Below are 115343 nucleotides of genomic sequence, written 5' to 3'. Positions count from 1 at the left end.
GTGCAACATCATAAATCGTTGACATTTACCCCTCCCGAGAGTCGTCAGGCGCCAGTGCCAGTGAATGACACCGATGTCATGTCATCGGTGTCATATGTGCGATCGCGCCGATTCTGTCAATCAGAAAATCGCTGCGCGCCCGCGGGGGGCTGAACATGCCTGCGCCATCATGCGGCCTTCTGGTGGTTTGAAATTCCGCCAGCCCCGCCCTACATTCGCGGCATGTCGCCCGATTTCCCGCCTGCCCTGCTGCTGCGTGCCGCCCGTGTCCACGAGGTTTACGGCCCCGGTGCCACGAGCTTTGCCGCGATCATGGCGGCCCGCAGTGGCGGCGATATCCTGTGGATCAGCGCGGCGTGGCAGTCCGGGGCGCTGCATCCGCCGGGGCTGCGCGGCTTTCTGGACCCGGCGCGGCTGCTGCTTGCACGGACGCAAAGCCAGACCGACAGTCTTGCCGTGGCGGAAGAGGCGCTGCGGGATGGCGGCCCGGCCTTTGTGGTGCTGGAAATCACCCGCCCGCTGGATCTGCGCGAGGGGCGGCGACTGCAGCTGGCGGCCAAGGCAGGGGGCGCGACCGGGCTGTGCCTGATCCCCGAGGGCATGGGCTCGAATGCCGCCGAGTCCCGCTGGCATGCCGCGCCGGTGCTGGATCAGGGTGGAGGCGACTCGACTCTGATGCGGTGGGAAGTTACAAAGAACAAATCAGGAACAATTGGGGCCTGGCATGTTCGATGGGATGAACAGGCGCGTCATCTGCATGTGGTTTCCCCGGCTGGCGAGCGACCGGGCCCTGCGGGCCTGCCCGGTTGACGGAGCCTTCGCGCTGGTGGCGCGGCAGGGCAATGCCGAACGGCTGTATTGCGTCAATGAAGCCGCCGAACGCGCCGGGCTTGACCGGGGCATGGGGCTGGCCGATGCCCGCGCCTTCTGCCCGGAGCTGATCAGCCGCCCCGCCAGACCGGAACAGGATGCGCGGTTTCTGGTGGCGCTGCGCCGTTGGGCGCTGCGCTGGTGCCCCTGGGTTGGCCTAGAGGGCCCCGACGGGCTGGTGCTGGATATTACCGGCGCGGCGCATCTGTGGGGCGGCGAGGCGGCGATGCTGGCCGATATGCGCGCCCGCATGGCGGCGATGGGGCTGAGCCTGCGGCTGGGGGCGGGAGAGACGCGGGGCGCGGCCTGGGCCTACGCGCATTACGGCGAGGGGAAACAGCCGCTGCTGGCGCTGCCCGTGGCGGCGCTGCGGCTGGATGCACAGACCTGCACCGCGCTGGAACGTATGGGGTTGCGCCGCATCGGTGATCTGGCCGGGGCCGCGCGCGCGCCACTGGCCCGCCGCTTCGGGCCGGGGCTGCTGATACGGCTGGATCAGGCGCTGGGCCGGATGCCCGAGCCGCTCGCCCCCGCACCCGAGCCGGTGCATTACGGGGTGCGGCTCAGCCTGCCCGAGCCCATCGGCCTGCTGGGCGATGTCATGGCGGGCACCGAACGCCTGCTCGGCGCGCTCTGCACGAAGCTGCGGGCGCAGGACAGCGGTGCGCGGCGGTTGATGCTGACCCTGCGCCGGGTCGATCAGGGCAGCCAGCAGGTGGAATTGCGTCTGGCCGCGCCGATGCGCGATGCGGCGCGTATCCTGCCGCTGTTCGAGCGCGGTCTGGCCGAGGTCGATGCCGGTTTCGGCATTGACCAGATCCGGCTTGAGGCCACGCTGGTCGAGCCGCTTGCCACGCAGCAGCTGGGGCTGGGTGCGGCACCGCAACAGGGGGATCGGCTGAGCGATCTGATCACCCGGATCGGCACCCGGATCGGGCTGGAGAATGTGCTGCGTTTCCTGCCCGCCGACAGCCATATTCCCGAACGCAGCTTCCTGATCGCCCCGGCGGCCCATAGCACGCCCGAAACCGGCTGGCACAGCACCCCGCCCCGGCCCTTGCGCCTGTTCGCGCCCGAGCCCATCGCCGCCAATGGCAGCGCGCCGCCCGCGCGGTTTCGCTGGCGACGCATGATCCTGCACACGGCGCGCGCCACCGGACCAGAGCGCATCGCCCCGGAATGGTGGCTGGAGGATGAGGGCTGGCGCCATGGCATGCGCGATTACTGGCGCGTCGAGACCCGGCAGGGCCGACGGCTCTGGCTGTTTCACACGCCGCAAAACCCCGGCTGGTTCGTGCAGGGGGAATTCGCATGAGCTATGCCGAGCTTTGCGTGACCTCGAATTTCACCTTTCTGCGGGGGGCGTCGCACCCTGAGGAACTGGTGCTGCGCGCCGCCGAACTGGGGCTGAGCGCGCTGGCCATCACCGACCGCAATTCTCTGGCCGGGGTGGTGCGGGCCTGGTCGGCGCTGAAAACCCTGCGCCAGGAGGCCGCGCAGGGTCTGCGGGTGCGGTCCGGCACGCGGGTGGATGCCTCGTCGCGGCAGGAAGTGGCGGCGCGCGAATTGCCCCTGCCCCCGCCGGGGGCCCTGCCCCGGCTGATCGTGGGCGCGCGGCTGGTGCTGCGCGATTGCCCGCTGCACTGGCTGGCCCTGCCCTGCGACCGCGCGGCCTATCAGCGGCTGTCGCGGCTCTTGACACAGGGCAAGCGGCGCGCGGACAAGGGCGAATGCCATCTGGATCTGCGCGATCTGGAAAGCGGCTGCCGGGGCATGATCCTGATTGCCCTGCCCCCGTCAAGCTGGAGCACGGCCGATCTGATGCAGGCGGAAGCGCCGCTCCGCGCCTTGCAGCGGTGCTATCCGGGGCAGGTGTTTCTGGGGGCCGCGCCGCGCTATGATGGCACCGATCAGGCCTGGTTCAACGCCTGTGCGCAACTGGCGTTGCGGGCCTCGGCGCCGATGGTGGCGCTGGGGGATGTGCTGATGCATCATGCCGCGCGGCGGCAGTTGGCCGATGTGCTGACCTGCCTGCGCGAGGGGCTGACCATCGACCGGATCGGCACCCGCGCCCTGCCCAATACTGAGCGCCGCCTGAAAGGTCCGACCGAGATGGCCCGGCTTTACCGCCACCACCCCGCCGCGATCCGCCGCACGCTGGAGATCGCCGCGCGCTGCGGCTTTGATCTGGGCGAGTTGAGCTATGAATACCCTGATGAGATTGCGCAGAACGAAGCCCCGCAGGAGCGGCTGGCGCGGCTGGCGCGCGAGGGGATGGTGCGGCGCTATCCGCAGGGCGCGCCCACGCGGGCGCAGGCGTTGATGGCGAAGGAGCTGGCGCTGGTCAGCGATCTGAACTACGCCGCCTATTTCCTGACCGTGCATGATATCGTGACCGAAGCACGCGCCCGCGGCATCCTGTGTCAGGGGCGCGGTTCGGCGGCGAATTCGATCCTGTGCTATCTGCTGGGCATCACCGATGTCAGCCCCGAGATGATCGGCATGGTGGTGGAACGTTTCATCTCGCGCCATCGCGGCGAACCGCCCGATATCGATGTCGATTTCGAACATGAGCGGCGCGAAGAGGTGATCCAGTGGATCTATGAGAAATATGGCCGCCACCGCGCCGGGCTTTGCGCCACGGTGATCCATTTCCGCGCGCGCGCCGCGATCCGCGAGGTGGGCAAGGCCATGGGGCTGAGCGCCGATGTCACCGCCGCCCTGTCGGGGCAGATCTGGGGGCATTCGAACCGTGGCGCCGACCCTGAGCGGATGCGCGAGCTGGGCCTGAACCCCGAGGATCGCCGCCTGTCCCAGACCATCCGCCTGATCCGCGAGATCATCGGCTTTCCGCGCCATCTGAGCCAGCATGTCGGCGGGTTCGTGATCACCAAGGGCCGGCTGGATGAGCTTTGCCCGATCGAGAATGCCGCGATGGAAAACCGTACCGTGATCGAATGGGACAAGGACGATATCGACGCTTTGGGCATTCTCAAGGTCGATGTGCTGAGTCTGGGGATGCTGAGTTGCATCCGCAAGGCCTTTGACCTGCTGCGCGAATATGACCGGACCGATCTGACATTGGCCAGCGTGCCGCAGGAAGATGCCGTCACCTATGCAATGCTGCAAAAGGCCGATGCGGTGGGGGTGTTTCAGGTCGAAAGCCGGGCGCAGATGAATTTCCTGCCGCGCATGAAGCCGCGCTGCTTCTATGATCTGGTGATCGAAGTGGCCATCGTGCGCCCCGGCCCCATTCAGGGCGGCATGGTCAAACCCTATATCCGGCGCAGGCAGGGGCTGGAGGCGCCCGAACCCTTTGGCCCGGCGCTGGAGGCCGTGACCGCGAAAACCCTCGGCGTGCCGCTGTTTCAGGAACAGGCGATGCAGATCGCCGTGGTGGGGGCGGGCTATACGCCGGAAGAGGCTGATCAGCTGCGCCGCTCGCTGGCCTCGTTCCGGCGCATGGGCACGATTGGCCAGCATCGCGAGCGCTTTGTGACCGGCATGCTGGCCAATGGCTATGCCCGCGACGTGGCCGAAGCCTGTTTTGCCCAGATCGAGGGGTTTGCCGATTACGGCTTCCCCGAAAGCCATGCCGCCGCCTTTGCCATGCTGACCTATGTCTCGTCCTGGCTGAAATGCCATCATCCGGCGATCTTTGCCTGCGCATTGCTGAACAGCCAACCGATGGGCTTCTATGCCCCGGCGCAGATCGTGCGCGATGCACGCGAGCATGGGGTCGAGATCCGGCCGGTCTGCGTGAATCATTCGCAATGGGACAACCGGCTGGAGCGGCGCGGCGACGGGGCGCTGGCGCTGCGGCTCGGGTTTCGCCAGATCAAGGGGTTCCGGCGGGACGATGCCGAATGGATCACGCAGGCGCGCGGCAATGGCTATCCCGATCCTGAAAGCCTGTGGCTGCGCGCGGGCGTGCAACCGGCGGTGCTGGAACGGCTGGCCGAGGCCGATGCCTTTTCCGGGCAGGGCCTGACGCGGCGCGATGCGCTCTGGGTGGTGCGGGCGATCCGTGCGCCTGCGCCCTTGCCGCTCTTTGCTGATCCGATTGATGGCGAGGGGCTGCGCGAGCCGGTCGTTCCCCTGCCCGCGATGCATCTGGGCGAAGAGATGGTCGAGGATTACCTTGCCCTGCGCCTGAGCCTGCGCGCCCATCCGATGGAATTGCTGCGCCCGGCCATTTCCGGTCTGACGCCGCATGACCAGTTGCCGGAAGTGCCATTGGGGCGGGTTTCTGTCTGCGGGCTGGTGATCACCCGGCAGCGGCCTGGCACGGCTTCAGGCGTGATCTTCCTGACGCTGGAGGATGAGACCGGGGTCTGCAATGTGGTGGTCTGGCCACGGGTCAATGACCGTTTCCGCCGCATCGTCATGGGTGGACGACTGTTGCGCGTCACCGGGCGGATCGAGCGCGAGGGGATCGTCGTGCATCTGATTGCCGATCTGATCGAGGATCTCTCGCCCCGGCTGGCCGGGTTGGGCCATCCTTTGGGGGAAACGGTCGGGGCCACGGCCCCGCAGGCCGATGATGCCCCCCGCCCGCCACGCCACCCGCCCCGCCACCCAGCTCGGGCCCGCCACCCGCGCGAACAGGCCAAACGGCTGTTTCCCAGCCGCGATTTTCATTGAGCAGTCGGCGGATTGCAGTCATCAAAGGCCCGGCCGGGTGCGTTCCGATCTGGCTGTGATCCGAACTATTGGCCCTAAAGTGCATTTCGACCAGCTTGAGCCGACTGCGCCACATGCGCAGTTGAAAGGGGGACGGGCCTTGCGGCCCGTTGCCTTCGGCGAGAGTATTTTTCGGCAAGATGAAGTCCGGGGGCATGAAAGCAGGCTGTGGCGCAAGCGGATCGAGAACGGCCCTAGTTGCGCCCCGATCCATTCACCCTATCGGTGTTTGGCCGGGCGTCATTCTGCCCGGGAAGACCTGAGCGGGATGCCGTGGCTTGCCGAAATCCGGCGTCCGGGCATCCTTTCCGGCCCTTCCGGGCATTCGAAGGCGAGATACCCCGCCTGCCGCGCGGCGCATAGCAGCCCTCTTCGCGACCTGCAGTCCCGAGCGGGAGACGTTACCAACTGAACTGCCGTCCGATCAACAGGCGGATATAGCGGCCCCGGCGGGCTTCGTTGCTGGCGAGATCATTGACGCCGTAGCCGGGGAAAGCCTCGCCATCGGCGCGGCTGGCCTTGCGCAGGAATGTCCCGCGCCAGCCATATTCCAGCGTCTGATCGAAGGCCCGCGCCCCGAGTTCCAGCACCAGTTCATCCGCAGGGGTGGAATTCAGCCGCGCACCGGTCGTCTGGTCCGTGCCGAGGATCCGCGAATAGGCGAATTTGCCGAAGATAGTTTCAGCATCATAGCCGCCTTCAAGCTCGACCCCGCGGATCCGGGCGCGGGCGATATTGGCATAGGTCGGGCCGGGAACGGCATTTCCGGGCCGTTCGATCTTGTCCTTGATGCGGGTGTTGAACACGGTCAGCTTGAAATCCAGGCTGTCGCCATTGGCGAAAAGATCGCGCCCGCCATAGGAAAAGCCCGCACCAGCGCGCGCGCTCGGGCTGCGACACAGACCCGAAGACCGCCCAGTCCTGGGTGAGTTTGTAATGCACCGCCAGCGACGCAACCCGCGCGGTATCGCTGCGCTTTTCCCCGCCTGCACCTTCGTCCGAAGGCATCTAGTTAGGCAGCCAAATCGAGATTGCGAATGCGAGTGTCACCACCGTCAGAAGAAACCCCGCATGCGGCCAGGGCTGAAAAAAGCTGTCGGCACGTCTGGACCTCAGAAGGATGCGCAGTATTCTGCGCCTGTGGCCTATCGTGAAGTTCCGGCGCGACTGCGGTGCTGCTTTCTGCACCAGTATCAGCCGCGCCCGAAGCATTTCGAGAAGCGCAAGCAGATCGCCGGGCGGGTAGCTTGGCATGGCACGGGCACGCAGCACCGCGACGGCAACCAGCCCCAGCATGACCGGCCACAGCCCTGCGAGAATATTCGCTTGCCCGAGGGGATAGGTGCCCTGCAACCCGGTCACGCGCTCCCAGAGAAACCATGGCACCAGAAGCGCCAGCGCCGCCAGGAATGCTGCGCCTGCAAAGAGGCCGGGCCAGACCGGCCTGTGGCCGCGTGTCGCGTGATGCCGTGCAAGGCGCAGCATGAACCAGCCCAGCACCAGCGTTGTGGTCATGCTGCTGAGTGTCAGGGCGAGCACCAGCGGATCGGACAGGCCTTCTTTGCTCGCCAGCTTGGCCAATGCGCCCCCCGAGAGCGGAAAACCGGATACCGAGAGCGCCATGATCCCGGCAATTGTTAGCGTCAGCAGGCGTGCGCGCGGGGTGGCTGCGGCCGCCACAACGCCGACACAGAGAAACATTGCGGCCTTGGCAAGGCCATGATGCAGCGCATAAAAGGCCACGTGGCTGGATCCCGCGCCGACCAGCGTCAGCAGCAGCCCCATCTGGCTGACAGTGGAATAGGCCAGCACGGCCTTGGGGTCTTGTTGTGTCAGGCCCCAGAGCGCGGCCGCGAATGCTCCGATCAGCCCCGCCACGACCAGAAGACTGCCCCAACCCGACGCGACAGGTATGAAGAGGATCATGCCGATCAGCCCGGCCTTGACAATCGCCCCTGACAGCACCGCCGAGCCGGGCACGGGAGCCGCCGGATGCGCGACCGGCAGCCACAGATGCAACGGGATCATCCCGGCCTTGATGCCGAAGCCCACGAGAAGCGCAGCGATCCCGAATGGCCCCAGCGGCGCATCGGGCAGCGCGGCGCGCACGGAAGAGACCCGCAAATCCTCTGCTGCGGCTGCGCCGATCATCAGCCCGATCAGCAATGCTGCCTCGCCCAGGATTGCAAGCGTGATATAGAGTTTTCCCGCCGCCAGCGCCTTTTTCGTCCGCTCATGAACCACCAGAAACCATGCGGCCAGCGATACTGCGGCGAATGCCAGATAGAAGGTGACGACATCGCCTGCGAGAAATACCCCAAGGTTGCCCGCGAGCGTCAGGCACCAGAACCCCGTCAGAGCGCCCGCCTTCGGACCGGGTGGCAGCGTGAGCGCGGCATGCACCCCTGCCGCAGCCCAGACCAGCGCCGTCATGCCGAGATACAGCGCGCCCCCGGGCACAGCGGCCAGATGCACGCCAAGCAACAGATCGGGCAGGAAGATCGCGCCCGGCGCGCCCGCGAGGGCCAGTCCCAGCGCAGGCAGGGGCGCCAGTGGCAGGATCCACAGCGCATGGGGGCGCCAGCGCGGCACAGCCGGAACAAGGCCCAGCAGAAGCGGCCAGATGAGGACGGCAAAAGGCAGCAGCGCATTCATGGCCCGTATTCCCGTGTGACGATCAGCGTCGCCCAGCCCAGCGGGCTGATCGGGCTGGCCGCCAGCAAACCCACGCCAAGCGTGGCCAGCGCCGTCACGACGGCAGGTCCGACCAGAGCCGGTGCGCGCTCATCGCCGGTTGCATCCTCGGCTGCGGGCAGAAACCACAATCGGTACAGCAGCGGCAGAAAATACGCCGCGTTCAGCAAGGTCGAGGCCACAAGTACGCCCAAGACCCATGGCGCGCCTGCATCCAGCCCACCGAGCCCGAGATAGAATTTGCTGACAAACCCCGCCAGCGGCGGCAGGCCGATCATACCCAGGGCCCCCAGACTGAAACAGGCGGAGGTCCAGGGCATGCGCGGACCCAGCCCGTTCAGCCCGGCGATGGTCCTGACGCCCGCGCGCTCGTCATAGATGCCAGCACAGAAAAACAGGGTGATCTTCATCAGCCCCTGATGGATCAGATGCACCAGCCCGCCGATCATCGCCAAAGGACTGGCCAGCGCTGCGCCGAGCACGATGTAGCTGACCTGACTGACGGTCGAAAATGCCAGCCGCTTCTTGATCTCGTCCTGCTGCAAGGCGCGCAGCGATCCCCAGATGATGGTTGCAGAGGCAAGCACCGCCAGCGGCACGCCCACCCCCAGCGCCACGACATTGGCCGCGCCGAACACATCATAGATGATGCGCACAACCCCGAAGGCCCCGGCCTTGACCACGGCCACCGCGTGCAGCAGGGCCGAGACTGGCGCGGGGGCTGCCATCGCTGCGGGCAGCCAGCCATGCAGCGGCACGATCGCGGCCTTGACCCCGACGCCGATGATGAACAGCGCGAAGATGGCGCGCAGCGCGCCTGGCTCCAGCACGCTCAGGTCAGGCGGGTCGGTGAACAGCACCGGCCCGGTGGCGCTTTCCAGCCAGATAATCGCCCAGAGCAGCGCCGCAGAACCGGGCAGGGCGTAAACCAGATACAGGCGCGCCGCTGACAAGGACGGCTTGTCCTGCTTGTGGGCAACCAGCGGCCATGTTGACAGGGTCAGCAACTCGAAGAAGATAAAGAACGAGATCAGCGAGCCTGAAAGCGCCAGCCCCGTAGTTGCCGCCACGCAGAGGCTGAAAAACCCGAAGAAACGTGACAACTCGGCCTTGGTGCCGAAATAGGCGATGGCGTAGATCGTGGTCAGGAACCACAATGTCGCCGAGAGCGAGATGAACAGCAGCGCCAGCGCATCCACGCGCAGCAGCATCACGAGGCCGGGCGCGAGGGGCAAAATCGCCTCATAGCTGGCGCCGCCCGCCACGGAAAACAGCATCCAGCCGATCAGCCCCAGTTTCAGGATCGCCCCGCCAAGGTTCAGCCCGTTGCGCAGGCTGTGGCTGTCTTGCGCGAGAAAGAAAGTCACGCCCGCCGGCACCAGCGAGGTCAGCAGGATCAGAACAGGCAGTGCCGCGCTCATAGGCCCTCCTCCGCGGGCTCCGGGCGTCCGATCTGCAACAGGTCGAACGGGGTGGCGGAGAAAAGGCCCAGCAGGATCGCCGAGGCTGCCAGCGTCAAGGGCACAGCCTGCCAGATGCGGGGAACCGGGCGCGGGGCGATCCGGGCCTCGCGCGCGAAAAGGGCGGCCATGGGACGATAGAGATATGCAGCGGCCAGCAAGCCGCCCCCGACCAGCACCAGCGCCAAGGGCCACTGACCCGCTGCCAGAGCCGATGTCATCAGCAGATATTTCGCTGTGAACCCGCCCGAAGGTGGCAGGCCCGCCAAGGTGATTGCAGCAAGTGCAAGGGCAGCCACTGTCATCGGCAGGTGCCGCACCAGCCCGCGCAGATCGCCAAGCCGGTCGCTGCCGACAGCGGCGATGCAGATGCCCGCAGCCAGAAACATCGCAGCCTTCGCCAACCCGTGGCTGAGCGCCAGAAACATAGCCCCGGTCCACGCCCCTGCCGACCACGGCTGCACCGACCCGCCGCCCCCTGCCAGGGGAAAAATCAGAAACAGATACCCAAGTTGCGCAACAGTCGAATAGGCAACGATCAGCTTCAGGCGGCTCTGCACCAAGGCCAGGACGCCGCCCCAGATTACCGCGATAGATCCGAGCACTGCCAGCATCATCACGGCGGCGGAGGATGCGAGGTCGGGCATGGCTTCGAACCACAGCCGGATCAGGATCAGGAAAGACGCTTTGGGCACCAGCGCCGACAAAAGCGCCGAGGCCGGGGCGGGGGCAGCGGCATGGGCCGTCGGCAACCAGACATGAAAGGGAAACAGCGCGGTCTTGGCCAGCAATCCCGCCGTCATCAGACCCAGTGCCAAGGCATCGCTTTCTGCGGGCATACGCGCGGCCAGCAAACCTATATCGAGCACACCATGCGCGGCGTAGGTCAGCACAACCCCCGCCAGATAGAGAACAGAGCCCACCAGCGCGAAGATCATGTAGCGCAGTGCTGCTGCAAGCGCCTTTGCTGTACCCGACAGTGCAACAAGGGCTACGGCTGCAAGGCTGAGAAGCTCGATGCCGACATAGAGGTTGAACAGATCACGCGAGACATAGACCGCGTTGAGCGCGCCCCATAAAAGAGCCATCAGCACCCAGAAACCGAAGGCCGCGCGCGGGCCGACCCGTGTGGCCCGCATCTCGAACCGGGCGGCGAGCGCAACGGCGGACATGACCAGCGCACTCATCAAGATCAGGGCCACGGCCAGACCATCGGCGCGCAGGGCTATGCCAAGCGGGGGCGTCCAGCCGCCCAGCGTCAGCAAGACCGGCCCGCTGCGCCATACGGAAGCTGCAAGCGTCAGCGCCGCGACCAACCCAATGGCGACGGTGAGCAGCCCGAGCGGCTCTCGGCGACGCTCGGGCAGCGCCAGCACGGCCAGCGCTGCGACCAGCGGCAAGGTCAGCAGAACCACCAGCGATGTCATGGCGCCGGGTCTTCGTCGGGCAGCACGACCTTGCCGGAACTGCGCGCCAGCGCCACGACCAGCCCCACCGCCAGCGCGCTGGCAGAGAGCGCCACGACAATGCCGGTGATGATCAGCGCCTGCGGGACCGGATCGACTGCGCCCCCCCGCGCGCCCGCTGCACCGAAAAACAAGAACAACCCGGAACCGGTCAGGTTGAAGGCGATGACACGGCGCAGCAGATGCGGCAGCGCCAGCAGGCCATAGACCCCAAGACCCACCAGCGCCGCACCAGTCAGAGCGAAGACAGTCAGGCTCATGGCGCAGGCTCCGGGGCTTCGGCGGGGCCTATGACCAGCAGCGCCAATGTCACAGCGATGGAGACGGTCAGCGCCGCCTCGATGATCAGGATAGCCGGTTTTGCAAGAGCGGCTGACAGGCTCAGGAAACTGCCGCCCAGTGCGGCGGCCGCCAGCCCCGACAACAGGAATACGCCCGGTCCCAGCACCAGTGCTGCACGCAGCAGACGCTTCGAGGCGCGCGGCGGGGGCAGAACCTGCGCCATCATGGCCACCAGCACCACCCCGGCCAGCACAGTGCCGCCCTGAAAGGCACCGCCCACGGTCTCTGTACCGGCCCAGACCAGATAGACACCGAAAATCAACCCGATCGGCGGCAGAACCCGTCCGAAATATGCAAGCACCCCGGAGGGGCGCGCGTGATAGCGCGGTCCGAGAGGCGCGTCCCAATCCGCATCCCGCGCCAGCATCCACACGCCCAGCAGCGCGGCCAGCAGCACGATGCTTTCAAGAAGCGTGTCCCATGCCCGGAAGTTCAGGAGCACCGCCGTCACGGGATTCCCGGCACCCGATTGCGGGAGCGCCTGCGCGACATCGGGCGCCTCTGGCACAGGCAGAACGAACCACGCCCAGGCCAGCGCCAGCGTAACTGCGCCACCGGCCAGTGCGGCGGGCAGTGGGGCGCCGGGACGCTCGGTTCGGTCGGCCTGCACCCGGCGCAAGCGCCCCTGCGCGGTCAGCAGCAGCACGCCAGTCAGCCCCGCGCCGATCGCCGCCTCGGCCAGCGCCACATCATAGGCCCCCAGCCGCGCCCAGCCGATGGCAACAAAAAGCCCATAAGTGATGAAAAAGATCACCGCACGAAAGACTCCCGCGCCCGCAACAGCGGCCAGCGACACGCCAAGGATCAGTGCGCAGAGTGCAAGGTCCAGCGCGAGGCTCATTCTTCCTCCTGCGATGTGGTCAGCGCGGCCCGCGCGACCAGTTGCGCGACAGCCCCGGCGGCCAGCAATGCGAGCGCCCAGATCAGTGCAAGCGTGACCAGTTGCGCCAGAGTTCCGGCCTGAAACGCTATCCCCAGAGCGATAAATCCCAGACCAAGATTGTCTGCTTTGGTCAATGCATGCAGACGGCTGAACGTGTCGGGAAACCGGATCAGCCCGACTGTGCCTGCAGCAAAGAACACCAACCCAAGGGCGGTAAAAGCATAGGTTGCAAGATCAGCGATCACGTCGCAGCATCCTTTTGTGATGCCGCCGGGGCGTATCTGCCGCCGTCTCGGGCCGATTGCTCTTCAGGATCACCCGCGCCGTCCGGTGTCTGCGTCTTGACAAAGCCCACGGCTGCCAGCGCCGAGAGCAGCGCCAGCGCCAGTGCCACGACCAGAAGCGCCCAGTCCTGCAGCGCGGCCAGCACGATCAGCACGCCAACCCCACCTGTACCGACGAGCTGTGCGGCCATCATGCGGTCGGCCTGCGACGGACCGCGCCACACCCGCCATAGCGCGCCGGCCAGAGTGGCAAGCAGGCCCAGTGCCAGCAGATGCAACCAGAGCGTCATGCGCGACCCGTTCTGTTCTGATCGATGATTGCAGCGATTTGCGCCTCCTCGCGGGCAATGGCGTCATCGAACCCCGCCTCGATGTCCAGCAGGTGAATGATCAGCTTGCCATCCTCGCTGCCAGCCGCCAGCGTTCCGGGCATCAGCGACAATTCACCGCCCAGGGCCGCCCGCGCACCTTCGGGCAGATCACTGCGCAGTTCGATCCAGCCGGGGTTGAGCGGCATGCTTGGCGAAAATGCGCGCCAGGCCACATCCACCCCGCCACGGATCGACTCTGCGACAAACCGCGGCAGATGCCGCGCCAGCCTCCAGAGCACAAGCGGATCCCGCGCCGGAAGGAACTGCAGACTCAGCCACACAGCAACGATGGTTACGACCAGACCTGTTGCAAGGGCTTCTGGCGCAGGCCCGGCCAAAGCCAACCACCCGCCCCCGAACAGCACGGTGCGATGCACTATGGCCCTGACCAAGAAGGTGTTCATGGAGAAAAGGTAGATTGTGGCTGTCTGCAATACAATGCCGGAAACTGCTTTTGGACAGGGGAGAAGGTTGTGCCCTGCTTCGGCCCGCTGCCAACCGGGCGTCCTGTTGCCTGTGCCATGCCCGCCGTGAACGACAATGCCGGTGCACAAGGCGCGCATGGGGCCGAGTTCTGGCTATGGGCTGCGACAAGCACCCGTTCTTTGGATGCTACAGAGCTTTGCAATGCACATGTCCCGGCGCATCGGCACCGCCCGAGCGTTTTGCAGCCTCAATGATTTCAGCCGCTACAGCCCGACATGCAGGTGGCCTTGTTAGATGTGCAGTCCCGGCATTTGATGGATCGGATTCAAGATGAATCGTTCTGGCTCTTATGTCCAGCATTTGCAGATAAACTCGTATTGCGTGAGGCCGTTGGTCTGGCGATCCGCGTCACGATCACGCCCGGCCAATGGGGAGACCTGCTCGAAGGGCTGAAGGGCGTCGGGCAGGTGATGGCGGATGCTGCCTATGATGCTGATCATTTGCGTCGGTTTATCACCCACGACCTCGGAGCCAGTCCTCAGATCAAAGCAAACCCGTCGCGATCAACCGTGCCGTCCATCGGCTGGGCGCTCTACAAGGAGCGGCATCTCGTCGGATGTTTCTTCAATCGTATCAAACGCTTCCGGAGGATCGCCCTACGCTGCGAGAAAACTCTGTCATCCTTCAAAGCATTCGTAACACTCGCCTGCGCAATGGCTTGGCTGGCCTAGATGAAGAGGCCGCATCGTCGGTGCTGAAGCGTTTATACATCTCTGCGACACTATCGTCGTTTAGCGCGGGGCGAAGTGCAGTAGAAGCGCAAGAACCAGACGGGAGCGCTCTGCAGGGTCTTTCTCCGGTGAAGCCACTCCCCATAACCATGGCGTCCCGATCCCGAAAAGCTGCCCGTCTATCGGTGCTGCTCGATCGCGTGCGCATCGCCTGCTTCATGAAGCTGCGCGCTCACAAAACCGGAGAGCCGCTCGCAACACGTTCACGGCTGCGCGACCTTGAGGGCATCGGGGCGAGACCGGGGTGCTCATGCAGATACGCAGCATCTGGAGCCCTCACAGACCGAAAACACGCTGCATGATGGCGCCAGCCTCGATGAGCAGGGGATCGGCAGCCAAATGCGGAGGAATGGCATCTAGAAGGGCTGCAGCCTCGGCCGTGAGGGATGGGTCAGGATCCTGAAGCCCCGCCGCAGACAGCGCCAGCATCACTGCGGCCAGTTCTTCTGCGCTGGCGGCCTGAATATCCGGAACGCGCGTGCGCAGGCCGTCAATTGTGCTGCTATCTTCCGGGCCATCCAGCGATATGCCCAGATCCAGCCGCTCAAGCTGTACCACAATGGCGATGGACACGATTAGGCCCAAAAGCCAGGCGATCTGGTAACGCGCAGAGATCCAGCCGCTATCGGGTTTCATGCTGATATGCCTCCATCACAGGCAGGTCAAATTCGGGATCGGGCGACCATATTGCTGCGCGGATTATCACCCACAGCGCCATCATGTTACTCAGGCTCCAAAAGGTATTCACGATCATCGCGCCCAGTGTGTATCCAGAGACGCCGAGTCCGAACATGCTCCAGCCATAGACCAGCGCGGCCGCGTTCAGCGAAAGAATCAGAATTTGCCAGCGCACCAGCTTCAGATACCGCCCGGAGGCGCGATCCTTCGGTGTGACTGTAAAGGAAATCTTCTGCCCCCGGATCACGGCCCACAGGGCCGCCAGCGTCAGTGGGAACATGGCGATATACCATTTTCGCCCCTTCATCGCAGGTGTGCCCCAAAGCCCCACCATCTGCGCCAGTTCGTTCATCACCAGAAAGGGCACGATGTGCAAAAAGAATTCCAGTGAGTATGTGGCGACTGGTGCGATGCCGGAGAACAGAAAAATGATGGGCGAAATCAGAAAGATGATGTTCCATAGCGGGGAAAGATAGGAATAGAATGTTGTGCCATACATCAGCTTTTGTGGAAGGTTCAGACCCCGGCGCAGCAACGGATTGTCATTGCGCAGGATATCAAGTGTGCCACCGGCATATTTGAATCGCTGAATCGTCCAGCTCAACAGATCATTGGGCGAGATCATGCGTGACAGGACTTCGGGGTGCATCACGGATTTCCAGCCCCTTGCGCGGTCACTGTGCAAGGCAATCGATGTATAAAGGTCTTCTGACACATGCAGTTTGAACGGTGTGAATTCCACTTCCCGCGCACGCCCCATCTGCGCGGAATGGTGCACAGGCGTGCTCAGATTTGCCTCGCCTGTAAGGCGTGTCAGGCGGCGCGCCTCTTTGCCGGACAGATCTTCGATCTGCGCGGCCCAGGACCGGATGGCTGCTTCCATCAGGGCTTCGCGCCGATGGACTGACCCAGCGCCGCAGCAGAAAGAAGCGTTGGCCCAGTTCCGCCGATGCTGGATGAAATCATAAAACATCTGAGGATCGTTGCCGAAGGGATCCTCGCCAATTCGCACAGGGCCGATCACTGTTTCGATGCGTCGACCCAGCCAATTGCCAAAGCGCCCCAGTTTTCGTTCCAGAGCCGCGGGCAAGGGCACGCCGGGCGGGATGTCCCAGAACCATTGGGGTGTCTGGACCCATGCTGTTTTCGGATCGCGGAAATAGCCCAGCGTATTGGCCAGAAAATTCGGAAACGGGCGTGTGTCTGCGTCAAAGATAACCACGAAATCGCCGACCGTGTGATCCATCGCATTGCGCAGGTTTCCCGCCTTGTAGCCGACATTATCCGAACGCGTGATGTAGTTGACGCCCAAGTCCTGCGCCACCGCTGCCATCGCCGGGCGCCGCCCGTCGTCAAGCACATGGATACGCAGGTCGATCGGGTGGGGGTAATGCATGTTTTGCGCATCGCGCAGACCCAAGCGCACCAGTTCAGGATCTTCGCTATATGTTGCGAAGAATACATCCACGATCAACGGCCGATCGGTTTCGGGTGGGGTCTCGGTCGTGTCGGAAATGCGCGCCGGGGCGATGGGACGCTTCGGTGATCGTGGCGTCCACAGATTGATCGTGAACAGGATCAGCCCCAGAAATGCGCCGGTTTCTGCGATCAGCAACGACAATGAGAACCAGGCAGCATCCCAGTTTATCGAATAGGTCCAGCGCCACCACAGATACCAGACCCCGAAAACCAGACTTGCCGTCGCCAGAAATTGCCAGACAAAAACATGCAACGGTCCATGCGCAGCATGCCTCCAGGGAACCTGACGTTCATATCGCGTCGCATGGGGACGGTTTGCCTGCTTCTGCGCCATTTTCAGTTTTTCTTGAGCCCTGCTCTGTGGGATGATTTACCTTATAAGGCGAAATCTAAAATAGGAAGATCGCGCTTGGGTAGAGTAATCATTCGCACGGCAGGGTGGCAGGCTTTGCCTGCTTCTGGTCTTATCAGCCTGATCGCCCTGTCAGACGCGCAGGCGAATGGCGAATTTTTCCAGCTCGACTATGCGCCTCGGGCAAGTACAGTCATCGGCAGCATTGTGCGCGGGCCGTGGGGCGCGGCTTTGGGCTGGTCGGATTTCGCCGGGGGCGGTGCGTTCAGCGCCAATATCACTTACAGCCTGCCGGTCCCGGCTTTGGGCGAAAGTGCTGTTTTCCGCTTTGGTCCGAGCGCCCGCTCAGATCGTGCTGGCAGTCTGGATCTTGGCGCGAAAGTGGTCTTGGAACGTTGGGCCCCGACGACATTCGGAAGTGTTTTCGTGCTGGCCGATTACAACACCATAAAGAACGAATATCAGCTATTGGGTGAAGTGGCACATTGGGACAGCGGTCTAAGTGCTGCTGTCTCGATCCAGGGCGGGGATTCTTTCCGCGAAAACAGCCTGTTTCTGGGGTATGATATCCGCGAAACGCCGGTCCGGCTGCGGCTGGGGTATCGGTTCCGCGAAAAGCGTGCCGTGATCGGGTTTGCGATCAATACGTTCTGACCGCGCCGCTCATGTGTTGATGTACTTCACCATGCTCAGAATGTAGCGATCATTGCTCGTTCGCAGATTGACCTCATCCATCGACAGAATAATGATGAGCAGTCCACGCCCCCCTTCGGGCAGTGATGCGACATCAGTGATGTCATGCGACGAATATTGCCCGCGCGTCTTTTCCAGCAGCCCGTCGGGCACTACCGGCACGATGTCATTCACCTCGACCACCAGCGCAGCATCGGCAACATGGGCGGATACCAATATCTGACCGGTATCGCGGCCATGCACGCTGCCATGTTTGATCGCATTGGTCAGGGCCTCGACCAGAGCCAGTTCGATCAGTCCCGCGCTGTCTTCATCCAAGACTTTGCTGGCATAGTCATTTACGGCCATGGCGACATCCGATACAGCGGTCAGATCGCGCTCGACTGTCTGGAAAAACGCCTCTGGCGCAGGGGTCATCGGATTACCCCGTCAAATCGGAGATCGCCGCAGGCACAGAAGCATAAATCGGGAATACCTTGTCCATGCGTGTCAGTTTCAAAAGCTGTTGCACTGCGCCTTTGGGGCCTGTCAGTGCGAGCGTGCCCAACGGGCCCATCTTCTTGATCCCGCCGATGAGCGCGCCCAATGCCGAGCTGTCCATGAACTTTACATCCTTCAGATCCAGCAGGATCTGATCCGCCCCGGCGTCAATCTTGCCGATCAGCAGCGCGCGCAGATCAGGGGCGTTGCTGGCCTCCAGTCGTGCCGTACTGATTTCGATTACCAGAAACTCCGCTTCCATGCGTTCTGCATGTCCGATCATTCCTCACATCCTTTCTGCAACGACGAGGCTGACATCATCAGACAGATATCCTGCCTCTTTCCACTGATCCAGCATCTGTACGAGTTTGTGCAGCAAAGCTTCGGTGCTGCAAGCGGCATTCCGGTTCAGAAACTCGATGAAACGATCTTCACCATAGATTTCACCCGACGCGGTGACGTTTTCATACATACCGTCAGAAAACACCACCAGCCGGTCGCCGCGGGCAAAGGGAAAATTGATTTCATCGAAAACTGCATCCGGCAGCACTCCGATCGGCAAGCCCCCTTCGCCCAGACGCCTGATCGTCCCGTCGTGGCGGATCAGGACAGGGCTCGGATGGCCCGCCTGAACCATCCTTCCGGTGTCCGTAGCCGTGTCGAAGGCCGCGATCAAAAGCGTAAAATAGGTAAAGTCCGCGCTCCATTGCCTGTTCAAATTCGCGACCAAATCTGCCAGCGCCACACCCGCACGCAGTTTGGACAGCGCGCGCCGCGCGCGGATATGCGCGGCGACGGACACCAGCCCTGCCGCAGCGCCATGCCCGGCGACGTCGATCTGAAACAGACCGACCTGACCCTCGCCAAGTGCGATATAATCAAATGTGTCACCCGCGATCACATTGGCGGATGCGAAACAGGATGAGAACCGGATATCGCCAATTATGCCGGGGGCAGGCAATTGCGACAACTGCACTTTGGCTGCGGCTTCCAAATCCGCTTTCAGGCTGCGATGGGCTTCGGCGATCTGGGCGTGCAATTCCAGACGCTCGCGTGTCAATCGTTCGCGGCGAAGCCCTGTCACCCGGAATACTCGTAGCGCATCACGCATCGCGCGCAAATCCTGCAGCCAATACTGCTTCAGCCCGACCGGGGCCAGATTGCCGTCTGCCAGTTCCAGCATCTTGCGGCGCAGTTCGTCCAGGGGGGACACAATCTGGCGCACGATGACGAACAGAGAAAAGATAAACAGTGCGAGCACAGCCACAGAGAGCACCAGCAACTGGATCAGGGTCACCCGGTTGCGGGCTTGTTCCGCGGCCAGATTGGACTGCGACTGTTCAAATACTGAATTCAATAGGGTCGCGATCTGGCGCGTGGCCTCATCGGTCGCAGCAAACCAATCCTGCTCGCGCGCAGGGATGTCCTGTCCTGTCGCGATCCCCTGCACGAGCTGGATTTCTGCCGGGATATAAACCTGCACCAGAAAATCCGAGAAGCTGCGGGCGGGCTGCATCAGATCTTCATGGACCATCATCAGCGCATCCAGATAGATCGTGGCCGCAGCTTCCAGTCGGCGGGTCTGATCCTCGATCTGATCCAGACTCAGCAAAGGCGAAAACTGGCTCTCGTTCAACTCGCGCAGGATCCGCACCCGATTGCCCTGCAAGTTTGTGCTGATCCCGACAAGATAATTGCGCAACATCTGCAACCCTGCGAATTGACCATCGACAACGCCGGTCATGTTCAAAAGAGCGCGCCGAAGATCCTGCAAATGCTCCTGCATCAGATCCAATTGTTCCAGAGCGACAAAACTTTGCGCCCACAAGGCGTCGGCATCGCCAGCGGCCTGAACTGTCGCGAATATCTCTGCCTGCAGCTCCAAAAGGGCGGTCTGTCGCGCAATGGAGGCACCAAGTTCCTGCAACTCTGCTGTGCCAGTTCCCGACAGAGTATCCGCAGCACGCCGCAGTGCCTCGGCAGAACTGCGCAATGGATAGCCCATCGGACCATTCGCAGGCGCGCCTTCGGAGATCTGGATGATGCGCGCCCGGTCATTCTGTAACCCAAGAATCGCGTTCAGCAGATCATGGCGTGCCCGGTCGACAATGATCTGTTCGGAGCTGCGAAGAAAGTAATGCCAAGTCTGCGTGCCCTGAAACCACAGGAGCGTAAGCAAGGTCAGCCCGAAAATCGCAAACAAGGTTGCGAGCATACCGCGTATGGTCAGCACTGCATCACCTTATTCGATATTTCGTCCGATCCGGCCCAGAGTCGCGGCCAGACCCTGCACGGCCCATTCTGCAAAATCGACCAGCTCGGCCATTTCCCAGCGGCTGAAGTCAGGTCTGGGTCTGCTGTCGATCAGGCAGAATGCCCGCAGAGGGATGCTCGCCATATAGCTGAGCGGCTCCCCAGCATAGACCTGGACCGAGGATGGGCCAAGTAGGATAGGGCTTTGGCGAAACAGCGGGTCTTGGTATGCGTCCGAAACAACAAGGATTGCATCTTCCACTATAGTGTAGCTGCAAAATGCGACTTCGCATTGCGCCTGGTCGATATCAGTTCCAGCGCACGCCTTGAGGATCTGCACATCCTCGGTCAGCGAGGTGACCACTGCGATATCGGTGCCGAAATGAAGTGTGGCGTCTATGCAAAGTTGATCCAGTTCGGGCAGATTGGTCGTGTTGGCGAAATCCGTACCTCTCAGTCTTCGCAGCCGAAAGACCTCGTGCTCTCCTGCTGGATAGTCGGGGTCGTTCCTCATGACGCTGGTGTCCTGTCGAATTGCGTGTTCAACCTAACACAAGCCTGAACACGTGCAATCTGTGGTTGTGAACACCCTGTCTTGTCTGGCCAGCGGTGCTTATGGAACCAAATCGGATCTATGTGTTTCGTCTGCGAATTCTGTCTACGGCGGTTGCTTCGTTTCTAATGGCAGATGTCCCGGTCATGGCGGAACAGCCAGTCAATCGCTTCTTCAACCCCAGAAACGTGCTGGGTGCCCCGTTCGCGGGCGCCTGGGATCCCCCGTTGCGCGAGCAGGATCTGGACTGGATCGCGAGAGCGGGCTTTGACATGATCGCCTGCCTGTGCGCTTTGGCAGTCACCGGAACGGCCTGATCTGGCCGGGATTCATGGCACGCGTCGAACTGGGCGCGCGTCGAGCACAGGGTGCTGCTTGTACTCCGTCATCCGGGCAGACCCGGTTAGCGGCATTGCAGTTCGTCCCCGATGGGCATTGCAAACAGTCCCCGAAAGAAAGTGAGATGCCGGGCTGCAACGGGTTGTGGCTTGGCTATCGCCATTTCTTGACTAATAATGACAGGATTGTCGACCACTCTTCGGCTTCCCCACAGGAAGGACTGAAGCCGAAAGCTGCACCGACGGGCTTCGCCCTGCCCACTAGCCTGCCCGGCGCAGTATTTCCTCCTGTTTGACGATGAGTCTCGTCCCGTGGGCAGCCGGGAACCTGTCTGTGCAATCGGTGAGAGTGATCGCCGCATGAATTCCGACTGTTTTGCTCGAATTTCTGTTTACGCCGCAGCTTCACTTGATTATAGTCAAGCGCGCAGACGCCAAGGAGATTGCGGCAGATGACAACAACAGCCAAACAAAGCCGCGCCTGGCGGGGCCCCGCCTTGCTCAGCTATGGGTTCCGGCCATTCTTTCTGTTCGCGGGTCTCTGGGCCGCATTTTCGATGGGATTCTGGCTGGTGCTGCTGGCGGGGCGCGCGCCGCTGCCGCTGGCCTTTGCGCCGACCGACTGGCATGTGCATGCCTTCGTCTTTGGCTATCTTTCTGCCGTCATCGCGGGTTTCCTGCTGACCGCCGTGCCGAACTGGACCGGCCGCCTGCCGGTGGTGGGCTGGCCTTTGGCGGGGTTGGTGGGCCTGTGGGCGCTGGGGCGGATCGCGGTGCTGATCGGCGGCGGCTGGCCTGCATGGGTGGTGGGAGCGCTGGATCTGGCCTTGCCGGTCGCCCTGATTGCCTTTCTCGCGCGCGAGATCATCACCGGGCGCAACTGGCGCAACCTGCCGGTCCTGGGGCTGATGGCGCTGTTCGCGCTGGCAAATGGCTGGTTCCACATCGAGGCCGCGCGGGGCTTTGCGCAGGATGGCTTTGGCCTGCGGCTGGGGCTGGCGGCGGTGCTGATGCTGATTGCGCTGATCGGCGGGCGCATCGTGCCGAGTTTCACCCGCAACTGGCTGGCCAAACGACAGGCCACACGCCTGCCCGTGGCCTTCAACCGCGCCGATGGGGCGGTGATGGTGCTGACCGGCGCGGCGCTGCTGGCCTTTGTGATCGCACCCTATGGCGGCTTGACGGCGGGGCTGTGCCTTGCTGCCGGGCTGGCCAATCTGTGGCGCATGGCGCGCTGGCAGGGCTGGCAGACGGGGCCGGAACCGCTGGTCTGGGTGCTGCACGCCGCCTATGCCCTGCTGGCATTGGGGTTTCTGACCGTAGGGGCCGCCGCAGTTGATCTGATGCCGCCCTCGGGCGCGCGCCATGTCTGGCTGGCGGGCGCGATCGGGCTGATGACGCTCGCGGTGATGACCCGCGCCAGCCTTGGCCATGCGGGCCTGCCCCTGAGCGCCAGCCGCTCTGTCGCAGCGCTGTATCTGGCGCTGATCGGGGCGACCGTTGCGCGGCTTCTGGCGGGCATCTGGCCCGGAGAAATGTGGCTTCTGCATCTGTCCGCACTGCTCTGGACCGGCGCCTTTGGCGGCTTTGCCCTGATCTACTGGCCGATCCTGACACGCCCGAAACGCGCCCCCAAACCCGCCAGCCGCCCGCAACCGGCATGAGCGGCTGGGGCGCTTATGCGGCGGCCTGGGCGCTATTTCTGTTCACCCATGCGGTGCCGGTGCGACCGCCGGTCAAGCCGTGGCTGATCGCGCGGCTGGGGCAAGCGGGTTACGGGATGGCCTATTCGCTATTGTCGCTCGGGGTGCTGGCATGGCTCTTCATCGCGGCGGCGCGCGCGCCGCATCTGGCGCTCTGGCCCATGCCCGCCGCCGCGCATTGGATCGCATTTGCCGCGATGCTGCCTGCGATCCTGCTCCTGGCGCTGACGCTGGGGCGGCCCAATCCCTTCTCTTTCGGCGGGGCGCGCAATGAGCGGTTCGATCCGGCGCGGCCGGAACTGATCGGACGCATCCGCCATCCGGTTCTAGCAGCGCTTGGCCTATGGGCCGGGGCGCATCTGGTGATCAATGGCACATTGGCCCATGCGCTGATGTTTGGCGGCTTCATCGCTTTCGCGGCGCTGGGTGCTGTGCTGATCGACCGGCGCAAGCGGGGCGAGTTTGGCGCTGCCGAATGGCAGAGGCTGCGCAGCCCCAGCCGGGCCGCGCGGGTCAGTCTGCCGCCGCATGCGGGGGTGAGGCTTGCCGCAGGTGGCGTCGTTTTCTGTACCCTGATTGCAGGGCATCAATGGCTGGCCGGTGTGGCGATCTGGCCGCGGTTTCTGCCGTAGCGGGGTGTGGCAGGAGAGGGGCAACCTTCGGGCAGAGTGATTCATCCCGATATCGTCGCGGGTGGCTCCCGGAACTTGTCTCAGGCAAGACCTTTGACTTGATAATTGTCAATAGTTGCGCAATTACCCCTGAAGGCGCAACACCCGCTCAACCATCATCGGGATTCTCGGGGTCATCGGGATCATCGTAATGCGCGATATAGGACTCGATGAGCCGGTCAATCGCTTCGCGCGAGACACGGTTATACGCGCGCGAGAAGCCCAGTGTCGCGACCATCTTCCAGTGGCCATACATAATGACAACAAAGAGATAGCCGATCTCGCGACAGGCCGATTGCGGAAGCTCGGGATTGCTGATCTGGACTTCATGCGCGATGGTGTGATGCAGCAGGTTATACTGATCATGCAGGTTCTTGCGCACAGTTTCAGAGCCCGCCGCAAGGGCGAACATCGCATCATAAACCGCATCATCAGCGGGTTTGGCCAGATCCTCGCCGGCCAGAAAGTCGAAATAGAAATCAAGGAAGAGCTTCAGCCGTTTGGCCGTGTTCGCCTTGATGATGCCTTTCATCAGGCATTCGCGATACGAGGCGGCGAGTGCGTCGCAGATCGCGACCATAAGCACCTCTGTATCCGGGAAATAATGCCGGATGAGTTGCCGCGACATGTCGGTTTCGCGGGCAATCTGGTCATAGGACACCATCAGCAGGCCATTTTTACCGATCGTGCGAATCGCGGCCTGCACGATTTCGGGGCGTCGCAGTTCCGAAATAGGTTTGACCATCTGCTTCGATCCTGAAGATTGCCGGAGCATAGCCCCGAGGACGAGGTTAGCCACGCGTCAGGATATTCTACAAGCCCGTCTGTCGGGTAAAGGCCAGCAGAGACGCAAGTTTTTCGCTGCGGCGCAGGGTTGCGGCCCGGTTGCGCCGGGCAAGACGCTCGGCGCGCGCCTGCACGATCCGTCGCAGCATCTCGGCAAGAATACCGGGATAGCGCCCGAGGACAGGCGGGATGCCATAGGCAATAAGCGCCACCGCGCCGCCTGCAAAGCGCTCGAAAAGGGGATCGCGCAAGGCGACAATCGTCTCGATGCTGCCGGGATCACCCTGTCGGGCCGCGCGTCCGAATAACTGCCGGTCCACGCGCCGCGATTCATGAAACTCGGTCAGGATCACATGCAGACCACCTGCAGCGCGGGCCGCAGGCGACAGTTTGATATCGGTACCGCGCCCGGCCATATTGGTTGCAATGGTGATCTGCCCGACCGCCCCTGCCCCGGCGATGATCGCGGCTTCCTCGCTGTCCTGCCGGGCATTCAGCACCTTATGGGCGGCCCCCCGCGCGGTCAGCACCTCGGACAGGCGTTCGGAGATATCGACCGAGCGCGTTCCGATCAGAACCGGGCGGCCACGGGCCTGCGCCATATGCTGCGCGCGACGCGCAACAGCGACGAGCTTGGCCTCTGTGCTGGTCATCAGGCGAGTGCCCAGATTTCGACGACGGCTGCGTCGATGGGTCGGCACGCGACATACCGGGCGGTCATAGACGTGGCGACATTCGCGCGACACCTCGGCGATTGTGCCCGACATGCCGCCAAACCACAGATAGCGCCGGAAAAACGACTGAAATGTGATCTGGGCGAGTGTGTTGCGCTCGGCGCTCAGTTCCAGCCCCTCGCGGGCCTCGATCATCTGGTGCAGCCCCGCCTGCCATTGCCGGTCGGCCAGAACGCGCCCGGTGAATTCGTCGACGATCTGAACCTTGTCCTCGGTGACGATATAATGCTGGTCGCGCTGGTAGAGATGCATTGCGGAAAGGGCCTGAATGGCCAGTTCCTCGCGGGCGCGCGGCACGGCCCACAGCCCGCCATTGGCCGCCGCTGCGCGGGCGATGGCGCGCTTTCCGCCTTCGGTCAGATCGATCCGCCGTGCATCTGCGCGCAAGGTGAAATCGCGCCCTTTGACCAGATATGCCGCCAGTTCCAGCGCGAAGCGGCAATCCTCGATGCGGCTGCGCGCCTCGGGGGCGGCAATGATGAGCGGCGTCTGCGCCTCGTCGATCAGCACGCTGTCGGCTTCGTCGAGAATTGCGAATCCCAGAGCGCCCGGACCGGAGAGCAGGGCACGAGTTCTCGCGCCGCCAAGACGCGCGACGGCCAGACGTTGCGCGGAACTCAGCGCTGGCTGCCCCAGCCGGGCGCGCATATAGTCAAAGACCAGCGTCTTATGCGTGACATGACAAATCTCGGCCTGATAGGCAGCGGCCTTGGCGGCCTCGTCCTGATCGGGATCAACCTCGGCGGCGCGAAGGCCGAGGCGCGCGTAGATCGGCGCGAGCGTCTCGAAATCCCGTGCGCGCAGATATTCGTTCACGGTCAGGACATGCACCGGAATCCCCGCCAGCGCCACAGTTGCGGCGGCGAGAGCTGTCGTGGCGGTCTTGCCCTCGCCCGTCGCCATCTCGACCAGCGCGCCACGCATGATGCGCGCGGCGCCGATGATCTGCACCGGATGGTGACGAAAGCCAAGCACCCGGAAACTGGCCTCGCGCGCCAGCGCGAAACCCATCACCGCCGCGCGCCCGCGCAGCCCTTCGCGCAGAAGCGCGGGGCGCAGCGCCTGCGCGGCGCTGGACAATTCGGCATCGGTCAGCCCTTCGACCCTGCGCCCTTGCCGGATCACGCGACGGGCAAAGACATGATCCGCAGGGCGCAATTCGCTGATGGCAGGGCGCAGCGCGTTTTCAACCTGACAGCCCAACCGGTCCCACCAGCGCAGTTTCGGCCAGGCCCGCTCTGGCAAGGCCGAGGCGGATCTGTCACCGGTCATCCAGGGGCGTAGGGCAGGACGCAGGGTGATCATCGCGCGCCCTCCGCTCAGGTTGTGCCGAAATGGCTCAGGAAGACGCGGCGCAGCGCACGCCCCATCCGGTAGCCCAGAGGCTCGGTCCCGAATTCGAGCTTGACCAGTACCCGCGTGCCGAAAGGCACGGCTGCCGCGCCCGAGGGCAGGCTCAGGTCAAGTTCCAGAATGCCATCAAGCGTGCGCAGCCCCTCGGGATCGGCGGGATCGATCGCGATGCGCCCACCCGCATCGCGCGCCAGAGCACGGGAGGGCAGGCGGCGTGTTGCGGCGGGTGCAAGGCGCATGATCTCGCCGCGCCCTTGCTGCCCGGTGACGAAACGCAATTGCGCGCCCGACAGCCGGTCCTGCATCAAATCCGCCAGATATTGCGGCGCCGCTGCGCGCACCCGCTCGGGGCGCTCGGGCAGGATATGGCCCAGCAAGGCGCCCTGCTCGACATATTGCGCCAGCCTGTCCTGCGCTGCGGGCAGGCTGACGCGCCCGGCCTGTCCTGCGCGCAGGCTCAACCCCGCAATACGCCGGTCCATATCAGCCAGCCTGCGCTCGGCATCCGCCAGCACCTCTTCGGCGGCGCGCAGGGCGGTGCGCTCTGAGATGACAGCGCGCCGCACCGCCTGTTCCGCGGCCTGAACCCGCGCGGCCTGCGCGGCGCGGGCGGCAAGAAGCGCGTCATTGTCCAGTTGCGCGATCAACGCGCCGCTTGCGACGGTTTCACCCGCTGCCGCATCCAGCGTCAGGATAAAGCCCGGCGTGCCCGCGCGCAGGGTGGCTTCGTCCGGCAACCAGACGACCCCTTCAATGACAGAGCGCAGCGGCAGGGGCACCGCAAAAAGCGCCAGTGCCAGAACGCCCGCCAGCGCAAGCCCCATGCCCGCCGCGCGCGGGCGTTTTTCGATCAGGCGCGGATCGGTGAAGAATACTTTGAGCAGTTTGCCCATCGGCAGGATCAGCCCCTGCGTGACCGACCATATCGCAAGGATCACCCCGACCATGAAATAGCTCTCGATCACGAAAGCCGCGATGGTGAGCATGATCACGATACGATACACAAAGGCCGTAGGCGCATAGAGCGCGAATGTGCGCGCTTCGGTCCGGGTCACGGGCCGCGCTTCGGGGTTGGGCGCGGCGAGCAAGCGGCGGCGGGCCAGATCGCCCCACCATTTATTCGCGCGCTGGGCGAGATTGGGCATCTCGATCAGATCGGCCAGAACGAAATAGCCGTCGAATTTCAGCAGCGGGTTGCCGTTGACAAGCACGGTCGAGATACCGGCGATCAGCATCACGTTGAATGCCAGATCGCGCACAAGGCCCGGCTCTGCGGCTTGCCAGATCAGCAGGGCCGCCGCCGCAAGCGCGATTTCCGCGAGGATCCCCGCCGCGCCCACAAGCGCGCGCGCCCATTTATCGACAAATGCGGCCGAAGCCGAGGCATCGACATAGGGCACCGGGAAGAAGACCAGAAACATCACCCCGATCTCGTGGCATTCGCCGCCATGGCGTTTGACGGCCAGCCCATGCGCCAGTTCATGCAGCAATTTGACTGGCGGATAGACCGCCGCCATCAGAATCAGGTTCTGGAGCGCAAGAACCTCTCGCACACCACCGCGCGCGAGATCCGGCCATGCGGTCGGCAGGGTGATCAGGGCAGCCAGGACCAGCACCAGCCACCCTGCCAGCCAGACCAGCCCGGCGCGACCGCGCACCAGCGGCGCCAGTGTATCAAGCAGCCGGTCAGGGTCTCCCAGCGGCAGCGGCACGGACATCGGATTGCGGAAGAAACGCGCGCGTTTGCGGGCGCGTTTGCGGCCCATCCGTTCGACCAGTTCGTCGGCCAGTGGCACGATATCGACAAGGATCAGATCGGACTGATACATTTGCACCAGCAGGTTCAGCACATCATCCTGCGAGGGCGCCTGTGGCCCCAGCCGCTGAATCGCCGCCTGCCAGATCGCGGCAAGGGGGGTCTGGCCATCCATGGCACCGATAATCGCATAGGCTTCTGGGGTGAAACGGTGCACGCTGTTGCCTGCCGGGTCGCGCAGCACGAACCATTTGCGCCCCAGATAAGTATGCAATGCGATTTCCAGTCCCGGTTTCAGCGCCGGTTTCAGATCGCGGATACGATACCAAAGCTGCGAATGAAAACTGCCGCTCATGGGATCCAGGACCACCAGAGAATGCGCAACCGCTCGGTCACAGGGCGGAGCCATGCCCGCAGCACCGGTGCGGAACCCGCAGAAATGCGCGCCACACCTTCAAGCCCGGGCAACAGCCCTGTTTGCGGGTCGATCAGCCGCGCCTCGATGCGAAAACCGTTCTGTCCGGACTGCACCTGCGCGACTTCGGCGATCCGCGCGACCTCGAACCGCAGGGTTGCGCCGCTCATACCGCTGAGGGCAAGCACGCCCTGAGCACCGGGGGCGACCAGCGCGATATCGTATTCGCCGACCCAGATATCCAGCCGCAGGCCATTGCCAGAGGCGAGACGGAAAAGCTCTTCCCCCTGTTTGACCGGTGCGCCGAGAAGTTGCGACAGGTCGCCCGCGATGATCACACCGTCAAAGGGTGCTTCGAGCGCGACGCGGGCAAGGCGCGCTTCGGCCAGCGACAGATCAGCCGAGACCCGCGCGATTTCGGCATCGGCTGCCGCTATTCCTGTGCGGTCCCCTGCTGCAAGTGCTGTGCTTTTATCCTGCTCGAACCGCGCCCGTTCCGCTTGCCAGCGGAGCAGATCCAGTCGCAGATCGAACTCGTCCAGCGTGGCCAGCACATCTCCGCTCTGGACCACATCGCCCGCGCGCAGAGGTGCCGTCGCGACAAAACCGTCAAAGGGGGCGACGACGACGCGTTGCGCCTCGCCGCGCAGTTCCGCCTGCGCGCGTATCCGTAGGTCCGTGCGCGCGAATCCCAGCCCGGCGAGAAGCGCAAGCGCCAGAAGCGCGGCCAGTCGGATGCCGGGATGGCGCTTGCCGAAGAGCGCCGCGATGGCCTTGCCCAGCCAGATCCGCCCGCGCCCGGAGATCAGCCGATGCTCGCGGGCGCGCAACTCGATCACGGGCGCGCATAGGCCAAGGATGACCTCAAGCCGCGCCAGATCGGCGGGCCCGAACGCTGAGACCTGCCCGCGTGGCGACATCCGCTCCAGACTGAGGACGCCGATAACGCGCCCGGCCACGACCAGCGGTGCAGAAATCATGCCGAGCGCCCCGGCCCGCGACGCATGGGCCGCATGGGCTGCGGTGATCGTGGCGACACCGGGCTTCGGCTCTTGCGCCGCCGACCAGAGCACCGGGTCAAGCTGCACCCGCGCTTCCTCCATCGCCTGAACCAGCGCGCGCAGCAGCGCCGAGCGGGTTTCGGGTTCTGCTGTTTGCGACTGCGCCACAAGCCGCAGCCTGCCACGCCGCATCAGCGCCAATGACACGCGGTCAGCCCCGGTCAGGGGCAGGATCTCATTCACCAGCGCCCGCGCCGCCGCTTCAAGCCCGTCACTCTCGCCAAGCGCGGCAAGCACCTGCAAGGCCGCATGTGTATCGGCCTGTTGCCCGCGCTGATCTTCGGCCTGCCGGTTGGCAATCATGCCGTAAAGCCAGCCAGCCCCCCAGTGCAGTCGCCGCAGCGTCGCGCGCAAGTGTGCGTCGGGCACGATCATGCCCAGAAGCGCCTCGACCTTGTCGTCCAGCACCACGGGAAAGGCGATCGCGCGCATGCCGTCACCGGCCGGGCGCAGGGCCGTGGCCCCGGATTTCTGCGCCGCCTCGCAGGCTGTCGCGATGGGGTCGGGCGCGTCAGGCGCGGGTCTCGCCGCATCGCGGTTTTCCGGCCAGCGGGCCAAGGGCGCAAAGCTGCCCGAAACTGTGCGCAGCAAGAGAACGGCGCGGCGGGGATTGCCGGTTTCGGTACACAGCAGCCGGAACCAGGCGGCGAGGAAGGCCATGGGCGTTGGCGGGTTGGCAAACACCTCCCAATCGTCGCGCTTCGGCGCATCGGCCTTGTCGCCGGGCCTTGCGTTGCGCGCGCCTGTCGTCTCTGATGTGTTCATCCCGCGTCTCGCTCTGCGCAGTCCCTAAGGGGTGTGGCGCTGGCCTTGCTGTTCACACAACCTCCGTCATATCGTCAGATGCCCAGACCTTGCGCTTCGCCTGCGCGCCCTCGCGCGGTCCCGGCACAGGCCGCGCCGCCACTGCGGCACCAAAGGCGGCAAAGAGCGCGAAATGCGCCTCGCGCTGCGGTTCCCCGTCCAGTTGGAAAAGCTCTGCCAAGGCGCCGTCAGCGCGATCAATACCCGGAGCGAAGGCGAGCCTGTCCGCGTCGCCCCGCGCGATCACGCACCAGCCGCCCGGCGGGAGTGCCAGTCCAAGGCTGGTGTAGAGTTGCGACAGGATCGCGCGGATTGCCGGGGGAATATCCTCGCCACACCAATAGCGCAGATCCGGCGCGTCGGTGGTGGTCGCATCCATCGGCGGCAGCAAGCCGTCTTCGCTCTGCGCGGCGAAATCCTCGTTGCTCATCACGCACCAGCCCGTCGCCTCGGGCGGGCGCCCTGCCAGTGCGTTCAGCGCCATGCGCAGCTCCGGCGGCAGGTCCGCATCGGCAAGGGCGCAGGAAAGATCAATCCGCAGGCCGCCGGTTCTGGCCGAAGAGACCTCGCCCCCGGAACCGCCCCATCCTGTCGCGCCGCCGATAGCCCCGCCCTGACCCGCTGCGGGCAGGCCAGGCGAACCGCCCCCAAACCCGCCGCCTGCGGTGCCGGGCCGCGTCGGGGCTGGCGGTCGCGCGGATCCGTCCTCGGTCTCTGGCTCCTCGGTTTCGGGGTCAAGATCTGCGAGAAGCCGCGCCGGATCGATCCGTGGGAAGGCCGCAAAGCCGGTATCGCTTGCGTCTTCCACGGCCGCACGCAAAACCGCGTCGGCATCATTCACAGCGCCATCTCCATCGAGATCGCCCGGCAAGACCGAGAGATGCAGCGCATTGAAGGCTTCGTCATTCACCGACAAGCCGTTGATCTCGCGCACGGTCAGCGACAAAAGCCCGGTCATGCCGTAATCCAGCCCGGCGACGCTTGCCCCCATGAGGCGGCCCAGTGCCACCTCTTGCGCGGGCAAGGGCGTGGACAGGCGCAGGCTGATGCGCAACTGATGACGCGGCCCGGTTTCGTCACGCGTCATGTCAAAGCTTTCCAGCACCAGCCCTGCGGCAGGTGTGAAGCCGGTGATTTCGGCCATGGCGGGATCGAATTCCAGATCGAAGATGATCTCGCGCATGCCGCCATCGCTGGCAATGCTCAGGGGCAGGCCCGGCGCGCCAAGCACATCACGGAAAACGGCCCCGCCGGGCGCCAGCGCATCGCCAAGCCGGGCGAGTGGCAGCGTGGCCGGGAGTGTCACACGCTGGACGAAATCATCGCCGCCAATCCCATCGCCATTGCCGTCAAGCAGCCCTGCTGCCCCGCGCAACGCATCTTCGGCGCTGCGCAGGCGAATGTCATAGCTGCCTGCCAGCATCACCTCGGTCGGCAGAAAGATCAGGCGCCGCTCCATGAGGATCAGCGATCCGCGGATATCCGCCCCGTCCGACGCGCGCGTGATGATCACATCGGGCAGATGCGCGCCGGGACCGTAAAGGTCGACCTGTTCGGGCAGGAAGGGCAGATTGAAGCCGATTTCGATGCCGCCCGGCCGCGCGTCAACCGACACGATCTTGAGGGTTTCGGGCGCGACCTCTACCATCAGCGTGTCGATCAGATGCAGCCCGTCCTCGTCGCGCGCCTGCACGGTAATCTCGTGCGGGCCGCCGGTTGCGTAGACATGCCGCGCCGTTGTGGCATCGCCTGCGACCTGTGATTGCGTGCCATCACCCCAGTCAATGATCCATTCGGTAATGGTGTCGCGTCCGGGATCTGTGGCGCTGAAAGTGATTTCCGTCTCTAGCGCGGCGAAGGCCGGGCCGGTCAGCCTGGCCGTGCCCTGCGGTGGCACATTCTCGACCGTCACCGGAACCGTGAGTGTCGCGAACCCGTCAGCCCCCGAGCGGGCCTCGATCATCAGATCGAACTGTGCGGGGCCGTCCAGCCCCTCGATGCGCAGCTGCCCGTCAGGCGTTAGCGTGACGCCCTCGACCGGCGCGGCAAGGCTGAACGCCACGAGATCGGCCCCTGCGCCGGTGGCCAGAAGCTGGCGGTTGATAACCTCGCCCTCGCGCAAGGTCTGTGGGCCGGGATCGACCAACGCAAGCGGGGCTTCGGGGTCGAAGACGGTCAGCACAAGCTGCGCCTGAGCCAGACCGCCGCGCCCGTCGCTGATCTGGTAGATCAGGCTGTCGGGACCGGTATGATCGGCGAAAGGCTGGTAGCGGATACGTCCGTCGGCCAGCACTTCGGCACTGCCATGTTCCGGCCCGCTCAGGATCGACACGCTCAGCGCATCGCCATCGGGATCGCTGTCATTGGCCAGAACATCTACTGTGACTTCGCCACCGCGCTGGACCGTTGCGGCATCATCCACAGCCACGGGGGCCTGATTGGGGGCCTCTGCGCCCTCGACCAGACTGACCGAGAGGATGTCAACCGCGCTGCCCAGCGCGCCGCTGCCGATCAGATCGAGATAGAGGCGCATGCGCGTGTCCGGGGCCATTTCCGTCAGATCAATGCGCACGGTCAGCGCGGCGCCGGGCTGAACCCGCCCGTCCGGCCCCAGCCCTGCAACCGTGACCCCGGCGCCGTGATAGACAGTCCCGTCAGCTTGCAGATTGAAGGCCGCATCCCCGCGCGCGAGGCCAATCGGCGCGACCGCTGCGACGCCGGTATCGGTCTGGGCGCGCAGGGCGATCTCGAAGGCGTCCTGCGGCCCTGTCCCGTCGCCTGCGCTCATATTGGGCCGGAGCGCGACCACCAGCGCCGATACGCCTGCAGGAAGTGCGAAATCCTGCTGCGCTGTTGCATCGACCGGAACGCCCTCGGTCAGGTGCAGCACCCCGGCGCTGATGGTGGCGGGACCGCTCAGGGTCCAGCCGAAACCCGGATCGAGCGGATCGCCAAGTCCGAAATCCCCATTGGTGAACACACCCGCCCCGATTGGCGCGCTGCCCGGTGCATTGGCAAAATCGCCATCCCCGATCAGGGCGCGCTGGCGGGCGAGGTCAAGATACCATTCCGCCAAAGCCCGCGCCTGTTCCGGTTGCGGCTGCTCAAGGGGGGCGCCCAGTGCGAGCGCGATGATGCTGCGTTGATTGTCCGAAACTTCGCCGGAGAAGGGCACCGACATGACGGTTTCGCCTGCTGATGCAAAGGGCGTTCCGTCGAGATCATATTCATCCAGCAGGCCCAGCGTGTGCAGATATTCATGCGCGATGGTCCAGCCGATGCGCTCGCCCAGATGGGCAAGGGTGTTTTCCCACGGCGCCCCGTCAGGGCGCAGCGCGCCGCGTTCGACATCATAGGCCAGCGCGCGGATCATGGCATCCACCGGGATCGCCACCGCGCCGCGCCCTTCGGCGATCTTCTGGTTCAGGGCCTGCCCGAGGCGGTGCAGAATCTGGGTATCATTGAGATCGGGGCGCAGGGTGAAGCGGTCGGCGGGCGTGGTCAGGCCGCCGAATGTGCTGCGGTCCACATCCAGCCTGCCACTTGCGGCGGGAACAGCCGTGAAGGGAGTCGCGGCGCCTGCGTCGCGCCAGTCGAGATAATCTGTCAGTTCAGCAAGCGTGAGCGGCTCTGTGGTGTAGCCGATGATGGTTTCATCCTGATTCGTCAGGCTGAGCCTGACCCCGCGCCCCAGATCCAGCAGGTCCAGAACCGACCCAAAACCGGTGTAGACACTGCGCTCCAGCGTGTCGCGCGCAAGCCGGTCAAGCGTGGCTGTTCCCTCGGCGGGCGGGCGCGGGAAACTGGTCAGAAGCGGGGTATAGATTTCCAGAATTTCATCGCGGAACGCATCGCTGGCCAGCGCGGAGCCGGTGAATGCATCGCCGCCAAGGGTGCGGCGCAGATCGGCGATCACCTGATCCAGTTGAGCAAGGTCGTAATTGATCTTCTGGCCACGCTGTCCGGTCGCCGCGACATTGATTGTGTAGACCTGCGCCCCGCCCACGCCCAGCGTGATCTCGGCCGAGGCCGCGCGGGCAGGGATTACGCCCGAAATGCCCTCGGGTGCAAAGCCGATGGCCAGATCCCCGGCCCCTGCCGTTGCCGCGTCGAGGCTGAACCAGCCTGAGGCCGTGAACTGTCCCAGTTCCACCCCCGTCGTGACCAGCCCGGTCTGCTGGCGCGCATTCTTCAAGGCGGCATCGAATGCGTTGCTGCCATCGAGCGTGAAGGTGAAGGGGGCGCCTTCATTGACGCGCGGCAGGGTCAGCACGCCGTCGGTGGTTGACTCGTCATCGATATCCAGCAGGTAATTCAGGCTGATCCGCTGGCTGTCGATGGTCACACCATGGCTGTCCAACTCGCTGAGCGAAATCGTGGTATGGACGATCTGCGATCCGGTCAGCGCCCGCAGATCTTCGAGTGAGTACCCCGCGCGCAGGACGAATTGCATCGACGCGCCGGGGGCGAGGGTGAAGCTTTCTCCGGCCTCCAGATCGAGAGCTTCGCCCACCATCCCCGCATGCGCGGCCTCATGCACGCTCAACCAATCCGAGGACGGGCCGCTTAGCCGGAAGGTGGTGCTTTGGCGCGATGTATTGGTGACAGTTATCTGCTGCTGCGAATGCCCCTGACGGAACACGCCGGGGGTGTCGCGGGCAATCGCTTCCAGCCCGGTTCCGGACTGGTCTGCCGCCAGAAGGCCGGTGATCGCATTGTCGAAGAACAGGATACGGTCATCCGCGACCCCGCTGGTATCTGTAACCGAAAGCCCGCCGCCAATGCCGATATTGTCAATCAGCACGGTGGCGTTGACGAGCGGGGCCGATGCCGACTCGGCGTGATGGCGCAACGAGAAGGTCAGCCTGCCCGGCTGACCGGCAACCGCGGATGTATCCACCCAGACCCGTGTCGTGCCGACAAAGGACATGATGTCGAGCGCGTTCTGGCCATTGTCGAATCTGAGTTCAGTGACTTCGCCATTGGTCAGATTGGTAAAGCTGACACGGAGAAGCTGCTCGGACTCGACGGGCGAGATGGCCGGAACCGGGGTGACGGTGAAAGGCAGGCGCTCAAGTTCGGCGGGCAGGTACAGAAAGTCACTGCTGACGGCTTTGGTGCTGCCTGTCACCGCCGTCAGCCGCAGGCTGTAATCGAGGAAATTCGCCTGCACCCAGCTCAGCGCAGCGGGAATGAGCGAGGTCAGGAAACTGGCCGCCGCCCCCTTGGCTGCTTTTGTCAGTTCAGGAACGCTGAGCTGCTTGCGCCAGTCCACCGAGCGCGGGTTGAGATTCGGCGCGTCGGTTTGTGCCTTCAGGATGACATCGAACACCGCCTTCTGGTCTTCGAAGGAGAGGCCGGATGCGCGCAACTCCCCGATGATGTCGAAGGCAATCTCTTCTGCCTGCCCGAGGAAGGTGCTTTGCAGCCCCTGCTCTGCAGCCGAAAGCGCTTTGGACAGCACGGCATCGACCATCTTCTGAAGCGTGTCGAGCACGACCGCCGTCGCGTCGCCGCTGGTGACATTGCCCAGATCAAACGCCGAGATGTTCAGGGAAAAGCCGATATCCGTCAGGAATTGCATGGCCCCGCCAGTGCCGCCCTGCAGGCTCCATCCTGGCACCTGATAGGCATGGGCATCCTCGCCGAGGGGCCAGAGCACGCGGCCATAAAAAGGGCGGAAGGAACTCTGGAAATCGCCGTTAAAAACGATGGGAACCGGATCGACCGCATTGCCGAAGCGGGTATTCGAGACCGTGGAGGCATCCGGGCGCTCTATTCCGGTGGCCGTCGGACGCGCTTCCAGCCCACCACCCAGATCCGAGAAATACCAGCCCAGCCCCAGCCCTTCCCATGGGGCAGCGTCGATATAGGGGCCAGTGGCAGCAGCATAGGCAGCGCCGGTCACAGTGCCGAAGGGTGTCTGGCCAGAACTGTCGGCAAAGCCCCGATACCAGCCGCGCGGATTAAGTTCGAGCGGGAAGGCGTCGTTATAGTAGCGCGAGAGGGTGCCCCCGATCATCTGCGGCCCCTGCGCGCCCAGATCCGCCAGACTGCGCAGGATCGGCTCGCCGCTTGCGCCCGGCGCGGCGAATGTGGCGCGGTTCAGGGCTGCAGTGCCCGCGTAATAGGCCACGACCCGGTTATGCACTGTGCCCCAGCCCACACCAAAATTGCCGAAAAGACCCAGATCGACGCTTGGGGCAAAGTCATCCTCGATGAAGCCGGGCAGGCCCGTCAGATTGATATTCACATCGGCCTCGGCCAGCGCGCGGCCCTGCATGGTCAGCGAAACCTCGTCGCTCTTGGGCGAGAACAGAAGGCCCGTGCCGATCCCGGTGGTGGATTTCACCAGATTTGCGGTCGCGGTGGCCACGACATCGCGCGATGAAATTGGCTGCTGGGCCTGCTGATAGTAATTGTCGGCAAAATCGATACCCTCCCAGATACGGATCTCGGGATCCTTGAAGCCGGTCCAGTCGAGCGTGCCGAAACCGCTGAGATCGGCCACCAGCGTCACCTTGTCGATGATGCCCGCGATGCGCGCCAGCTTGGCCGAGGTCGTGCCAAGGAAAGCCGTGACAGGAATGCCCGCGCCGGTGCCGCCTGCGGCCACCGCGCCGACGGCGGTCACGAAACTGCCAGCATTTGCGGCCCAGGCCAGATTGCCCAGAAAGCCCGAAACCGGCAGTTTGACCTGCGGGTTTTCGTGATCCACCGGGTCGAGCGTGGTGAAATGAATATCCGGTGTGCCCTTTGTCTCGGGGAAATGATGGAACATCCGCTGGACGATCTCGGAATTGACCACTGCGCCGCGCCCGTGACCGATGAAATGCATATTGGAGCCGAAAACCGCGCCCGTCTTCTGATGCAGGGCGACCAGAGCCGCGAACATGCCATCCGCCGCGGCTTCGGAAAAGCCGCTGTCATTGATCGAGGATTCGATGGACCAGTCCATCAGCAAGACCAGCGGGCGGCCATCGGCCACGATCTCGCGCCCCGGCGTGATCGCGCGGAATTCTCCGCTGCGCTGGTCATGCACCGCAAGCACTGCATCATTGCGCGCGGCAATCTCGCGGGCCAGTTCAAAGGTCACACTGTCGGTCGGTCCGCCATCGAACCAGATGCTCATGTCATGGGTGACAATGGTGATATTGCCGAAACCGGATTCAGCCTGCTTTGGCGCGACGCGGAAACTCTCGGAAAGCTGATAGAGGCGCTGATCGCCATCATTGACCGACACGCCCCAGAAATAGGTCTGGCCACGGGTCAGCGCGAGTTCTTTGGGCAAGGTGAAACTGATCTGCCCGCCGTCTTCGAGGGCCTCGAAATTGCGCATATAGATGCGGTTGCGGTTGCCGTCGAGCGGCACCAGACGGCTGTCGATCGCGGCCAACTGGTCCTGCGACATGCCCTGGAACCCGGCGTCCAGCAGGCTCTGGATCAGATCGGGCGAGCTGTCATTGGGGAAGAGCCCGTTGCCCGGCCCTGCAACCGAGATGAACAGCGTCGTTTCGCGCACCTGCCCGCCCAGATCCCAGACGAAGGTCGGGTTCACACTGTCCACCAGCCCGCCGCTCTGGCTGGGCGACACCAGCGTCAGGAAGGGCGCCTGACTTTCGACCGACCGCGCGATGCCACCTGTGCCCACGGGCGCGTTGGTCGCGGGACCATCCGGATCGGCGGGGCGTTCGATGAATGCCCCGCCGTCATTCCAGACCGCCAGATCGGCGGCGATATCAATATCGTGGTTGATGCCGCTGCGCTGGCTCGACCCGACCAGACTGACCCGCGAGACGAGGGCGGGAATCTGAATGCCGCCGGTGGTGATCAGTCCCAGATCATTCAAGGCAAATTCGACCATCGCGAACTGCCCGACAGTGCTGTTCGCCTGATAGCTCTCGATCACCTGCCCGAGCGCCGAGAGATCATAGCCGAAAAACGCCCCGCGCGCGCCGAAAGCCCCGATCAGCGTGCGGCCGTCACCCGAGACAGCAAGATCCAGCCCGAAGGAATTGGACACGGGCCGCAACATGCCGATCACGCGCGCCTCATCCGCGAACGGATCGGCAATCACCGCAATGCCGGAACCAGCAGGATAGACACCTTGCGGACCAATTTCGAGTACGCCCGGAATGTAGTTCGGATCGCGCGTCACGTCGCCCGGAAGGAAGCGGTTCTGTCCCATGACAAAGGCGAATTTCAGATCCGGTGACAGCACGATCCCCGCCGCGTCATTGACTTCCAGCCCGTCATTGAGAGTGCCTGCGACACGGGCATTACTCAGGAAAGGATTGAGGAAGGCAGAGGGATCGGACAGGTTGAAGGGAATGGTATTAAGTGCCGACCAGACCATCCCTTCGCGCTTGAGCACGATCACGCCCGCCCCGTCGGAAGACTTGTCGGTGATGAAGGCATAGGTCAGACCATCCGGCGCGATCACCGTCTCGATACCATAGGGCTGGCGCAGCTCATTGCCCAGAATCGCCTGTGCCGAAAACACGGTCGGGCCCAGTGTTCCGGGCAGGCGCAGCGATTGCGGTTCGGTGAAATCGGGCATGTTGAAGATGCTGATCTGCCCGCGACCATGATCCGGCCCGCCCGCGCTGGTCGTGGCGGTCACCACCAGTTGCCGCCCATCCGGCGTAAGCGCGATTTCGCGCAGGTTGAAACTGCCGGGGGCGACCAGAAGCGTTTCCACCACCGAATAGCGCGTGGCGCTGTTCTGCCGGATATCGATCACAAAGATGCGGTTGGAGGCGGCATCGCTGACCAGAAGGAAATTGTTGCTGCGATCAAGCGTCAGATCGAAGGGCCGGGCAGAGGCGGCCCCGTCTTCCCGCCCGCCATCGGACAAACCATCGAGGCGGATGAACCCGATTGGTTCCCGATCCGCCTCGGGCGCGCCAGTCCCCGCTGGCGACCGGTAGGGATCAATCTGCACACCGCTGACCAGATCGACCACGGCCACCCCGCCTGCATTCTGCAGGGTTACGAAGGCCAGATTGGCGCTGGCAAGCGTGGCGACGGCAGTTGGCCCCGCCCCGCGCCCTGTCGGGCGCCCCTCGGCATCCAGATAGCCCACGGGAATGCGCTGCGCGAGGGTCAGGCTGTCGCCATCGGGGCCGGAGATGCGCTCGATCACCGCCAATTGGTCAATGCCATCGGGAACAAAGGCGCCGTCGGCATCAATCCCTGCGCCGTTCTGGACCACAGCCAGCGTGATCTCGCCGTTATTCCCGGCCTCGAAGGGCCGACTGTAGCTTGCGTCGCGCCCGATAACAGTATCGCTGGAAATACCCGCCTTCGCCCCCGGCTGCGCGCCCTCGCTGGCAAGGCTCATGAGTTTCGCGTCCAGCCGAAGAATGCGCAGTTCTTCCCCGCCTACAGGGAATTTCTTGGGGATGTCGACGGCGATGATGGTCTCGTGGTCCGACTTGTCGCGGAAAGCGACAAGCCCTGCGGCTTGGACCAGATCGACCGGCGTGCCCCCTTCCTCGGCGAGCCTCGCGAGGATCTCTGCCTCCAGTATCTGCAATGCGCCGGTGTCCGGCGTGCCAAGGACAATCCAGCGCAGCGCAGCGTGATCTGCCAGTGGGGAACCGGGTGCGGGCGCGGGGCCGGGAGTGACGAAATTGCGCCCCTCGATCTCCAGCGACACCCCGCCATCGGGCAGGCGCTGAAGCACAAGGCGGCTTACATCGGGTGCGTCGATAACATCCGCAAGGCGGTTGAAGATATCTATGGTGGTATCCACGCCCGCCTGCGCGAAATCGATCACCCGTTGCGCACCCGTCGCGACCCCGTTGGAAGCAATATTGAAAAACTGCGTGACCGCCGCGCCGATATTGAAGCTCACGGCAATCCGGTCACCATTCTGCACCGCCCCCATGGGTGTTCCGCCCAGGATCCGCGTCGCCGCCGCAACCCGCACGGGATCGCCCGGAAGCGAAAGGGTCAGGCGAACACTGCTCTCGGTCTTGACCACCAGCGCCGGATCGGTTTTCGACACGATCATGGTTCCGCCGGAGCCGATCCCGTCTGCGGGGGGCGAGGCGGTCCGGGCGCGGCCCTCGGCATCGACGAAACCGGTATCGACCTCTCCCCAGCCCCATTCCCAGCCATTTTCCGTCGGCAAAAGCATGTATTTGTAGAAAATAACCTCGTCACCGGGGGCGAACCCGGTGGGAATGGCCAGTTGGGCAGGGTGCAGCAGGGGCGTATCGCCCAGATCGAAATTGAACGCCGCGCCGAAGGTCCAGCCGAAGGACGGATCAATGAACGGGATCGGCAGATCGGCGATATCAAGCGTCTCGATCCGCGCCTCTTGCGAAAGGCTCAGGGCGCCGGGGGCGATCGTGGCCTCATAGCCTTCGGCATTGCGGATCACGCCGCCCTCGCGCCCGAGCAGCGCCACATCGCCCAAGGGTTCGGCGACCAGCACGTCAATCTGCGCCTCGGCGCCGCCCCGGATCACCGTGACCGTGGCGCGGCCTACACCCATAGCCTGAATAAGCCCGGTCGTATCAACCGTTGCCACGGCCTGATTGGAACTGAAGAATTGCGCGGGATCAGCGGCAAGATCGCTTGGCCTGCCGTCGAAATCCAGAAGCAGTACCTGCCGCGTGCCACCATCGGCAGAAAGTGTCACCGCCTCGGGATAGGGATCCAGCCCGACAAGCGCGCCCAGCATCACGGCATCGCTTTGTGCCCCCACCCGCAGGACCGTCACAGCCAGCGCATCGCCGCTGCGCGCAATCAGCGTGGTCAGCCCGTCGGCGCGCCCGACAATCCGCCCGTCCGGGGTCAGATCGGCCACTTCCGGCGTTCCGAGTTCCAGCGTGACATAATCCTCGGGCAATGCGACCGGATCCGCAATCCCTTCAAACCGGCCCGCGAATTGCGGCACGAATGTCTCGCCGCGCATGATCCAAGGCATCCGCGTGTCGATTTCCAGCGACAGAAGCGGCGCATCGACAATATCGATTTCCAGCGTGATGAGTTGCGCGGAATGGCCGTCATCGACGACAAGTTCCACCAAGGCCGTGCCAGCAAAGCCGGGATCGGGGGTGAAGACCACAACCTGCCCGCCTGTGGCAAGACGGGCAGTGCCGCCCGCGGCAGCCCGGATTGCCGCGAAGATGCGGTCGCCTTCGGGATCGCGCGCGATCTCGGCCAGCGGAATACGGAGCGGCACGCCCGCAATGCCGGAAAGCTGCGCATCGCGCGCCTCGGGGGCACGATTGGCGACAAAACCCAGATTGGCGGCAAAAAGCGCACTGTCCTGCGGCCCCGCCACGCCATCGCCATCCAGATCAACGCTTGCCAGAAGCGCGGCATCCGCTGCGTCAACCCGGCCATCCCCGGTCAGATCGCCCAGCACGCTGAGGGTGAACTGCGCCGTGCTGCCCGCGCTTCCGACAAGCTCCAGCGCCTGCACCCCGGCGCGTTCGCCGCGCAGGATTAGCGTTGTCACCCCGGCATGGGTGGCGGTTGAAATGATCTGCGCGCCATCATCCAGCGCAGTGGCGCTGACCGTCCCCTCGACCATCAGCGCGATCAGGACGGGGCCGTTGCGGGTCTCGCTTTCGCGCAGGCTGAGCGTGATCAGTGCACGACCGTCCGCGCCGAAATCGAGCGCGGCACCCGGCCCGGCAAGGCTGGCCAGCGCGGGCACATGCAGGCCCAGCGCGCGCGGGGAGAAACCCTGCGCCGCATCGAACCAGAGCCCCTGCCCTGTTGCCGCGATCAGGCGTCCCTGCTGGTCATAGGCGAGGAAATCACCTGCCCCTTCCAGAACATCGCGCAGGAAGGATAGGCGCCCCGCAGCGTCATAATCATAGACAATGCGGCCTTCGTCCAGCGCATCAATGGCCGTGATCCGGCCTTGCCTGTCGCGCGTGAAGCTTGCGACAGTTTCGCCGCCATGCAGGATGCCCGTATCGGCGATCAGCGCCTCGGCCCCGTCAGCGAAGGTGATTGCGCGCACGGCGCCGGTGCCCGACAGCGCGTAGCGCGTCCCGTCCGGCGCAAGCAGGGTGAGGATCGGATCTGCAAATCCCGCCGGATCCCAGCGCAGACCCGTCACCGGATCGAAGAACAGCCCGCCCGAGAGCAATAGCCGTTCTGCCCGTGCCTCAAGCTGCCAGCCATGGGGGTCGTCGGCCACGAAAACGGGTTTGGCGAGCACCCCGCCACTGACCGGATCGCGCTCTGCGATGACCGAAAAGCCCGCGCGGGTGCCATCGGGCAGGGTCAGATGCAGCCGCGACTGGACCGAGAGCCCCTGTGGCACGCCACTCGCGTCGCGCCCGGTAGAGCGGGGATCGAAGGCCAGATCGAAATCTGCCCATGGCGCGCGCCAGGCTGTGCCGAATGTGTTCCCAGCACTGGCAAGCCCGGTATCGTGCTGGCGCGTGAGCGCAAGTGTATTGCCCCCGATAACAAGTTCCAGGTCGGTCGCGACAAGCCGCGGACGCGCGCTTTCATTGGCACCGAGGATCTCGACTTGCAGGCTTGTTTGCGCGCGCCTTGCCCCCAGATCGACAGCGTCAAGGCGCAGGGTGTAAAACCCCGACGGCAAGGAGGCAGGATCAAGCGTTGCAAGCGGCCCGTCGTGCGGCTGGAGCCCCGAGGCGATCAGCGTTTCTGCGCCGGTCAGGGAATTGATGGCGATCAGTTGCCATGAATCGAGCGCCTGATCGGCGATCTGTCCGGTGATCGCGACCGGCCCCCGGATCGGAAAATGCGCCAGCGTCGGGTCGAGCGCGACAATCGGGGCGGCGGTATCGGCCGGATCGCGGACACGGATCACGGTTTGCGCAACGCCTACCGCGCCATTCACGCCGACGGCCTCTGCGCGTATCTCTGTGCGGCCGGGCGCGCCTGCGGTGAATGTAAGCGTGCCGTCCGGGCCGGGATCGATCACCACGCCATCCACGACAAAGCGCGTCTCGGCTACCGCGCCAAGGCCCGCAACACGCAGCGTCAGCGTGACTTTCTGGCCCGGAAGTACAGGGAAATCGGGCGTGGCGACGAGGGTGACCTGCGGCGCTTCGGGCAGGGTGGTTACGCGGATCAGAAGGGTTCCGCTATCACTCGCCGCGCCGTCACTGACCACGACGCGGACCAGATGCTCGCCGATCTGCCCCGCGCCGGGGGTCCAGCGGATCACGCCCGCTTCCGCGTCAAAGACCGCGCCTTGCGGCAGGCCCGTGAAACTGAAGGTCAGCGTGTCATCGGAATCGGGGTCGCTGGCCATTACCGGCACGTCGAGCGGAAGGCCCACAGACCCAAGCGCGTTCGTGAGGGTCAGAACCGGCGCGCGATTCACATTGTCGATGATCACGGGAACGGTGGTTTCAGCCCGTCCGCCCCGGCCATCCTCGACCGCGAAACGCAATGCATATTCGCCTGCGGCCAGAAAATCCGGGGTCCATGTCACCTGCCCCGTCGCCGCATTGAGCCGCGCGCCCGTCGGCAAGGGATCAAGGGCGCGGAAGACAAGTGCGTCTCCGTCGGGATCGCCGGCCAGCAATCTGAAATTCAGCGGCTGGCCCTCGCGCCCGCGCTGCACCCCGAGCGGGGTCAGGATCGGGTCGGAATTGGTGTTGTTCACGACAATGGTGATGGTTTCGCGGCTTTCCGCCGCGCCATCGGTCGCGATCAGGACGATCCCCGCATAGGTCCCGGCGTCGAACATCCCCGGCGTCCAACGCAAGACGCCGCTATGCGGGTCCAGAACAGCGCCCGAGGGCAGGTTCTCGGCCAGATAGCTGACGCGGTCGCCATCAGGATCTATCGCGACAAGGGGCAATTCCAGCGTCTCGCCCTCGGCCAGGCGCTGACCGCCGACCGGCAGCAGAAGCGGCGCGGCATTCTCGGCGCGCACGCGGATCTCAATCATGCGGCTGTCACTGCCGACGGGCCCGGCGCCACCATTGCCATCATCGCGCACGGTCAGGGTAAGGGTGTGATGTCCCTCGTCCGCTGGCCCCGGCGTCCAGACCAGCTCGGCGCGGCCATAGATTTGCGAGGGCACGATCTGAGCCCCGCTGGGCAGTCCTTCGGCCTCGAAAGTCAGGGCATCGCCGTCCGGATCGGTCGCGCGCAGCGCCAGCCGCATTTCCTGCCCGATGACGGCCACGACGGCTTCAAGCACATCAAGGCGCGGCGGCACCGAGGGGGCCTCTATGGTCAGGATGAAGCTCTGCTCGTCGCGGCGGATATCGGCGGGCACACCACCCCCGTCATCTTCGGCGTGCAGGGTAATGACATAGACGCCACGATCCAGAGCTTCGGGCGAGATGTGCAACACGCCGCCGTCCGGCCCCGGAACAAGACGCACGAAACCGCTGTCAGGCCCCAAAAGACGCGCCTGCACATCAATCCCCACCCGATCAGCGCTTGCCAGCGGCACCAGCGTTGCGCTGAGTTGCACGATACCGCCATCGCCGTCGCTCACCGTGACCGGCAGGTCCAGTTCCTCGCCCGCAGCGACGATCTGGTTGCTTATGGGCGCGATCTCCGGGGGCAGATTGAAATTGGCGACATCGAGTATGACAACCGCCTCGGTTGCGGCGGGTTGGCCGGTTGCGTCGCCATCATCGGTGGCAATCACGCGAATCTCGTAGCGCCCGGATTGATCGAAACCCGGAGTCCAGAAGAACATCGCGCTTTCGGCGTCGAATTCCGCCCCTTCCGGCAAGCCGGTCACAGCATAGCTGACACTGGCGCGGCCGGTCTCGTCAGGGGCGAAAAGCACTGTTCCATCGCCCAAACGCACCGGCGGGCGATAGGCGGGATTGTCGGGGTCGATGGCCAGAAGCTGCAGCGCGAAGGGCTGGCCCTCGACCAGATCAAACCGGCCCAGCGGCACGAAGACCGGGGCCGCATTGGCATTCTCAACGATGATGCGCGCTGTCGTCTGTGCAGATAACTGGCCGTCGCTGACCCGGAAGACAATGTCATAGGTGCCTTCTTGCGTGAAGCCGGGCACCCATTCGAAGACGCCGGTCACCGGGTCCAGCCTGGCCCCCGCGGGCAGGATCGGGGCGCTGAATCGCAGGTCGGGACCGCCGCGCGCCAGATCGGGGTCGCTGCCCATCAGCGTGAAGCGCACCGGATCGCCCTCGCGCACGCGCTGGTCCGGCACCGGCAGGATCTCGGGCGGGGCATTGCGCTGCGCGATGCGCAACTCCACAGGCAGGCGCACGGTTTGCGCGCCGTCACTGGCAATCACCACGAAATCATGAAGCCCGGCATCGCCATAAGTCGGGGTCCAGCGCAAGGTACCGGTGCGCCCGTCGAAACTTGCGCCCGGCGGCAGCCCTTCGGCCAGCATGGTGACGAGATTGTAATCGGGGTCGCGGGCGAGGAAACGGGTTTCGAACATCTCCCCTTCAGCGCCGGAAAAGACCTGTCGGGTCGTCAGGAATTCGGGGGGCCTGTTGCCGCCCTCGACCTCAAGGATCCAGGCCACATCAGCAAAGGCGCCCTGCCGGTCAAAGACCCGGATCACAACCGGCACGAGGGCCGGGGTGGTGGCATCCGGCGTGAACCGCACTTCGCCGGTCGCGGGGTCAACGCTCAGCCCCTCCGGCCCTTCGAGCAGGACGAAGCCGAACGGCCCGCCCTCGGCATCGAAAATCTGCAGCGTCTCGGAATAGAGCTCTCCTGCTACCGCCACCCCGGAGGGCGGCTCGATCAGCTGCGGCGCGGTGTTAAGCTGGGGCAGCGCATAGAGGCCGAAGCCCACATCAAAATGCAAGGCATGCGGCGCGAGGAAGGTGGTCGTTGCCACTGGCGCGCTTTGCCCCGGTGCGAGCACCCCGGAGGCGGGGGCCAGTTCGATCACCCAAAGCCCGCCATCGCCCAGCGCCCCAAGCGGTGCTGCCGTGAAGTACCGCGCCGGGTCAAGCAGCAGGCGCAACGGGCCTGTCAGCGTGTCGGGGCCGGTATTCGTGACTTCCAGATCAAAGGACAGCGTGCCATCGCCCCGGTCGCGCCTTGTCGCCGAGAAATCCAGATCCAGAACCGCGCTGAAATCTGTCAGGACGCTGAAACGGCTTTCCGCACCGATCCCCAGCGCGAGCCCGGCGAAACTCTGCAATCCGCCTGCCACCGAGACGACATAATCACCCGTCTCAAGCCCGGCCAAGGACAGGGTGACACGGCGGCTCTGCGCCTCATAGCTGACCGACAGCACCGGCAGGCGCGTCCCTGCGGCAGTCTCGACAATATAATTGGCCGGGTTGAGGACCGATCCCGGTGCCAATGCGTCCCCGGCCAGCATATCCGTATCAAAGGTGATCTGAACCGATGTGACCGGGTTGGTCAGCACCGCCCCGGTGCCGGGTGTAATACCCGTGATACGCGGCGCGGTTGCCGGGTTCAGGACATCGACCCCTGCGCCATGCGCCAGGAGGATGCGCCCGTCCCCGGTCGCGATCATATTGTCACCGCGCGCCGTGCCCATGCCCAGCATGACAACCCCGCGCGTTGCGACATCCATGAGGGCGAGCACCGAACGCCCTGTTGCCGGATCGATATTGCCGGACAGGAACAAAAGCCCCTCAAGCGCGCTGCCTGCTGCCCCGAAGACCAGTGAATCCACGGGTGTGCGCAACTCGGCCATGATCTCGGCGCGGCCTTCGGCGTCAAAGCGCAGCACATCGCCGCGCTGGGGCCAGGAGGTCGCCCAGAGCTGCCCGTCAGGCGCAAAGGCCAGATTTCCCACGCGGGTTGTGGCAAAGGCGCTGAAGCTTTCCGTGCGCGGGTCGAAAATCTCGATCCCGCGCCCCGAGGAGACATAGATGCGCCCATCCTCGGCGATGGCAAGGCTCTGGGTAAGCCCTTCGCCGAAACGCGCGAGCACCGCGCCGCTCTCGGGGTCGATCTGGCGCAGATCCTGACCTGTCATGGCCCAAAGCCGCCCTTCAGCATCAAAGGCGATGTCATAGACCGGCGCATCCAGTCGGATGAAATCGCGTGCGGCATCCGAGGCATCGCCCTGCGCGGGAATGCGGTAAAGCCCGCTGCGTTCCGGCCCGGCCACCACGAAGAGCGTGCCATCGCCGGCCTGCGCCAAGGCGGTTACGCCAATGCCCGCCACGTCGACCGCGCCGAAACCCCGCGCAAAAGCCGCCGCCGCGAAGGGGCTGGCGACCGCATCGAAAAACGAGGGGGCGACAGGCGGGCGCGGCGCGGGAATACCTTGCGCGGCCTCAATGAACAGCGCGGCGGCGACCGCATCGACCTCCGGGGGGGCTGCGCGCGGCACCGCGGCCGTCGCTGCGCCAAAACCCGCGCCACCGCCCAGATCCGGCGTGAAACCATCCGCCGGAACGGTGACACCGGCGGGCGGGCGTTCGGTATTTCCGGCGAGATCCGTGGCCAGCGCCAGAAATTCGTAGCTTTGCCCCGGGCTGCCCTGAAACAGCGCCGTCGTCGCTGTGGACTGGCCCTCGAACAGGGTAAAGGCCCCGCCATTGGTGGCCACATAGAGGCTGACATGACGCAGACCGGACAGATCATCACGCGCCGACCAGTCAAGGACATATTGATCACTGCCCGCAATCCGCGTCACCTGAAGCAGGGTTTCGGGCGGGGTGCGGTCCAGCGTGACGCGCGCGTCATTGGTATCTTCGGGGGGGCGGCTGTCATAGATGACCCGCGCGCCAAAGGCGATTTCGGTTCCATCCGCCACGCGTGGGCGCGGGGTTGCACCGAAAACCAGCGCACCGGTGGGATTGTCGCCGGAGAGCAGCCCCGACCCCCCGGCCATCACCTCGCCGGTTGCGGGGTCGATCGCCTGAATAAGCCATGTGGCGATCCCGCTTGCCCCGTCGATCCCGGCAGAGACACGGATCACATAGCCCCGCGCGCCGGTCAGATCGAGTTCGCTCTGATGGAAGGCGCGGTCCCCAGGCAGGTCGATCACGATATCGCCAAGGCGCAGATCCCCCAGCCGGAACCCCGCAGGATCCAGCGCCGGGTCAAGCTCGGCCACGACACGGATTTCATTGACCGGCGTGCGGTTTTCGCCGCCGCCGAAACGGATCTCATAGGGCAGGATCGTGCCGCCGGGGACGAATTGCTCGGCCCCCGCCCCGCGTGGCCCCAGCAGCGCCGCCGCGCGCTCGGCCGCTTCCTGTTCCTGCAGGAAGCGCGCCAGATCGAGCGGTTCCAGCGCACCGGTGGTCAGTACCGATCCGACATCACCCAATTGCCCGTCCGCGCCCGCAAAGAGCGTGAAGACATTGAAGGCCTGAAACAGCGTCGGATTGCTGAGGCCCAGATCGAACTGCGTCGCACCGGGCAAGGCGGGCACGGGAATATCGAGCGGCGGGATATTCTCGCCAAAGCGCAGATCGAACCCCGCGAGTTCGGCGGTCAGGGCCGGGTCATGGCCATACCAGCCGCGCAATGCCTCGAAAAACGCGACAAGATTGCCATCACTCTGGATCTGTTCGCCCTCTGGCCCGAACAGAATACCCATGGCCAGCGTGCTGACCATACTGCCCGCAAGCCCCCGTTCGCGCGGTTCGGGCGGATGATCCTCTGCGCGCAGGATGCCCGCATCGCGCAGCGCCGTGAGCCAGGCCGCGCGCCAGATTTCGGCATCACCCGCCAATGTGATCAGCGCAGAACCCGCTGCCGGATCGGCCAGAACAGCGCGGCGCAGCGCCTCGGCCTCGGCGCTTTGATAGGCGATGAATTCATCGCGCGTCATCGGGGTTGCGGCGGCAAGCACATGGAACTGAAACGGCGCGTAAAGCCGCACGGCATCATCAATGACCTGCACACGCGGATCGCGGAAGATCAGGTCGAAGAACGGATTGACCGTCGCCAGAGTGTCAGGCCCACCATCGAGCGCCCCCGCCTCTCGCAACTCGGGCGCGGTATCGTAAAGATATTGGCGCACCTGCTCGAAATCGCGATCCACAAGCGCCTGTAGCACCGGATAGGTCTGCACATTGAAGCTGAAGGCGGTAAAACCGCCATTGGGCAGATCATAGGCGAAGCCGGGTGCCAGCGTCCGGCCCGTGCTGTTGATCCGCGCATCCGCAAGGGTCCAGGGAAGATCACCCGCGCCTGCGGGCGGTGTGCCGGTGAGATTGGTCGAGAAACTCAGGAAGGGCAGATCATAGACGCCTTCGGCACGCCCCAGATCGGGCGCCCCGAAGGTGAAATGCACGTAGGGCGTATCGATATTCGAGAAGTTCTGCAGCGTCAGCGCATAGGTGCCGGTGCCGCCCACGGGCACGATCCGCGGCCCTCCGAGAGCGAGGCCCACCGCGTTCTCGATGGCGCGTTCCACGAGGAACCGATAGGGCAGAACGGCGCGGGCACCGTCGGGGTTGATCGCCTCGACATCATAGAGCCCCAGATCGGCACCGGCGAGGTCGAAGACCGCGACGATACGCGCGCCGTCGATCACCTGCGTGGCGACAGGCAGGACCGAGGCAACGCCCGGCCGGGTCAGGCGCAGCACGGTGTCCGGCGCGAAAGAGGCCCCTTCGACAACGGCGGTGACATAGCGCCCGTCCCCGACACGGTCCTGACGGATATCGAGAAGCTGGAAGGGCAGGATTTCGGCTGACAGGCTTGCCGACACCTCTTGCGTGCCCGCATTGCGCGCCAGCACATAATAGAACCCGGCCTCGGTGCTGCCGACAGTCGCGGTCTGGAGCGGGCCAAGGGCGTTGTCGTAGATCGCATCAAAATGCGTGGCGGTCGGCACATCACCCCTGCGCAGGAAGAGTTCCAGCTGCGCATCGGGCAGGCTGGCCGCGATCTGTGACCGCAGGGTCTGGCCCGGCGGCACCTCGATGCGGAACAGCACCTCCTGCCCCGCAGCCAGAGTAAGCGGGCGGGTCACGCCCAGTTGCAGATCAGGCGTGACGACAAAGACCGTGTTCAGGGTGGGGGCGGTATTGTTTGCGGTCTGCCCGTCCTCGAAAACCTGATCGCGCGTATCGGCGCGCACGATGAAGCGATAACTGCCTTCGGCAGCGACCGGGACACGGGTGGTCAGCGTCGCGATGTAGCTTTCACCCGGGGCGAGCGGGCCGTTTCGCATGACCTGCCCCACCAGCCGGTCGCTCAGATCCCATTGCGCATCTCTGGACAGGAAAACCGCATCAGCCCATTGCCCGGTCGCCGCTGCCGCGCCCTGATTGGTGACGCGCCAAGTGATCGTGACTTCCTCGCCGACGGTCAGATTGCCTGTGACCGTCACATCGGATGTGACCAGATCGGCGGGCGGTGCCTGCGTGAAGCGCACCGGCGCGGCCGAGGCGCGGATATTGTTGCTCTCGCCCGCGCCTTCGAACACGGCCCCCAACGGCGCGGTCTGGGTGGCCCGGTCGGTCACGACAAAGACGAAATATTCGCCCTCTAGCGGCTGGCGCAGGGTGAAGCTGCGGGTGATCTGGTAGCTTTCACCAGCGCCGAGCCCGCCGGAATGCTCTACCGCACCCAGAAAGATATCAGCGGCCAGATCCAGCGACTGATCGCGCGACAGGTAGATCAGATCGGCCCACCGACCCTGCATCGGGGGCGTCGCCGCTCCAGCATTGACAACCTCGTAGCCGATGGTCAGCGCCGCGCCGCGTTGCACAGTTTCGGGGATGTCGATTGTGGCGACCTGCAAATCCGGCAGGGCACCGGCTGTCACCTCGCGGGCCAGAGCGACCAGATTATTGCCCTCGCCCTGAAATTCGCGCACCTTGTCTGGCCCGGTGACGCGCAGCCCTGCCAATCCGGGCCCGACGGTGCTGGAATTTGCGCTGCCGGTGCCGGTGGCGCTGTCGGTCTGCAACAGGATATGAAATGGCCCCGACAGGCCCGGCGGCAGAATGATCTCGCTCTCGATCGTGTAGCTCTCGCCCGCCGCCAGCCCGCCGCGATGTTCGAACTCGGCCAGCATGTGATCGCCCAGATCAAGTGCGGCGTCGCGCGACAGATACACGCGGTCCATCCAGAGGGGCGCGGTCGCGTCGCGCGTGCCGGTATTGGTGATCGTGAAGCGGATGGGGACAGGCACGCCCGAGACGATCTCTTCGGGCAGATCAATCGCGGTGATTTCCAGATCCGGTTCGGAAAATACCGCATCGAAGGCCGCACTGCCGCGATTATTGGTGTTGAGCGCCCCCTCATAGACACTGGCCGCATAATGCCGCGCGGCGGTCGTGCTGTTGCCGCTGGTGAGTTCACGCTCGGGATTGCGACCGCTGGCCTCTGAATCGGTGAGGACATGGATGAATTGGCGCCCGTCGATCCCGGCAGGAAGTGTCACCATGGCCTGCGCGGTATAGCTTTCGCCCGCGCCAAGCGGCGCGGCAAGCTGGATCGTCTGCACGGCAAGGCGCGTGGCGCGGCTCAGATCAAGCACGGGGTCAGGCGAAATCCAAACGGAATCGAACCAGAGTTCGGTCCCCTCCCAGATGGCTGCGCCCTGATTGGTGACACTCCATTCCACCTGCACCTGCGCGCCGGAAACCGTGCCATCCGCCGGGGGCGTGACAGATGTGACAACCAGATCTGAGGGCTCGGTCATCACGCTGGCGGAGGTGGAGATGATATTGTCGGCCTCGTCGGATTCGACCACGCCCGGCACACCCTGCCGCGGGGCATCGACCACGACATGCACATACTGGCCCCGCACCGAGGGCGGCAGGTCGATCTCGACGCTTTGCTGATAGCGTGCGCCTGTGGCCAGCGGCCCTGTGCGCGCAACCTCGCCCACCAGCCAGACCTGCGCGCCCGGCGCCCCGAAAACCGGGTTGTCGCTGACATAGACCCTGTCAACCCAGCGCGCATCGGCATCAATCGGGCCGTTGCCCTGATTTTCGACTGTCCAGCTAGCCCGGAGCGGGCTTTGCCCGGCCACCACCGGCCCGTCAACCGAGATCGTTTCGGGAACCAGATTGGGCAGTTGCGGCACAAAGGCCAGAATATCGATGGCCCGGCCACGATAATTATTGCTGTCGATCTCGTCAGGGTCGTCGGGGTTTTCGTTACCTGCAAGCGTGTCCTCGATCACCAGATCAGTGGAATCGGTCCAGACCGTCAGGTAATAGCGCCCGCTTTCCACAGTGTCGGGGATGGTGACCAGCGCGCTGTCCTCGTATCGTTCACCCGGCGCCAGCACGCCGGAATGCGGCAGGCTGCGCAACAGGATCGCGCTGTTGCCGCTGACGAAATCGACCCCACCACTTGTCGGATCGGCGGGCGGCAGGGGGCTGGGGCGCCGGGGGTCGCGGGCAAGCCAGATACTGTCGGTCCAGTTGCTCACGAAAGTGGGGTTCAGACCGGCATTCGTCACCGAGAAACGCAGCTCGATCTGCGCACCAGCCACCGCCTGAACCGGCGCGATCACCTGCTCGACCAGCAAATCAGGCTTGAGCGCCGGTGTGATCTGGATTTGCGTCGCGGCGATATTGTCGCCCTCGTTCGGAAATTCATCGATCTGCGAAAGCGCGTCGGTTGACACGATGATATAGGCAGGCCCGCCAAAGCGCAGCGGCACCACCAGCGGCCCGGTCACCGCGGAATAGCTTTCGCCGGGCGCAAGCGCCGAAATGTTCTGAAAGCTGCCCAGAAGCAGATCATCCGGGGACAGGAAGGGATCGAGCGACAGATACACCCGGTCAATCCAGTTGCCCGAGGCCGTGACGCTGCCTTGATTGATGATCTCATATTCCGCCGAAACCGTGCCACCGGCGGCAACGCCATCCGTGGCCACAATCGCGGCCACCTGAAGGTTGGGGCGTGGCAGTGGCGCAATGGTCATCACATCCGCACTTGTGGCCAGATTGTTCTGCGCGGCGGCGCCATCCTCGAAAAGCGTGCCGCTTTCATTGGTGACGACAACAAGCCGGTAGCTGCCCACCAGTCGCTGCGGCAGGCTCACGCGTTCAGTACGCTGATAACCGAGCCCGGCCTGAAGGGTTGTTTCGGTCGCATAGCGCCCGATGAGCTGTCGCGCGCCGCCATCCACCGCTTCCAGATAGACCGAATCCACCCAGCGCCCCGAAGCGGGTGCCGCGCCCAGATTCTCGACGCGCCACGCAATGTCGATGGCCGCGCCTTCGATGGCCGTGTCGGGCAAGGCCAGATCGACCACAGTGAGGTCGGGCGACGGGCTGCGGGTGACATCCAGCGGGACCAACACAGACATGTTGTTGTCCGTGAAGATAAACTCGAACGGCCCGCCCGTGCGCACGCGCAGATAGACCGTGCCGTCTATCCCGTCGGGCAGGCGGATCTGCGCATCGCGCGTATACCCCTCGCCCGCGGCGAGTGCGCCGACATGGGTGAAATTCTGTGACAGCAACTGCCCGGTGCCATCGGGATTGGCGAAAAGCTGCACGCGGTCGGTCCAGACCGCCTGATCGGTGACACCGATCCCCAGATTCTCGACGGTCCATGACAGGTCGATCATCTGCCCGCTGGCCCCTTCGCTATCGGCGTGAACCGCGCTGACAACCAGATCGGCATAGGGCTGGGGCATGATATCGACGAAGCCGGGAACAACGGCGATATTGTTGTCGCGCTTGCCAGCCTCGAAAACCGCGCCTTCGGCATCGGTTTCGACATAGATCACCAGCCGCTCGGAGAACCGTGGCGGCAGCACGATATCAAGCACCGCCTCATAGCTTTCCCCCAGAGCCAGCGCGCCATCGCGCACAAACTCACCAAGCACGAAATCATCGCTGTTGCCGATCGTCCCGTCGCGCGAGGCCATCACGCGGTCGATCCAGCCCGTTTCCGCACCGGTCCCGGTGCCGATATTCTCGACCCGCCAGGACACGGTGATCGTGGCCGGATCGCGGATGGTGAGGGCAGGCGCGGTCACATCGCTGACCACAAGATCGGCATGGGGTGCCAGATTGACGGTCAGCGCAGCGGTGGCGGTGTTGTTGAGCGCGTCGGTTTCAATGATCTGCGCCTCGGCATCTGTGATCGCGAGAATGTGGAACTCACCCGACAGCGCAAGCGGTATCTGGGCAGTGATCCGCTCGGACAGCACGTCCCCCGCAGCGAGCGCCTGATCTCGGTCAAAACGCGCCAGCACAATATCATCGGCATCGAATAGGGTGTCGCGCGACAGCACGACAAGATCAACGCGCCCGGCACCTGCCTGCCCGCTGCCGGAATTGGCGAAATCGACATCAATCTCGATCACCTCGCCCGATGTCACCAGACCAGGCGCCTGCAGTGCAGAGATGACAAGATCGGGCCGCGCCACGGAGATCGGGCCGCTGACAATCAGATTGTCCGCCTCTTGTCCGCCCTCGAAGACCCGCGATGTCACATCCGACTGGACGATGATGCTGTAGCTGCCGCCTTCGATATCGGGGAAAGGCACGGTCAGACTGGCAGTGTAGCTTTCTCCGGGCTGCAGATCAAAGGGCCGCGCCACCGTGCCAAGGATCACCGCACCTGCCAATGTGCCATCCGTGGACAGGAATACCCGGTCGGACCATGGCGCGCGCGCAGGCCCCGCGCCGGTATTCTCGACGCTCCATTCAATTACAAGCGGCTGCCCCGGCGCGGCCTCGGTCGGCACAGTGATGCCGGTTGCGGTCAGATTGGGTGCGGGGCCAATGGTGATCGCCGTCGGGGCAAGGGTCGCGCCGATATTATTCTCCAGCGCGTCGCCTTCGAAAACGCCGCCATCGGCATTGCTGTGCACCAGCAGATAATAGGGCCCGGTGACGCCACCGGGAATGGTGAAGCTGCCGCTTGCAGTATAGCTTTCGCCAGCCTCCAGCGGTCCGCTGCGCGCGATGCGGCCCAGACTGATATCGCCCGCACCAAGCACCGGATCGCTGGACAGGAAGACTTCATCTTCCCAGCCCCCCAGCGCGGCATGTTCACCGATATTGCGCACACGCCATGTCACATTCAGCACATCCGTGAACAGCGCCGAAGCGGGGGCCAGTACAGCCTCGACCGTCAGATCGGCGGCAGGGGCGCTCAAAGTCAGGTCCGTCGTGATGGTGTTGTCAGCGCGGGTATCGGGTTCCGTGACCGCCTGCGCGGCGTCGGTGATCACAGAGAGCGTGAACAGCCCGTCCAGATTAGCAGGCAGTTGCACCTCGACCATGCGCGCATAGCTTTCCCCTGCAGCCAGGGCACCGCTACGCGCGATTTCGGCCAGCACGATATCGTCGCCCGTGCCGGTCGCGCCATCGGGCGACAGCACAATCCGGTCGATCCATTCACCGGCATCCGTCACAACCCCGCCGATATTGGTGACGGTCCAGCTGACCGGGATGAGCGTGCCGCCGATGGCGCTCGCGGGCGCGACCAGATCTGACACGCGCAGATCGGCCAGCGCGACCTCGGCTGCGGTGAATTGCACCGTCGCGGTGTTGTTATTGGCCCCGGTTGCGCCGGTCGGCAGGGCCTCGACCAGTCCAATCACGCCAGTGGCGCTGCGATTGGCCGTGACCGTGACAAGAATATCGCCCGTTCCGGCCTGCCCGGCGGGCAGGGTCACGCTCAGGCGCTGTTCAAGCCGCGCGCCGGGGGCAAGCATACTGCCAGCGCCCGGCTCAACCGCCACCGCAGTATTGAAGAACGCGCTCGTCGTGCCGACGCGGCGCAGCGTGACACGGTCACTCCATTCCGCCCGCGTGGTCGCATTTCCCTGATTGACGACATCCCAGACAATCGTGACCTGCCCACCCGCAGCGGGCGCGCCCTCGATGCGCAGATTTTCGACCACCAGATCAGCAGCCGAAACGAAGCGGGTTGTGGTACTGTTGTTGAAGGCTGCTGTGCCCTCGGCATTGCCTTCGGTGACAGCATCGTCAGTATCGGTTGAAACCGTGACATCGAAGCTGCCCGTCGCCGCCGCGCCGCCGGGCCAGGTAAAGGTGAAACTGCGCGCCACTTCGGCGCCCGCCGCGATGGGCGCATCATCGTAGGGCAGTTCAGCAAGCAGGATTTCAGTGTTGGTGAGCGTGTTGCGAATGCGGATCTGTTCGGCCCAGGGCCCCGCTGCTTCGGCCAACCCGTCATTGCGCGTCACCCATGAGACCGTGACCGGATCCCCCGGCTGCCAATCCGCGCTGGCCGGGCCCAGCGTGATATCCCTGACCACAAGATCGGGCAATTCATCGCTGAGAGCGACAAGCTGGGTTGAGACGCTGCCGCCTTCGACAATTCCGGTGCTGCCCGGCTCGGGGACCGCATTGAGCCAGTCGGTTTCGAGCAGGAATGACAGCGCACCGGTTCCTGCCGCGCCTGCGGGCAGGACCAGTGTGATCAGATTGGCCCGCGAGGCCCCTGCCGCCAGTCCTTCGGCGGGCAGATCGAGCACAGCGATGACGGATCCCAGATCCAGATTGCGCACGATCAGCCGCTCGTTGAATGCGCCGGCATCCGCGCTCCCACGGTTTTCGGTCTGCCATTGGACAGTGACGGGGGCCCCGGCCTGCACCGCTGCCCCGCCCGCCCGCGTGACCGAAAGCCCGGAGGGCCCAAGATCGGCGCCGGGGGCTTCGGGGTGCAGGCTGACAGGCTGCGCGTTGCGATTGGTGAACAGGTTATAGACGAAGCGGGATTCAGCGGTACGGTTCTCCGACCCGCCCACCAGCAAGAGATAGGTCCCGCTCTGGGGCAGCCGCAGCGCATTGATATCAGAGGCGAATCCGGTGGTGCTCAGAACCGTGCCTGAAGGCGAGATCACGCGTCGGTTGGCGGAGCCATCGGCCTCAAGGACACGCAGGTAAAGCGCATCGCCCGCCGTCGCATCAAAGGTGAATGCGCGCGTCGCATTGCCCGGCGAAAGCGTCACATCCAGAAAACTGCCTGCGGTTACAGGTGCGGCGGCGGCGAGATCGATCAGGCGGAACCGGAAATTACCGGTGAAATCATCCACCGCGAACAGCGAGCGGTTGCCCGAAACGATGAAACGGTAGCTGCCTGCCGTCAGACCCAGAATCTGCGTGGTGCCACTGTCACTGCCGAAGCTGCCGGTCTCGACCATACCGCGCGGGCCGACAAGTTCCCAGCCGATGCCGGACAGGCTGGACTGGGTGTCGATATAGACCTGCCCACCGCTGGCCATGGTGAAATCATAGGCAACGCGGTCGCCCGGCACACTGATACTGCCCTCGACCGTCGCGCCCAGCGCGATGGTCTCTTGACGCTGATCCGGACGGTGCAAGGAGAGTTCAAGCGCCGCCCCCGCGGGTTGCACGGCATTGGCGTCGAGCACGAAAACGTAGCGCCCGGTGAGTGGCACGACAAATGTGCCCGGATCCCCGCCCTGAAACCCGTCCAGCAGCAGCGCGCCGCCGGGCCCGACGATGTTCAGAGAGCCCGCAGGCCCCGACCCGTCGCTGCGCCAGGCATGAAACCGGTCACCGGCGGAAAGCTGCATCTGCACCATTCCGGTACGCGCGCCCGTCGGGATAACAATATCGAAGGTCGCAGTGTCACTGCCATCGGGTGCGACCACTACCGGCGCGGCATCGAGATCCAGCAAGGTGAACTGAAAAGGCACAGTTTCCGCCGAGCCGGAATATTGCAGCTCGATCTCATAATCTCCGGCAGCCAGCGCATAAAGATCTCCGCCCAGGGGGCGCATGGAACTCAACGACCGCGCGGCAATCTGGCCAGTGCTGTCGCGCAGAACCCAGGACAGTTGCGACGTACCGGTCTGGCTTTCGACCGCCAGCACGGTCGCCTGATCAAGGCTGAAGTGATACCGGAACACCTCTCGCGGTTCGGTGAAACTGCCAGAGATAGGCACTCCGGTCGCGACGCTGGCCTCTCGCAGCGTGACCGCGCGCAGAGTGAAGTCGACGGCAAAGGGCGCGGCGCCGGTATTGCTGCCTGAAATCAGCAGATGATAGCGCCCGGTCTGCGCGATCCGGGCAAGGGGCGTGTCCTGAAGCGAACGGCTGTTTCCGCTTTGGAAGGAAATGATCTCACCATCAGGCGCAAGCAACTGAAACGCACCCGATGCCGGATTGCCCCCGGTGACGCCCACTGCATCGAGAAAAACCTGCTGCCCGGCCTGCGCATCGAAACCGGCCACGCGTACCGAATTTCCCGGATCGAGCGCGACAGTCACGGGCACATCCGGCGTGATCGGTTCGGCGGCGGCAAGATCGATCAGCCGGAACGCGTAGCTGCCGGTATTGCTGCCCGTGGCCGACAGTGCCAGGCGATAGCTGCCCGGTCCCAGCAGAATATGGCCGGGATTGTCGAAACCAACGCCAAAATAGCCGTTCAGCAAACTCGCATTCAGCGCGCGCGGGTCGGTGCGGTTGCCGAATTCATCCTCGATGCGCCACTGAATGACCCCGGTTGCGCTGCGGCTGTCGAACACCAGCGCGGTTGTCTCGGTCAGGGTAAATACATGGCCGGCAATGCCGCCGGGATCAGCAATCGCGCCCTCGACAAGATCGCCGATGGCGAATGACCCGCCTGAAACCGCCGCTCCGGTGACGGGCGTGACCGCGCTCAGTGTCAGGGCAAGGTTCAGTTCCGATGTGACATTATGGCCAGCATCAATGATGACGGAATAGGCGCCATCCCAGCGCGAAACGAGAGTTTCACTGCCCTGGAAACTGCGCGAGATGACTTCATTTCCGTGGGGGTCGATCACCCGCAACCGGAAGGAACCGGCGCCGAACCCTGTGCCGGACAGGGAACCGGGGGTGAATGTGATCTCTTCGCCGCGCTGCAGGGGTAAGCGGAAGGATGCACTGGCTTGCGGGACGATGAGGACCGTGGTCGTCGTGCCCGCCTCGATCAGCGGCGCGGCACCAAGATGAGCAAGATTGAAGGTATATTCACCGGTTGCGTGATTGCTGCCGGTGACGAAAATCTCATAGCGCCCGGCCACCAGATCAACGATTTGCTCGCGCTGATTGGCCTGGCTGTTGAAGTTGCGCCCTGCCACGACGAAACCTGTCTCGATGCTGCGCAGTTCCCAGGCCAGAGTTCCGAGATTGGTGCGCGAATCGAGATGGAACCGCCCCGGCGTATCAATCTCGAAGCTATGCCGGTTGATATCGCCGGGCCGTTCAATCTGACCGGACACAACGGTCCCCGGCGTCATGGGCGTGGCGCGGTCGCGTCGTTCCCATAGCGCAAATGTGTAGCTGCCCTCGGTATCGGCCGATGCCGATTGCTGCCCTTCCAGCACAAGGTAATAGACGCCTGAGGCAGGAATACGGATGGCTTGGATATCGGCACCGGTCATACGCTGTATCTGCTGGCCGGACGGATCATATAGCCGCGCCGTGTGACTGCCGCCCAGTCGGGCGATATCGTCGAAGTACAAAAGCGCGCCTTCGCTCAGTGCAATCCGCCGCACTTCGTTCCCCCGGGCGGGCGAGAGTGTCACCGTATGCTCGGCATTCACCTCGATCAGGGCGGCGGCATCAGCATCAATCAGGCGGAAGGGCAGAACGCCGGAATTCTGTCCGCTGAACGATACCTCCAGCCGGTAGGCACCGGCGGCAAGCGCAAACAGGTTCTGTACGCCATCCGAGGTCAGACTGCTTGAAACGATTTCGCGCCCGACGGCATCGAACACCCTGAACTGCCCCGATGGGCTGGACAGGCGCGAGTCAAAATGCAAACGGCGGTCGCTGTCGAGGGTGAAGTCATAGATCGCGCGGCTGGATGGCGTGTCAAGCTGCGCCGTGACCACTGTGCCGAGTGTCAGATCAGCACGCGTATGCTGCGCAAGTCTTGGCAGCAGGGTGTAATCCAGCGTTGCCGTGGCGTACTGGGCATCGACCATGAGGTAATAATGCGTCGCACCAATCGCCGTGACGGGCCCGAATGTGCCACCAAGCGACTGGCGCGTGATGATGCGGCCATCTGCGGCGAGAAGCGAGAAATTGCCCGCGCCACCGCCCCGATTGAGGGTTCCCACTGTAAGCGTCTCGCCATCGGCCAGATCAATCCGGTGCAATTGCACACCGGCTTGCTGTTCGATCCGTCCTTCCAGTGTGCCGCCCGCCGCGAGTGTGGCCGTATCCGGCGCAGTGACCAGCCGGAACCCGTAATCTCCGCTGTTAAATCCGCTTCCGCTGATGCTCAGAACATAAGTACCCGGCGAGAGGTATTGCGTGTCGGAATAGACCGATGCGGAATTGAGCGTGCGCGCATCGACCAGACGGCCTGACGGCCCGTCGAGCGTGTAGCGCAGGGAGCTGGACAACAGGCTGTCAATGGCGACGAGCCCTTCGTCGGCAATCTCGAAACTGTAACTGTGGCGTGACCCCGGCGCGAGCGTGCCGAACTGGGCGGTGCCAAGCGCCAGATCGGCGGCTGTGTCGGTAATGCGATCAAGCGTGAAGGTCACTTCGCGCGCACCGCCCGATGTCAGATTTCCGCGCAACAACAGATGATAAGTGCCCGATTGTGCCAGCACAGTGCGGAATATCCCGCTGCTGCTGGTCACAACCTGGCCCGCCTGATCGCGGATTTCCCATGTCATGCCGCTGACCGAGCCGACAGGCTCTGGCATCACGCGGATGACATCCCCGGCGCTGGCGTTGAAACGATAGACCGCACTCTCCGAGGCGGAGTTGAACGAAACGGTTTCGGCTGTCCCGAAATCAAGAACGGGCGCAGTTGTCAGATTCCGCAAGGCGAAGGAATACTGCGATGGCACAGAACTACTGACCCGGATCAGGTGATCGCCGGGCGGAACATAGACCAGCCTGTCCCCGAACAGCAGTTGCTCGTTAAGGATCGTGTCGCCGTAGGTGTCAATCAGGGCAACCCGCAGCGCCTGCGCGGGCACGGTATTTTCCGCGCCGCGCAAGGCATCGAGCAGGAAAATCCCGCCATCCGGCGCTGAAAAGCGGAAATTATCGGCGCCGCCGGATATGTCGATCTCGCCGTCGATACGAGCGCCGGGCACGATCAGCGGTTCCGTACCGTCGAGCGGAGAATTGACCGGGTCCAGCACACGATCAAGCGTGAACCCGAATTGCACCGGATCGCCCGTCCCCGACGCGCCCTCGACAGTGATCACATATTCCCCGCTGACCGGCAGACGCAGACTGCTACGGAGGGTGTCCGTCTGGGTCGTGGTGTCGAGCACCGACTGCCCCGTGGGTCCGGTGATGCGTATCTGCAGATCGAAAGCACCAGTGCCGTCGCGCGTGTCGACGATCACGGCAAGGCGCTCGCCCGCTTCGGCCATAACAGAATAGCTTGCGGTTTCGCGCCCGGTCGGCAGCTCGCCCGTCACCGCGACGCCCGGAATGATCGGGGTTGCATCGGAGAGGTCGCGCAGGTCGAAGTGATAGGCCCCCGTCGCCGCGCCGATGCCGCTGACCGTGAAGCGATACGTGCCTTCTGCAAGGGCTATGGCGGCTGGCGCAGTGGCAAAGCGGCCATTCGTTCGATCCAGCCGCGCGCCCGCCAGTTCATCCCCGGCGACGCTGGTCAGGCGCCATTCGAAATCACCCTGCGACACGGCATCCACATGAATCCGCGTCGCCTCGGACAGGACAAGGACATAGGCATCCTCTTCGCCCGGCAATTCGATCGTTCCCGCCACAGGAAAGAAATCGGCCGAGAGAAGCAGCCGTTGCTCCAGCGTTTCCAGATAGACCTGCCCGAAAGGCCCCGCTTCAGCTTCCGGCGCGCGGCTGTCCTCAGGTCCGGGGAGCGTGTCCTTTGGCATCAAATCTGTTCCGGTAACAATAATGAACCGACGAACATACCGGTTGAACTGACGACCGCAGCGGAAAATCCATTGCCGGACGAATCAGCGATGAAGTATCACTTTCACATGAAAGCCAGCTTGCCACCTGACCAAACAAAGTCAATCAGAACTTGACGTGGCGGAAGCCAGCCCCCACCCGACTCGCAGGAATTCATGCAGACTGTGCCGCAGTCTTCCGTAGTTCCGCCCCGGAGATATCGCGATACGGGCTGTCACTCGAATTGCATGTTGCAGCGCAATCCAGCCGGCAATTTCCCCTCGGCATTGTCCAGGACTGCCACCAGTCCGAATGTGCCGGTGGCGGCATCAAAGACCTGATCAATCACGGTGATCTCAGCTTCATGCAGCGCCTCAAAAGGCGGTTCGGGCCGGATAAGGACGCGCTGGCCCAGCGCGACTGCCGGGTGATGCATGATCGGAACGATTGCTTCGACGCGGAGAAGGTCGGTCCGCGCAATCGTCATCAGCGCGGCACCGGCGGCACGGAACTCGCCGACCGCAGCATCGCGCCGGGTGACGACACCCGCAATCGGGCTGTGTACGGTCTTGCGCTCCAGCCGTGTCTGGACCAGTTGCGCTTCGATCTCGGCAATCTGTTGCGCAAGACGCGCTTCCTCAAGGTCTGCGCGGGCCATTTCCATACCCATCAGGGCTTCGTCGCGCACGCGCTGCGCCGCGACATTGCGCTGAACCAGTTCATCGCTGCGCGCCGCCTCGGCCTGAAGAAAATCAAGCCGCGCCTGAGTGCTTGCAATGGCAGAGGTGTTGCCCGACCGGGCAAGGGCCGCTGCGATCTCGACCTCTTCCATCGCCGCGTCCAGCTGGGCCACGATCTGGTGTGCATGAACGCGATCACCCCGGTCAACCGGCAGTTGCGCCAGAATGCCATCGACCGGAACAGCCAGTTCCACCACGTCATGCGGCAATATCAGGCAGGCGCTGGTTTCGGGCACCTGCGCAAGCGCTGCGGGCGCTGCAAAACCCATGCAGATTCCGAAAGCACAGGCAAACTTCATGACAGGGTATCTTTGCATCTTCCCACGGAACAAATGTATGCGGTCAGCCCCAGTCTGGACGGATCTGCATAAAATATCCAGCTTCCATGCGCATCTCACGACCGAGAGAAGCAGGTCGCAGGCCCTATATTGCGGGATTGTCAGTCTGGCCTGGCGCCGGGGTCGGACTATGCTGCGCTCACAGGCAGGGCCGCGACCTGCCCCAGCCCTATGCGCAGGGCGTCCGGCACTTCCGGCGGCAGGGCCGCATCGATCTCGGCATGGGCCACGCGCCAGACCTCTGCCGCCTGTCGCATCAGCGCCACGCCGTCGGGCGTGATCCGCAACCGGCGCGAGCGGCGATCCTGAGGATCGGGCTCGACCACCAACAGCCCGCGCCGTGCCAGCGGCTTGACCGCTGCGGTCAGGGTTGACGGATCCATCGCCAGAAAGGGCGCAAGCCGCCCCATCGGCGGCGGTTCGGGCTGGTTCAGTGCCACCATCAGCGAGAATTGCCCGTTGGTCAGGCCGAAGGGGCGCAGCACCGTATCGAAGCGGCGCGCCAGTCGCCGCGCCGCCCGCTGCGCCGCAAGACACAGGCAGGTGTCGCGGATATGCAGGACGGTTTCGAGGGGCAACAGGTCGGGGGTTGTCTCAGCCATGTTAGTTTGATATCAAAGTAAACGACTCAGCGCAAGTCGCTCCGGCAACGAACAGCGCGAAACTTGCAAACAGGAGGTGCCCGAAATGACCGAAACACTGCAGAAAACCCGCCCCGATGATGCGATGATGCGCGGCGTGATCCCCTATCTCGGCTTTGCCGGTCGTGCCGGTGAGGCCGCGGATTTCTACATCAAAGCCTTCGGCGCCACCGATCATGGCCGCATGCCGGACCCGGAGCAGCCCGGCAAATTCATGCATCTGCAGATCGAGATCAATGGCGGCTGCCTGATGATGACTGACATGAATACCGACGAGGGCGGGTTGCGCGGCGCCCATATGCAGCTTGTCGTCAGCGATGGACGTACCTGGTGGGACCGGGCGGTCGCCGCAGGCTGCACGATCGTGGAACCCTATGCGCGCCAGTTCTGGGGCGATGACTGGGGCATGGTGACGGACCCGTTCGGCATCCGCTGGGCGATCCTGCAGCCCGGGACAGAGACATGAGCGGGGCCGCACCGGAAATCGCAAAGAACACCATCTGCCTGTGGTTCGACAGCGAGGCCGAAGCGGCGGCGCGTTTCTATGCCTCGGTCTTTCCCGATAGTGAACTGAAATCCGTGAGCCGCGCGCCCGGCGATTTTCCGGGCGGCAAGGCGGGCGATGTGCTGGTCGTGCAGTTCACGGTCTGCGGCATCCCCTGCATGGGGCTGAATGCCGGGCCGGTCTTTCCGCAGACCTGCGCCTTCTCGTTTCAGATCGCCACCGACACGCAGGAAGAAACCGACCGCTACTGGAATGCCATCGTGAATAACGGCGGGCGTGAAAGCGATTGCGGCTGGTGTTCCGACCGTTGGGGCGTCAACTGGCAGATCACGCCCCGCACCCTGACCGAGGGACTGGCCGCAGGCGGGAACGAGGCCGCGCGCGCATTTGCGGCGATGATGACCATGCAGAAGATCGATCACGCCGCCATCGACGCCGCAAGGCGGGGATAGGGTCATGGCCCGGCTCGTCTTTGGCATGAACATGTCGCTTGACGGTTTCGTCGATCACAACGCTTTCGCGCCGGGGCCGCGCCTGTTTCGCCATTTCATCGACGAGGCGGCGGCCCAGACCGGCAGCCTCTATGGGCGGCGGATCTACGAGATCATGCGCTATTGGGACGAGGATCACCCCGATTGGGAGCCCGAAGGCGCGGGTTTTGCCGCAGTCTGGCGGAAGCAGCCGAAATGGGTGGTCTCGCAAACGCTCGCAACCCTCGGCCCCAACGCGAACCTGATCAGCGGCGATGTCGAGACCGCCGTGCAGGCGCTGAAATCCACGCAGGAGGGCGAGATCGAGGTCGCAGGCCCAACCCTTGCCGGATATCTCGGCGCGCGCGGGCTGATCGACGAGTACCGCATCTACCTGCACCCTGTCGTGCTGGGACAGGGCACCCCCTATTTCACCGGCCAGCGACCCGCGCTGCGCCTGATCGGCCATGATCTGATCGACGGCGATGTGATCCGCCTGCGCTACGAACCCGCCTGATCCCACTCAACCGGAGACGCCCATGCCATACCAGACCTATACCGGCCAGTGCCATTGCGGCGCCGTGCGGTTCAACGCCGAGGCCGATCTCGATGCAGGCACGTTCCGCTGCAATTGCTCGATCTGCGCGATGACGCGCATCTGGCTCGCCTTCGTGCCCGCTGACCAGTTCCGGCTGATCGCGGGCGAGGCACAACTCGCCGAATATCGCTTCGGCGCAGGGCGGATCCGGCACCGTTTCTGCACCATCTGCGGGGTCAAACCCTTCGGCATGGTGAGCGATGGCAGCGGCGTGGCGCTGAACATCGCCTGCCTTGACGGCCTGACGCCCGAGGCGCGCGCCGCCTTGCCCGTCATCTATCTCGATGGCGCGCAGGACCGCTTCGACACGCCCCCCGCTGTTACCGCGCATCTGTGACCGGCCAGCCCTTCAGCCGCAAAGGAGATACCCATGACCAGCCCGATCACTGTCGAAACCCTTGTTCCCGCCGCACCCGCTGACGCATGGGCCGCCTTCACCTCACCCGATGCGATCACGCAGTGGAATCAGGCGTCGCCCGACTGGCATTGCCCGACAGCGCAGGTCGATCTGCGGCCCGGCGGTCGCCATGTCGCCCGGATGGAAGCGCGCGACGGATCCATGGGGTTTGATTTCGCCGCCATCTATGAAGCGGTCGATGCACCGAACGCATTGTCCCTGCGCCTTGATGACGGGCGCATGGCCCGCACGCGCTTTGTATCCGAACAAGGCGGCACCCGCGTCACCACGGTTTTCGACCCTGAAAGCTCTCACCCGGTCGAGATGCAGCGCGATGGCTGGCAGGCGATCCTCGACAGCTATGCCGCCTATGTTGCGGCCCGAAGCTAGCGCCATGCCCCGCCTGACCAGCTTCACCTTCCAGTCCCTTGATGGCTTCTTTACCGGGCCGGGCGGCGATCTGTCCTGGACCCGGCACGGCCCCGAAGAACTGGCATTTTCGCAAGCACAGCTCGCGCGCGGCGAAACACTGGTCTTCGGGCGGCGGACCTACGAGCATATGGCCGGGTTCTGGCCCCGCCCCGAGGCAGCACAGAGTCACCCCGCCATCGCCGCAGGCATGAACCGGGCACAGAAAATCGTGGTCTCGAACGGGCTTGAGCACACCGATTGGGGACCAGCCCGCATTCTGAGCGGCGATCTGGCCGCAGAATTCCGCGCCCTCAAGGCCGGTGACGGGCCGGACATGACGATCCTCGGCAGCGCCACGCTGATCCGCACGCTTGCGCCGCTGGGGCTGCTCGATGCCATCGAGATCATGCTCTATCCTGTCGCCATCGGGCGCGGCACCACGCTGTTTGACGGGATCGCCCAGCCGCTCGACCTCACGCTGACCGACTGCCAGTGCTTTTCCAGCGGCAGCCTGCTTCTGATCTATTCCCGTGCCACCCCGACCAGATAAGGAGAACCAACATGACCAGCATCACCGGATTCATCGCTGCCGTCCCGACCGCCAATCGCGACGCCTTCATCCGCCATGCCGCGCTTGCGGCGGAAGCTTTCCTCGATCACGGGCTGAGTGCCGCTGTCGAGGGCTGGGGCGAGGATGTGCCACCGGGCAAAGTGACCTCCTTCCCGCAATCCGTGCTGGCCGAGCCAGAGGAAAGCATTGTGTTTTCCTTCTATAGCTGGCCGGACAAGGCCACGATGGACAAGGGTTTTCAGGCCGCGATGAGCGACCCGCGCGTCGATCCGGAGAAGAACCCGATGCCCTTCGACGGCAAGCGCGTGATCTGGGGCAATTTCGAACCGGTACTGGAACTGGGGGCGCAACAGCCGGGCGGGTTTTTCGACGGTTATGTGATCGCGATCCCGCGTGACGCGCGCGAGGCTTTCGCCAGTTTCGCCCGCAACTGCGATCCGATCTTCATGGAGCATGGCGCGGTCTGGTGCGTCGAGACCTGGGAAACCGATCTGCCCGAGGGCGAACTTACCGATTTCCGCCGCGCTGTCGCCGCGAAGCCCGATGAGGCCGTGGTCTTTTCCTGGGTGCAATGGCCCGACCGCGCCGCCCGCGATGCCGGAAACGCCCGCATCTTCGAAGACCCGCGCTTTGGTGAGTTCGAGTGCCCCTTCGACATGACGCGAATGATCTATGGCGGCTTCGCCCCGGTCGTGCAGGCGCCAGCACCCGCGTGACGCGCAGGCGGGCAATGCTCTGGACCAGCCGCCTGACACTATGATCGGGCACTACCGCCCGGAAGGGAGCAAACCCTTCCGGGCGGTGGCTATTTCAACTGCCGGTTAAGCTTTCCTTAGACAGATCCACGTATTCACAATGCAGGATTTGCCAAGGAGTGTTCCATGAAACAGGTTCTCAGCGGGTTGACCGCACTTGCACTTCTCCTCGCCGGGCAGGCCTCCGCCCAGCAGGGGGTTGCACCGGAATCCGTCACTTTTGCGCAAGTTGCAGCAACGGAAGGCCCCGCCGGTGCCCTTGGTCAGGGCATGAACCTTGGCCTGCGCGCCGCCTTCGACGAAGCGAATCGCGCCGGGGGGATCCATGGCAGGATGATCCGGCTGGACGCATTTGATGACGGGTATGAACCCGAGCTTTCTGCCACGCAAACGCGCGATGTCATCGCGGGCGATGCGCATCTGGCCTTGGTCGGCCCGGTCGGAACACCCACATCACAGGCGACGCAGCCCCTCGCGACAGAGGCCGGCCTCCCCTTTATCGGGCCTTTCACCGGCGCCGCGTTTTTACGCAACCCCACGCTGAAGAATGTGTTCAATGTGCGCGCCTCCTACGACGCCGAAACCGAAACCTGGATCCGGCACCTCGTCGATGAGCGCGGCATGAAGCATATCGCGATCCTGTTTCAGGATGACGGCTTTGGCCGCGCAGGGCTTTCAGGCACTGTCGCCGCGCTGGAGCGTCGCGGCATGACGCTTGTGGCCCAGGCTCCTTTCGCACGCAACACCACCGCAGTGCGCGGAGCGCTGCTGGACCTGCGGCGCAGCAAGCCGGATGCCGTCGTCATGGTCGGCCCCTATCATCCGATGGCCGAATTCGTTCGCACGGCGCGGCAGGTGAAGTTTGATGCAACCTTCGTCAATATCTCTTTCGTTGGCACCGATGCCTTCGTGCGCGAACTTGGCGCGGAAGGCGCCGGAGTGATCATTTCACAGGTTGTTCCCTACCCCTATGACATTTCGATCCCGGTCGTCCGGCGCTACACCGAGGCACTGGCCGCTCTGGACCCTGCCGCCACACCGGGTTTCGTCTCGCTCGAAGGCTATCTGGTCGGACGCTTCACACTTGCCGGACTTGAAGCGGCTGGCCCGGAACTGACGCGCGCGCATTTTCTTGCCACCTTGCAGGAGCTCAGGGATGTCGACATCGACGGCATGGTCCTGAAATTCGGGCCGGGCGACAATCAGGGCCTTGATGACGTCTTTCTTACAGTGATCTCGCCTGACGGTGAAATCATGCAGCTGGGTGCGGGAGGCTGAGCGCCCCGTGTTCACCGCGCAGATAGAAATCCGGCGTGGCGACAACGCCCCGCTCGAAAGATGCGGGAGAGCAAGCGATGCGGGAATGGTATAACAGACGGCGCGACCGCATCGCCGCCAAGATCGGTGCAATCATCCTGACACTGATTGCAACGACGGGGGTATCGGTCGCGGTCAGTCTGGGTGTTTTTCGCGATACCAACACCGCCATGGAGAATCTGGTCGCCAACGAGCTTCCTGTCTTGAGAAGGGCTCTTGATCTGGGAGCCGTGGTGGCGGAAATGAACCGCCACATGGTGACAATCCTGTCTGCCTCAACGCATGACAGCCTTGTACAGCAACGCGATGTCACGCGCAGCGAACTGTCAAAGCTGCGCTCTGCACTGGACGAGGCAGGGCTCAGCCGGGACTCTGAGGGGCAGGATCCGGTCCGGCAGCTTGCGGGCTATCTTGAAAGCCTGATCGACGCAAAGCTGGTCGGATTTCACTCATCGCACACGACCGAATCCGAAATCGAGGCGCTTTTCGAGCTGAACAGCCAGCTTTCCGAACGCGTGCGGGAACTTCGGGACGAAGCCTATTTCAATCTGCTCCTCGGAGGTGAGAACGCCGTGGAGCAACTGGGGACAGCGCTGGATCAACTTGTCGAGCGAGATTTTCGGGGTTTGCGCGTCGCTCTGGGGCTGCAAGTGCAAGTAAACGCATTGCAGGGGGCGGCCCTGCTTTATGTTCCGGGCACCGATGCGGCGGCGCAATCGATCATTCGCGATCTGGCCATCGCCTCGGTTGCGCGCATTTCGAACCTGACCAGCGAAATCATACCTGGCTCCGATCTGGCCGATCTGACTGCGGAGCTGGAAGAACTTTCGGATCAGGCCAATGCGATGCTGACCCGAGGCGCTGCCGCCGGGATGCGACACCGCGGCGAAATTCTTCGCTTCGCACCCGAAATCGACAGGAAGTTGACAATGGTGATCGATACGCTCGTGTTCATGCTGGAACTGAACGTCGAGGATACGCAGGCCAGCAACAGCGCCTCGATCGAAACCCTGCTGTTGCGCGATGTCACCCCGCTGCTCGAAACCTCGACGCTGGAAACGCAGGCGCGCGATCTTGTCGCGATGGCCATGCGCCTTGCCCTGTCCGGCTCAGAAGATGCACATGCGCGCGAGGTGCAGAACATCGCGACTGCCCGCAAGGTTCTGACCGACACTTTCGACAGCCTGCCAGTGGTACTGGCACCCACGATCCGGCAGATCCTCGATCTGACAGCCCCCGGCGCCATGCTCGAAACCGCGCGACTCGAAGGCATTCGTGCCGAAGCCAGCGCGGTTCAGAGCTTTCGCTCGGTGAATCACATGTTGAACCAGATTGCCGCGACGTCAGATGAACGCGGCGTCCGCGCCCTTCGCCAGATCGAAAACCTGGGCGGCATGATCGGGGCGCGTATCGACAGTTCCGTAACCCTGCTGGTGGTGATCGCGGTCTTGAGCGCGGCAATTGCCATCATATCGCCCGTGGTTGCCTGGATCACCCTGATCCGACCCATCGGGCATGCAACCAACGCCACGACAGCACTTGCGAATGGCGATCTGAGCGCTGTCGACTACCTTCGCCCCGGCTCGGGGGAAATAGGCACGCTCTCCAAGGCATTGCACATCTTCCGTGATGGCATGATCGAAAAACAACAGATGGAGCTGGAGCGCGAGCGGATCAGAAAACAGGACGAAGCCGACCGCAACGCCGCAATGGCACGTCAGACGGCGGTGGTATCGGCCCTGGCAGAAGGGCTTGGGAACCTGGCCGCAGGCGATCTTGACACCAGTATCGATGAGCCTTTTGAGGAAAGCTATGAACGCCTGCGCCACGACTTCAACGCGGCAGTCGCAACCTTGAATGCAACGATCGCCGAAGTTCTTCGCAGCGCCAGCAATATCGCCGCCGATTCCGGCAGCATTGCCCAGGCGGCGCAAGACCTCTCCCGAAGAACCGCAAACAGTGCCGACGAACTTGAACAGACCGCATCGACGCTTCTGGTTCTGACCGATCTTGTCAACTCGGCGCATAGCCGCACGAAGGGCGCAAAAGACACGGTTCGGCTCTCGGTCGAAAGCTCGAAAGGAGGGCGCGAGACCCTTTCCCACGCAGTCGAGGCGATGGAAACGATCCAGGACTCCTCGCGTCGCGTCGCGAAAATCATCGATGTTATCGAAGATATCGCCTTTCAGACCAATCTGCTGGCCCTCAACGCCGGGGTAGAGGCGGCCCGCGCAGGGGATTCGGGGCGTGGCTTCGCTGTCGTCGCAACCGAAGTGCGCGCCCTCGCCCAGCGATCCTCTGAATCCGTGCAAGAGATCAGCGCCTTGCTTTTGCAAAGCAATGCAGATGTCGCAAAAGGCGTGCAACTGGTCTCGGAGGTCAGCACATCCCTGTCGACTGTCGGCGCTGCGATCATGACGTTTTCCAGTGATTTCGAAGCAATTGCGGCATCTGCAGATGAGCAGTCTTCTGGTATCGAGAATATCAACTCGGCGGTTGCGCGCGTAGAATCCGCCACGCAGCAAAACGTCGCGATGGTCGAGGAAACAACCGCCGCCAGTGAAGCCTTGTCGCGTGAGGCAGCTTCCCTGATGGCGCATTTGTCGAAGTTCAGACTGAGACAACAAGCTGACTGTGATCTCTCACCCCAAGGGCTGCAAAACCGGCGCTCTGCGTGATCGGCGTGTTGCCGGAACGTCAGGCCAAGAGCGCGCATCGCCATGCGCAACGGCCCGTCCAAGCGATGATCCGGGCAGCGGAGAGACTGCGCATCCATGAGCCCGGCCCGCTGCTTCGAATGTCTGTCGCGTGACACAGCTCCTATGCCCCGACAGTCGCCCCAGTTCGGCAGCCTGCGCAGAACCGGGCTACCACAGATCGCTTGAAGGAACGTCCGTCTCCAGCCCCAATAGTCGCGAGGACTGAGCGCGGAGCTTCAAGCCCGCCGCTGCCCGGACAGGATCGCACCTACCGGAGTTGTCAACGGTTTTCCCGAGGGTTTCGGCGAAGTGCTGCAGCCCTTCAAGCTCCTGTCGGAGCCTGTCGATTTGCTGCAATGTTGCATGATCTGGTATCTCATTGCGTGAAAGCGTTTCTCCCAAAGCATGATCGATCTGAGTCAATTGCATGCTCAGGGAGCCGAGTTCCCCAGCGATCCGTTCAAGTAACGAATGAAATGAGACGCTTCTGTCAACGTCTGTTCCGCCACAGGCTGCCAAGCGGACATCTCCGCTCATGTCAGCTTGCCGGTGACCAGTTCGATGCTGCGCAGCATCGCTTCCTTGGTGAAGGGCTTGGCAATGAAATTGTTCATGCCGGCGGCGATCCCCCGCTGGATCAGCTCTCGATTTGCCGTTCCTGTCACAAGAATGAAGCCGATCCTTTGCGTTGCCTTGTTACTGCGGAGGCCTTCAAGCAGCTGGAGCCCGTCCATCCCGGGCATGTTGTAATCCGAGATCACCAGATGCACAGGCGCGGCGATCAGGCGGTTGAGCGCCTTTTCGCCATTTGCCTCATATTGCACCTTTGTGATCCCGGCCCAGTCAAGGGCTTGCTCGATCAGCCCACGACTGACTGCCATGTCATCAACAACCATTATATGAAGCTGGGATTTGAGCGGCATGGGTTATTCCTTCGATATATTCTGGTCAGGTCGTCGCGGGCACCACCTGATAAGCGGTGGTACCGACGCTTCGGAACCTGGCTGCAGCAGGCCCGTCGATACGTTCCGAGTGACCGATCATGAGATATCCTTCCGGATAAAGGAGTTCAGCGAACCGCTTCCAAAGGCGCTGACGCGTCGGGATATCGAAATAGATGACGACATTGCGGCAGAAAATCACATCGAAACGTCGCGAAAACGGCCAGTCGCCATGCAGGTTCAGTTCTCCGAAACACAAGAGTTTCTTCAGAACCGCTCGGGTATGGAAGCGCCCGCCTATCTCTGTGAAGAACTTCGTCCGACGGTTTTCGGAAAGGCCCCGCAGCGCAGGACCGTCATATTCTCCCTGTTTTGCCCGCGCGATCATTTCCGGGTCAATATCCGTCGCGAGAATCCGGAAATCATACCGGGCCGCTTCAGGAAACCTCTCCAGCACGATCATCGCGATGGAATAGGCCTCCTCTCCGGAAGAACAGGCAGAAGACCAGAGCCTGACGCGCCCGCCCGACTTTGCCCGCGCGATCAGGGGCGGCAAGATCGTCTCGGCCAGCAGCGCGAAGTGATGCGCCTCGCGAAAGAAGGCGGTGACATTCGTCGTGATTGCAACAAGAAGTCGGCGCCGCTCCGCCGCGCCCCCCGGACCGTCGAGAAACTCACAATACCCGGCATAGTCCCCAAGCCCCAGCGCCCGGAGCCGGGAGTTGATCCGCGCCGTCAGCAGGCCATGCTTCGACTCGGCCAGGAAGATACCGGAATCCTCGTACACGATGCGCGCCAGTCGCGCGAACTGATCCGTGCTCAAGCGGGGGACGATCTGCTGCATGGGATCAGTTTCCGGTTCGCGCAGGATCAGGAAGCAACTGCTCAAGATCAATCTTCCGAAGGATCCGGCCATCCTCGAAGGTGATCATGCCCGAAATGAACTCTTGCGACGGATCGGCGGCAATGTCCGGAACCGCCTGGATTGAATCGTCACTGATGCTCACGATATCCGAGACGAGATCCGCCAGAAGTCCGACGATCCTGCCTTCATGCATCGCGATGATCACGACATGCCGGTGGGTCGGTTCCGATTTGCCGAAGCCCAGGCGTGCGGAAAGATCGACGACAGTGACGACCGATCCGCGCAGATTGATCACCCCGCGCACATAATCCGGCGCATGGGGCAGCATCGTCGTAGGTGACCAGCCCCGGATTTCACGGACCAGTCCAATATTGATACAGAAATCCTGATCGGCAAGTTTGAACACGACGACGTCATGTTTGCCAAGAGTGTTATGAATCATTGTCTGGAGCATGTGTTAACCATTTGCGACAAGAGCGATGCGTTCGCGGTTCGGATCTGATGTTGAGGTCTGGATGAGTTCTTCGGGATCGATAATCAGCGCGATTTTGCCATCGCCAAGGATCGTCGCAGCCGAGACGCCGGGGACACGGCCGTAATTCTCTTCGAGACTCTTGATGACCACCTGCCTCTGGTCGAAAATTGCATCAACCTGAAAGGCCGCGCGTTTGCGATTGTCGGCTTCGACCACGATCAGAACGCTGTCTTCAACCCTGGCCGGTTCCTGCCGCACGCCGAAATGGCACGCAAGATCGAGGATCGGGATCAATTCTCCCCGGTTTTGCAGGGCCCGGCCGCTTCGACCGATACGACAGAGCGTAGCCTGATCCGGCCTGAGGGTTTCGAGAACCGCCGTAATCGGCAGAATCATGGTCTGATCGTTCAACTGGATCAACATGCCTTCGAGCACGGCCAGCGTCAGCGGCAGGGTGATCGTGAAGGTCGTGCCATTCCCCTCGCTTGATGAAATCATCACCCGTCCACCAAGCGCCGTGATCTCGCGCCGGACGACATCCAGACCGACACCCCGACCTGACAGGGCGGAAACTTCGGTCTTCGATGAAAATCCCGGCAGAAACAGGAGCGAGTCGATCTCACCCGGAGTCAGTGATGCGCCCAGCGTGACAAGACCCTTTTCCTCGGCAATCTGGCGCACTCTCGTCCGGTTTATCCCGCCACCGTCATCGCTGACCTCGATCTGCACCCGACCTGATTTATGTGCCGCCGACAGGGTGATCACACCTTCAAGCGGCTTCCCGTTGCGCTGGCGCGTGACGGCATCCTCAAGCCCGTGATCGACAGAATTGCGGATCATATGGGTCAGGGGCTCTATGAGCCGTTCGATCATGGTCTTGTCGACCTCGGTCTGCTCGCCCTGCGTCACCACGCGCACCTGTTTGCCGGTCGCGTCGGCCGCCTCTCGGACAATACGGTGCATGCGCTGGAACACCTGTTTCAGCGGCTGGGCCCGAATCGCCATGACGCTTTCCTGGATTTCGCCTGCAAGCTGGCGCAATCCGTCGAGGGCCCCGGCGACCTCGGGCTCCTTGGTGAGTCCGGCGGCCTGAATCACCTGAGTGAGCATGGCCTCTTTGATCACGAGTTCGCCGATCATGTTCATCAACCGGTCAACCCGGTCGAGTCCGACTCGGATTGTGACGTTGAAAGCGGTCTCTGCTGCCTTGGCGGAAGAAACCTGCGCGCGCGCCTCGGTGCCTGGGGCGGGCCGCGGCCCCGCCGTTTCTGGACCGCCCGTATCGGCAGCCGACACGGGATCGGAGGTGAGGCGAGTCTCATGCGGCCCATGCCCGGCGGCGGCGCTGGGGCGGATTATGTCACAATCGCCTTGAGCTTCGGACTGATCCACAGCCGTGATCGAAAGCTTGCAACAATCTTCCACAAATTCGAAAACTGACTCAATTTCGTGTTCCGGCGCATCTGTCCGGAAATCGATATCCCATTTCAGCCCCGGCTGGTCACGGGACCAGTCCGCAAGCACCGGCACCTGATCCGCGTTCAGCGTCACATGCGTTGTGCCCAGCTTTTCCAGCGCCTTGATCAAGGCCGCCGGATCATTCCCCGTCCGATACAGGTCCGTGTCGGGTTGCAGGGAAATTGCGTAGCTGTCCTGTGACAGTATCGGCGTGATGTCGGACATATTCATCGCCATGGGGACGAATACGATCTGATCCTCGGGCTCTTCCTGCGACCCGATCAGCTTGCCAAGCTCGTCAAGAAGCTCCTGCATCTGCGCGTGGTCCGAACTATCCTCGCGGCGCGCGGCCTCGACAAGATCTGCCAGACAATCCGAACAGCGGTGGAAAACCGCCATGACCTGCGGTGTAAGATCGAGCGCGTTCGAGCGCAAAAGGTCCAGCGCAGTTTCGAACTTATGCGCAAAGGCCACCAGGGCCGTCAGGCCAAAGGCGGCGGCACCGCCTTTCATGGAATGCACTCCGCGAAAGACGGCATGAACCGTCTCCATGTCATAGCTGCCGTCATCCATGGCGCGCAGACCGGTTGCAACGCTGTCGAGCAGCTCGTCACATTCGGTAAAGAACAATTCCAGGAAATCGTCGGCATTCGGCATAAATGCTACCTTCCCAAGACCTTGTTGATGGTGGCTACGATCTGCTCATCCTCGAAAGGTTTCACGATCCAGCCGGTTGCGCCCGCTTTGCGCGCGCGCGCCTTCAGATCTGCGCCATATTCGGTGCTCAGTACCAGAATCGGAACGGTGGCGTATTCAAGACTGGCCCTGACGCGCTCGATCACGCCAAACCCGTCCAGCCGCGGCATGTTGATATCGGTAATGATCAGATGCGGATCCGCATCGACGAGGGTTCCGAGCCCCTCCATCCCGTCGGTCGCGCTATACACTTCGAATCCGGCCTTCCTGAGGGCGCGACTGAGCAGCCCCCGGATGGTGGGCGAATCGTCGATGGCCAGGATGCGCACGCACATGTCACCCCCCCTCGGAAAGATACGCGGGAACTGCGCCGAGCGTCTGCAGGGTCTGCAGGACAGGATCAGTCCAGCCCGAAACCGAAAACGCGCAGCCATCCGAGCGCCATTGCTTCTGCGCCGCGATCAGCACCTCAAGCCCGATGCCGGTCAGCCGCTGCACCCCGGACGCATCGAGCGCGAGTTCGCTTCCGCGCGCCTCCAGAAGCTGTACAGCGAGTGCCGCAGCGCCGCCCAGATCCAGGTTTGCTGGCAGTTGAATGCTCGTCACGACAAAATCCCTCTCGTCAACGCGGCCTGTCGGTCAGTTTGCCCGGCCCAGAGGCATGCATGTGCGTGCCTATGAATTGCTACCACCCACTGCTTAACAAACTCTTTCTCCGCCCGGATGTCGCGAACCCGGAGAAAACCAAAGCTCAAGCTCAGGACAGCACAATCAAATGTTAAGTATTTGCGTGGAAGCTGTGCTCCGAAGCGAAGGCGCAAGGCAACGGCCGAAACATGAAAACACCCACTGTCCAGACATTTGTGATCGCTGATCCGAACAGTGCTCGTCGCAAGATGATTGTCGCTGCATGCGAGGGGCGAACAGATTTGCTCGCGATCGGTGTCTCGACCTCGGGAGAGGCCTACCGACACATAGAGCAGTTGTCGCCGCGTTTCATCGCGGTCGCGGTTGAATTCGCCCGTCTGCAGGAGTTCGCAGGCCTCTCCGGTCTGTTGCAATTGATCAAGGCAGATGTCGTGATCCATGGTGCGCCACCCTTTCCCGATGTTCCCTATCCGCATGTCGAGATTCATGCTGGCGATGGCGCCGGTGCCCTGCTGAAGGCGCTTTTGCCGACGCAGGATGCTCGGCGTGCAGTGTCACCCCCGCCTGCGCGTCTGACCAGGCTTTCCACCCCTCGCCCGTCAGAGCCGCAGGCCCGTCATGTCAGCAATCGCAAAGACGGGCCGGATATCATCGGAATCGGGGCCTCGACTGGTGGGATCGCCGCAATTGAAACGATCCTCTCGGCATTTCCGGCGGATTGTCCGCCGACCCTGGTCGTGCAGCACATCCGCACGGGCTATGCTGACGGGTTTGTCCGAAGGCTGGATATGATGGTCGCGCCTACTGTTGTGCCCGCAATCGACGGGGCGGAACTGCAGCGCGGCCGCGTCTATGTCGCAACCCGACCGGAGCAGCATCTGGGGCTGGTAGCACGGGCGGGTCTAAGAGTGCGCTATGTCGATGCCCCCGAAGTGGCGCGGCACAGACCCTCGATCGACGTCCTTTTCGAAAGCCTTGCCGCACTGACGGAGTGGTATCGGATCTCGGTCGCGCTTCTGACCGGAATGGGCTCTGATGGTGCAAACGGTATGGTCAGCCTGCGCCAGAAGAACGCCTTTACGGTCGCGCAGGACAGGATCAGTTCGGTTGTCTGGGGCATGCCGCAGGCCGCGATACAGCGCGGCGGCGCCAGCGTCGTCTTGCCACTTGACCAGATCGCTGCGGCCATCCTGACGTGCAAGACGGCCGCCCTCCGGCACGAGAGTGGTGTACGATGCTGACAGCGGGAGAGCGGGCGCTCAATATCATTCAAGGCGAACATGCGATTTCGAGGGATGAAAATGTCGTCATCACCACCATCCTCGGATCCTGCGTGTCAGCCTGTCTCTTCGATCCGGTCCTGCGGATTGGTGGTGCAAATCACTTTCTCCTTCCGGATGCGGGCACAGATCCTGCAGAACACCGCTATGCAACGGCAGCGATGGAAGCTCTCGTTCGGTCGCTCCTGCGCGCGGGGGCGGACAGGGGACGGCTTGAGGCGAAGCTGTTCGGAGGCGCCTGGAGAATGGCAAATCTGCCGGACATCGGGCGCAGAAATGCCCTGGCAGCGGCGGATTTTCTGCGCAAGGAGGGGATCCCGGTCGTCAGCAGCGATCTCGGCGGAACCCAGGCGCGAGGATTGCGCTTCTGGCCCGCGACAGGCCATGCGCGCATCCAGCGGCTCGGCTCGCAAATGCCCCTGCCGGTGGAAAAGCCATCCACCGCGCTGCCAATGCGCGCTGATCGCGTCTAGGGGGTCGGGGCATGTCAATCACGGGCTTCAGCGCTGCAGAACCTTCCCCCGGTTGCCTTGCGAACTCGGTCGCGGGCAGCCTTGGCCCGGCGCTTGTGATCGCAATTTCGGGGATTCTATACCTGCTGACCCAGCGCCTCGCGCCAAGATCCGACGACCTTGCGGCGATACTCTACTATCCGCCATGGGTCCAGAACGCGACGATCACCTCTGAACTGAAGGCGCTGGCACTTCCGCTGCGCGATATTGGCTGGAGTGGGCGTCTTCTTGTCCTCGGACTCGACCATCTGTCGGCGGAGGAGCGGCGGCAGTTCAGCGCGTGGCGGCTCGGCAGTGCCTTGCGTCTCTCTGGGGCGCCCCCGCCCGGATGCGCACAATCAAAGGAGTTCGGCAGATGACCCCGGATACACCGATCGCCCTTCTCCGGCTCCGCGAGGCCGGGGCCTGTTGGGTGATGATCCTGAGCTGGGTCATGATCGCTCAATCCCTTCTTGCCGGGGTGATCATCGGCGCGCAGAACCCGGCGGTCCTCTCCGGGTTGATCGTTCTTGCTGCGGTGGCGACGGTGGATTATCGGCTCGCCCCCGGCTCTTCGCGCAACCAGTTGACCGGGGCCATGGCCCTGGCGATTGGCATCGCCCTGATTGTCTATCAGTTCGAAGGCCATGTCTGGCAACCGGACATGCATATGCAATTCTTCGCGGCGCTTGCGGTGCTGGCGGTCTATTGCAACTGGCTTGCGATCGCAACCTTCACGGCATTTGTCGTGATCCATCACCTTTCCCTCGCCTTTCTCATGCCAAGCGCGGTTTTTCTTGGCGATGCGGATCTTGGCAGGGTGATTGTGCATGCGGTCATCCTGCTGGTCGAGGCCGTCGCCCTGACGGTCATCGGCCTCAAGCTCGTCGCGGCCTTTGCCCGCGCGGAACAGGACAAGCAGGCCGCCGAAGAAGCGTTTTCAGAGGCAGAGGCCGAGCGTCAGGCGCGGCTTGAACAGCGCGACGCAGAAGCGCATGAACGCGCGCGCCGCATCGCGACGCAAACCCGCGTGGTCTCTGAAATCGAGGCGGGTCTGGTGCGACTGGCGCAGGGAGATCTGACAGCGCCGATCCCGAACCCGCCGGATAACCCCTTCCCGGCAGATTACGAAGCCCTGCGCGAGGCCTATAACACCACGCTGCATCAACTTCACGATCTGGTCGAAAGGGTCGATTCCATTTCCGGCAGTATCCGTGGGGATTCCCTCGAAATAGAACGCGCCGTGCAAGGCGTTCTCGAAAGGGCGTGCACACAGGCCACAACCATGTCGGATAGCGCGCAGACCCTGCTACAGGTCATGGCCAAGGTTGCCGCCAGCCTCGACACCGCGCACAGGGCCGAAACCGAAAGCGACGAGAACCAGGAGCTTGCCTTGAAAGGCGGCGCGGTGGTGCTGCAAGCAATTGCCGCCATGCAGGCTATCGAACAAAGCGCGGGTCAGATCACCCGGATCATCGGGGTGATCGAGAATATCGCCTTCCAGACCAATCTGCTCGCCCTGAACGCAGGTGTCGAAGCCGCGCGCGCGGGCGACGCGGGCAGGGGGTTTGCCGTTGTCGCGACGGAAGTCCGCGGCCTTGCAGAACGCGCCGCCGGCTCCGCCCGCGAAATCCGCAGTCTCATTTCCGAAAGCGACGCGCAGGTGAAATCAGGCTCCGAACTCGTTGCCAAGACGGAGACGGCCTTGTCACAGATGGTCGAAAGGGCCGTGCAGATACGCAGCTTGATCAGTCTTCTTGTGGAAGCATCGCGCGAACAGGACGCAGATCTGCAGCATGCCAAGAAAAGCCTTGAGCGCTCAGACGCCCTGACCCGACCGACCCATGCTGCCATCGAGCACACCCGCGTCCTCGTGCAGGGCATCTCGGAAAAGGCTGATGACCTCGCGGCGACCCTTGCTGCCTTCAAGGCCCCTGTGCGCCCGCTGGATCTCAACTCCGCGATCCGATCGACCGAAACGGATCTCTCAGACGCAAATCCCTATCCTGCGGTCGACAGATGCGCCTGATATCCGATCACCAGGCCATGTCTTGAACGATAACCATCGGGGAACAGCATGCTCAAGAATTTCAAGTTCGGAACCCAGATCGCCATCAGCTTCGGCATCGTCATGGGGCTTTTCGTCATGCTGGCGGCCTTCAGCTGGACGAAACTCACACAGCTCGGCGACTATTTCGGCGAGTTCGAGAACGCGGTGCAGGTTTCCGAAGACTCCGCGGATCTCTGGGCCTTTATCAGTGACGCATCCATCGAAGTCGAACATTTCATCGAGCATCATGAAGGTGCCACCGGCGAGACCGTCATCGCGAAAATGGAACGCGTGCGCAATATGTCCATCAGCCTTGCCGAACGCGGTATCGGAGCAGCAAGGCTGATGGCAGCGCTGAAAGACCGTCATATCGACGAGGTGAACAATCTCGTGCCGTTGAATGAGCAGCGCGCGGCCTTGAGTGCCGAACTCCGTAGCCTCGGGACTGAGCATTGGCGCCATATCGAGGGGCTGCTTGCGTCTCTCGAAAGCCGCGGGGAAAAGGATCTCGCCTATCACGCCCTGCGTGCGTCCGAGAATTCTCTGATCACCCGAGACCGGATGGGCCGGTTCCTCGACTCCGGCGACATTGCCGACTTCCAGAAGGCAGGCGATCCTTATGACAGGGCCGTTGCAGAACTCGGTCGGATCCCAGTCGGCGAACTGACCGATGAAGAACGCAGCCTGATGGCGAGTGCCATGCGCGGTGTCAGCGAATACTGGGCCGTCGCGCTGGAGATGAAGACTGTCGAGATTGAGGCACGCCGGGCGCTGGACGACGTGCTCGGCACGACAGAAGAGGTGCGGCAGTTGATGGCAGAGGTTCGACGGCAAACCCGTGCAGAGCGCATTCGCCGCTCGGACGAGATCTATCGTCATATTGGCGGGATCGTCACCTACATGCTGGGCGGTGTGGTCCTCGCATCAGTCATCGCGGCGGCTCTGGGTATCTTCCTGTCGATTGTCCTTTCTCGGCGCCTCGCCGCGACCCTTGATCAAACCCTGAAGCTTGCTTCGGGCGATCTGGCGGTCGAGATCACCGGCACTGACGGCAGGGGAGATCTTGCGCAATTGTCGCAGGCTCTCAAGGTATTCAAGGAAAATGCCATCCAGCGCGTCGCGGATGAACAAGCCGCGCGCCAGGCACGCGCCGAGTCGATTGAAGTCCGGGAGACCCAGTCGAGAATCCAGGCTCGTGTTGTCCAAGATATCGGCGACGGGCTCAAACGTCTTGCCGAGGGGGACGTGACGCATCTCATCGAAAGCCCAGCGGATGATCCTTTCCCTGCAGAGTATGAAACGCTGCGCACGGCCTTCAACAGCCTGACATCGACATTGTCCTCGACATTGTCGCGAGTCTCGGATGTCGCGGTAAGCGTTCGGTCCGGTTCGGACGAGATCACGGCCGCCGCCATGGACCTTTCGTCGCGCGCGGAAACCCAGGCCGCGACGCTGGAGCAATCCGCTGCCGCGCTCAATCAGTTGACGGAAAGTGTGCAACTGACCGCGACCCGGGCCAAGAACGCGCAGAAAGTGTCGGAAGAGAACAGGGTCATCGCCGAAGCCGGTGCGGAAGTGGTGCGCGACGCCGTCGATGCAATGAAGAAGATCGAACGCTCCTCGGAACAGATCAATCGGATCATCGGTGTCATTGACGACATTGCCTTTCAGACAAATCTGCTTGCCCTAAACGCAGGGGTAGAGGCAGCCCGGGCCGGAGAAGCCGGGCGCGGTTTTGCCGTCGTGGCGTCAGAAGTCAGGGGGCTGGCGCAACGGGCGTCCAATTCAGCCCGGGAAATCAAGTCCTTGATCTCGGAAAGCACCAGGCAGGTCGAAACCGGGTCAACGCTGGTCGACAAAACCGGCCAAAGCCTTGAGGAGATCCTGCGCAAAGCTATCGAAGTATCGGAACATGTCGCAGCCATCGCGGTTACAACAGTTGAACAATCGACGGGCCTTGGCGAAATCAACGTCGGAGTCAGCCAGCTCGATCAGGTAACGCAACAGAACGCCGCCGTTGCGCAGGAAACCAATGCAGCGGCAAATTCGCTGCAGCGTCAGGCGGAGAATTTGCAACGAGAGCTTGAGGGCTTCAAGATCAGCCACCCGTCCGGTCATGGCGCCAAGGGCGTCATAGCTATGCCAAAACCGCGTGCAGGCTGGCCGCCGGATGCCGCGGCGCGAAGGTCAAAGGCGACACCGGCCCAAAAGGCGGCGGGAGCGGAATTCCTCGATTTCTAGCGGCTCGCCGAAATAGTCCTGGCTCGACAGCGGATCGGCAACATGGTTCGCACTCAGCACCAATAGGCAGTGGGTGAGGATGCGCAAGACAGACGAGACGGGCGCGTCACTGTTCAGCGATGCCGATCTGGAAGAGCGCAAACTGCGGCGACACCCTTTGCGCAAGATCAGGCAGATTGGCGGCGGAGCCAGCGAAGAGCGATTGATGAAGTGGATGGCTCCCGCTCGCGGCATCGCAATGTGCCATCTAGGGTGCTGTAAACATGATCGATAAAGGGAGTCATCCGTAGTCCAGAGCAGCACAGTCGGGATCGATCCGACGAGTTCTGTTTTCCAGCCGCAGGGTGTCAACTCAGACGGGGGCTAATGGCCTGCCGGTCAGGGCGTCGCCAGATGCTGGACTGCTTCCAGCGGCCAGCGTTCGGCCTGATCATCCGCAAGGCTTGAGCAAGCGCCCAATATCGGGCGCGCGCGTTGTTCAGATTCGGTCCTGAGGCACGGCGTCTGGTGAAACGCCGCCCGTGGCCCCAATAGGGCGCCTATCCTGACCCTTTCGCATTACGCTGGCACCAGCCGAATATCGGCGGGGTCAAAACCCAAATGGGCTGTATCACCGATTCGCAAGGTCTGCGCCTGAGGTGCGGTGATTGCGAAGATTGTCCCAAGCGGGCTATCGAGCGTGTATTGCACCGAATTTCCCAGCCAGGCCGCATAGCTGACTGCAGCCGCGACGGTCTGGCGCCCCGGTTCGCGCGACAGCTGGACATGATGCGGACGCAGCACCATCTTTGCGGGACCAGTAGCCGCGCTGGCCAGTGGCAAGGCCAGACGTCGGTCCAGATAGGCGACTTCGGTGCTGTCGCCCGCAGCTATCACCTCGACATCGATCAGATTCGCATCACCAATGAAATCCGCGATGAAACTCGATGCCGGACGGTCATAAAGGTCAAAGGGTGTGCCTTCCTGAGCAATCTCGGAGTTTTTCATCACGATGATCCGGTCAGAGACGGCCATGGCCTCTTCCTGATCATGGGTGACATAGACCGCAGTCAGGCCAAGGCGTTGCTGGATTTCGCGGATCTCTTCGCGCACATGGCGGCGCAGCTTGGCGTCAAGATTGGACAATGGTTCGTCAAGAAGCAGCACTTCAGGCTCCAGCACAATCGCGCGCGCCACGGCAACCCGCTGCTGTTGTCCTCCCGAAAGCTCTGAGGGCAGCCTTGCGCCAAAACCTTTCAGCCCGACAGTTTCCAGTGCCACTTCAGCGCGGGCATGGGCTTGGGCCTTGGATATACGCTGCACTGTCAGGCCGTAAGCGACGTTCTCGATCACGCTCATATGCGGAAACAGCGCATAGGACTGAAACACCATCGAAACCTTGCGATAGGTGGCGGACAGATGCGTGACATCCTGCCCCCCGATCAGGATGCGCCCTTCCGAGGCGGATTCCAGCCCGGCAATCAGCCGCAGCGTCGTGGTCTTGCCGCAGCCCGAAGGCCCCAGCAGCGTGACCAGTGTGCCCGGCCTGATATCCAGCGAGAGCGGTTTGAGGGCTGTGACCGCACCAAAGCGCTTTGTGACATTCTCGAAGCGAACGGACCCTTTCATCGGGCTCTCTCCTGTTTCAGGTGGTTTCAAGGCGATCAGTGCGGCGCAGTTTGCGTCGTCCGATCGCGAGTTGCAGGGCAATGATCACAGCAAGCATGGTGACGATCAGCACCGCGGAATAGGCGATGGCGATGCCATATTCGCCATTCTCGACCCGGCCCACCAGGAAGGACGTCGCCATGTTGTAACGCGCCGAGACGAGGAAGATCACTGCCGAGACCGAGGTGATGGCCCGCACGAAACTATAGGTCAGTGCCGCCAGAATGGCCGGCCCCATCAAGGGCAGGATGACCCGGCGCAAGGTGGTGAAGGAGTTTGCGCCAAGCGTGCTGGAGGCTTCATCCAGAGATTTGTCGAGCTGGCTCATGGCGGCAATCCCGCCCCGCACGCCCACAGGCATGTTGCGGAAGATGAAGCAGATCACGAGGATCAGGCCGGTCGCCGTCAGCTCAATGGGTGGGAAATTGAACGCCATCACATAGGCCACACCGATGACCGTGCCGGGGATTGCGAAGGAGAGCAGGGTCGAGAACTCGAAGGCATTCTTACCCGCGAAATTCTGCCGCACCAGTAGATAGGCCGTCGCGAGCCCCACTGCTGCGGTGAGGGGCGCGGCAATGGCAGCGATGGACAATGTAGTGAAGAAACTGTCCCAGGCAGCCCCCGTGAAATGGACCCCGTTGCGCACCACTATGTTGAAGGCGCGCCGGTAGTGATCCAGCGTCAATGTATGATCATAGCCCCAGAGGCGTGTGAAGCTGCCAAAGACGATCAGCACATACAGCACCAGCGTAAAGGCGGCCCAGGGCAGCGCCAGCGCATAGCAGGTCCAGCGCAGGGCCGGGTTCAGCGCGGCATTGCGCCCGCTATCGGCCTTGCCCGTGACGGTTGCGTAATTCTTGCGCCCCAGCCAGAGGCGCTGCGCCACAAAGGTCGTCAGCGTCAGCGACAGCAGGATCAGCGACAGGATTGCGGCCTTTGCTGGATCGGCGACCGTGCCGACAATGGCGAAATAGATCTCGGTCGAGAGCACATTGAAATTGCCGCCCAGCACCAGCGGATTGCCGAAATCCGCCACGCTTTCGATGAAGCCCAGCAAAAAGGCATTGGCCAACCCCGGCCGCATCAGTGGCAGCGAGACATTGCGGAAGGTTTGCCAGCGATTGGCGTTCAGGGTCTGGCTGGCTTCCTCCATCGAGGGCGAGACGCCTTCGACAACGCCGATCAGCACCAGAAAGGCAATCGGCGTGAAGGACAGCATCTGTGCCAGCCACACCCCCCAGAAACCATACAGCCAGCGGGTTTTCTCGATCCCGAACAGATCGCCGAAGAACACTGTCAGCGTACCGGAGCGGCCCAGCAGCAGGATCAGTACCAGCCCGATCACGAAGGGCGGCGTGATGATCGGCAGGACCGTCAGCACCCGCAACAGGCGCTTTGCGCGGAAATCAGTGCGCGTGAAGATCAGCGCGAAGGCAAGCCCCATGACCGTTGTACCTGTCGCGGTGGCGAGCCCCAGAAGCGTTGAATTCACCGCGACGCCGCATTGCCCGCGCCCGGTCACGCAGGCCAGCGACCAGATATCGGGGGCGAAGAAACGCGGCAGGAACTCGGTCAGCCCGAAACCCTGTCCACCGCGCAATTCGAATGCGCTCGTGAAGATGAAGGCCATCGGGTAGAAAACGAAAGTGGCCACCAGTGCCACGATGGCCCCGACCATGCCGGTGATGAACGCATCGCCGCGACCGCGCCCCAGCCCGGAAATGCCGGTCGTGATGATGAACAGCAATGCGGCGGCGAACACGAAAGCGCCCATGCCCATTCCGGGCTGCGTCACTCCCTCAAAGACCGTGGCCCGCGCGCCAAAGCCCACGACGAACAACCCCTGCCCGATCAGCAGGCCAAGACCAAGGGCACCGCTGATGACCAGGGCTTGCGCCTGCTTGACGGGTGATTTTACCAGGAACAGCGCAGCCGCCGACAGGATCAGGCCCAGCAGCGGCAACCACAACCATGGCCGCTCGCCGATTGCCCAGAGAATGGCCGGCGCGTCTTGGGTGCTCAGAGTGTCGAACCAGCGGAAATGCCAGAAGCTTCCGCGGACGTCATACCAGGGCAGCAGACAAAAAGCTGCAAGCCCGATCAGGAGCCAGAGCCCCGCCGTGCGTTTCATGTCGATTTCCTGAATACTGGGCGTTCTGAAGGTCCGTCCCGCGTCGGCACCGGGACGGACCAGACAGGTTGGCGTTTCGTTATTCTTCGAAATTGCCGCCCTGTGAGCGGATTTCGACTCCCCAGCGTTCCAGCAGATGCTCGCGCATCTCGGACGAGCCATAGGTTGCGAAATCATAGTCAATCAGCTTGACCGAGGCCATGTCAGGCGCTTCGGGATCGGTCGTCGCGGCAGGATGCGAAGGGATGTTGTAGACCCCGACCTCAAGCCCGCGCGATTGCGCCTCGGCGCTCAGAACATACTCGACCCATACCTTGGCCGCGTCGAAATTCGGCGTTCCGTTGATAATCGAGACAGCACCTGTCTCATAGCCGGTGCCTTCGCAGGGCGAGACAATCTCGACCGGGAAACCCTGCTTCTTGAGATTCACCATGTCATGCATGAACCCCACCGAGATCGTGGATTCGCCGCGCGCGACCATGCGGCCCGGAGCAGAGCCGGAACGTGTGTTCTGGTTCACATTGCGCGCGATCTCGCCCAGCAGGCTGAAGGCTTCATCCTCGCCGAAAAGCTGCACAAGCGTCGCAAGCTGGGTATAGGCCGTGCCTGATGACTGCGGATTGGACAGCGTGATTTCGCCAGCGTATTCCGGGCGTGTCAGATCGCGCCAGCAGGACGGCACGGGCATACCTTTCTGAGCCAGCAGCTCGGTATTGTAGAAAATGCCCAGCAAGCCAACATGCGCACCGATTGCGCGGCCTTCGGTCATGTCGGCCATGTTCTGTGCCCAGCCAAGAAGCTCTGATGTGTCGACGCCGCTGGCGGTCGTCAGCCCTTCATTGGCGGCGATCAGATGCGGGTCGCCGGTTCCGCCCCACCAGACATCGACCTTGGGATTCCCGGCTTCTGCCCGGATCTGGGCGAGAACCTCGCCTGTGGATTTGCGCACCATCGCCACGTCGATACCGGTATCGATGCGGAAATTCTGCGCCATCAGGTCGCACCATGCCTGTTCATTCGAACACACGACATCAAGGCTCTGGGCCGAGGCCGCGCTTGCCATCAGAGCTGCGGCAAGAGCGATTGCGCTTGCTGAAGTTCCCTTCATCCTTCTTCCTCCCGAAAACAGCCCGCACCTCCCTGATGCGGATAGGCTGACTGTTGCATGCCGGACGGACGCAACTCGATACACCGCGCGATGAACGATCTTACACATACCGGCCATAAGTATTAACAATGTTACAGGGCGCGCGATTGCGCTGTAACAAACTAAATCGCACGTGGAATTGCCAGTGCCCGGAGGATGACCCATTCTGATCACGGGAGGACGCAGCGGTGATCCGGATTTCAGCGCGCATGAATGAAAACAGCGACACGCGCAGACCCGTTGTCGCGATCATCGACGATGACGCTGACCTGCGCCAGACCCTCGCCGCCCTCATGGAAGAGAACGGGCTCGGGTCTGTCGCTCTGGCCGATGGAGCCTCTTTCTTCGCCCTTGGACCCGCGCCAGAGGTCGATCTGGCGCTGATCGATCTGAAGCTGACCAGCGAGAACGGGCTTGCGCTTGCGCTGCGTATCCGGGACCGTTTCGGCCTTCCCATCGTCATGCTGACGGGGCGCGGCGACGAGATGGACAAGATCATCGGACTGGAAACCGGTGTGGATGACTATCTGCTGAAGCCGTTCAATCCGCGCGAACTGATCGCCCGCATCCGCGCCGTACTGCGCCGCTCGGGTTATCCGGCGCTGGATCAGGCGGATCGGTCCACAAGTGCAATTGTGCGTTTTGGTGCGATGCGTCTTGATCAGACACGCCGTGAATTGCTGGGTCCGGATGGTTCGGAAATCCCGCTGACCAATGCGGAGTATCGCCTGCTGGACTATCTGTTGCGCAACCCTGACCGGGTGATCCCGCGAACCGAGTTGCTCCATGAACTGGGCAACGACCTGTCACAATATATGGACCGCACCATAGATGTGCTGATCCTGCGCCTGCGGCGCAAGATCGAGACTGTTCCCTCGAAGCCCATTCATCTGCAAACCCGTCGCGGGCAGGGCTATGTCTTTGTGCCGCGAAGTCCCGCATGAACCGCCTGTCGATCAAGGCCCGCCTGCTGACAGCCCTTTCGGTTCTAGCGAGTGCCACGCTGATCGTCGGCATCGTGGCCTGGGTCGCCCTTGGCCAAGGGACCGAACGTCTTGAGCGGCTGCACCAGGATACACTGGCGCGCGTGGATGCGGCACTGCGCCTCTCGCGCCAGTCTGCCGATCTGGCGACCGAGGCGCCTTACCTGCTGACCCTCGACAGCCCGTTCAGGATCGCACAGGAAGGGGCGCGCGCGCAGGGTCTGTTGCAGCAGATTGCCGAGGATGTCGCCGGGGATCCGGCGCTGTCAGATATGCTGATCCAGACCCGGCGGGCCATCGAGGCGCTGGTGGAGGAAACACTGCTGCGCGCCGGATTTCGTGACCGTGTGCTGCGCCTGAATGCAGAACTGGCGAGCATCGAACGTCACGCCGCTGCGCAATCGGCAGAGGCTTTGCTGGGCCCGGCAGAACGTCAGGCCTGGATGATGCTGCAGGGGCAGGCTGCAGCCCTGCTTGGTGCAGGCCGTGCAGAAAATCTTGTGGGCGTCGGGGAATATCAGCGGGCATTTACCGCCAATGTCACCCAGGCAAGCCGTGCCAGTTTCCGCCCCGACCCGGCCACCCAGGAACGGCTACGGCTGATCGCGCAGGGGCCCGAGGGCCTGTTCGAGATGCGCAGGCTGGAACTGGCCAGCAAGCTGCGTGCCGAGGCCGCGCTGATCAGCATCAGGCAGGCTGCGTGGGAACTGACAGCCTATTCCGCCGCGCAGACCGAGCAGGCGCAGGCAAGGATCGCCGAAGAACGCGCGCGGGCCACGACGGCAATCGCGGTTGCCAAATCAACAATTCTGACGGTGGGAACGACCAGCGCAATTGTGGCGCTGTTGGCGGCGCTGTTTGTCTCGCAATATGTTACAGGCAATCTGCGCCGGATTTCGGATGCGATGATGCGGCTTGCCTCTGGCGACAGGCAGGCGCGATTGCCACGCGGGGCCGGGCATGGTGACGAGATCGGCAAACTGTTTCACGCCTTCCGTGTCTTTCGCGCCAATGCCATCCGGCTGGACCGTTCCAACCGGCAGATGGCGCGGCGCACGGTGCTTTATGACAATATGATGAAGGGGATCAGCGATGGCGTGGCCATCTTGTCAGAGCAGGGCAACCTGATCGCCTATAACGCGCGGCTGGCCGAGGTTCTGCGTATTGATCCCGCGCGTTTGTCAAACCGGCCTAAACTGGCGCAGATCGTTGACGATGGCAGTGCCCCGGATTTTGCCGCGCAACCATCCGGAACACGCGAGGTCACGACCGATGAGCGCCATCTGGAATGGCGTTCCAGCCCGCTGCCCGATGGCGGCATGGTGGTGCTGGTAGCCGATGTCACCGAACGGCGCAATGTGGCGGATCGATTGCAGCAGATACAGCGGATCGAGGCGTTGGGAAAAGTCTCGGGTGAAGTTGCGCATGATTTCGGCAACATCCTGTCAACGATCTCGGGCAATCTGCATCTGTTGCAAACCGCCTCTGTGGCAAAGAAAGAGGCGATGTATCAGACCATCGCCAGCGCCGTCGATCTGGGCATGTCCCTGACGGGCAGGCTATTGTCCTTCGCGCGCCGACAGCATCTGGCCCCCGAGATCGTCGATCTGACCGGGCTTGTCGAGGGCATGGCCGATCTGATCGGTTTCGCACTGCGCGACGAGATTGCGCTGCAGCTTCAGATCACCGACAATCCATTGCCCGTCCTGATCGACCCCGGACAGCTGGAAAGCGCCCTGTTGAATCTGTGTCTGAATGCAGGGCAGGCGATCAGCGACAGCGGGACAATCATCTTGCGGGTGTCAGCCCATGCCGACCAAGCAGTCATAGAGGTCGAAGATACCGGCTGCGGCATGACGCCGGAAGTGCTTGCACATGTGATGGAGCCATTCTTCACGACGCGCGAAGGTGGCACGGGGCTGGGGCTGGCCATGGTCTATGGTTTCATCAGCCAGTCAGGCGGCGATGTGACCATCACCTCGAAACCGGGCGCGGGAACTCTGGTCAAGCTCTCCCTGCCGTTGCATGAATCCGCAGACACGCCTTGCGACATACCGCGTTTCGAAATGGTTCTGGTCGTCGAGGATAATGCCCGCGACCGGACAGCCGCACAGGATCTTCTGTCGCCAGTGGCCGGATCGCTGATCTGCACAGCATCGCCCGAGGAGGCGCATGCCATCATCGCGCAAGGCCAGGTCGATCTGATCATCACCGACCTGATGCTGCATGGTCGGATCGAAGGCTGGAGACTTGCCAGAGCGGCGCTTGAGACGAACCCGGACACAAAGGCAGTGGTCGCATCAGGTCACATGCCAGCGATCAATCCGCTGGCTGACATGTTTGCCGGACGCATACAGGCAGTCGCAAAACCGCTCTCGGCCAGAAAGCTGGCAGAGGCACTTTCTCACTGACAAGGAACGGAACACAGATGGCCGATCAGCCAAAGGCGTTGATTTTCGATTGCGACGGGACATTGCTGCTCACTGCGGATATTCACTTCATTGCGATTTCCAGAGCGCTGGCTGCTCAGGAGGTGATGATCGCACGGGAGTGGTATCTCCGGCAGTCAGGTCTGGGCCGGTTGGAGCTTGCCAGTAGGATCGTGCAGGAAACCGGCGCCGCTCTGGACGTCGCGCGCTTCTGTCGCGAAAGCATCGCCGAGACCGTCGCGCTGGCGCATCTCGCCTGTCCCAATCCCCCGGTCGCGACGATTGCGCGCGACAGCGCGCCTGGGCTGCCGAAGGCGCTGGCGACCAATAGTGAGCGGCAGATCGTCACCGCCTTCCTGCGTGCCACCGGACTTGATACATGCTTTGATGTTGTCGTCACGAGAGATGATGTCAGCAAGCCGAAACCGGATCCTGCGGTTTTTCTGCTGGCGGCTGAGCAGTTGGGTATTCATCCGCATCATTGCCTTGTCTTTGAGGACAGTCCGGAGGGAATTGCCGCCGCAGGATCCGCAGGAATGTCGTATGTTGATGTCAGAAAAACGGAGAGTCTGCTGGATTTCTGCTGAGATGTCCCGGAACTTGCGCGGAGCGTTGAAAAGGTTCCGTCTTGCGCCAGATTATCCCTGATTTCAGATCAGACCCATCCGAATCGCAAGACTCGCGGCGTGTTGGCGGTTTGCAGCATCGAACTTCGCAACGGTGTTGTTGAAATAGGAATTCTCCGTGTCGGACGAAATTGCCATCTGATCCGCAACCTGCTCGGTTGTCAGCCCATTTGAGGTGACGTTGCCCCTGCCCCCTGGGCAGAGGCTACGCAATGGCGGGTCAGCCCAGCAGCAGGATCTGGACATCCGCGACATTGGTGCCGGTGGCCCCCGTCACCAGCAGATCACCTGCGGCATTCAGGGCAGCATGGCTGTCATTATTGGCCAGCAATGCTTCAGGTTCAGCGCCGGATGCGCGAATCCGATCGGGGGTGAGGACATCAACCAGACCGCCCGCGGCATCGGTCGGGCCATCCCTTCCATCGGTGCCCCCCGACAGGAACACCCAGTCGCGCCCCAATTCGGGCATTTCCATCGCGACACGCAGCGCAAGTTCCTGATTGCGCCCTCCGCGACCTGTGCCGCGCAGCGTGACGGTCGTTTCACCGCCGAAAATCAGGCAGGCGGGCCGCGTATCCGCTGCAAGGGCGGCCGCAACGATATGCTTCGCGGCCTTGCCCACATCACCGGTCAGGCGGTCATCGACAATCCGCGCGCCCTGCCCTGCCCCAGCCGCAACAGCTTCGAGGCTCATGCGGTTCGAGCCGATCAGCGTATTGCGGGCCTCGGGCAAAGGCGGGCGGACCGGTTCCGGGTCGTCGAGATAGCGCCGGACGGCTTCGGGCAGAAGCGGCCAGACCCCGCGGGCCTGCAACAGCGCGCGGGCCGCTGCACGGTCGCCAATCGGTGCGACCGTGGGGCCCGAAGCGATGGCCCGCAGGTCGTCGCCGATGACATCCGACAGAATATAGGCCGCAACCGGGGCGGGCGTGGCGTGGCGCAGGAAGCCGCCACCCTTGAGCCGGGACAACTGCTGGCGCACGAGGTTGGTTTCAGAAATCTCGAAACCATGCGCCAGAAGCAGACGGTTGACCTCGGCCTTGTCATCCAGCGTCAGCCCGTCGGCGGGGGAGGGCATCAGGGCAGAGCCGCCGCCCGAGACGAGCGCGATCACGCGATCATGGGCGGTGGCGGCGGAAAGCAGCGCGATGACCTCGGCCCCGGCACGGGCGCCATTCGCGTCGGGGACGGGGTGCCCAGCGGCGATGACCGTGGCGCCGGGCAGGTCGCGGGCGTTCTCGTAGTTCGTGATCACAAGCACGCTTCCCAGTGGTCCATCGAGATTGCGCAGCAATTCCTCGGCCATGGGGATCGCGGCCTTGCCGACCGCGACAACCAGCAGGGCGCCGCCCGGATCGGGGCGGGGCAGCGGGGCAGCGGTCAGCGCCCTGCGCAGCGCCTGAGCAGGGTCGGCGGCATCGCAGGCCAGCGCGAAAAGCTGTCTGGCGCGGTCGCGCAGGGCGCTGGCCATCTCAGGCAGCCGCAATCTGGCGGGCCTTTTCCACCAGCACCTCGGCTTGGCGGATCGAGGCATAGTCGATCAACCGGCCATCCAGCGACACCGCGCCCTTGCCTGCGGCAGCGGCGGCTTCCATCGCCTCAAGGATGCGTTGGGCCTTGGTCACTTCGGCCTCGGTCGGGCTCATGACCTCATTGGCCAGCGCGACCTGGCTGGGGTGGATCGCCCATTTCCCCTCGCAGCCCAGAACGGCGGCGCGGCGGGCGGCGGCCTTGTAGCCCTCGGGATCCGAGAAATCGCCAAACGGCCCGTCGATGGGCCGTAGCCCGTTGGCGCGGGCCGCGACAACCATACGGGCGAGCGCATAATGCCACATGTCGCCCCAATGCACCTCGCGGCTGCCGTCCTGCGACGGGTCGGTCAGGACCGCGTAATCGGGGTTCACGCCGCCGATGATCGTGGTCCGCGCCCGGGTCGAGGCCGCGTAATCCGCAACACCGAAATGCAGCGATTCGTTGCGGGGCGAGGCGGCGGCGATCTCGGTCACATTCTGCATGCCCAGAGCGGTTTCGATGATGTGTTCGAAACCGATTCGCTTCTTGTAGCCCTTCGCATCCTCGATCTGGGTCACCAGCATATCCACGGCATAAACATCGGCGGCGGTGCCGACCTTGGGCACCATGATCAGGTCAAGCCGTTCGCCTGCCTGTTCGACGACATCGACAACATCGCGATACATGTAATGCGTGTCCAGCCCGTTGATACGAACCGACATCGTCTTGGTACCCCAGTCGATCTCGTTCAGCGCCTTGATGATATTCTTGCGGGCTGCGGCCTTGTCATCAGGAGCCACCGCGTCTTCGAGGTCAAGGAAAATCACATCGACATCGGATTGCGCGGCTTTCTCGAACATCTGCGGCGCGCTGCCGGGAACCGCGAGTTCGCTGCGGTTGAGCCTTGCGGGGGCCTGACGGATGGTATGGAAGCTCATGGGCGTGGTCCTTTTCGGTCTGTTATGGGAGAATGGCTACGATTCAAGGACGGAAGATTTGTTCCCTGTCAAGAAATTTTATTTCCTTTTGGTGGTGGTCAGCGGCATCCGGTCAGCGGGTTTTCGACCCTTCCCCCGGCAGCCGCGATGCATAGTAGAAGGCGATCGCCTGCGCCCGATTCGCGACCCCGAGTTTCTCGAACATGTTGGAAAGGTGGTATTTTACCGTATTGGCCGAGATACCGAAATCGCGGGCCAGATCCTTGTTGGTCAGGCCCTGCGACAGTGCCTCCAGCAGCGCGCGTTCGCGGCGGGTGAGTGAATGAATCGGGTCGGCCTGTAGCGCGCGGATGTCCAGAAATGGAAAGACCATTTTGCCTGCGGCGACGTCCAGACAGGTTTCCAGAAGCGTCTCGACCGGGGTGGTCCGGGCCACGAATCCCGCCGCGCCAGCCAGCATGGCAAGGCGCGCGACCTCGCCCTTCTGGTCATCGCCATAGACGATAAGCCGCGGGGCCTGGGCCTGATCGCGCAAGATGTCGATCAGCTTCTGGCCACCAAGGGCCGGCAGCATCCAGTCGATGACGCCCACCCGGACCGGCACGCGCATCACCGCGCCCAAGAATCCCTCAGCCGTGGCACTGGTCGCAACCAGAGAGAATCGGGGGTCGCGGTCGAAGATCTCTGACATCGCCGACAGGACCAGCGGATTGCCATCCGCCAGCGAGACGGGGATCGGCGCGGTTTCGCCGCTACTCTGTTGCATTTTCCGCCTCCTTATACCAAAACCTACCCATTTGGCAGGATATAGTTGCGTATACCGTGGTATTCACGCCCAAATGGGTAGGTATTTTACCACCCAACAGGATACCCAAAAGCAATAGTAAGGCAGGTTGTGACGCTGGGGCAAGCGGAATTATCAATGCATCATGAAGACCCCTCGGCGCTGTCCGAGACAGCACCAGAACGCAGCCAAATGCGAGGTTCGACGAATGAACGACATGACCATCTTTCCGACCCTGGAAATCCCCGAAACATTGGCCGCAGGCCCCGGCCCCGGCAACACGGACCCGCGCGTGCTGGCCCGCTTCGCGCAGACCGGATTGGCGGATCACATGCAGGCCGACGTCCTGCGCGGCATGATCGAATGCAAAAAGATGCTGCGCGCGGTCTGGGGCACGCAGAACACCTACACCTACGGCGTCGGCGGCACCGGCTTCTCGGGGCTGGACTGCATGCTTGGCGCGATCCTGCCCGGCGACCGGGTGGTGGCCTTTGTCAACGGGACTTTCTCGGGGCTGGACGGGCTGACGATCCGCATGAAGGCCGCAACGCGCGACGAGTTGCGCGCCAACCCGCTGGACCCGCAACCCGCCTCTGTGACTATCATCAGCGTCCCGCATGGCCAGTCGGTCACCGGGGAAATCGTTGACAAGGCGCTGGCCGAGGCCAAGCCGAAATGGGCCTTCATGGCGCATTGGGAAACCGGATCGGGTCGCGTGAACGACCTGCGCGGCTTCTCGGACGCCTGCGAGCGCCACGGCGCGATGGGGCTGGTGGACGCCGTGTCGTCGCTGGGCATCGCGGATTTCGCGATTGATGACTATCCCGGCGTCGTCGGCTGGGCCTCATGCCCGCAAAAGGGCGTGCTGTGCCTGCCCCTGACCTATGCGCCGGTCAGCTTCACCGACCGCTATATCGCAGAAGTTCGGGCCAATGGCTGCCATTCCTATGTCCATAACCCGATCCTTGAAGCCCGGCACTGGGGCATCCTCGATGGCCAGGACGTGGCCGCAGGCAGCTATCACCGGACCCATTCGGGCTATGCGGTGGCCGCGTTCCACGAAGCTTTGCGGCTCACACTCCAGCACGGACGGGCGCAGCGGGCGCGGGATTACGCCTTCCATGAAAAGGCACTGCGCGATGCGGTGACGACGATGGGCTGCGCGGTCAGTTCGGACATGACCAGCCTTGTAGTTCTGAACCTGCCCCACAGGCTTGCCGGGCGCGAGAAGGAGTTGGTTCAGAACTGCCGCGCCCGGGGCTTCGGCATTTGGCCCACGCTGTCCGAGCCGGTGCAGGTGCGGATCGGGATCCTGAACCAGCTTTCTCAGGCCGCGATCTCGGACATCGTGGACCGCTTCGCCACGGCTATGATCGAGCTGGGTGCCGAGGTAGACATGGCGAAGGTGCAGGCTGTGCTGGCGCGCCACTATGGCGTCGCTGCGGCGGCGGAATAACAACCTCAGGGGAGGAGGCCGAAATGGATATTCATGAGTACCAGGCCAAGGAAATACTTGCAGGCTTCGGTGTCACCGTGCCGCAGGGCGCGCTGGCCTACAGCCCCGAACAGGCGGCCTATCGCGCCCGCGAAATGGGCGGCAGCCGCTGGATCGTCAAGGCGCAGGTCCATGCCGGCGGGCGCGGCAAGGCGGGCGGGGTGAAGCTGTGCGACAGCGACCATGAAATCGTCACCGCTTGCGAAGACATGTTCGGCCGCAAGCTCGTCACCCATCAGACCGGCCCCGCCGGCAAGGGCATCTACCGCGTCTATGTCGAAGCCGCGGTGCCATTCGAGCGCGAGATCTATCTGGGCTTCGTGCTGGATCGCAGCCTGCAACGGGTGATGATCGTCGCATCGGCCGAAGGCGGCATGGAGATCGAGGAAATCTCGGCCCAGCGGCCCGAATCGATCGTCCGTTCCACGGTCGAACCCGCGGTTGGGCTTCAGGAGTTCCAGGCGCGCGAGATCGCCTTTGCCCTGGGCATCCCGCCCGCGCTGACACAGGCGATGGTGCGCACGCTTCTGGGTTGCTACGCCGCGTTCCGCGATCTGGACGCAACCATGGTCGAGATCAACCCGCTGGTCATCACATCCGACAACCGGATCATGGCGCTGGACGCCAAGATGACCTTCGATTCCAACGCGCTCTTCCGCCATCCGCAGATCTCGGAACTCCGGGACAAGAGCCAGGAAGACCCGCGCGAGTCCCGCGCCGCCGACCGGGGTCTGAACTATATCGGGCTGGACGGAAATATCGGCTGTATCGTCAACGGCGCAGGTCTGGCCATGGCGACGATGGACACGATCAAGCTGGCTGGCGGCGAGCCTGCGAATTTTCTGGATATCGGTGGCGGTGCGACGCCCGAGCGAGTCGCCAAGGCATTCCGGCTGGTGATGTCAGACAGCAATGTGCAGGCGATTCTGGTCAACATCTTTGCGGGCATCAACCGTTGCGACTGGGTGGCCGAAGGTGTCGTTCAGGCACTGACCCAAAACCCGGTCGAGGTTCCGGTTGTCGTCCGGCTGGCGGGCACCAATGTCGATGAAGGGCTACGAATACTCGCCAAGTCCGGCCTGCCCATCATCCGCGCCACAACGCTGATGGAGGCCGCCGAACGCGCGGTCACGGCATGGCGCAACGATCAGGCGCAAAACACCAATGTGAGGGCCATCTGATGAGCATCTTTCTGGATCGCGAAAGTCGCGTTATCGTTCAGGGCATCACCGGACGCATCGCGCAGTTCCACACCAAGGAAATGATCGATTACGGCACCAATGTCGTCGGCGGCGTCGTGCCCGGCAAGGGCGGCGAGATCGTCCACGGCGTTCCGGTCTTCGACACCGTGAAACAGGCCGTCGCCGCGACCGGGGCGGATGCCTCGCTGGTCTTCGTGCCGCCCCCCTTTGCCGCCGATTCGATCATGGAAGCCGCCGATGGCGGTATCCGCTACTGCGTCTGCGTGACCGACGGCATCCCGGCGCAGGACATGATCCGCGTCAAGCGCTACATGTACCGCTACCCGAAAGAGCGGCGCATGGTGCTGACCGGCCCCAACTGCGCCGGCACCATCAGCCCCGGCAAGGCGCTTCTGGGCATCATGCCCGGCCATATCTACCTGCCGGGCAATATCGGGATCGTGGGTCGCTCGGGCACGCTCGGTTACGAGGCGGCGCAGCAGCTCAAGGATCTGGGGCTTGGGGTTTCGACCTCGGTCGGGATCGGGGGCGATCCGATCAATGGCTCATCCTTCAAGGATATTCTGGCCGAGTTCGAGCGCGACGATGAGACCCATCTGGTCTGCCTGATCGGCGAGATCGGCGGCCCGCAAGAGGCCGAGGCCGCCGAGTTCATCCGCGACCATATGAGCAAGCCGGTTGTCGCCTATATCGCTGGCCTGACCGCACCCAAGGGCCGCACGATGGGCCATGCCGGGGCGATCATCTCGGCCTTTGGCGAGAGCGCGAGTGAAAAGGTCGAGATCCTGTCCTCGGCGGGCGTCACAGTGGCCGAACACCCTTCGGCCATCGGCGCAACGATTGCCCGGTTGATGAAAAAGGCAGCGTGACGGAGGCTGATATGGCGAAACCCAAAGTTCTGGTCACGCGGCGCTGGCCCGTCGCCGTCGAGGAGAAGATGGCCGAGGTCTTTGACCTGACCATCAACCGCGATGACCGCCCGCTGGCGCAATCCGATCTGACTGCGGCGCTGGCAGATTACGACGCGGTCCTGCCCACTGTCACCGACCGCCTGCCCGCGCCGGTCTTCGATCTGCCGCGGGCGCGCACCAAGATCCTCGCCAATTACGGCGTGGGCTTTTCCCATATCGACACCGAAGCCGCCCGCGCACACGGGATCGCCATCACCAACACGCCGGACGTGCTGTCCGAATGCACCGCCGATATTGCAATGACGCTGATGCTGATGGTCGCGCGCCGGGCGGGCGAAGGGGAGCGCGAGTTGCGCGCGGGGCAATGGACGGGTTGGCGCCCCACCCATCTGATCGGCACCAAGGTTTCCGGCGCCACCCTTGGCATCGTCGGCTTCGGCCGCATCGGACAGGCCATGGCGCAGCGGGCACGCCATGGCTTCGGGATGCGGGTTCTGGTCTATAACCGCTCTCCCGTGGCGCCCGAAATTCTGGCGCGCTACGATGCCGAACAAGTGCCGGTTCTGGACGAACTTCTGCCGCAATGCGATTTCGTCTCGCTGCACTGCCCCGGCGGCGCGGAAAACCGGCATCTGATCAACGCCCGTCGGCTGGATCTGATGAAGCCCACGGGTTTCCTGATCAACACGGCGCGGGGCGAGGTGGTGGACGAACACGCATTGGCCAAAGCGCTCTGGTTTGACACCATTGGCGGCGCCGCGCTCGATGTTTTCGAGCGCGAGCCACAGATCAGCGACGAGTTGATGGGCGCCGACAATCTGGTCATGCTGCCCCATCTGGGGTCGGCCACCCGCGAAACCCGCGAAGCGATGGGGTTGCGGGTGCTGGACAACCTCACCGATTTCTTCGCGGGCCGCCCCCCCCGCGACCGGGTCGCGTGATGGGCATGGGCCGCACCGCCGCCCGGTGTGACGGTGCCGAACCGCTGCCCTCGCCCTATGCCGACCAGCTGCGCGACGAGATGCGGGCGCTGTGGCGGCAGGTGCTCGCCCGGCGCGCGCCGCAGGTCTTGGCATCAATCGAGGCAGGCGCGCATCAGATCCCGCCCGGAGATGCGGCGATTCCCTATCTGCAAGCAGCCAATATCTGGTTCCAGATCCTGAAGATCATCGACGAAAATGCCGCAGTGCGGGACCGGCGCCAGCAGGAAACCGAGGTCGGCCCCGGCAGTGTCGAGGGCAGCTTTGCTGCCGTCTTCGCCCGCGCTGAGTCAGTTCGCAGCACCGCAGAGCTTCAGGCTCTGGTGGCCGGTGGCTTCTCGGTTGGGCCAACCATGACGGCACACCCGACCGAGGCGAAGCGGGTCACGATCCTTGAGATTCACCGGCGCATCTATCGCGCGCTGATCAACCTGGAAATGCAGCGCTGGACCCCCAGCGAGCGCGCCGGGATCCTGCTGGATATCGAAAGCGAGATCGACCTACTGTGGCTGACGGGCGAGTTGAGGATCGAACGCCCCGGACCCACGGCAGAAATCGAGTGGGGTCTTCAGTTCTTTCGCGACAGTATTTTCGATGCCGTCCCGCAGCTGTTCGAACGGTTCGAGACGGCTGTCGCGGGTCGGTTCGGCACGGTTGGCCCGGTGCGGCCCTGCATCCGTTTCCATTCCTGGATCGGCGGCGACCGTGATGGCAATCCTTTCGTCACCGTCGCCGTGACACGCGATGCGGTGGCGCGCGCGCGCCGGGCGATCCTGACGCGATATGTCGAGGCGCTGACACAGGCCGCCGCCCGGCTCAGCATCAGTGCGATCATTGCCGGAGCCGATCACCCCCTCGCCGCCACCCTCGAGCCGATCATTGCCGCGACGGGCGAGGCCGAGGCCCTGCGCAAGCGCAACCCCGGCGAGTTGTTCCGCCAGGCGCTGGCGGCCATGGCGAGGCGGATCGTCGCCACCAGCGCGACGGATGCCGGGCGCTACCGGCATGTGCAGGATTTCGTCGCCGACCTGCGCCGGATTGAGGAGGCGCTGGCCGCCATCGGCTCCGAGCGTCTGGCCCATCGGCATATCCGCCCCATCCGCTGGCAGGCCGAGGTCTTCGGCTTCCGTGCGGTCACGCTGGACATTCGCCAGAACTCGACCGTCACCACCGCCACGCTGGCTGAAATCTGGTCCCTGAGCGCCACCGCGCCGACAGAAGGCAGCGCGGCTTGGTCGGCCCGCTTGCGCCGCGAACTGGCCCAGCCCGAACTTCCATGGATCGACCCCGCCCGGCTGGGCGAGGGGGCGCGGGAACTGCTGGGCCTGCTGGCCTTCATGAAGGAACAACAGGGCGGGATCGACCCCGATACGATGGGCCCCTTCATCCTCTCGATGACCCGTTCGGCCGATGACCTGCTGGCGGTCTTCCTGCTGGCCCGCTACGCGGGTTTCGGGGCCGAAAAGCTGGAGCTGCGCGTGGTCCCGCTGTTCGAGACCATCGAAGACCTGCGCGCCGCGCCGACAATCCTGGACGAGTTGCTGTCCGTCCCCCTGCCCAGCCGCAGCCTGCGATCCGACGGCGGGCAGATCGAAATCATGCTGGGCTATTCCGACAGCAACAAGGATGGCGGTTTCCTGTGTTCGACCTGGGAGCTTGAAAAGGCACAACGGCAGATCGCTCGGACGCTGACGCGCCACGGGCTGCGCCCTGTCTTCTTTCACGGCCGGGGCGGCTCGGTCAGCCGGGGCGGCGCGCCGACCGGTCGCGCCATCGCCGCCCAGCCCGCTGGCACAGTGAACGGTCGGCTGCGCCTGACCGAACAGGGCGAGGTCGTCTCGTCCCGCTATGCCAACCGGGGCACGGCGCTGGACCATCTGGAGCTTCTGGCATCGTCCGCGCTGGAGCACACGCTGCGCGACAATGAGCCACCCAGCGACCCGGAACACCGCGATCTGCTGGACGCGCTGGCGGGCATGTCGCAGGCCAGCTACGGCAATCTGATCCGCCAGCCGGGCTTCATCGACTATTTCCATCAGGCCAGCCCGGTTCAGGAACTGGCGCTTCTGAAGATGGGCTCGCGCCCGGCCCGCCGTTTCGGCGCGCAAAGCCTGAGCGACCTGCGCGCGATACCGTGGGTTTTCGCCTGGTCGCAGAACCGCCACCTGATTACAGGCTGGTATGGATTCGGCTCGGCGGTCGATTCCGTGCGTCGGTTCCGCGACGCCGCGGGCGATGCCCTGCTGCAAGACATGTTCGCGAACCACCGGCTGTTCCGCCTGATCGTGGACGAGGTGGAAAAGGCGCTCTTCCAGACCGATCTGGACATCGCAGGTCTCTATGCGTCATTGGTCGCGGATTCCGAGGTCAGAGATCGGATCTTTGGCGAGATCGCGGCGGAATACCGCCGCGCTGTTCAGGCGGTCCGGTTCCTGAACGAAGGCGCCGAGATCTGCGCACGCTTTCCGTTGATGCGCGGCAGGTTCGAGCGCGTGCGTCCCCAACTGGATATGATCAACCGCCTGCAGGTCGATCTGCTACGCGAGGCCCGAAAACCGGGCACGACAGGGATTTCGGTCCCGCTGATGCAATCCATGAACTGTGTTGCTGCTGGCCTTGGCTGGACCGGCTGACGCGTCGATCCCGCAAACCGTTGCGAACGCCCCCAGATCGACAGCTGATTTGGCTAGTAGCCCCGCCCCGCGCGTCCCCGGTCTGCTCGACGCGATCTGCGGCCCCGGTGCGAAATGAAATGCTTCAGGTGCAGTCGGCTACGGTTCAAAATGCTGCCCCCCGACAGGGCTTCGGTATCTGTCGCGGGCGCGAAGGGTCAGTCTAAAGGGCGTGAAATCCGCTCGCATGCCCAGGACATTGCCAATGACCACCGCTGTCGACCATCTCAGCCTTTCCGGCCATCTGCATCGTTTTTTCATTGCCGGGGAATGGACCGAGCCGCATGGCGTTGCCACGACGGAGGTGGTGAACCCCGCAAATGAAATGGCCCTGTGCCGGCTCCCGCTGGGTGACGCAGAGGATGTCGACGCGGCGGTCGCCGCCGCCCGCCACGCCTTTGTCACCTGGAGCCGCACCCTGCCCGCGCATCGCGCGGCGCATCTCGCCCGGCTGGAGGCGGCGATGGCGAGCCATGCCGAGCGCCTTGCCCAGTGTCTGACGCAGGAGATGGGGGTCGCGATATCCTACGCGCGCAGCGCCCAAGTGCCGATGGCCATGACGCATCTGCGCACCGCGCGCGAGGTGTTGGCGGATTTCGACTTTGTAGCACAGCGCGGCCAGACCGCGATTGCCCATGAACCCATCGGTGTGGCCGCCCTGATCACGCCCTGGAACTGGCCGCTCTACCAGATCACCGCCAAGGTGGCCCCCGCGCTGGCGGCGGGCTGCTGCGTGGTGCTCAAGCCCAGCGAGCTTGCGCCACTCAGCGCGCTACTTTTTGCCGAACTGATCGAGGAAGCCGGGTTCCCGCCGGGGGTCTTCAATCTGGTGCAGGGCGACGGGCCGGGCGTAGGGTCCGCGCTGGCGGCGCATCCGGGCGTGGACATGATCTCGATCACCGGTTCGACCCGCGCCGGGGTCGCCGTGGCGAAAACCGCTGCAGATACGGTCAAACGCGTGGCACAGGAACTGGGGGGCAAATCGCCCAATGTGATCCTGCCCGGTGCCGATCTGGACCGAGCGGTTTCGCTGGGCGTCGCAGCCGGAATGCGCAATCTCGGCCAGTCCTGCTCTGCCCCAACCCGCATGATCGTACCGCGCGACCGGCTGGCAGAAATCGAGGCCATTGCTGCTCGGGCCGTCGCCGAGATCGTCATAGGCGATCCGCTTGACCCCGCAGTGACCCATGGCGCTATCGCCAACCGCGCGCAATTCGACCGGGTGCAGCAGATGATCGGCGTCGGACTGGCCGAGGGCGCACAGCTGATCGCTGGCGGTCCGGGGCGGCCCGAGGGCCTGAATGGCGGTTTCTTCGTGCGCCCGACCATTTTCTCCGATGTGGGCACCAAAATGGCGATTGCGCAGGAAGAAATCTTTGGCCCCGTCCTGTGCATCCTGCCCTATGACAGCATTGACGAGGCCATCGCGATTGCCAACGACACCCCCTACGGTCTCGGCGCACATGTGCAGGGGAGTGACCTTGCACAGATGCGCGCGGTCGCCGCGGAGATTCGCGCCGGGCAGGTGCATCTGAACTATCCCGCCTGGGACCCGCATGCGCCATTCGGCGGCTATAAGCAATCGGGCAACGGGCGCGAGTTCGGGCGCGAGGGGATGCTTGAATATCTCGAAGTGAAGTCGATCCTGGGCTTTTTTCCCCAGGACTGACTGCCCGGCGCGCCGCAGCAGAATCCACCGCCGCACTGCATGTCAACGTCATCATGCGCTGCCCGACCTGCCAATTCGGCATGCAACACCACGCCCACGGAGTCACACTGATCTCAAGAAACGCCCGTCGCTAAAGCCACGACTGCAAAAGGAGTCCTCATGTCCAATCTGATCGCCCTTGACCTCGCCCCCGGCTTCGCCCCGAAAGAAGCGCTGCCTGCGCCCGAACGCCTGATCTCGGGCAGCCCGTCGTTCAAGACCTGGGCGCAGGACGATTCGAAAGACGGCAAGGTGCTGACCGGGATCTGGGAGGCCACGCCGGGGGAAACCCACTCAATCAAGGGTACGACCTACGAATTCTGCCATATCCTCTCGGGTCTGGTCGAGATCGAAGAAACCGGCGGCGCGACACAGACCTTCCGCGCCGGCGACAGTTTCGTGATGAAACCCGGCTTCATCGGCGTCTGGCGCACGATTGAAACCGTGCGGAAGATCTATGTCTGCGTTTACGACTGATCGGACGATACCGCTCTTGGCTCAGAGTCTCTCTGTGCCCACCGCACGAAAGAACGTGCAGAAGGAAATGCCTGACGCAAGGGAAACAACAGTTGATCCTGCTGCCGAAAACAGAGGAATCGATAGTTTTTCTGGGCTGATGGGCGCAAGCTTGAAGAATGAATGGCGCGGTTTCACGGGCCGCGCCTCAACCCGGACCACAACCTGCCCGGACCGCCACGCCCCCTCGGGGACACGCGGCCAAAGCCGGGAAATGATCAAGAATGGAGGGGAGCCGATGCGCGCAGAAATTCAGGATACATCCGCGCCGGATGTCGCGCTTTCGGTCCGCGGCCTGACGGTCAGCCTGCCGAAGGGGATGGAACGCGCATATGCGGTTCAGAATGTGTCCTTCGACCTGCACCGGGGGCAAATCCTCTGTGTGATCGGCGAAAGCGGATCGGGCAAGTCGGTAACCGCAAACACTGTCATGGGGCTTCTGCCCAAGGCAATCGCTGTCAGCGCCGGGACGATCACGCTCGAAGGACGCGAGATCGTCGGCATGGGCGCTGAGGAATTGCGCAGCCTGCGCGGTCGGGTGGTCTCGATGATCTTCCAGGATCCCCTGTCTGCGCTGAACCCCTTGATGACAATCGGCGCGCAGATCGACGAGGCCATGACCGCCCATGGTGTCGGCACGCCCCTGTCCCGCCGCGAACGTGCGCTGGAACTTCTGACCGAGGTCGGTCTGCCCGATCCCGAGCTGATGTATCACCAATATCCGTTCCGCCTGTCGGGCGGGCAGCGCCAGCGGGTCATGATCGCCATGGCCTTAGCACTGGAACCCACGATCCTGATTGCTGATGAGCCCACGACCGCGCTCGATGTGACCACCCAGGCGCAGATCCTGAAACTGATCCGCGACATCCAGCGCCGCAAGGGCATGAGCGTGATGTTCATCACCCATGATTTCGGCGTCGTGGCCGAGATCGCTGATTCTGTGGTTGTGATGGAAAAGGGTCATGTGGTCGAGGCAGGCCCTGCCTCGAAGGTGCTGAAGACCCCCGACCACCCCTATACCAAGCGTCTGATCGCGGCGGTGCCGCATCTGCGCAGCGAAAACCGCGTGCCGGTCGCCACCGCCGGTTCCGAGCCGGTCCTGAAGGTGCGTGATCTGGTCAAGACCTATCGCAGCGGGAGCAAGCTGTTCCGCACCGAGCGGGTGGTCCCTGCCGTGCGCGAGGCCTCTTTCGAGGTGAAACCGGGATGCACCCTTGGCGTGGTCGGCGAAAGCGGGTCGGGCAAATCGTCGCTTGGCCGTCTGCTGATCAAACTGATGGACACCGACAGCGGCGAAATCCTGTTCGAAGGCCGCGACATCGCTGCTTTGGCCGAGGCCGATTTCCGCAGCCTGCGCCCGAAGATCCAGATGATCTTTCAGGATCCCTTTGCCTCGCTCAACCCGCGCATGACCATCGGGACCATCCTGACCGTGGGGCCAATGGCGCATGGCATGCCGGCAGCCAAGGCCCGCGAGGAGGCGAAAGCGCTCCTGAAACTGGTCGGGCTTGATACGGGCGCGTATGACCGTTACCCGCACGAGTTTTCCGGCGGCCAGCGTCAGCGGATCGGGATCGCCCGCGCACTGATGTTCAAGCCCAAACTGCTCGTCGCAGACGAAGCGGTTTCCGCACTCGATGTTTCTATCCAGGCGCAGATTCTTGAGCTTCTGGATCGCATTCAGCGGGAAACCGGCGTGGCGATGATCTTCATCACCCATGACCTGCGCGTCGCAAGCCAGATCTGCGACGAAATTGCCGTGATGCAGAAAGGGCGGATCGTCGAGATCGGCCCGCCATCGCAGATCTTCTTCGCCCCGGAAGCCGAATACACCCGCGAGCTGGTCGCCGCGATTCCGGGCGAAGATTTCGAAGCCAAGACCATTGCCCCAGCCGCTGGCTGAGGCCGTACACGATTACCAAAGTCCTTCACAGGGGAGACAACAATGACCAAAACACACAATCCATCAACCGGATATTCCCGCCGCGACACGTTGCGGATGCTGGCCGCTGGCGGCGCAGCCGGGCTGCTCGCTCCCAACCTTCTGGGCAAGCCCGCCTTCGGCCAGCCCACCACTCCCAACGGACGCATCGTCGTCGGCGTGACACAGGAACCCACGGTGTTCAACCCGCTGATGCCGCATATCGAGGTCGATGACAGCGTGGCCTTCTCGGTCTTTGACGCTCTGTTCCGCATCGACCCGCAGGGCATGATCGTTCCGAACCTCGCCACCGAAGTGCCCAGCCTCGCAAATGGCGGCATTTCCGAGGATGGTCTGAACTGGCGCGTCCACCTGCGCGATGATGTCCTCTGGCATGATGGCACGCCCTTTACTGCCGAAGATGTCAAGTTCACGCTGGAACTGATCGTCAACCCTGATTTCCGCGCATGGCGGACCACGGGGCATGCGCTGGTGCGCGATATCGAGGTGGTTTCGCCCACCGAAATCACATGGCGGATGGAACAGCCCTTTGCACCCTATCTGTCCTTCTTGACCGAAACCTTCATCGTGCCGCAGCATATTCTGGGTGCCGAGGCCAACCCCAATGAAGCCGCTTTCAACCAAGCCCCGGTGGGCACCGGCGCGTTCAAATGGGGTCAGCGTCAGGCCGGTGACAATGTCGAACTGGTGGCCAATCCCGGCTACCATGGCGAAGGGCCATATATCGAGCGGCTGATCTTCAAGTACATTCCTGACATGACGGTGATGTACACCCAGTTCCGCAGCGGCGACATCGACATCGCGGGCCGCGCCTTCATCACGCCTGACAACTACGCCGAAGCCAGCAACCTGCCCGGCCGCACCGTCGAACTGGTTCCCGCAGGATCGGTCGAATCAATCTATCTGAACATGGAGAAGCCCCAGTTCCGCGAAAAAGCGGTGCGCGAGGCGCTCTATTATGCCATCGACCGCCAGGCCATCGTCGACATCCTGTATTACGGCGTGCCGCGCATGACCGAGACCTTCATGCCGCCGCAATCCTGGTACTACAAGGACGACCTGCCGGAACAGAGCTATGACCCCGACCGCGCCCGCGCGATTCTGGACGAAGCTGGGTGGCTGCCCGGGCCCGACGGTATCCGCGCCAAGGACGGCATGCGCCTGTCTTTCGCGAACTCAACGACCACGGGCTTCCATCTGCGCGAACAGGCGCAGCAGTTCATCCAGCAGACCCTGGCCGAAATCGGCGTCGAAATGACGATCGAGAACCACCCGGCCGCAGTGATGTGGGCCGAATTCTGGCAACAATCGCAGTTTGAATCGGTCATGGTCGGCATCACTTATCTGATCGCCGCCGACCCCGATGTGACCAGCCGCTTCCACACCGGGGCCATCGTGGCCCAGGGCGGGCGCGGATCGAACAATGCGCAATATTCCAACGCCGAGGTTGATGCGCTGCTGGAAGAAGGCACCCGTACCTTCGACCCCGAAGCCCGCAAGGCGATCTATCACCGGGTGCAGGAAATCATCCGCGACGATCTGCCTTTCCTGCCGCTGTTTACCAACAACACGGTCTATGGCCGCAAAGCGGGTATCGACGGCTTCCAGCCGAACACCAATACCCGCAGCGAAGCCTGGCACGCCGCAGGCTGGTACTGGAGCTGATGTAATCTGACTGCCGCCCGCCCGGCGAAGGCGCGGGCGGCAGCACCTGACATACGCGTCCGTCTTGAAAGGAGGAGAGCATGATTGCATTTCTGATGGGCCGCCTGGCCCAAAGTCTGATCCTGCTGGTCGTCGTGTCGATCATCGGCTTTATCGTGCTTAACCTCATCCCCGGCGGGCCGATGTCGCAATATGCGCTCGACCCCGGCATGACACAGGACGACATGGCCCGGATCGCCGAGCAGCTTGGTCTCAACCGCCCGCTCTGGGTGCAATATCTCGACTGGGCCACTCGGATGGTTCAGGGCGACTGGGGCACCTCGTTTCGCGATGGCAGCCCGGTGACCGCAGTCATCGCACGACATGTGCCCGCCACGCTGATCCTGATGGGCTCGTCAACTGTCATCGCGGTCGGTATCGGCACCTGGATCGGCGTGCGCGGCGCGACGCACCGGTATTCGAGCTTCGACTATGCAGCAACCATCGGGGCAATGATCGCGCTGTCCATCCCGACCTTCTGGTTCGGTCTCATCGGCATCTATGTCTTTTCGCTGCAGCTGGGTTGGCTTCCCGCAGGGAACATGTACACGATCGGCGATGGCTCATTGCTCAATTACCTGCACCATCTGATCATGCCCTCGATCGTGCTGGCCCTTGTGCATATCGCGATCTGGAGTCGCTTCATGCGCACCGCTACGCTGGACGCGATCAGCCAGGAATTTGTCAAGACCGCCCGCGCCAAGGGTGTGAGCGAGCGCCGTGTCATCATGAAGCATGTCGTGGGCAACGCACTCTTGCCGATGATCACGCTGGCCGGGGTTCAGCTTCCATCGCTTCTGACTGGCGCGCTGGTCACAGAAACCGTCTTTACCTGGCCCGGCATGGGGCGGCTGTTTCTGGATAGCCTGGGCTATAGCGACTATCCGGTGGTGATGGGCCTGCTGATGTTCTCGGCAGTGCTGACCATCGCGGCCAATCTTGTTGCCGATATCGTCGTCGCGCTGGTCGATCCGCGCATCCGTCTCGCCTGATCTGCGCCGAAGGAGAAACTCATGAGCACCGCTTCCACTCTCCCCGCTCCCGCCCCCCGCTGGTGGAAAAGCCGCGTGGTGCGGCGCTTCCTCGGCCATCGGCTTGCACTTCTGGGGCTGGTAATGATCAGCCTGCTGACACTGGCATGCGCTTTCGGCCCATATTTCCTGCCCTATGACAGTCTGCAGATCGACCTGCGCGGCCGTTTTCTGCCACCTTTCAGCGGCGATCATTACCTTGGCACCGATCCGCTTGGCCGCGACATCGCCGCCCGGCTGCTGATGGCGGGACGAATTTCGCTGCTGGTCGGTTTCTTCGCCATGCTGCTGGCCACCATTCTGGGCACATTGGTCGGTGTCATCGCGGGCTATGGCGGGCGCACCGTCAATGCCGTGCTGATGCGGCTCGTCGATGGTTTCCTGTCCTTCCCCACCATTTTCCTGCTGCTGGCACTGGCGGTTGCGCTGAAACCCAGCCCGATCATGATCACAGTCATCATTGCGCTTACCGGCTGGATGGAGGTCGCGCGCATCGTCGAGGCCGAGGTCCGCTCGCTGAAAGAGCGCGAATTCGTCCTTGCGGGCCGGATGCTGGGACTGTCGCGCGCGCATATCATGTTTCGCGAGATCCTGCCCAACTGCATGGGGCCGATCATCGTTGCCGCCACGCTGACGGTGGCCCGCGCGATCCTTCTGGAAGCTTATATCAGCTTTCTGGGCTTCGGCATCCAGCCGCCCCTGCCAAGCTGGGGCAACATGCTGAACGGCGCGCAGCAGTATCTGGGCTCGGCGCCCTGGCTGGCCATCATTCCCGGCCTCGCCATCACCATCGCCGTGACCAGCTTCAACTTCATCGGCGACGGCCTGCGCGACGCGCTCGACGTACGCAGCGACAGCTTCTGAGGACGATATGCTCGACGCCCCCCGCCCCGCCCGGATCGCAACCCCCTGGTGGTGGGAGGCCGCACCACCCGCGCCCTTGCCAGAGCTTCCCTTACCCGGACGGGTGGATGTGGCGGTCCTGGGCGCGGGCTATGCCGGACTTTCGGCGGCGCTGGTGCTGGCGCGGGCGGGTCGCCGGGTAGCGGTCTTCGACGCCATGAATCCGGGTGAAGGTGCCTCTTCCCGCAATGGCGGCATCACCAGCGGCAATATCCGCCCCGGCTTTGCCACCATATCACGGCGCTTTGGCGAGCCCACCGCGCTCGCCATCGAGGCCGAAGGCAAGACTGCACGCGAGTTCCTGCGCGACCTGATCACAAGCGAAGGGCTGGACTGCGACTACCGGCTGACAGGAATATTCAAGGGCGCGCTCGGCTTCGATCAATACGACAGCATGGCCCGAAGCACCGAGGTTCTCGCCAAGCGGCTGGGGGTCGAGGCATATGCCGTTCCCTACCACGAGCAGCAAGGCTATATCGGAACAGACTACTATCGCGGCGGCACAGTGCGCATGGATGTCGGCGGGCTGCATCCGGCAAAGTTTCATGCTGAACTGTTGCGCATCACCCTGGCTGCCGGGGCCGAGATTCACGCGCGCAGACCGGTGACAGGAATCACCCGCGACGGTACCGGGTTTCGCGTCGCAACCTCTGCCGGGGTCGTGGCGGCAGGCCAGGTTCTGGTCTGCACCAATGGCTATACTGACGCTGCGGTGCCTTTCCTGCGCCGCCGCCTGATCCCCGTACGCAGCCGCATGATCGCAACCGAGGAATTGCCGCCCGAAGTGATGGCCCGACTGATGCCGCGGGGCATGATGATGGGCGAAAACCGCCAGATGGGTTTCTACTACCGCCCCTCGCCCGATGGCCGCCGCATCCTTCTGGGCGGGCGCGATGGCTCGCGCAAGGGAGATCCGGCAGAGCCGACCCAGCGCCTGCGCGACGGGCTGGCCGAGATATTCCCTGAACTGGCGAGAGTGCACCTGACGCATAGCTGGTTCGGCCATGTCGCCATGAACCGAGATATGCTGCCTCGATTGTTTGAACGTGACGGCGTGCTTTACGCCACCGGCTTTTGTGGCTCGGGCGTGGTCTGGGCGCCTTGGCTGGGCAGCCGTGCGGCGCATCGTCTGCTGGGGAACGCATCCGAGGGCGCAACCGCTTTTGCCGACCGCCCGCCTGCGGCAGTGCCCTTCTATCGCGGGAAACCGTGGTTTCTGCCGGTGCTGCTGGCGGGGTTCACATTGCAAGACCGCATCGCCTGGTGGCGGGCGCGGCGCTGAGAGAACGAGATATGACAACCCGTCTTCTCACCAAGGAACAGGTACGCGGCCTGATCCGCATGCCCGATGTGATTGCCGCCGTGGAAGACGCCTTTCGCGCCTTCTCGGATGGCGCGGTGGAACAGCCGCCCTATATGGGCTTGCACCTGTCGCAACCCGGTGCCGAGATCGACTTCAAGGCCTGCTATCATGCCGGGGCGGAGCGGGTCTCGCTTAAGGCATCTTCGGGCGGGTTTCGGGACAATCCGTCCCGCGTCGGCCTGCCCAACGGAATGGGCACGGTGCTCTTGTTCGATGGTTTGAGCGGCGCGCTTCTTTGCGCGATGGACGGCAGCTTGCTGACCGGCTTTCGCACCGGGGCTGCGGGCGCGGTGTCGGTCCGTGCGCTGGCCCGCGAGGATGCGCGCGTGGTGGCGATGATTGGTACTGGCAATCAGGCGCGCATGCAGATCCGCGCCATCCGCGAGGTGATGCAGATCGACCGCATCCACGCATGGGGGCGTTCTTCCGCCGGGCTGGCCGGGTTCAAGGTCGATATCGAGACCGAATTCGGCCTGCCGGTCATTCCTGCAGACAGCGCCCAGGACGCCGTAGCCGAGGCCGATATCGTCGTTACCACCACCCGCGCCAGCGGTGTTGTGCTGCGCGCCGGATGGCTGCGGCCGGGCACCCATGTCGTGGCCATCGGCGCTGACCAGAAAGGCAAGCAGGAACTCGATCCCGAGATCTTCCGCCATGCCCGCATCATCGTGGACAGTCGCGCGCAATGCGTCGAGAAGGGCGAAGCGCAGCACGCTCTGCGCGCAGGCATCGTCGCGGATGTTCATGCCGAAATCGGCGAGGTGCTTCTGGGCCGCACCGCAGGCCGCCAAAGCCGCGATGAGATCACCATCTTCGATTCCACCGGCATGGCCATTCAGGACACCACCACCGCCGCCCTGATCCTGCAGCGCGCGCAAGATCGGGGGATCGGCGCTCATTTTGACTTCCTCGGCCAAGAGAGCTGAAACATGACAGACCATCCGACCCTTCAGGACATTCTTGACGCGCGTGAACGCATCAGGCCCTATATCCGCCACACCCCGCTTCTGCGCGCAGAGAAGATCGAAGCGCTTGCAGGCTGTCAGCTGTATCTGAAGCCCGAAACCCTGCAAGTGACCGGCGCCTTCAAGATCCGCGGCGCGCTGAACGCCACGCTGCAACTGCCCCCCGAACGTGCGGCCCGGGGCCTGATCGCGTCCTCGTCGGGCAACCACGCGCAGGGCCTGTCCTGGGCCGCGCGGCTGCTGGGCACGACGGTTACGCTGGTGCTGCCGGTCGGAACGCCGCCCCTGAAGATCGCCAATACCCGCGCACTGGGGGCCGAGGTGATCCTCTATGACGGCGACACCGCCGCGCGTTGGAAACAGGTCTACCGCATTGCCGAGGAGCGGGGACTCGAGACGATCCACGGCTTTGAGGATCCGCGCGTCATGGCCGGACAGGGCACCATCGGGTGCGAAATCCTGCAAGACCTGCCCGATGTGGATACCGTCATTGTGCCTCTGGGCGGTGGCGGGCTGATTTCCGGCGTGGCCACCGCGATCAAGGGGCTGAACCCCGCCGTGCGGGTCATTGCTGCCGAACCCGCGCTGACACCGAAATACCACCAAAGCCGGATCGCCGGGCGGCGGGTGTCTTTGCCGCTGCTGGATACCATCGCTGACGGGCTGCGTATCAGCGTACCGGGGCAAAACCCATGGCCAATCATCGAACGCCATGTCGACGAGATCGTGCTGGTCGAGGATGAACATATCATCGCGGGCATGCAAAGCCTTGCGCGGGACGCCAAACTGATCGCCGAACCGGCGGCAAGCATCGGCATCGGCGCGCTTTTGGCCGGGGCGGTCAAGCTGCGGCCCGATGAGAAAGTCTGCGTGCTGCTCACCGGGGGCAATTGGGATCTTGTCGATCTGGCGCAGGTTTACAGCCGCACGGCTGCGAGCGCATCATGAACGCCCTCGCCGCGCAACCATGGTTTCGCTCGGCGGCCAATAATCTGGCCCGGCGCGCGGATGCAAACGAGACCGACCGGACCGCTGCCCTGCTGGAGCGCCATTATGGCCTGACCGGCACCATCGTGCCCCTGTCCTCCGAGGTCGAACGCACCGCCGAAATCCGCCTGCCTGATGGCCGCGCGCTGATCTTCAAGACCGCCACAAGGCCCGAAGCGGTCGAGAGCTTCCGTTTTCAGAGCAACGTCCTTGCCAGTTTGCGGGGCACGCCGGGCGTCAGCGTGCCGGAGGTCCAGCCCACGCTTCAAGGCAAGCTGATGTTTGTGGCCGATTGTGTCTGCGGTTATCTCCAGACCCGGCTGGAGGGCGACGCCCTGCACCAACAGCCCCAGACGCCGCGATTGATCTTCAAGACCGGTGCGGCGCTGGCCCGGCTTGATCAGGCTCTGGGGCGCACAGAGGTGCCTGCCGCGCGTCGTCCGGTCTTGTGGAATATTTCCTGCTGGCCGCATCTGTCGGATTTCGCGCCCCATCTGCCCCCCGGCCCCCTGTCCGATCATGTGCGCAGGGCGATGTCGGACTACGCTGATCGTATCGCGCCACGGCTGTCCGATCTGGATTGGCAGGTCACCCATAACGACCCCAGCCCGCACAACATGCTCCTGACCCCCGCCGGGCCGGGCTTCATTGACTTTGGCGATGGGGGCTGGAACCCGCGCCTGCAGGATCTGGCCATTGCCGCCGGACATATGGTCACTGACTCCACGCAGCCTTTGGGGGGTGCCGCCCCTTTGATCGCGGGCTATGCCTCGGTCCTGCCGCTATCCGCGCTGGAAACAAAGCTTCTCGTTGGGCTGATGCGGGCAAGGCAGGCGGCGCTGATCCTGATCAATCGGTGGCGCTCGCATCTCTTTCCCGAGGAAGCCGCCTATATCAACAAGAACCTTGCCCGTGCCGAGCGCGGCCTTGCCATCCTCGCCTCTCTGGACGACGCTTCTGGCGAAGCTGCGGTCAAAGCGGCCGCCATGCTGCCCCGCCCTCCCTCGCAACTCAACTGACAGGCCAAAGCCCATGACCACCGATCTCATGCCCAACCGCTTCCGGCCCGGCGAAACCGTACTTCCGCCGCGCGAGGCCGATCTGATCGCGCGCCGCGACGCTGTTCTGGGCGCGTCCTACCGTTTGCAATACCGCAAGCCGGTGCATTTTGTGCGCGGCGAGGGAATGTGGCTCTACGACCCCGACGGGCGGGCCTATCTGGACTTCTACAACAATGTCCCCTCGCTGGGCCATTGCAACCCCGAGGTCAACGCCGCCATGGCCGATCAGGCCGGGCGGATCAGCGCCAATACACGCTATCTCGAACCGCGTCTGGTCGAGTACGCCGAACGGCTGACCGCGACCTTTCCGGCAGAGATCGACCGCGTGGTCTTTACTTGCACCGGCAGCGAGTCGAACGATCTTGCGCTCAGGATCGCGCGACTGACCAGCGGCGGCGAGGGGGTGATCGTCTCCTCCTATGCCTATCACGGAACCAGCGCGGCAGTGGCAGCGGTCTCGCCGAATCTCGGCGATGCGGTCCAGCTCAGCCCCTTCGTGCGCATGGTCTCATTGCCCGGCCCCGAGGGAATTTCCGACGCGCAGGCTGCCGAGTATTTCGAGGCGCAGATCCGCGCCGCGATCCATGACCTCAAGCGCCGCGGTATCGGGGTTGCGGCGCTCCTGTTCGACAGCATCTTTTCCAGCGATGGCGTCTGGATCGATCCGCCGGGTTTCATTGCCGCCGGGGTCGAGGCCGTGCGCGCCGCAGGTGGCCTGATCATCGCCGACGAGGTGCAGCCGGGCTTTGGCCGCACCGGCACGCATATGTGGGGCTTTGAACGCCACGGGATCGTTCCCGATCTGGTGACCCTGGGCAAACCGATGGGCAACGGATTTCCCATCGGCGCCGTAGTCGGGCGCAAAGCGCCGATGGAGCGCTTTGGAGTCACCGCACGTTATTCCAACACCTTCGCGGGCAACACCGTCGGCATCGCCTGTGCGGACGCGGTACTGACCATCATCGAGCGTGACGGAATCCGAGCGAATGTGCAGGCCATGGGCAACCGGCTGCGCAGCGGGCTGGAGACCATGA

Annotated in this window: 77 protein-coding genes and 1 pseudogene (2 of these 78 running past the window's edge); 41 read left to right on the top strand and 37 right to left on the bottom strand. The window is 63.5% G+C overall.

Features of this window, described 5'->3' with window-relative positions; translation table 11 throughout:
• Positions 1 to 25, bottom strand: the start of a protein-coding gene (locus BG457_RS02105; RefSeq protein ID WP_071795294.1) for a LacI family DNA-binding transcriptional regulator. It extends 1025 nt beyond the left edge of the window; 25 of the gene's 1050 nt are visible here — the first part of the coding sequence; its start codon is at positions 23 to 25; its stop codon lies off the left edge, out of view.
• Positions 26 to 222: 197 nt separating this feature from the next.
• Between BG457_RS02105 and BG457_RS02100 the strand changes: the two genes are divergently transcribed.
• Genes BG457_RS02100 through BG457_RS02090 form a run of 3 tightly spaced genes read left to right on the top strand, consistent with a single transcriptional unit; the run spans position 223 to position 5514 of the window.
• Positions 223 to 810 carry an ImuA family protein gene (locus BG457_RS02100; protein ID WP_071795291.1) on the top strand — a complete coding sequence of 196 codons (588 nt, stop codon included), beginning with the start codon at positions 223 to 225 and terminating at the stop codon, positions 808 to 810.
• Positions 725 to 2185 (top strand): Y-family DNA polymerase, encoded by a 1461-nt coding sequence (locus tag BG457_RS02095; RefSeq protein WP_071795290.1) that lies wholly within the window; start codon positions 725 to 727, stop codon positions 2183 to 2185. The genes BG457_RS02100 and BG457_RS02095 overlap by 86 nt, the downstream gene beginning before the upstream one ends.
• Positions 2182 to 5514, top strand: coding sequence for an error-prone DNA polymerase (locus tag BG457_RS02090; RefSeq protein WP_071795289.1), 3333 nt, complete (start codon positions 2182 to 2184; stop codon positions 5512 to 5514). Before BG457_RS02095 ends, BG457_RS02090 begins: the two co-directional genes overlap by 4 nt.
• 440 nt (positions 5515 to 5954) lie before the next feature.
• Here the strand turns inward: BG457_RS02090 and BG457_RS02085 are convergent, their stop codons facing one another.
• The 9 genes from BG457_RS02085 to BG457_RS02045 are packed head-to-tail and all read right to left on the bottom strand — an operon-like array spanning position 5955 to position 13445.
• Complete coding sequence (locus BG457_RS02085) at positions 5955 to 6545, bottom strand: TonB-dependent receptor domain-containing protein (protein WP_071795288.1); 591 nt, start codon at positions 6543 to 6545, stop codon at positions 5955 to 5957.
• 16 nt (positions 6546 to 6561) lie between these two features.
• Positions 6562 to 8208 (bottom strand): complex I subunit 5 family protein, encoded by a 1647-nt coding sequence (locus tag BG457_RS02080; protein ID WP_071795287.1) that lies wholly within the window; start codon positions 8206 to 8208, stop codon positions 6562 to 6564.
• Complete coding sequence (locus tag BG457_RS02075; protein ID WP_071795286.1) at positions 8205 to 9668, bottom strand: complex I subunit 5 family protein; 1464 nt, start codon at positions 9666 to 9668, stop codon at positions 8205 to 8207. The genes BG457_RS02080 and BG457_RS02075 overlap by 4 nt, the downstream gene beginning before the upstream one ends.
• Positions 9665 to 11134 carry a complex I subunit 5 family protein gene (locus BG457_RS02070; protein WP_071795285.1) on the bottom strand — a complete coding sequence of 490 codons (1470 nt, stop codon included), beginning with the start codon at positions 11132 to 11134 and terminating at the stop codon, positions 9665 to 9667. The genes BG457_RS02075 and BG457_RS02070 overlap by 4 nt, the downstream gene beginning before the upstream one ends.
• Entirely contained in the window at positions 11131 to 11433 is a 303-nt protein-coding gene (locus BG457_RS02065; protein WP_071795284.1) for an NADH-quinone oxidoreductase subunit K, read from the bottom strand. The genes BG457_RS02070 and BG457_RS02065 overlap by 4 nt, the downstream gene beginning before the upstream one ends.
• Positions 11430 to 12356, bottom strand: a complete 927-nt coding sequence (locus tag BG457_RS02060; RefSeq protein ID WP_071795283.1) for a hydrogenase subunit MbhD domain-containing protein — start codon at positions 12354 to 12356, stop codon at positions 11430 to 11432. The genes BG457_RS02065 and BG457_RS02060 overlap by 4 nt, the downstream gene beginning before the upstream one ends.
• Complete coding sequence (locus BG457_RS02055; protein ID WP_071795282.1) at positions 12353 to 12643, bottom strand: cation:proton antiporter; 291 nt, start codon at positions 12641 to 12643, stop codon at positions 12353 to 12355. The genes BG457_RS02060 and BG457_RS02055 overlap by 4 nt, the downstream gene beginning before the upstream one ends.
• Positions 12640 to 12972 carry an MrpF/PhaF family protein gene (locus BG457_RS02050; RefSeq protein WP_071795281.1) on the bottom strand — a complete coding sequence of 111 codons (333 nt, stop codon included), beginning with the start codon at positions 12970 to 12972 and terminating at the stop codon, positions 12640 to 12642. The genes BG457_RS02055 and BG457_RS02050 overlap by 4 nt, the downstream gene beginning before the upstream one ends.
• Positions 12969 to 13445: a Na+/H+ antiporter subunit E gene (locus BG457_RS02045; protein WP_175546708.1), complete on the bottom strand. Its 477-nt coding sequence runs from the start codon at positions 13443 to 13445 to the stop codon at positions 12969 to 12971. The genes BG457_RS02050 and BG457_RS02045 overlap by 4 nt, the downstream gene beginning before the upstream one ends.
• A gap of 417 nt (positions 13446 to 13862) precedes the next feature.
• Here BG457_RS02045 and BG457_RS02040 point away from each other — a divergent pair.
• Positions 13863 to 14210, top strand: a pseudogene (locus tag BG457_RS02040) (transposase); the annotation flags it as partial.
• Positions 14211 to 14546: 336 nt separating this feature from the next.
• Here the strand turns inward: BG457_RS02040 and BG457_RS02035 are convergent.
• Entirely contained in the window at positions 14547 to 14906 is a 360-nt protein-coding gene (locus BG457_RS02035) for a hypothetical protein (protein WP_071795279.1), read from the bottom strand.
• Positions 14893 to 16680, bottom strand: coding sequence for a glycosyltransferase (locus BG457_RS02030; protein ID WP_175546707.1), 1788 nt, complete (start codon positions 16678 to 16680; stop codon positions 14893 to 14895). The genes BG457_RS02035 and BG457_RS02030 overlap by 14 nt, the downstream gene beginning before the upstream one ends.
• Positions 16681 to 16686: 6 nt before the next feature.
• Here BG457_RS02030 and BG457_RS02025 point away from each other — a divergent pair, with 6 nt between their 5' ends.
• On the top strand, positions 16687 to 17433 hold the full coding sequence (locus tag BG457_RS02025) for a hypothetical protein (RefSeq protein ID WP_175546706.1): 747 nt from the start codon (positions 16687 to 16689) through the stop codon (positions 17431 to 17433).
• 9 nt (positions 17434 to 17442) lie between these two features.
• Here the strand turns inward: BG457_RS02025 and BG457_RS02020 are convergent, their stop codons facing one another.
• The 4 genes from BG457_RS02020 to BG457_RS20115 are packed head-to-tail and all read right to left on the bottom strand — an operon-like array spanning position 17443 to position 20719.
• Positions 17443 to 17889 carry an ATP-binding protein gene (locus tag BG457_RS02020; RefSeq protein ID WP_071795276.1) on the bottom strand — a complete coding sequence of 149 codons (447 nt, stop codon included), beginning with the start codon at positions 17887 to 17889 and terminating at the stop codon, positions 17443 to 17445.
• Positions 17890 to 17893: 4 nt separating this feature from the next.
• On the bottom strand, positions 17894 to 18235 hold the full coding sequence (locus BG457_RS02015) for an STAS domain-containing protein (protein WP_071795275.1): 342 nt from the start codon (positions 18233 to 18235) through the stop codon (positions 17894 to 17896).
• 3 nt (positions 18236 to 18238) lie between these two features.
• On the bottom strand, positions 18239 to 20185 hold the full coding sequence (locus tag BG457_RS02010) for a PP2C family protein-serine/threonine phosphatase (protein ID WP_139257502.1): 1947 nt from the start codon (positions 20183 to 20185) through the stop codon (positions 18239 to 18241).
• Between the two features lie 9 nt (positions 20186 to 20194).
• Positions 20195 to 20719: a GAF domain-containing protein gene (locus BG457_RS20115; protein ID WP_071795273.1), complete on the bottom strand. Its 525-nt coding sequence runs from the start codon at positions 20717 to 20719 to the stop codon at positions 20195 to 20197.
• Positions 20720 to 20904: 185 nt separating this feature from the next.
• Here BG457_RS20115 and BG457_RS20110 point away from each other — a divergent pair, with 185 nt between their 5' ends.
• The 3 genes from BG457_RS20110 (at position 20905) to BG457_RS01990 (ending at position 23431) form a co-directional block, all read left to right on the top strand.
• Positions 20905 to 21075 (top strand): hypothetical protein, encoded by a 171-nt coding sequence (locus BG457_RS20110; protein WP_175546705.1) that lies wholly within the window; start codon positions 20905 to 20907, stop codon positions 21073 to 21075.
• A gap of 473 nt (positions 21076 to 21548) precedes the next feature.
• A complete protein-coding gene (locus BG457_RS01995; RefSeq protein WP_071795271.1) occupies positions 21549 to 22760 on the top strand; it encodes an NnrS family protein in 1212 nt (403 codons plus the stop codon).
• On the top strand, positions 22757 to 23431 hold the full coding sequence (locus BG457_RS01990) for an NnrU family protein (RefSeq protein WP_071795270.1): 675 nt from the start codon (positions 22757 to 22759) through the stop codon (positions 23429 to 23431). Before BG457_RS01995 ends, BG457_RS01990 begins: the two co-directional genes overlap by 4 nt.
• A 148-nt stretch (positions 23432 to 23579) precedes the next feature.
• On the opposite strand, the gene BG457_RS01985 is transcribed toward BG457_RS01990, so the two are convergent.
• The 7 genes from BG457_RS01985 to BG457_RS01955 all read right to left on the bottom strand — a co-directional run bounded on the left by BG457_RS01985 (position 23580) and on the right by BG457_RS01955 (position 63762).
• Positions 23580 to 24215 carry a TetR/AcrR family transcriptional regulator gene (locus tag BG457_RS01985; RefSeq protein WP_071795269.1) on the bottom strand — a complete coding sequence of 212 codons (636 nt, stop codon included), beginning with the start codon at positions 24213 to 24215 and terminating at the stop codon, positions 23580 to 23582.
• A gap of 67 nt (positions 24216 to 24282) precedes the next feature.
• Positions 24283 to 26295 carry a preprotein translocase subunit SecA gene (locus BG457_RS01980; RefSeq protein ID WP_084657409.1) on the bottom strand — a complete coding sequence of 671 codons (2013 nt, stop codon included), beginning with the start codon at positions 26293 to 26295 and terminating at the stop codon, positions 24283 to 24285.
• A gap of 14 nt (positions 26296 to 26309) precedes the next feature.
• Entirely contained in the window at positions 26310 to 28454 is a 2145-nt protein-coding gene (locus tag BG457_RS01975) for an efflux RND transporter periplasmic adaptor subunit (RefSeq protein WP_071795268.1), read from the bottom strand.
• Entirely contained in the window at positions 28451 to 30340 is a 1890-nt protein-coding gene (locus tag BG457_RS01970; RefSeq protein ID WP_071795267.1) for a GAF domain-containing protein, read from the bottom strand. The genes BG457_RS01975 and BG457_RS01970 overlap by 4 nt, the downstream gene beginning before the upstream one ends.
• 52 nt (positions 30341 to 30392) lie before the next feature.
• Positions 30393 to 62063, bottom strand: coding sequence for a CARDB domain-containing protein (locus BG457_RS01965; protein WP_071795266.1), 31671 nt, complete (start codon positions 62061 to 62063; stop codon positions 30393 to 30395).
• A gap of 254 nt (positions 62064 to 62317) precedes the next feature.
• Positions 62318 to 63091 (bottom strand): efflux RND transporter periplasmic adaptor subunit, encoded by a 774-nt coding sequence (locus BG457_RS01960; protein ID WP_175546704.1) that lies wholly within the window; start codon positions 63089 to 63091, stop codon positions 62318 to 62320.
• Positions 63092 to 63288: 197 nt separating this feature from the next.
• Complete coding sequence (locus tag BG457_RS01955; RefSeq protein ID WP_071795264.1) at positions 63289 to 63762, bottom strand: MarR family winged helix-turn-helix transcriptional regulator; 474 nt, start codon at positions 63760 to 63762, stop codon at positions 63289 to 63291.
• Positions 63763 to 63847: 85 nt separating this feature from the next.
• Here BG457_RS01955 and BG457_RS01950 point away from each other — a divergent pair, with 85 nt between their 5' ends.
• From BG457_RS01950 to BG457_RS01915, 8 genes are all read left to right on the top strand, one after another.
• Entirely contained in the window at positions 63848 to 64267 is a 420-nt protein-coding gene (locus BG457_RS01950) for a VOC family protein (protein ID WP_071795263.1), read from the top strand.
• On the top strand, positions 64264 to 64758 hold the full coding sequence (locus BG457_RS01945) for a VOC family protein (protein WP_071795262.1): 495 nt from the start codon (positions 64264 to 64266) through the stop codon (positions 64756 to 64758). Before BG457_RS01950 ends, BG457_RS01945 begins: the two co-directional genes overlap by 4 nt.
• A 4-nt stretch (positions 64759 to 64762) precedes the next feature.
• Positions 64763 to 65293 carry a dihydrofolate reductase family protein gene (locus BG457_RS01940; RefSeq protein WP_071795261.1) on the top strand — a complete coding sequence of 177 codons (531 nt, stop codon included), beginning with the start codon at positions 64763 to 64765 and terminating at the stop codon, positions 65291 to 65293.
• Positions 65294 to 65315: 22 nt separating this feature from the next.
• Positions 65316 to 65711 (top strand): GFA family protein, encoded by a 396-nt coding sequence (locus BG457_RS01935; RefSeq protein ID WP_071795260.1) that lies wholly within the window; start codon positions 65316 to 65318, stop codon positions 65709 to 65711.
• A gap of 33 nt (positions 65712 to 65744) precedes the next feature.
• Positions 65745 to 66161, top strand: coding sequence for an SRPBCC domain-containing protein (locus BG457_RS01930; protein ID WP_071795259.1), 417 nt, complete (start codon positions 65745 to 65747; stop codon positions 66159 to 66161).
• A 4-nt stretch (positions 66162 to 66165) separates the two neighbouring features.
• The gene (locus BG457_RS01925; RefSeq protein WP_071795258.1) at positions 66166 to 66732 is read left to right on the top strand and encodes a dihydrofolate reductase family protein; all 567 of its coding nucleotides are present in this window, start codon (positions 66166 to 66168) and stop codon (positions 66730 to 66732) included.
• Positions 66733 to 66743: 11 nt separating this feature from the next.
• Complete coding sequence (locus BG457_RS01920) at positions 66744 to 67469, top strand: DUF1428 domain-containing protein (RefSeq protein WP_071795257.1); 726 nt, start codon at positions 66744 to 66746, stop codon at positions 67467 to 67469.
• A gap of 165 nt (positions 67470 to 67634) precedes the next feature.
• Positions 67635 to 68786, top strand: coding sequence for an ABC transporter substrate-binding protein (locus BG457_RS01915; RefSeq protein WP_071795256.1), 1152 nt, complete (start codon positions 67635 to 67637; stop codon positions 68784 to 68786).
• Positions 68787 to 69274: 488 nt separating this feature from the next.
• On the opposite strand, the gene BG457_RS20105 is transcribed toward BG457_RS01915, so the two are convergent.
• The gene (locus BG457_RS20105) at positions 69275 to 69706 is read right to left on the bottom strand and encodes a hypothetical protein (RefSeq protein ID WP_175546703.1); all 432 of its coding nucleotides are present in this window, start codon (positions 69704 to 69706) and stop codon (positions 69275 to 69277) included.
• 48 nt (positions 69707 to 69754) lie between these two features.
• Here BG457_RS20105 and BG457_RS01910 point away from each other — a divergent pair, with 48 nt between their 5' ends.
• Complete coding sequence (locus BG457_RS01910; RefSeq protein ID WP_175546702.1) at positions 69755 to 71503, top strand: methyl-accepting chemotaxis protein; 1749 nt, start codon at positions 69755 to 69757, stop codon at positions 71501 to 71503.
• Between the two features lie 554 nt (positions 71504 to 72057).
• Here BG457_RS01910 and BG457_RS01900 read toward each other — a convergent pair.
• From BG457_RS01900 to BG457_RS01875, 6 genes are read right to left on the bottom strand one after another with little or no spacing between them, the layout of a single operon-like run.
• Complete coding sequence (locus BG457_RS01900) at positions 72058 to 72447, bottom strand: response regulator (RefSeq protein WP_071795253.1); 390 nt, start codon at positions 72445 to 72447, stop codon at positions 72058 to 72060.
• Positions 72448 to 72472: 25 nt separating this feature from the next.
• The gene (locus BG457_RS01895; protein ID WP_071795252.1) at positions 72473 to 73309 is read right to left on the bottom strand and encodes a CheR family methyltransferase; all 837 of its coding nucleotides are present in this window, start codon (positions 73307 to 73309) and stop codon (positions 72473 to 72475) included.
• Between the two features lie 4 nt (positions 73310 to 73313).
• The gene (locus tag BG457_RS01890) at positions 73314 to 73784 is read right to left on the bottom strand and encodes a chemotaxis protein CheW (protein ID WP_071795251.1); all 471 of its coding nucleotides are present in this window, start codon (positions 73782 to 73784) and stop codon (positions 73314 to 73316) included.
• A gap of 3 nt (positions 73785 to 73787) precedes the next feature.
• Entirely contained in the window at positions 73788 to 75920 is a 2133-nt protein-coding gene (locus tag BG457_RS01885) for a chemotaxis protein CheA (protein WP_071795250.1), read from the bottom strand.
• A gap of 5 nt (positions 75921 to 75925) precedes the next feature.
• Positions 75926 to 76294: a response regulator gene (locus BG457_RS01880; protein ID WP_071795249.1), complete on the bottom strand. Its 369-nt coding sequence runs from the start codon at positions 76292 to 76294 to the stop codon at positions 75926 to 75928.
• Between the two features lies 1 nt (position 76295).
• Entirely contained in the window at positions 76296 to 76565 is a 270-nt protein-coding gene (locus BG457_RS01875; RefSeq protein WP_071795248.1) for an STAS domain-containing protein, read from the bottom strand.
• 323 nt (positions 76566 to 76888) lie between these two features.
• On the opposite strand from BG457_RS01875, the gene BG457_RS01870 reads away from it, so the two are divergent.
• Genes BG457_RS01870 through BG457_RS20465 form a run of 5 tightly spaced genes read left to right on the top strand, consistent with a single transcriptional unit; the run spans position 76889 to position 82669 of the window.
• Entirely contained in the window at positions 76889 to 77848 is a 960-nt protein-coding gene (locus BG457_RS01870) for a CheB methylesterase domain-containing protein (RefSeq protein WP_175546701.1), read from the top strand.
• Positions 77842 to 78360 (top strand): chemotaxis protein CheD, encoded by a 519-nt coding sequence (locus tag BG457_RS01865; RefSeq protein ID WP_071795246.1) that lies wholly within the window; start codon positions 77842 to 77844, stop codon positions 78358 to 78360. Before BG457_RS01870 ends, BG457_RS01865 begins: the two co-directional genes overlap by 7 nt.
• A gap of 11 nt (positions 78361 to 78371) precedes the next feature.
• A complete protein-coding gene (locus tag BG457_RS01860) occupies positions 78372 to 78758 on the top strand; it encodes a hypothetical protein (protein ID WP_071795245.1) in 387 nt (128 codons plus the stop codon).
• Positions 78755 to 80407 carry a methyl-accepting chemotaxis protein gene (locus tag BG457_RS01855; protein WP_071795244.1) on the top strand — a complete coding sequence of 551 codons (1653 nt, stop codon included), beginning with the start codon at positions 78755 to 78757 and terminating at the stop codon, positions 80405 to 80407. The genes BG457_RS01860 and BG457_RS01855 overlap by 4 nt, the downstream gene beginning before the upstream one ends.
• A gap of 48 nt (positions 80408 to 80455) precedes the next feature.
• Positions 80456 to 82669 carry a methyl-accepting chemotaxis protein gene (locus BG457_RS20465; RefSeq protein WP_071795243.1) on the top strand — a complete coding sequence of 738 codons (2214 nt, stop codon included), beginning with the start codon at positions 80456 to 80458 and terminating at the stop codon, positions 82667 to 82669.
• Positions 82670 to 83227: 558 nt separating this feature from the next.
• Here the strand turns inward: BG457_RS20465 and BG457_RS01845 are convergent.
• The 3 genes from BG457_RS01845 to BG457_RS01835 all read right to left on the bottom strand — a co-directional run bounded on the left by BG457_RS01845 (position 83228) and on the right by BG457_RS01835 (position 87558).
• Complete coding sequence (locus tag BG457_RS01845) at positions 83228 to 84277, bottom strand: ABC transporter ATP-binding protein (RefSeq protein WP_071795242.1); 1050 nt, start codon at positions 84275 to 84277, stop codon at positions 83228 to 83230.
• 16 nt (positions 84278 to 84293) lie between these two features.
• Positions 84294 to 86450, bottom strand: coding sequence for an ABC transporter permease (locus tag BG457_RS01840; RefSeq protein ID WP_071795241.1), 2157 nt, complete (start codon positions 86448 to 86450; stop codon positions 84294 to 84296).
• A gap of 79 nt (positions 86451 to 86529) precedes the next feature.
• On the bottom strand, positions 86530 to 87558 hold the full coding sequence (locus BG457_RS01835; protein ID WP_071795240.1) for an ABC transporter substrate-binding protein: 1029 nt from the start codon (positions 87556 to 87558) through the stop codon (positions 86530 to 86532).
• 227 nt (positions 87559 to 87785) lie between these two features.
• Between BG457_RS01835 and BG457_RS01830 the strand changes: the two genes are divergently transcribed.
• From BG457_RS01830 to BG457_RS01820, 3 genes are read left to right on the top strand one after another with little or no spacing between them, the layout of a single operon-like run.
• The gene (locus BG457_RS01830) at positions 87786 to 88541 is read left to right on the top strand and encodes a response regulator (protein WP_342715348.1); all 756 of its coding nucleotides are present in this window, start codon (positions 87786 to 87788) and stop codon (positions 88539 to 88541) included.
• A complete protein-coding gene (locus BG457_RS01825; RefSeq protein WP_071795238.1) occupies positions 88538 to 90991 on the top strand; it encodes an ATP-binding protein in 2454 nt (817 codons plus the stop codon). The genes BG457_RS01830 and BG457_RS01825 overlap by 4 nt, the downstream gene beginning before the upstream one ends.
• A 17-nt stretch (positions 90992 to 91008) precedes the next feature.
• On the top strand, positions 91009 to 91596 hold the full coding sequence (locus tag BG457_RS01820) for an HAD family hydrolase (protein WP_071795237.1): 588 nt from the start codon (positions 91009 to 91011) through the stop codon (positions 91594 to 91596).
• 63 nt (positions 91597 to 91659) lie between these two features.
• Here the strand turns inward: BG457_RS01820 and BG457_RS20675 are convergent, their stop codons facing one another.
• The 4 genes from BG457_RS20675 to BG457_RS01800 all read right to left on the bottom strand — a co-directional run bounded on the left by BG457_RS20675 (position 91660) and on the right by BG457_RS01800 (position 94851).
• Positions 91660 to 91881, bottom strand: a complete 222-nt coding sequence (locus BG457_RS20675; protein WP_425434898.1) for a LuxR C-terminal-related transcriptional regulator — start codon at positions 91879 to 91881, stop codon at positions 91660 to 91662.
• The gene (locus tag BG457_RS01810; protein ID WP_342715347.1) at positions 91856 to 93121 is read right to left on the bottom strand and encodes a glycerate kinase type-2 family protein; all 1266 of its coding nucleotides are present in this window, start codon (positions 93119 to 93121) and stop codon (positions 91856 to 91858) included. The genes BG457_RS20675 and BG457_RS01810 overlap by 26 nt, the downstream gene beginning before the upstream one ends.
• Positions 93108 to 94085 carry an HpcH/HpaI aldolase/citrate lyase family protein gene (locus BG457_RS01805; protein WP_071795234.1) on the bottom strand — a complete coding sequence of 326 codons (978 nt, stop codon included), beginning with the start codon at positions 94083 to 94085 and terminating at the stop codon, positions 93108 to 93110. The genes BG457_RS01810 and BG457_RS01805 overlap by 14 nt, the downstream gene beginning before the upstream one ends.
• A gap of 112 nt (positions 94086 to 94197) precedes the next feature.
• The gene (locus tag BG457_RS01800; RefSeq protein WP_071795233.1) at positions 94198 to 94851 is read right to left on the bottom strand and encodes a response regulator transcription factor; all 654 of its coding nucleotides are present in this window, start codon (positions 94849 to 94851) and stop codon (positions 94198 to 94200) included.
• A gap of 226 nt (positions 94852 to 95077) precedes the next feature.
• Between BG457_RS01800 and BG457_RS01795 the strand changes: the two genes are divergently transcribed.
• From BG457_RS01795 to BG457_RS01720, 16 genes are all read left to right on the top strand, one after another.
• Positions 95078 to 96325 carry an alanine--glyoxylate aminotransferase family protein gene (locus BG457_RS01795; RefSeq protein WP_175546699.1) on the top strand — a complete coding sequence of 416 codons (1248 nt, stop codon included), beginning with the start codon at positions 95078 to 95080 and terminating at the stop codon, positions 96323 to 96325.
• A 23-nt stretch (positions 96326 to 96348) separates the two neighbouring features.
• Positions 96349 to 97545 (top strand): malate--CoA ligase subunit beta, encoded by a 1197-nt coding sequence (locus tag BG457_RS01790; protein WP_071795232.1) that lies wholly within the window; start codon positions 96349 to 96351, stop codon positions 97543 to 97545.
• Positions 97545 to 98435: a succinate--CoA ligase subunit alpha gene (sucD, locus tag BG457_RS01785; RefSeq protein ID WP_071795231.1), complete on the top strand. Its 891-nt coding sequence runs from the start codon at positions 97545 to 97547 to the stop codon at positions 98433 to 98435. The genes BG457_RS01790 and sucD overlap by 1 nt, the downstream gene beginning before the upstream one ends.
• 11 nt (positions 98436 to 98446) lie before the next feature.
• Positions 98447 to 99418 (top strand): 2-hydroxyacid dehydrogenase, encoded by a 972-nt coding sequence (locus BG457_RS01780; RefSeq protein WP_071795451.1) that lies wholly within the window; start codon positions 98447 to 98449, stop codon positions 99416 to 99418.
• Positions 99418 to 102090: a phosphoenolpyruvate carboxylase gene (locus tag BG457_RS01775; RefSeq protein WP_342715346.1), complete on the top strand. Its 2673-nt coding sequence runs from the start codon at positions 99418 to 99420 to the stop codon at positions 102088 to 102090. Before BG457_RS01780 ends, BG457_RS01775 begins: the two co-directional genes overlap by 1 nt.
• 244 nt (positions 102091 to 102334) lie before the next feature.
• The gene (locus tag BG457_RS01770; RefSeq protein WP_071795230.1) at positions 102335 to 103798 is read left to right on the top strand and encodes an aldehyde dehydrogenase family protein; all 1464 of its coding nucleotides are present in this window, start codon (positions 102335 to 102337) and stop codon (positions 103796 to 103798) included.
• A 159-nt stretch (positions 103799 to 103957) separates the two neighbouring features.
• Positions 103958 to 104314 carry a cupin domain-containing protein gene (locus BG457_RS01765; protein ID WP_071795229.1) on the top strand — a complete coding sequence of 119 codons (357 nt, stop codon included), beginning with the start codon at positions 103958 to 103960 and terminating at the stop codon, positions 104312 to 104314.
• A gap of 277 nt (positions 104315 to 104591) precedes the next feature.
• Positions 104592 to 106256 carry an ABC transporter ATP-binding protein gene (locus BG457_RS01760; RefSeq protein WP_071795449.1) on the top strand — a complete coding sequence of 555 codons (1665 nt, stop codon included), beginning with the start codon at positions 104592 to 104594 and terminating at the stop codon, positions 106254 to 106256.
• A gap of 42 nt (positions 106257 to 106298) precedes the next feature.
• Positions 106299 to 107960 carry a peptide ABC transporter substrate-binding protein gene (locus tag BG457_RS01755; protein ID WP_071795228.1) on the top strand — a complete coding sequence of 554 codons (1662 nt, stop codon included), beginning with the start codon at positions 106299 to 106301 and terminating at the stop codon, positions 107958 to 107960.
• Positions 107961 to 108040: 80 nt separating this feature from the next.
• Entirely contained in the window at positions 108041 to 108991 is a 951-nt protein-coding gene (locus BG457_RS01750) for an ABC transporter permease (protein WP_071795227.1), read from the top strand.
• Between the two features lie 21 nt (positions 108992 to 109012).
• Positions 109013 to 109894, top strand: coding sequence for an ABC transporter permease (locus BG457_RS01745; protein ID WP_071795226.1), 882 nt, complete (start codon positions 109013 to 109015; stop codon positions 109892 to 109894).
• Positions 109895 to 109901: 7 nt separating this feature from the next.
• Complete coding sequence (locus tag BG457_RS01740) at positions 109902 to 111215, top strand: NAD(P)/FAD-dependent oxidoreductase (protein WP_071795225.1); 1314 nt, start codon at positions 109902 to 109904, stop codon at positions 111213 to 111215.
• 11 nt (positions 111216 to 111226) lie between these two features.
• A complete protein-coding gene (locus tag BG457_RS01735) occupies positions 111227 to 112222 on the top strand; it encodes an ornithine cyclodeaminase family protein (protein ID WP_071795448.1) in 996 nt (331 codons plus the stop codon).
• A 3-nt stretch (positions 112223 to 112225) separates the two neighbouring features.
• Positions 112226 to 113209 carry a threonine ammonia-lyase gene (locus BG457_RS01730; RefSeq protein ID WP_071795224.1) on the top strand — a complete coding sequence of 328 codons (984 nt, stop codon included), beginning with the start codon at positions 112226 to 112228 and terminating at the stop codon, positions 113207 to 113209.
• Positions 113206 to 114267, top strand: coding sequence for a phosphotransferase (locus BG457_RS01725; protein ID WP_084657397.1), 1062 nt, complete (start codon positions 113206 to 113208; stop codon positions 114265 to 114267). Before BG457_RS01730 ends, BG457_RS01725 begins: the two co-directional genes overlap by 4 nt.
• A 13-nt stretch (positions 114268 to 114280) precedes the next feature.
• On the top strand, positions 114281 to 115343 hold the 5' portion of the coding sequence (locus tag BG457_RS01720) for an aspartate aminotransferase family protein (protein WP_071795223.1). 266 nt of this gene lie beyond the right edge of the window; 1063 of the gene's 1329 nt are visible here — the first part of the coding sequence; the start codon lies at positions 114281 to 114283; its stop codon lies beyond the right edge, outside the window.

Origin of the sequence: Natronohydrobacter thiooxidans, from assembly GCF_001884735.1 — a bacterium.
In the GTDB taxonomy this organism is placed as follows: Bacteria; Pseudomonadota; Alphaproteobacteria; order Rhodobacterales; family Rhodobacteraceae; genus Roseinatronobacter; species Roseinatronobacter thiooxidans_A.
Note: the sequence above shows the minus strand (reverse complement) of the source record. Positions and strands in the feature narration are given on the sequence as shown.

Coding starts and splice junctions, on each gene's coding strand:
- BG457_RS02100 (WP_071795291.1), top strand. CDS start 223: ATGTCGCCCGATTTCCCGCCTGCCCTGCTGCTGCGTGCCGCCCGTGTC.
- BG457_RS02095 (WP_071795290.1), top strand. CDS start 725: ATGTTCGATGGGATGAACAGGCGCGTCATCTGCATGTGGTTTCCCCGG.
- BG457_RS02090 (WP_071795289.1), top strand. CDS start 2,182: ATGAGCTATGCCGAGCTTTGCGTGACCTCGAATTTCACCTTTCTGCGG.
- BG457_RS02080 (WP_071795287.1), bottom strand. CDS start 8,208: ATGAATGCGCTGCTGCCTTTTGCCGTCCTCATCTGGCCGCTTCTGCTG.
- BG457_RS02075 (WP_071795286.1), bottom strand. CDS start 9,668: ATGAGCGCGGCACTGCCTGTTCTGATCCTGCTGACCTCGCTGGTGCCG.
- BG457_RS02070 (WP_071795285.1), bottom strand. CDS start 11,134: ATGACATCGCTGGTGGTTCTGCTGACCTTGCCGCTGGTCGCAGCGCTG.
- BG457_RS02065 (WP_071795284.1), bottom strand. CDS start 11,433: ATGAGCCTGACTGTCTTCGCTCTGACTGGTGCGGCGCTGGTGGGTCTT.
- BG457_RS02060 (WP_071795283.1), bottom strand. CDS start 12,356: ATGAGCCTCGCGCTGGACCTTGCACTCTGCGCACTGATCCTTGGCGTG.
- BG457_RS02050 (WP_071795281.1), bottom strand. CDS start 12,972: ATGACGCTCTGGTTGCATCTGCTGGCACTGGGCCTGCTTGCCACTCTG.
- BG457_RS02035 (WP_071795279.1), bottom strand. CDS start 14,906: ATGAAACCCGATAGCGGCTGGATCTCTGCGCGTTACCAGATCGCCTGG.
- BG457_RS02025 (WP_175546706.1), top strand. CDS start 16,687: ATGCGCAGCATGCCTCCAGGGAACCTGACGTTCATATCGCGTCGCATG.
- BG457_RS02020 (WP_071795276.1), bottom strand. CDS start 17,889: ATGACCCCTGCGCCAGAGGCGTTTTTCCAGACAGTCGAGCGCGATCTG.
- BG457_RS02015 (WP_071795275.1), bottom strand. CDS start 18,235: ATGATCGGACATGCAGAACGCATGGAAGCGGAGTTTCTGGTAATCGAA.
- BG457_RS20115 (WP_071795273.1), bottom strand. CDS start 20,719: ATGAGGAACGACCCCGACTATCCAGCAGGAGAGCACGAGGTCTTTCGG.
- BG457_RS20110 (WP_175546705.1), top strand. CDS start 20,905: ATGGCGGAACAGCCAGTCAATCGCTTCTTCAACCCCAGAAACGTGCTG.
- BG457_RS01995 (WP_071795271.1), top strand. CDS start 21,549: ATGACAACAACAGCCAAACAAAGCCGCGCCTGGCGGGGCCCCGCCTTG.
- BG457_RS01990 (WP_071795270.1), top strand. CDS start 22,757: ATGAGCGGCTGGGGCGCTTATGCGGCGGCCTGGGCGCTATTTCTGTTC.
- BG457_RS01985 (WP_071795269.1), bottom strand. CDS start 24,215: ATGGTCAAACCTATTTCGGAACTGCGACGCCCCGAAATCGTGCAGGCC.
- BG457_RS01980 (WP_084657409.1), bottom strand. CDS start 26,295: ATGATCACCCTGCGTCCTGCCCTACGCCCCTGGATGACCGGTGACAGA.
- BG457_RS01975 (WP_071795268.1), bottom strand. CDS start 28,454: ATGAGCGGCAGTTTTCATTCGCAGCTTTGGTATCGTATCCGCGATCTG.
- BG457_RS01970 (WP_071795267.1), bottom strand. CDS start 30,340: ATGAACACATCAGAGACGACAGGCGCGCGCAACGCAAGGCCCGGCGAC.
- BG457_RS01965 (WP_071795266.1), bottom strand. CDS start 62,063: ATGCCAAAGGACACGCTCCCCGGACCTGAGGACAGCCGCGCGCCGGAA.
- BG457_RS01960 (WP_175546704.1), bottom strand. CDS start 63,091: ATGGGTTTTGCAGCGCCCGCAGCGCTTGCGCAGGTGCCCGAAACCAGC.
- BG457_RS01955 (WP_071795264.1), bottom strand. CDS start 63,762: ATGGCTGAGACAACCCCCGACCTGTTGCCCCTCGAAACCGTCCTGCAT.
- BG457_RS01950 (WP_071795263.1), top strand. CDS start 63,848: ATGACCGAAACACTGCAGAAAACCCGCCCCGATGATGCGATGATGCGC.
- BG457_RS01945 (WP_071795262.1), top strand. CDS start 64,264: ATGAGCGGGGCCGCACCGGAAATCGCAAAGAACACCATCTGCCTGTGG.
- BG457_RS01940 (WP_071795261.1), top strand. CDS start 64,763: ATGGCCCGGCTCGTCTTTGGCATGAACATGTCGCTTGACGGTTTCGTC.
- BG457_RS01935 (WP_071795260.1), top strand. CDS start 65,316: ATGCCATACCAGACCTATACCGGCCAGTGCCATTGCGGCGCCGTGCGG.
- BG457_RS01930 (WP_071795259.1), top strand. CDS start 65,745: ATGACCAGCCCGATCACTGTCGAAACCCTTGTTCCCGCCGCACCCGCT.
- BG457_RS01925 (WP_071795258.1), top strand. CDS start 66,166: ATGCCCCGCCTGACCAGCTTCACCTTCCAGTCCCTTGATGGCTTCTTT.
- BG457_RS01920 (WP_071795257.1), top strand. CDS start 66,744: ATGACCAGCATCACCGGATTCATCGCTGCCGTCCCGACCGCCAATCGC.
- BG457_RS01915 (WP_071795256.1), top strand. CDS start 67,635: ATGAAACAGGTTCTCAGCGGGTTGACCGCACTTGCACTTCTCCTCGCC.
- BG457_RS01910 (WP_175546702.1), top strand. CDS start 69,755: ATGGTGATCGATACGCTCGTGTTCATGCTGGAACTGAACGTCGAGGAT.
- BG457_RS01900 (WP_071795253.1), bottom strand. CDS start 72,447: ATGCCGCTCAAATCCCAGCTTCATATAATGGTTGTTGATGACATGGCA.
- BG457_RS01895 (WP_071795252.1), bottom strand. CDS start 73,309: ATGCAGCAGATCGTCCCCCGCTTGAGCACGGATCAGTTCGCGCGACTG.
- BG457_RS01890 (WP_071795251.1), bottom strand. CDS start 73,784: ATGCTCCAGACAATGATTCATAACACTCTTGGCAAACATGACGTCGTC.
- BG457_RS01885 (WP_071795250.1), bottom strand. CDS start 75,920: ATGCCGAATGCCGACGATTTCCTGGAATTGTTCTTTACCGAATGTGAC.
- BG457_RS01880 (WP_071795249.1), bottom strand. CDS start 76,294: ATGTGCGTGCGCATCCTGGCCATCGACGATTCGCCCACCATCCGGGGG.
- BG457_RS01865 (WP_071795246.1), top strand. CDS start 77,842: ATGCTGACAGCGGGAGAGCGGGCGCTCAATATCATTCAAGGCGAACAT.
- BG457_RS01860 (WP_071795245.1), top strand. CDS start 78,372: ATGTCAATCACGGGCTTCAGCGCTGCAGAACCTTCCCCCGGTTGCCTT.
- BG457_RS01855 (WP_071795244.1), top strand. CDS start 78,755: ATGACCCCGGATACACCGATCGCCCTTCTCCGGCTCCGCGAGGCCGGG.
- BG457_RS20465 (WP_071795243.1), top strand. CDS start 80,456: ATGCTCAAGAATTTCAAGTTCGGAACCCAGATCGCCATCAGCTTCGGC.
- BG457_RS01845 (WP_071795242.1), bottom strand. CDS start 84,277: ATGAAAGGGTCCGTTCGCTTCGAGAATGTCACAAAGCGCTTTGGTGCG.
- BG457_RS01840 (WP_071795241.1), bottom strand. CDS start 86,450: ATGAAACGCACGGCGGGGCTCTGGCTCCTGATCGGGCTTGCAGCTTTT.
- BG457_RS01835 (WP_071795240.1), bottom strand. CDS start 87,558: ATGAAGGGAACTTCAGCAAGCGCAATCGCTCTTGCCGCAGCTCTGATG.
- BG457_RS01825 (WP_071795238.1), top strand. CDS start 88,538: ATGAACCGCCTGTCGATCAAGGCCCGCCTGCTGACAGCCCTTTCGGTT.
- BG457_RS01820 (WP_071795237.1), top strand. CDS start 91,009: ATGGCCGATCAGCCAAAGGCGTTGATTTTCGATTGCGACGGGACATTG.
- BG457_RS20675 (WP_425434898.1), bottom strand. CDS start 91,881: ATGTCCAGATCCTGCTGCTGGGCTGACCCGCCATTGCGTAGCCTCTGC.
- BG457_RS01805 (WP_071795234.1), bottom strand. CDS start 94,085: ATGAGCTTCCATACCATCCGTCAGGCCCCCGCAAGGCTCAACCGCAGC.
- BG457_RS01800 (WP_071795233.1), bottom strand. CDS start 94,851: ATGCAACAGAGTAGCGGCGAAACCGCGCCGATCCCCGTCTCGCTGGCG.
- BG457_RS01795 (WP_175546699.1), top strand. CDS start 95,078: ATGAACGACATGACCATCTTTCCGACCCTGGAAATCCCCGAAACATTG.
- BG457_RS01790 (WP_071795232.1), top strand. CDS start 96,349: ATGGATATTCATGAGTACCAGGCCAAGGAAATACTTGCAGGCTTCGGT.
- sucD (WP_071795231.1), top strand. CDS start 97,545: ATGAGCATCTTTCTGGATCGCGAAAGTCGCGTTATCGTTCAGGGCATC.
- BG457_RS01780 (WP_071795451.1), top strand. CDS start 98,447: ATGGCGAAACCCAAAGTTCTGGTCACGCGGCGCTGGCCCGTCGCCGTC.
- BG457_RS01775 (WP_342715346.1), top strand. CDS start 99,418: ATGGGCATGGGCCGCACCGCCGCCCGGTGTGACGGTGCCGAACCGCTG.
- BG457_RS01770 (WP_071795230.1), top strand. CDS start 102,335: ATGACCACCGCTGTCGACCATCTCAGCCTTTCCGGCCATCTGCATCGT.
- BG457_RS01765 (WP_071795229.1), top strand. CDS start 103,958: ATGTCCAATCTGATCGCCCTTGACCTCGCCCCCGGCTTCGCCCCGAAA.
- BG457_RS01760 (WP_071795449.1), top strand. CDS start 104,592: ATGCGCGCAGAAATTCAGGATACATCCGCGCCGGATGTCGCGCTTTCG.
- BG457_RS01755 (WP_071795228.1), top strand. CDS start 106,299: ATGACCAAAACACACAATCCATCAACCGGATATTCCCGCCGCGACACG.
- BG457_RS01750 (WP_071795227.1), top strand. CDS start 108,041: ATGATTGCATTTCTGATGGGCCGCCTGGCCCAAAGTCTGATCCTGCTG.
- BG457_RS01745 (WP_071795226.1), top strand. CDS start 109,013: ATGAGCACCGCTTCCACTCTCCCCGCTCCCGCCCCCCGCTGGTGGAAA.
- BG457_RS01740 (WP_071795225.1), top strand. CDS start 109,902: ATGCTCGACGCCCCCCGCCCCGCCCGGATCGCAACCCCCTGGTGGTGG.
- BG457_RS01735 (WP_071795448.1), top strand. CDS start 111,227: ATGACAACCCGTCTTCTCACCAAGGAACAGGTACGCGGCCTGATCCGC.
- BG457_RS01730 (WP_071795224.1), top strand. CDS start 112,226: ATGACAGACCATCCGACCCTTCAGGACATTCTTGACGCGCGTGAACGC.
- BG457_RS01725 (WP_084657397.1), top strand. CDS start 113,206: ATGAACGCCCTCGCCGCGCAACCATGGTTTCGCTCGGCGGCCAATAAT.